118 protein-coding genes (2 of these 118 only partly in view) are annotated in these 110,871 nt (G+C 68.8%); 68 read left to right on the top strand and 50 right to left on the bottom strand.

Translation table 11 applies throughout. The features are described from left to right. Positions 1–603, top strand: partial view of a carbohydrate ABC transporter permease gene (locus DTO57_RS10555; RefSeq protein WP_114118194.1) — the 3' portion only. It extends 312 nt beyond the left edge of the window; the window shows 603 of its 915 coding nt (coding positions 313–915); the start codon falls outside the window, past its left edge; its stop codon occupies positions 601–603. Between the two features lie 51 nt (positions 604–654). Here DTO57_RS10555 and upp read toward each other — a convergent pair whose 3' ends face one another. Continuing rightward, a complete protein-coding gene (gene upp / locus DTO57_RS10550) occupies positions 655–1,290 on the bottom strand; it encodes a uracil phosphoribosyltransferase (protein ID WP_114118193.1) in 636 nt (211 codons plus the stop codon). A gap of 30 nt (positions 1,291–1,320) precedes the next feature. On the opposite strand from upp, the gene DTO57_RS10545 reads away from it, so the two are divergent. Further along, positions 1,321–1,782: a nucleoside deaminase gene (locus DTO57_RS10545; protein WP_114118192.1), complete on the top strand. Its 462-nt coding sequence runs from the start codon at positions 1,321–1,323 to the stop codon at positions 1,780–1,782. On the opposite strand, the gene DTO57_RS10540 is transcribed toward DTO57_RS10545, so the two are convergent. Next, the gene (locus DTO57_RS10540) at positions 1,779–2,750 is read right to left on the bottom strand and encodes a cation diffusion facilitator family transporter (protein ID WP_114118191.1); all 972 of its coding nucleotides are present in this window, start codon (positions 2,748–2,750) and stop codon (positions 1,779–1,781) included. The two genes, DTO57_RS10545 and DTO57_RS10540, sit on opposite strands and share 4 nt — an antisense overlap. Before the next feature lie 36 nt (positions 2,751–2,786). Here DTO57_RS10540 and proC point away from each other — a divergent pair, with 36 nt between their 5' ends. The 4 genes from proC to DTO57_RS10520 all read left to right on the top strand — a co-directional run bounded on the left by proC (position 2,787) and on the right by DTO57_RS10520 (position 4,793). Further along, on the top strand, positions 2,787–3,641 hold the full coding sequence (gene proC, locus DTO57_RS10535) for a pyrroline-5-carboxylate reductase (protein ID WP_114118190.1): 855 nt from the start codon (positions 2,787–2,789) through the stop codon (positions 3,639–3,641). A gap of 252 nt (positions 3,642–3,893) precedes the next feature. Next, on the top strand, positions 3,894–4,205 hold the full coding sequence (locus DTO57_RS10530) for a DUF7882 family protein (RefSeq protein WP_114118189.1): 312 nt from the start codon (positions 3,894–3,896) through the stop codon (positions 4,203–4,205). A 99-nt stretch (positions 4,206–4,304) separates the two neighbouring features. Next, positions 4,305–4,499, top strand: coding sequence for a CsbD family protein (locus DTO57_RS10525; RefSeq protein WP_114118188.1), 195 nt, complete (start codon positions 4,305–4,307; stop codon positions 4,497–4,499). Positions 4,500–4,526: 27 nt separating this feature from the next. Continuing rightward, complete coding sequence (locus tag DTO57_RS10520) at positions 4,527–4,793, top strand: GlsB/YeaQ/YmgE family stress response membrane protein (RefSeq protein WP_114118187.1); 267 nt, start codon at positions 4,527–4,529, stop codon at positions 4,791–4,793. 7 nt (positions 4,794–4,800) lie between these two features. Here the strand turns inward: DTO57_RS10520 and DTO57_RS14400 are convergent, their stop codons facing one another. Continuing rightward, entirely contained in the window at positions 4,801–4,944 is a 144-nt protein-coding gene (locus tag DTO57_RS14400; protein WP_162785744.1) for a hypothetical protein, read from the bottom strand. A 56-nt stretch (positions 4,945–5,000) separates the two neighbouring features. Here DTO57_RS14400 and DTO57_RS10515 point away from each other — a divergent pair, with 56 nt between their 5' ends. Beyond that, complete coding sequence (locus DTO57_RS10515; protein ID WP_114118186.1) at positions 5,001–5,258, top strand: DUF7218 family protein; 258 nt, start codon at positions 5,001–5,003, stop codon at positions 5,256–5,258. A 26-nt stretch (positions 5,259–5,284) separates the two neighbouring features. Next, on the top strand, positions 5,285–5,482 hold the full coding sequence (locus DTO57_RS10510; protein WP_162785743.1) for a hypothetical protein: 198 nt from the start codon (positions 5,285–5,287) through the stop codon (positions 5,480–5,482). Between the two features lie 61 nt (positions 5,483–5,543). On the opposite strand, the gene DTO57_RS10505 is transcribed toward DTO57_RS10510, so the two are convergent. Next, a complete protein-coding gene (locus tag DTO57_RS10505) occupies positions 5,544–5,804 on the bottom strand; it encodes a hypothetical protein (RefSeq protein ID WP_114118184.1) in 261 nt (86 codons plus the stop codon). A 265-nt stretch (positions 5,805–6,069) separates the two neighbouring features. Between DTO57_RS10505 and DTO57_RS10500 the strand changes: the two genes are divergently transcribed. The 3 genes from DTO57_RS10500 to DTO57_RS10490 all read left to right on the top strand — a co-directional run bounded on the left by DTO57_RS10500 (position 6,070) and on the right by DTO57_RS10490 (position 7,081). After that, positions 6,070–6,288 (top strand): hypothetical protein, encoded by a 219-nt coding sequence (locus DTO57_RS10500; protein ID WP_114118183.1) that lies wholly within the window; start codon positions 6,070–6,072, stop codon positions 6,286–6,288. A gap of 118 nt (positions 6,289–6,406) precedes the next feature. Further along, positions 6,407–6,748, top strand: coding sequence for a DUF7882 family protein (locus DTO57_RS10495; RefSeq protein ID WP_114118368.1), 342 nt, complete (start codon positions 6,407–6,409; stop codon positions 6,746–6,748). Between the two features lie 9 nt (positions 6,749–6,757). Beyond that, complete coding sequence (locus DTO57_RS10490; RefSeq protein ID WP_114118182.1) at positions 6,758–7,081, top strand: DUF7882 family protein; 324 nt, start codon at positions 6,758–6,760, stop codon at positions 7,079–7,081. 42 nt (positions 7,082–7,123) lie between these two features. Here DTO57_RS10490 and DTO57_RS10485 read toward each other — a convergent pair whose 3' ends face one another. The 3 genes from DTO57_RS10485 to DTO57_RS10475 all read right to left on the bottom strand — a co-directional run bounded on the left by DTO57_RS10485 (position 7,124) and on the right by DTO57_RS10475 (position 9,281). Next, positions 7,124–7,525 (bottom strand): FHA domain-containing protein, encoded by a 402-nt coding sequence (locus DTO57_RS10485; RefSeq protein WP_229730395.1) that lies wholly within the window; start codon positions 7,523–7,525, stop codon positions 7,124–7,126. An 83-nt stretch (positions 7,526–7,608) separates the two neighbouring features. Continuing rightward, positions 7,609–8,484 (bottom strand): SDR family oxidoreductase, encoded by an 876-nt coding sequence (locus tag DTO57_RS10480; RefSeq protein WP_114118180.1) that lies wholly within the window; start codon positions 8,482–8,484, stop codon positions 7,609–7,611. Positions 8,485–8,876: 392 nt separating this feature from the next. Then, on the bottom strand, positions 8,877–9,281 hold the full coding sequence (locus DTO57_RS10475; protein ID WP_114118179.1) for an ArsR/SmtB family transcription factor: 405 nt from the start codon (positions 9,279–9,281) through the stop codon (positions 8,877–8,879). Positions 9,282–9,415: 134 nt separating this feature from the next. Here DTO57_RS10475 and DTO57_RS10470 point away from each other — a divergent pair, with 134 nt between their 5' ends. Both DTO57_RS10470 and DTO57_RS10465 read left to right on the top strand, forming a co-directional pair. Continuing rightward, a complete protein-coding gene (locus DTO57_RS10470; protein ID WP_229730394.1) occupies positions 9,416–10,843 on the top strand; it encodes a TrkH family potassium uptake protein in 1,428 nt (475 codons plus the stop codon). Then, positions 10,836–11,507, top strand: coding sequence for a potassium channel family protein (locus tag DTO57_RS10465; RefSeq protein ID WP_114118177.1), 672 nt, complete (start codon positions 10,836–10,838; stop codon positions 11,505–11,507). The genes DTO57_RS10470 and DTO57_RS10465 overlap by 8 nt, the downstream gene beginning before the upstream one ends. Here the strand turns inward: DTO57_RS10465 and DTO57_RS14395 are convergent. Continuing rightward, on the bottom strand, positions 11,504–11,686 hold the full coding sequence (locus DTO57_RS14395) for a hypothetical protein (protein WP_162785742.1): 183 nt from the start codon (positions 11,684–11,686) through the stop codon (positions 11,504–11,506). The genes DTO57_RS10465 and DTO57_RS14395 overlap by 4 nt on opposite strands. 132 nt (positions 11,687–11,818) lie before the next feature. Here DTO57_RS14395 and DTO57_RS10460 point away from each other — a divergent pair, with 132 nt between their 5' ends. Then, positions 11,819–12,490 (top strand): hypothetical protein, encoded by a 672-nt coding sequence (locus DTO57_RS10460; RefSeq protein WP_162785741.1) that lies wholly within the window; start codon positions 11,819–11,821, stop codon positions 12,488–12,490. A 14-nt stretch (positions 12,491–12,504) separates the two neighbouring features. On the opposite strand, the gene DTO57_RS10455 is transcribed toward DTO57_RS10460, so the two are convergent. Beyond that, positions 12,505–14,304 carry a glycoside hydrolase family 15 protein gene (locus tag DTO57_RS10455; protein WP_114118175.1) on the bottom strand — a complete coding sequence of 600 codons (1,800 nt, stop codon included), beginning with the start codon at positions 14,302–14,304 and terminating at the stop codon, positions 12,505–12,507. A gap of 69 nt (positions 14,305–14,373) precedes the next feature. Between DTO57_RS10455 and DTO57_RS10450 the strand changes: the two genes are divergently transcribed. From DTO57_RS10450 to DTO57_RS10440, 3 genes are read left to right on the top strand one after another with little or no spacing between them, the layout of a single operon-like run. Continuing rightward, positions 14,374–15,741, top strand: a complete 1,368-nt coding sequence (locus DTO57_RS10450; protein ID WP_114118174.1) for a glucose-6-phosphate dehydrogenase — start codon at positions 14,374–14,376, stop codon at positions 15,739–15,741. After that, positions 15,738–17,297, top strand: coding sequence for an SDR family oxidoreductase (locus DTO57_RS10445; protein ID WP_229730393.1), 1,560 nt, complete (start codon positions 15,738–15,740; stop codon positions 17,295–17,297). Before DTO57_RS10450 ends, DTO57_RS10445 begins: the two co-directional genes overlap by 4 nt. Continuing rightward, positions 17,294–17,806, top strand: a complete 513-nt coding sequence (locus DTO57_RS10440) for a TspO/MBR family protein (protein WP_114118172.1) — start codon at positions 17,294–17,296, stop codon at positions 17,804–17,806. Before DTO57_RS10445 ends, DTO57_RS10440 begins: the two co-directional genes overlap by 4 nt. Here DTO57_RS10440 and DTO57_RS10435 read toward each other — a convergent pair. The 3 genes from DTO57_RS10435 to DTO57_RS10420 all read right to left on the bottom strand — a co-directional run bounded on the left by DTO57_RS10435 (position 17,799) and on the right by DTO57_RS10420 (position 20,525). Then, a complete protein-coding gene (locus DTO57_RS10435; protein WP_114118171.1) occupies positions 17,799–18,305 on the bottom strand; it encodes an FAD-dependent oxidoreductase in 507 nt (168 codons plus the stop codon). The genes DTO57_RS10440 and DTO57_RS10435 overlap by 8 nt on opposite strands. A gap of 442 nt (positions 18,306–18,747) precedes the next feature. Then, positions 18,748–19,449, bottom strand: a complete 702-nt coding sequence (locus tag DTO57_RS10425) for an SDR family oxidoreductase (protein ID WP_162785740.1) — start codon at positions 19,447–19,449, stop codon at positions 18,748–18,750. A gap of 104 nt (positions 19,450–19,553) precedes the next feature. Beyond that, entirely contained in the window at positions 19,554–20,525 is a 972-nt protein-coding gene (locus DTO57_RS10420) for a DNA topoisomerase IB (protein ID WP_342352695.1), read from the bottom strand. Between the two features lie 119 nt (positions 20,526–20,644). Between DTO57_RS10420 and DTO57_RS10415 the strand changes: the two genes are divergently transcribed. From DTO57_RS10415 to DTO57_RS10385, 7 genes are all read left to right on the top strand, one after another. Continuing rightward, positions 20,645–21,565 carry an ABC transporter ATP-binding protein gene (locus DTO57_RS10415; RefSeq protein WP_114118167.1) on the top strand — a complete coding sequence of 307 codons (921 nt, stop codon included), beginning with the start codon at positions 20,645–20,647 and terminating at the stop codon, positions 21,563–21,565. Further along, on the top strand, positions 21,562–22,323 hold the full coding sequence (locus DTO57_RS10410; protein ID WP_114118166.1) for an ABC transporter permease: 762 nt from the start codon (positions 21,562–21,564) through the stop codon (positions 22,321–22,323). The genes DTO57_RS10415 and DTO57_RS10410 overlap by 4 nt, the downstream gene beginning before the upstream one ends. A 132-nt stretch (positions 22,324–22,455) precedes the next feature. Then, positions 22,456–23,562 (top strand): sensor histidine kinase, encoded by a 1,107-nt coding sequence (locus tag DTO57_RS10405; RefSeq protein ID WP_222843257.1) that lies wholly within the window; start codon positions 22,456–22,458, stop codon positions 23,560–23,562. Further along, entirely contained in the window at positions 23,559–24,179 is a 621-nt protein-coding gene (locus DTO57_RS10400) for a response regulator transcription factor (RefSeq protein ID WP_114118164.1), read from the top strand. Before DTO57_RS10405 ends, DTO57_RS10400 begins: the two co-directional genes overlap by 4 nt. Positions 24,180–24,311: 132 nt before the next feature. After that, positions 24,312–24,410: a 30S ribosomal protein bS22 gene (locus DTO57_RS10395; RefSeq protein WP_005504750.1), complete on the top strand. Its 99-nt coding sequence runs from the start codon at positions 24,312–24,314 to the stop codon at positions 24,408–24,410. A gap of 6 nt (positions 24,411–24,416) precedes the next feature. Next, positions 24,417–24,788 (top strand): rhodanese-like domain-containing protein, encoded by a 372-nt coding sequence (locus DTO57_RS10390; protein ID WP_308420498.1) that lies wholly within the window; start codon positions 24,417–24,419, stop codon positions 24,786–24,788. Beyond that, the gene (locus DTO57_RS10385) at positions 24,785–25,042 is read left to right on the top strand and encodes a glutaredoxin family protein (protein WP_114118162.1); all 258 of its coding nucleotides are present in this window, start codon (positions 24,785–24,787) and stop codon (positions 25,040–25,042) included. The genes DTO57_RS10390 and DTO57_RS10385 overlap by 4 nt, the downstream gene beginning before the upstream one ends. Positions 25,043–25,152: 110 nt before the next feature. Here the strand turns inward: DTO57_RS10385 and DTO57_RS10380 are convergent, their stop codons facing one another. From DTO57_RS10380 to DTO57_RS10370, 3 genes are all read right to left on the bottom strand, one after another. Beyond that, entirely contained in the window at positions 25,153–25,452 is a 300-nt protein-coding gene (locus DTO57_RS10380) for a Dabb family protein (RefSeq protein WP_114118161.1), read from the bottom strand. A 78-nt stretch (positions 25,453–25,530) separates the two neighbouring features. Then, positions 25,531–27,306, bottom strand: coding sequence for an aspartate--tRNA ligase (aspS, locus tag DTO57_RS10375; RefSeq protein ID WP_114118160.1), 1,776 nt, complete (start codon positions 27,304–27,306; stop codon positions 25,531–25,533). Positions 27,307–27,367: 61 nt separating this feature from the next. Continuing rightward, positions 27,368–29,059 carry an FUSC family protein gene (locus DTO57_RS10370; RefSeq protein ID WP_114118159.1) on the bottom strand — a complete coding sequence of 564 codons (1,692 nt, stop codon included), beginning with the start codon at positions 29,057–29,059 and terminating at the stop codon, positions 27,368–27,370. 75 nt (positions 29,060–29,134) lie between these two features. On the opposite strand from DTO57_RS10370, the gene DTO57_RS10365 reads away from it, so the two are divergent. Next, positions 29,135–29,788, top strand: coding sequence for a DedA family protein (locus DTO57_RS10365; RefSeq protein ID WP_229730392.1), 654 nt, complete (start codon positions 29,135–29,137; stop codon positions 29,786–29,788). Positions 29,789–30,171: 383 nt separating this feature from the next. Here DTO57_RS10365 and DTO57_RS10360 read toward each other — a convergent pair whose 3' ends face one another. After that, the gene (locus tag DTO57_RS10360; RefSeq protein ID WP_114118157.1) at positions 30,172–30,792 is read right to left on the bottom strand and encodes a histidine phosphatase family protein; all 621 of its coding nucleotides are present in this window, start codon (positions 30,790–30,792) and stop codon (positions 30,172–30,174) included. A 22-nt stretch (positions 30,793–30,814) separates the two neighbouring features. Between DTO57_RS10360 and DTO57_RS10355 the strand changes: the two genes are divergently transcribed. The 9 genes from DTO57_RS10355 to DTO57_RS10315 all read left to right on the top strand — a co-directional run bounded on the left by DTO57_RS10355 (position 30,815) and on the right by DTO57_RS10315 (position 40,410). Further along, positions 30,815–31,189, top strand: a complete 375-nt coding sequence (locus tag DTO57_RS10355) for a DUF3054 domain-containing protein (RefSeq protein ID WP_187346616.1) — start codon at positions 30,815–30,817, stop codon at positions 31,187–31,189. Positions 31,190–31,340: 151 nt separating this feature from the next. Further along, the gene (locus DTO57_RS10350; RefSeq protein WP_114118155.1) at positions 31,341–31,949 is read left to right on the top strand and encodes a TlpA family protein disulfide reductase; all 609 of its coding nucleotides are present in this window, start codon (positions 31,341–31,343) and stop codon (positions 31,947–31,949) included. Continuing rightward, positions 31,946–32,695, top strand: a complete 750-nt coding sequence (locus DTO57_RS10345; protein ID WP_114118154.1) for a cytochrome c biogenesis CcdA family protein — start codon at positions 31,946–31,948, stop codon at positions 32,693–32,695. Before DTO57_RS10350 ends, DTO57_RS10345 begins: the two co-directional genes overlap by 4 nt. After that, the gene (resB, locus tag DTO57_RS10340) at positions 32,676–34,328 is read left to right on the top strand and encodes a cytochrome c biogenesis protein ResB (protein ID WP_114118153.1); all 1,653 of its coding nucleotides are present in this window, start codon (positions 32,676–32,678) and stop codon (positions 34,326–34,328) included. The genes DTO57_RS10345 and resB overlap by 20 nt, the downstream gene beginning before the upstream one ends. A gap of 18 nt (positions 34,329–34,346) precedes the next feature. Then, positions 34,347–35,336, top strand: a complete 990-nt coding sequence (gene ccsB / locus DTO57_RS10335) for a c-type cytochrome biogenesis protein CcsB (RefSeq protein WP_114118152.1) — start codon at positions 34,347–34,349, stop codon at positions 35,334–35,336. Positions 35,337–35,467: 131 nt separating this feature from the next. Beyond that, positions 35,468–36,247: a DeoR/GlpR family DNA-binding transcription regulator gene (locus DTO57_RS10330; RefSeq protein ID WP_114118151.1), complete on the top strand. Its 780-nt coding sequence runs from the start codon at positions 35,468–35,470 to the stop codon at positions 36,245–36,247. After that, on the top strand, positions 36,244–37,182 hold the full coding sequence (locus tag DTO57_RS10325; protein ID WP_114118150.1) for a 1-phosphofructokinase family hexose kinase: 939 nt from the start codon (positions 36,244–36,246) through the stop codon (positions 37,180–37,182). The genes DTO57_RS10330 and DTO57_RS10325 overlap by 4 nt, the downstream gene beginning before the upstream one ends. Positions 37,183–37,192: 10 nt before the next feature. Further along, the gene (locus DTO57_RS10320; RefSeq protein ID WP_114118149.1) at positions 37,193–39,157 is read left to right on the top strand and encodes a PTS fructose transporter subunit IIABC; all 1,965 of its coding nucleotides are present in this window, start codon (positions 37,193–37,195) and stop codon (positions 39,155–39,157) included. Between the two features lie 341 nt (positions 39,158–39,498). After that, positions 39,499–40,410, top strand: a complete 912-nt coding sequence (locus DTO57_RS10315; protein WP_162785738.1) for an endonuclease domain-containing protein — start codon at positions 39,499–39,501, stop codon at positions 40,408–40,410. Positions 40,411–40,581: 171 nt separating this feature from the next. Here DTO57_RS10315 and DTO57_RS10310 read toward each other — a convergent pair whose 3' ends face one another. Continuing rightward, positions 40,582–43,722: a YhgE/Pip family protein gene (locus DTO57_RS10310; RefSeq protein ID WP_114118147.1), complete on the bottom strand. Its 3,141-nt coding sequence runs from the start codon at positions 43,720–43,722 to the stop codon at positions 40,582–40,584. Then, positions 43,719–46,415, bottom strand: a complete 2,697-nt coding sequence (locus DTO57_RS10305; RefSeq protein WP_114118146.1) for an MMPL family transporter — start codon at positions 46,413–46,415, stop codon at positions 43,719–43,721. Before DTO57_RS10305 ends, DTO57_RS10310 begins: the two co-directional genes overlap by 4 nt. 69 nt (positions 46,416–46,484) lie before the next feature. Here DTO57_RS10305 and DTO57_RS10300 point away from each other — a divergent pair, with 69 nt between their 5' ends. Next, positions 46,485–47,108: a TetR/AcrR family transcriptional regulator gene (locus tag DTO57_RS10300; protein ID WP_114118145.1), complete on the top strand. Its 624-nt coding sequence runs from the start codon at positions 46,485–46,487 to the stop codon at positions 47,106–47,108. A gap of 104 nt (positions 47,109–47,212) precedes the next feature. Here DTO57_RS10300 and DTO57_RS10295 read toward each other — a convergent pair whose 3' ends face one another. Then, positions 47,213–48,199, bottom strand: a complete 987-nt coding sequence (locus DTO57_RS10295) for an o-succinylbenzoate synthase (protein ID WP_114118144.1) — start codon at positions 48,197–48,199, stop codon at positions 47,213–47,215. A gap of 155 nt (positions 48,200–48,354) precedes the next feature. Between DTO57_RS10295 and DTO57_RS10290 the strand changes: the two genes are divergently transcribed. The 3 genes from DTO57_RS10290 to DTO57_RS10280 all read left to right on the top strand — a co-directional run bounded on the left by DTO57_RS10290 (position 48,355) and on the right by DTO57_RS10280 (position 51,566). Next, the gene (locus DTO57_RS10290; protein ID WP_114118143.1) at positions 48,355–49,263 is read left to right on the top strand and encodes a 1,4-dihydroxy-2-naphthoyl-CoA synthase; all 909 of its coding nucleotides are present in this window, start codon (positions 48,355–48,357) and stop codon (positions 49,261–49,263) included. 114 nt (positions 49,264–49,377) lie between these two features. Then, positions 49,378–50,496, top strand: coding sequence for an AMP-binding protein (locus DTO57_RS10285; protein ID WP_114118142.1), 1,119 nt, complete (start codon positions 49,378–49,380; stop codon positions 50,494–50,496). Between the two features lie 119 nt (positions 50,497–50,615). Then, on the top strand, positions 50,616–51,566 hold the full coding sequence (locus DTO57_RS10280; RefSeq protein WP_114118141.1) for a 1,4-dihydroxy-2-naphthoate polyprenyltransferase: 951 nt from the start codon (positions 50,616–50,618) through the stop codon (positions 51,564–51,566). A 98-nt stretch (positions 51,567–51,664) separates the two neighbouring features. Here the strand turns inward: DTO57_RS10280 and DTO57_RS10275 are convergent, their stop codons facing one another. After that, positions 51,665–51,949 (bottom strand): DUF4229 domain-containing protein, encoded by a 285-nt coding sequence (locus DTO57_RS10275; protein WP_162785737.1) that lies wholly within the window; start codon positions 51,947–51,949, stop codon positions 51,665–51,667. Positions 51,950–52,024: 75 nt separating this feature from the next. On the opposite strand from DTO57_RS10275, the gene DTO57_RS10270 reads away from it, so the two are divergent. From DTO57_RS10270 to DTO57_RS10255, 4 genes are all read left to right on the top strand, one after another. After that, complete coding sequence (locus tag DTO57_RS10270) at positions 52,025–52,813, top strand: GntR family transcriptional regulator (protein ID WP_114118139.1); 789 nt, start codon at positions 52,025–52,027, stop codon at positions 52,811–52,813. Between the two features lie 30 nt (positions 52,814–52,843). After that, the gene (locus DTO57_RS10265; protein ID WP_114118138.1) at positions 52,844–53,215 is read left to right on the top strand and encodes a PLD nuclease N-terminal domain-containing protein; all 372 of its coding nucleotides are present in this window, start codon (positions 52,844–52,846) and stop codon (positions 53,213–53,215) included. Then, on the top strand, positions 53,202–54,725 hold the full coding sequence (gene menD / locus DTO57_RS10260) for a 2-succinyl-5-enolpyruvyl-6-hydroxy-3-cyclohexene-1-carboxylic-acid synthase (protein ID WP_114118137.1): 1,524 nt from the start codon (positions 53,202–53,204) through the stop codon (positions 54,723–54,725). Before DTO57_RS10265 ends, menD begins: the two co-directional genes overlap by 14 nt. Before the next feature lie 161 nt (positions 54,726–54,886). Then, positions 54,887–55,999: a glycerate kinase gene (locus DTO57_RS10255; protein ID WP_114118136.1), complete on the top strand. Its 1,113-nt coding sequence runs from the start codon at positions 54,887–54,889 to the stop codon at positions 55,997–55,999. A gap of 148 nt (positions 56,000–56,147) precedes the next feature. Here the strand turns inward: DTO57_RS10255 and DTO57_RS10250 are convergent, their stop codons facing one another. After that, the gene (locus tag DTO57_RS10250; RefSeq protein ID WP_114118135.1) at positions 56,148–56,702 is read right to left on the bottom strand and encodes a DUF402 domain-containing protein; all 555 of its coding nucleotides are present in this window, start codon (positions 56,700–56,702) and stop codon (positions 56,148–56,150) included. Between the two features lie 64 nt (positions 56,703–56,766). Between DTO57_RS10250 and DTO57_RS10245 the strand changes: the two genes are divergently transcribed. The 4 genes from DTO57_RS10245 (at position 56,767) to DTO57_RS10230 (ending at position 61,461) form a co-directional block, all read left to right on the top strand. Then, positions 56,767–58,026: an isochorismate synthase gene (locus tag DTO57_RS10245; protein WP_114118367.1), complete on the top strand. Its 1,260-nt coding sequence runs from the start codon at positions 56,767–56,769 to the stop codon at positions 58,024–58,026. Positions 58,027–58,276: 250 nt separating this feature from the next. Further along, complete coding sequence (ubiE, locus tag DTO57_RS10240; RefSeq protein ID WP_114118134.1) at positions 58,277–59,002, top strand: bifunctional demethylmenaquinone methyltransferase/2-methoxy-6-polyprenyl-1,4-benzoquinol methylase UbiE; 726 nt, start codon at positions 58,277–58,279, stop codon at positions 59,000–59,002. Further along, positions 58,999–60,060, top strand: coding sequence for a polyprenyl synthetase family protein (locus DTO57_RS10235; protein WP_114118133.1), 1,062 nt, complete (start codon positions 58,999–59,001; stop codon positions 60,058–60,060). Before ubiE ends, DTO57_RS10235 begins: the two co-directional genes overlap by 4 nt. A gap of 27 nt (positions 60,061–60,087) precedes the next feature. Then, the gene (locus DTO57_RS10230; protein WP_114118132.1) at positions 60,088–61,461 is read left to right on the top strand and encodes a ferredoxin--NADP reductase domain-containing protein; all 1,374 of its coding nucleotides are present in this window, start codon (positions 60,088–60,090) and stop codon (positions 61,459–61,461) included. Between the two features lie 166 nt (positions 61,462–61,627). Here DTO57_RS10230 and DTO57_RS10225 read toward each other — a convergent pair whose 3' ends face one another. From DTO57_RS10225 to DTO57_RS10155, 15 genes are all read right to left on the bottom strand, one after another. Further along, positions 61,628–63,091: a DEAD/DEAH box helicase gene (locus DTO57_RS10225; protein ID WP_114118131.1), complete on the bottom strand. Its 1,464-nt coding sequence runs from the start codon at positions 63,089–63,091 to the stop codon at positions 61,628–61,630. Between the two features lie 379 nt (positions 63,092–63,470). Next, positions 63,471–64,328, bottom strand: a complete 858-nt coding sequence (locus DTO57_RS10220; protein ID WP_162785736.1) for a MurR/RpiR family transcriptional regulator — start codon at positions 64,326–64,328, stop codon at positions 63,471–63,473. After that, a complete protein-coding gene (gene phnE / locus DTO57_RS10215) occupies positions 64,306–65,118 on the bottom strand; it encodes a phosphonate ABC transporter, permease protein PhnE (RefSeq protein ID WP_114118129.1) in 813 nt (270 codons plus the stop codon). Before phnE (DTO57_RS10215) ends, DTO57_RS10220 begins: the two co-directional genes overlap by 23 nt. After that, complete coding sequence (gene phnE / locus DTO57_RS10210) at positions 65,115–65,909, bottom strand: phosphonate ABC transporter, permease protein PhnE (RefSeq protein ID WP_229730391.1); 795 nt, start codon at positions 65,907–65,909, stop codon at positions 65,115–65,117. The genes phnE (DTO57_RS10215) and phnE (DTO57_RS10210) overlap by 4 nt, the downstream gene beginning before the upstream one ends. Then, positions 65,906–66,721 (bottom strand): phosphonate ABC transporter ATP-binding protein, encoded by an 816-nt coding sequence (gene phnC / locus DTO57_RS10205; protein ID WP_114118128.1) that lies wholly within the window; start codon positions 66,719–66,721, stop codon positions 65,906–65,908. The genes phnE (DTO57_RS10210) and phnC overlap by 4 nt, the downstream gene beginning before the upstream one ends. 2 nt (positions 66,722–66,723) lie before the next feature. Continuing rightward, on the bottom strand, positions 66,724–67,704 hold the full coding sequence (locus tag DTO57_RS10200; protein ID WP_114118127.1) for a phosphate/phosphite/phosphonate ABC transporter substrate-binding protein: 981 nt from the start codon (positions 67,702–67,704) through the stop codon (positions 66,724–66,726). 20 nt (positions 67,705–67,724) lie between these two features. Beyond that, positions 67,725–68,402 carry an HAD family hydrolase gene (locus DTO57_RS10195; RefSeq protein WP_114118126.1) on the bottom strand — a complete coding sequence of 226 codons (678 nt, stop codon included), beginning with the start codon at positions 68,400–68,402 and terminating at the stop codon, positions 67,725–67,727. Between the two features lie 241 nt (positions 68,403–68,643). Then, positions 68,644–69,234: an amino acid deaminase gene (locus tag DTO57_RS10190; RefSeq protein ID WP_162785735.1), complete on the bottom strand. Its 591-nt coding sequence runs from the start codon at positions 69,232–69,234 to the stop codon at positions 68,644–68,646. Between the two features lie 66 nt (positions 69,235–69,300). Next, a complete protein-coding gene (locus DTO57_RS10185; protein WP_114118124.1) occupies positions 69,301–69,795 on the bottom strand; it encodes a YajQ family cyclic di-GMP-binding protein in 495 nt (164 codons plus the stop codon). 9 nt (positions 69,796–69,804) lie between these two features. Next, entirely contained in the window at positions 69,805–72,420 is a 2,616-nt protein-coding gene (locus DTO57_RS10180) for an exo-rhamnogalacturonan lyase family protein (protein WP_114118123.1), read from the bottom strand. Beyond that, positions 72,417–73,064 (bottom strand): DUF1961 family protein, encoded by a 648-nt coding sequence (locus DTO57_RS10175; RefSeq protein WP_114118122.1) that lies wholly within the window; start codon positions 73,062–73,064, stop codon positions 72,417–72,419. The genes DTO57_RS10180 and DTO57_RS10175 overlap by 4 nt, the downstream gene beginning before the upstream one ends. After that, a complete protein-coding gene (locus tag DTO57_RS10170) occupies positions 73,064–73,945 on the bottom strand; it encodes a carbohydrate ABC transporter permease (protein ID WP_114118121.1) in 882 nt (293 codons plus the stop codon). The genes DTO57_RS10175 and DTO57_RS10170 overlap by 1 nt, the downstream gene beginning before the upstream one ends. Beyond that, a complete protein-coding gene (locus DTO57_RS10165; RefSeq protein ID WP_114118365.1) occupies positions 73,945–74,919 on the bottom strand; it encodes an ABC transporter permease in 975 nt (324 codons plus the stop codon). The genes DTO57_RS10170 and DTO57_RS10165 overlap by 1 nt, the downstream gene beginning before the upstream one ends. A gap of 63 nt (positions 74,920–74,982) precedes the next feature. After that, positions 74,983–76,515 (bottom strand): type 2 periplasmic-binding domain-containing protein, encoded by a 1,533-nt coding sequence (locus DTO57_RS10160; RefSeq protein ID WP_114118120.1) that lies wholly within the window; start codon positions 76,513–76,515, stop codon positions 74,983–74,985. A 49-nt stretch (positions 76,516–76,564) separates the two neighbouring features. Continuing rightward, positions 76,565–77,197 (bottom strand): YesL family protein, encoded by a 633-nt coding sequence (locus DTO57_RS10155; protein WP_162785734.1) that lies wholly within the window; start codon positions 77,195–77,197, stop codon positions 76,565–76,567. A 130-nt stretch (positions 77,198–77,327) separates the two neighbouring features. On the opposite strand from DTO57_RS10155, the gene DTO57_RS10150 reads away from it, so the two are divergent. After that, positions 77,328–77,816 (top strand): FBP domain-containing protein, encoded by a 489-nt coding sequence (locus DTO57_RS10150; RefSeq protein WP_114118118.1) that lies wholly within the window; start codon positions 77,328–77,330, stop codon positions 77,814–77,816. Between the two features lie 150 nt (positions 77,817–77,966). On the opposite strand, the gene DTO57_RS10145 is transcribed toward DTO57_RS10150, so the two are convergent. Beyond that, positions 77,967–79,502, bottom strand: a complete 1,536-nt coding sequence (locus DTO57_RS10145) for an extracellular solute-binding protein (protein ID WP_114118117.1) — start codon at positions 79,500–79,502, stop codon at positions 77,967–77,969. A 164-nt stretch (positions 79,503–79,666) separates the two neighbouring features. Continuing rightward, the gene (locus tag DTO57_RS10140) at positions 79,667–80,335 is read right to left on the bottom strand and encodes a rhamnogalacturonan acetylesterase (RefSeq protein WP_114118116.1); all 669 of its coding nucleotides are present in this window, start codon (positions 80,333–80,335) and stop codon (positions 79,667–79,669) included. 100 nt (positions 80,336–80,435) lie between these two features. Here DTO57_RS10140 and DTO57_RS10135 point away from each other — a divergent pair, with 100 nt between their 5' ends. The 4 genes from DTO57_RS10135 (at position 80,436) to DTO57_RS10120 (ending at position 83,214) form a co-directional block, all read left to right on the top strand. Beyond that, positions 80,436–80,888, top strand: a complete 453-nt coding sequence (locus DTO57_RS10135; protein WP_114118364.1) for an S-ribosylhomocysteine lyase — start codon at positions 80,436–80,438, stop codon at positions 80,886–80,888. Next, positions 80,885–81,568 carry a 5'-methylthioadenosine/S-adenosylhomocysteine nucleosidase gene (mtnN, locus tag DTO57_RS10130; RefSeq protein WP_229730390.1) on the top strand — a complete coding sequence of 228 codons (684 nt, stop codon included), beginning with the start codon at positions 80,885–80,887 and terminating at the stop codon, positions 81,566–81,568. The genes DTO57_RS10135 and mtnN overlap by 4 nt, the downstream gene beginning before the upstream one ends. Continuing rightward, positions 81,565–82,437, top strand: a complete 873-nt coding sequence (gene truA, locus DTO57_RS10125; protein ID WP_114118114.1) for a tRNA pseudouridine(38-40) synthase TruA — start codon at positions 81,565–81,567, stop codon at positions 82,435–82,437. The genes mtnN and truA overlap by 4 nt, the downstream gene beginning before the upstream one ends. A gap of 96 nt (positions 82,438–82,533) precedes the next feature. Beyond that, positions 82,534–83,214, top strand: coding sequence for an endonuclease/exonuclease/phosphatase family protein (locus DTO57_RS10120; RefSeq protein ID WP_114118113.1), 681 nt, complete (start codon positions 82,534–82,536; stop codon positions 83,212–83,214). 69 nt (positions 83,215–83,283) lie between these two features. Here the strand turns inward: DTO57_RS10120 and DTO57_RS10115 are convergent, their stop codons facing one another. The 5 genes from DTO57_RS10115 to DTO57_RS10095 form a co-directional block, all read right to left on the bottom strand. Next, the gene (locus DTO57_RS10115; RefSeq protein WP_114118112.1) at positions 83,284–83,934 is read right to left on the bottom strand and encodes a ThuA domain-containing protein; all 651 of its coding nucleotides are present in this window, start codon (positions 83,932–83,934) and stop codon (positions 83,284–83,286) included. A gap of 2 nt (positions 83,935–83,936) precedes the next feature. Beyond that, positions 83,937–84,965 (bottom strand): LacI family DNA-binding transcriptional regulator, encoded by a 1,029-nt coding sequence (locus DTO57_RS10110; protein WP_114118111.1) that lies wholly within the window; start codon positions 84,963–84,965, stop codon positions 83,937–83,939. Positions 84,966–85,059: 94 nt separating this feature from the next. Then, positions 85,060–85,926: a sugar phosphate isomerase/epimerase family protein gene (locus tag DTO57_RS10105; protein ID WP_114118110.1), complete on the bottom strand. Its 867-nt coding sequence runs from the start codon at positions 85,924–85,926 to the stop codon at positions 85,060–85,062. Beyond that, positions 85,923–87,128 carry a dihydrodipicolinate synthase family protein gene (locus DTO57_RS10100; protein ID WP_114118109.1) on the bottom strand — a complete coding sequence of 402 codons (1,206 nt, stop codon included), beginning with the start codon at positions 87,126–87,128 and terminating at the stop codon, positions 85,923–85,925. Before DTO57_RS10100 ends, DTO57_RS10105 begins: the two co-directional genes overlap by 4 nt. Before the next feature lie 2 nt (positions 87,129–87,130). Beyond that, positions 87,131–88,258 carry a Gfo/Idh/MocA family protein gene (locus DTO57_RS10095; protein ID WP_114118363.1) on the bottom strand — a complete coding sequence of 376 codons (1,128 nt, stop codon included), beginning with the start codon at positions 88,256–88,258 and terminating at the stop codon, positions 87,131–87,133. A gap of 242 nt (positions 88,259–88,500) precedes the next feature. Between DTO57_RS10095 and DTO57_RS10090 the strand changes: the two genes are divergently transcribed. Beyond that, entirely contained in the window at positions 88,501–89,733 is a 1,233-nt protein-coding gene (locus tag DTO57_RS10090) for an acyl-CoA dehydrogenase family protein (RefSeq protein WP_114118108.1), read from the top strand. A gap of 60 nt (positions 89,734–89,793) precedes the next feature. Here the strand turns inward: DTO57_RS10090 and DTO57_RS10085 are convergent, their stop codons facing one another. Further along, on the bottom strand, positions 89,794–90,564 hold the full coding sequence (locus DTO57_RS10085) for an HAD-IIB family hydrolase (protein WP_114118107.1): 771 nt from the start codon (positions 90,562–90,564) through the stop codon (positions 89,794–89,796). A 247-nt stretch (positions 90,565–90,811) separates the two neighbouring features. Between DTO57_RS10085 and rplM the strand changes: the two genes are divergently transcribed. The 3 genes from rplM to glmM are packed head-to-tail and all read left to right on the top strand — an operon-like array spanning position 90,812 to position 93,116. After that, on the top strand, positions 90,812–91,258 hold the full coding sequence (gene rplM / locus DTO57_RS10080) for a 50S ribosomal protein L13 (RefSeq protein WP_114118106.1): 447 nt from the start codon (positions 90,812–90,814) through the stop codon (positions 91,256–91,258). Positions 91,259–91,284: 26 nt separating this feature from the next. Then, positions 91,285–91,749: a 30S ribosomal protein S9 gene (gene rpsI, locus DTO57_RS10075; protein WP_114118105.1), complete on the top strand. Its 465-nt coding sequence runs from the start codon at positions 91,285–91,287 to the stop codon at positions 91,747–91,749. 11 nt (positions 91,750–91,760) lie between these two features. Next, positions 91,761–93,116, top strand: coding sequence for a phosphoglucosamine mutase (gene glmM, locus DTO57_RS10070; protein ID WP_114118104.1), 1,356 nt, complete (start codon positions 91,761–91,763; stop codon positions 93,114–93,116). A gap of 514 nt (positions 93,117–93,630) precedes the next feature. Here glmM and DTO57_RS10065 read toward each other — a convergent pair. Beyond that, positions 93,631–94,560 (bottom strand): Ppx/GppA family phosphatase, encoded by a 930-nt coding sequence (locus DTO57_RS10065; protein WP_114118103.1) that lies wholly within the window; start codon positions 94,558–94,560, stop codon positions 93,631–93,633. 102 nt (positions 94,561–94,662) lie between these two features. Here DTO57_RS10065 and coaA point away from each other — a divergent pair, with 102 nt between their 5' ends. Then, positions 94,663–95,607, top strand: a complete 945-nt coding sequence (gene coaA / locus DTO57_RS10060; RefSeq protein WP_114118102.1) for a type I pantothenate kinase — start codon at positions 94,663–94,665, stop codon at positions 95,605–95,607. A gap of 156 nt (positions 95,608–95,763) precedes the next feature. On the opposite strand, the gene DTO57_RS10055 is transcribed toward coaA, so the two are convergent. Both DTO57_RS10055 and DTO57_RS10050 read right to left on the bottom strand, forming a co-directional pair. Beyond that, positions 95,764–96,414: a FadR/GntR family transcriptional regulator gene (locus DTO57_RS10055; protein ID WP_114118101.1), complete on the bottom strand. Its 651-nt coding sequence runs from the start codon at positions 96,412–96,414 to the stop codon at positions 95,764–95,766. Further along, positions 96,411–97,538 (bottom strand): L-talarate/galactarate dehydratase, encoded by a 1,128-nt coding sequence (locus DTO57_RS10050; protein ID WP_114118100.1) that lies wholly within the window; start codon positions 97,536–97,538, stop codon positions 96,411–96,413. The genes DTO57_RS10055 and DTO57_RS10050 overlap by 4 nt, the downstream gene beginning before the upstream one ends. 94 nt (positions 97,539–97,632) lie before the next feature. On the opposite strand from DTO57_RS10050, the gene glmS reads away from it, so the two are divergent. From glmS to DTO57_RS10010, 8 genes are all read left to right on the top strand, one after another. Beyond that, on the top strand, positions 97,633–99,483 hold the full coding sequence (gene glmS / locus DTO57_RS10045; RefSeq protein ID WP_114118099.1) for a glutamine--fructose-6-phosphate transaminase (isomerizing): 1,851 nt from the start codon (positions 97,633–97,635) through the stop codon (positions 99,481–99,483). A gap of 300 nt (positions 99,484–99,783) precedes the next feature. Further along, complete coding sequence (locus tag DTO57_RS10040) at positions 99,784–100,143, top strand: holo-ACP synthase (protein WP_114118098.1); 360 nt, start codon at positions 99,784–99,786, stop codon at positions 100,141–100,143. Next, positions 100,143–101,252 (top strand): alanine racemase, encoded by a 1,110-nt coding sequence (gene alr / locus DTO57_RS10035; RefSeq protein ID WP_114118097.1) that lies wholly within the window; start codon positions 100,143–100,145, stop codon positions 101,250–101,252. The genes DTO57_RS10040 and alr overlap by 1 nt, the downstream gene beginning before the upstream one ends. 47 nt (positions 101,253–101,299) lie before the next feature. Beyond that, positions 101,300–101,770, top strand: a complete 471-nt coding sequence (tsaE, locus tag DTO57_RS10030; protein ID WP_114118096.1) for a tRNA (adenosine(37)-N6)-threonylcarbamoyltransferase complex ATPase subunit type 1 TsaE — start codon at positions 101,300–101,302, stop codon at positions 101,768–101,770. Positions 101,771–101,807: 37 nt separating this feature from the next. Continuing rightward, complete coding sequence (tsaB, locus tag DTO57_RS10025) at positions 101,808–102,647, top strand: tRNA (adenosine(37)-N6)-threonylcarbamoyltransferase complex dimerization subunit type 1 TsaB (protein WP_114118095.1); 840 nt, start codon at positions 101,808–101,810, stop codon at positions 102,645–102,647. Beyond that, positions 102,644–103,093, top strand: a complete 450-nt coding sequence (gene rimI, locus DTO57_RS10020; RefSeq protein ID WP_268235362.1) for a ribosomal protein S18-alanine N-acetyltransferase — start codon at positions 102,644–102,646, stop codon at positions 103,091–103,093. The genes tsaB and rimI overlap by 4 nt, the downstream gene beginning before the upstream one ends. Further along, entirely contained in the window at positions 103,090–104,145 is a 1,056-nt protein-coding gene (tsaD, locus tag DTO57_RS10015; RefSeq protein ID WP_114118094.1) for a tRNA (adenosine(37)-N6)-threonylcarbamoyltransferase complex transferase subunit TsaD, read from the top strand. Before rimI ends, tsaD begins: the two co-directional genes overlap by 4 nt. Continuing rightward, positions 104,142–104,564: a hypothetical protein gene (locus tag DTO57_RS10010; RefSeq protein ID WP_114118093.1), complete on the top strand. Its 423-nt coding sequence runs from the start codon at positions 104,142–104,144 to the stop codon at positions 104,562–104,564. Before tsaD ends, DTO57_RS10010 begins: the two co-directional genes overlap by 4 nt. Here DTO57_RS10010 and DTO57_RS10005 read toward each other — a convergent pair. Next, on the bottom strand, positions 104,548–105,636 hold the full coding sequence (locus DTO57_RS10005; protein WP_114118092.1) for a mechanosensitive ion channel family protein: 1,089 nt from the start codon (positions 105,634–105,636) through the stop codon (positions 104,548–104,550). The two genes, DTO57_RS10010 and DTO57_RS10005, sit on opposite strands and share 17 nt — an antisense overlap. 60 nt (positions 105,637–105,696) lie before the next feature. After that, positions 105,697–105,993 carry a co-chaperone GroES gene (groES, locus tag DTO57_RS10000; RefSeq protein WP_114118091.1) on the bottom strand — a complete coding sequence of 99 codons (297 nt, stop codon included), beginning with the start codon at positions 105,991–105,993 and terminating at the stop codon, positions 105,697–105,699. A 118-nt stretch (positions 105,994–106,111) separates the two neighbouring features. Here groES and DTO57_RS09995 point away from each other — a divergent pair, with 118 nt between their 5' ends. The 4 genes from DTO57_RS09995 (at position 106,112) to DTO57_RS09980 (ending at position 110,846) form a co-directional block, all read left to right on the top strand. Then, positions 106,112–107,302, top strand: coding sequence for a class I SAM-dependent methyltransferase (locus DTO57_RS09995; RefSeq protein WP_114118090.1), 1,191 nt, complete (start codon positions 106,112–106,114; stop codon positions 107,300–107,302). A 70-nt stretch (positions 107,303–107,372) separates the two neighbouring features. Beyond that, entirely contained in the window at positions 107,373–108,875 is a 1,503-nt protein-coding gene (gene guaB, locus DTO57_RS09990) for an IMP dehydrogenase (protein ID WP_114118089.1), read from the top strand. Between the two features lie 22 nt (positions 108,876–108,897). Further along, the gene (locus DTO57_RS09985; RefSeq protein ID WP_114118088.1) at positions 108,898–110,010 is read left to right on the top strand and encodes a GuaB3 family IMP dehydrogenase-related protein; all 1,113 of its coding nucleotides are present in this window, start codon (positions 108,898–108,900) and stop codon (positions 110,008–110,010) included. After that, positions 110,007–110,846: an SURF1 family protein gene (locus DTO57_RS09980; protein WP_114118087.1), complete on the top strand. Its 840-nt coding sequence runs from the start codon at positions 110,007–110,009 to the stop codon at positions 110,844–110,846. The genes DTO57_RS09985 and DTO57_RS09980 overlap by 4 nt, the downstream gene beginning before the upstream one ends. Here DTO57_RS09980 and DTO57_RS09975 read toward each other — a convergent pair whose 3' ends face one another. Further along, on the bottom strand, positions 110,847–110,871 hold the final stretch of the coding sequence (locus DTO57_RS09975) for an aminoacyl-tRNA deacylase (RefSeq protein WP_229730389.1). The gene runs 461 nt beyond the window's last position; 25 of the gene's 486 nt are visible here — the last part of the coding sequence; its start codon lies beyond the right edge, outside the window; the stop codon is at positions 110,847–110,849.

Here is a 110,871-nt window from a genome sequence, read left to right as displayed (position 1 = left end):
GGAACGCTCGCGCCGCTCATCCTCGCGATCATGGCGTCGTATGCGTTCTCGGTGCTCGAGTGGAAGGGTCGCGACATCGTGTTCGTCGGCGTCTTCACGCTGCAGATCGTGCCGCTGCAGATGGCGTTGATCCCGCTGCTTCGCATCTTCTCGGGCACCGAGGTCGCGAGCATGTTCCCGTTCCTGTCGCTCTGGACGGCGCACACGATCTTCGGCCTGCCGCTCGCGATCTTCCTCCTGCATAACTTCATGTCGGAGGTTCCGCGAGACCTCATCGAGGCCGCGCGCATCGACGGCGCGGGGCACGTCACCGTGTTCCTCCGCGTCATGCTGCCGCTGATGCTGCCCGCGATCGCGAGCTACGCCATCTTCCAGTTCCTCTGGGTCTGGAACGACCTGCTCGTGGGTCTGACCTTCTCGGGCGGATCCCGGACGGTGCAGCCGCTGACGGCGGCGCTCGCCGCCATGACGGGCGACCGCGGCCAGGACTGGCACCTGCTGACGGCCGGCGCGTTCATCTCGATCCTGCTGCCGCTCATCGTGTTCTTCGCGCTGCAGCGCTTCTTCGTGCGAGGCCTGCTCGCCGGAAGCGTGAAGGGGTAGGCATGAAAAAGTGCCGCGGACCGTATGGTCCGCGGCACTTTTGCGTCTGAATTACTCGGCGGTGCCGTAGAGGCGGTCGCCCGCGTCGCCGAGGCCGGGGACGATGTAGCTCTTCTCGTTGAGGCCCTCGTCGAGGGCGCCGAGAACGAGGGTGACGTCGCGGTCGCCCACGATCTCCTCGATCTTCTGCAGGCCCTGCGGGGTGCCGAGCAGACACACGGCGGTCACGTGCTCGGCGCCGCGGTCGAAGAGGTACTCGATCGCCGCGGCGAGGGATCCGCCGGTCGCGAGCATCGGGTCGAGCGCGAAGCACTGGCGGCCCGAGAGGTCGTCCGGGAGGCGCTCGGCGTACGTGACGGGCTCGAGGGTTTCCTCGTCGCGCACGAGGCCGAGGAAGCCGACCTCGGCGGTCGGGACGAGCTTCGTCATGCCCTCGAGCATGCCGAGGCCGGCGCGGAGAATCGGCACGACGAGCGGCTTCGGGTCGGCGATCTTGACGCCGACGGTCTTCGTCACGGGCGTCTCGATCTCGCACTCCTCGACGCGCACGTTGCGGGTGGCCTCGTAGGCGAGGAGCGTCATGAGCTCTTCGGTCAGCTGGCGGAAGATCGGCGACGGGGTCCGCTTGTCTCGGAGCACCGACAGCTTGTGGGTAATGAGGGGATGATCGGCAATGTGCACGCGCATGCGATCAGGCTACCGACCTAGGGTGAGAGTGTGAACCGAAATTCCTCCGATATCGCCCTGGTGCGCCGCGCGCTCGCGCTCGCGGAGGAGGCCGAGGCCGCCGGCGAGGTGCCCGTCGGCGCCCTCGTCGTGGATCCGTCGGGCGCGGTGATCGGATCCGGCCGCAACCGGCGCGAGGAAACTCACGATCCGAGCGCGCACGCCGAGGTCCTCGCGATGCGCGAGGCCGCCGCGGCCCACGGATCCTGGAACCTCACCGGCTGCACACTCGTCGTGACCCTCGAGCCGTGCCTCATGTGCGCGGGCGCGCTGCTGCAGGCGCGGATCTCGCGCGTCGTGTTCGGGGCATGGGACGAGAAGGCGGGCGCCGCCGGATCCCTCTACGACGTGGTGCGCGACCGGCGGCTACCGTACCGGGCCGAGGTCGTCGGGGGAGTGCTTGAGCAGGAGACGAAGCTCCCGCTCGAGCGGTTCTTCGGCGAGCGGCGTTAGTCGCTCGACGGGAAGACGAACGCCTCGGTCGGGGGCTTGTCACCCTCGGCGCGGCGATACACGTCGGGCTCGAGGTAGATGACGCGGGCCTGCGGGACGGCGGCGCGGATCCGCTCTTCGATCTCGTCGATGTCGCGCGCGACGACGCCGAGCGGCTTGTCGACGGGCACGCCGATCTTCGCGGCGACGAGCAGCTCGTCGGGGCCGAGGTAGAGGGTCTTGATGTGGATGAGCTTCTCGACGTCTTCGCCCGCCTCGATCGCGCGGATGATGTCGTCGAGCTGCTCGTTCGTGGCGCCCTCGCCGACGAGCAGGCTCTTCATCTCGACGCCGACGACGATCGCGACGAGGATCAGCAGGATGCCGATCGCGAGCGTGCCGAGCGCGTCGTAGACCGGATCGCCCGTCATGACCGACGCCGTGACGCCCGAGAGCGCGAGCACGAGGCCGATGAGGGCCGCGGTGTCTTCGAGCAGCAGGACGGGCAGCTCGGGCGAGCGCGAGCGGCGGATGAACTGCCACCACGACTGGCCCTCGGGGCGCACCTCGTTGGCCTCGCCGATGGCGGTGCGGAGCGAGAAGCCCTCGAGCACGATCGCGATCACCAGGATCACGATGGGCAGCCACCACCAGTCTTCGCTGAGCTCGTGCGGGTGGGTGAGCTTTTCGACGCCCTCGTAGACCGAGAACAGGCCACCGACCGAGAACAGGATGATGCCGACGACGAACGCGTAGACGTAGCGGTCGCGGCCGTAGCCGAACGGGTGCTGGCGGTCGGCGTGGCGGCGCGAGGTCTTGCCGCCGACGAAGAGCAACACCTGGTTGCTCGAGTCGGCGATCGAGTGCACGGCCTCGGCGAGCATCGATGCCGATCCCGACAGCAACCAACCGATCAACTTCGCCAGGGCGATGCCCATGTTCGCAAGGAACGCGGCCAGAATCGCCTTGCCGCCACCGTGTGCACTCATACTCGTGAGCCTACGGCCAGTTGTACTGTGATGTGTATGCCACACGGTCTTTCCTCAGTTGCCTTCCCGTCGCTCGCATTCCTCGGGGCCGGATCCATGGGCGGCGCGATCGTGCGCGGTCTCGTCGCGAGCGAGAGCCCCGTCGACGGCCCGGTCTTCGTGACGAATCGCTCGGCCGCGAAGGCCGAGGCACTCGCCGGCCTCGCGGGCGTCGACGCCATCGCGCTCGAGAACGAGCCGGCCGGAAACTCCCGCGCGGCCGCGGGCGCGCGCGTCGTAATCCTGGGCGTGAAGCCGTACATGATCGCCGACCTGCTCGACGAGATCGCCCCGCACCTCGCCGACGACGCCATCATCGTGAGCCTCGCCGCCGGCATAACCCTCGCCCAGATCGAGGCGAAGACGGGCGCCCGCGCGGTCATCCGCTCGATGCCGAACACGCCCTCGACCGTCGGCCGCGGCGTCACGGGCATCGCGGCCGGAACGCACGCGACCGCCGACGACACGGGCCTCGTGCGCCGGCTCTTCGAGACCGTGGGAGTTGCCGTCGAGGTCGACGGCGACGACGGCATCGACGCGATCTCGACGATCTCGGGATCCGGCCCCGCCTACGTCTTCCTGCTCATCGAGCAGTTCATCGAGGCCGCCCGCCACCAGGGCTTCGACGCCGAGACGGCGCGCCTCCTCGCCGAGCAGACCTTCATCGGCGCGACCCGCCTGCTCGAGGCCGAGGGCGAGGACCCGGCCGAGCTGCGCCGCCGCGTCACGAGCCCCAAGGGCACGACCGAGAAGGCCGTCGAGGTGCTGCAGTCGGCCGACCTCGCGGCGACGTTCTCGGCGGCAACGGATGCGGCGTACAACCGGGCCAAGGAACTGGCCGCGGAGGGCTGAGCGGTCATAAGCACCGTTTCTGGTGCACTGTCTGGGACGCGACGGTACAGCCCCGATCTATGAGGATGCTCGCGTCGGCGTGGGCAACGATGGAAATGTATCTATGCCGCTCATGATCGTCGATATCGCCGCGCCCTTCCGCGCTGATATGGCGTAGTGTGAGCCTTGGTGGGGAGACCAATTGGTCTTCCCATTTTTCCTTTGAAGGAGGGCCTATGTACGCTCGAATCTCCACGAGAGGAGCCGTCTGAGATGGGAATGTTGCTCTACGGCGACGCGCAGGACCCGATCAACATCGACGATCGTGCGCTCGCGCACTTGAAGGTCGTCATCGCCACGAAGCTCCGTCGAAATGAGAGCTTCACGCTCTCGTGGCGTCACCCCGAGGGAACCCCCGAGGGGCGCAGTACCATCTGGATGCACCCGTCGATCCCGATGCGATTCGTCTTCGACGACGTCGAACCGCCAGAGCTCAGCCGTCAGTGGATCGATGACCTCGCGCACTCGGCCCACTCGACTGGCGGCATCATCCTCGTCGAGGAACACCTCGAGGTTCCCGCGTAACGCTCTTATACGGATTTCGTATGCCTCGTCAAGGGGGTGATGGGGAGAGGAACAGTTCTTCTAACCTGGCATTCCACCCGCACGACGGAAGGAAACGCTATGAGCGCTGAAGACAAGATCAATGCAATGGCCGACAAGGCCACGGGCAAGATCAAGGAAACCGCCGGCAAGGTAACCGACAACGAGAAGCTTGAAGCGGAAGGTAAGGCAGACCAAGTCAAGGGTCACGCGAAGGAAGCCCTCGGTGACGTCAAGGACGCAGCTCACGGCGCCCGCGACTCGTTGAAGGACTAATACGCCCTCCGAGGTGAGGAGAACACCATGGGATTCTTAGGTTTTCTGTTGCTAGGGCTGATCGCTGGAGCGATCGCGAAGCTCATCCTGCCGGGCAAGCAGGGCGGCGGCTGGTTCGTCACGCTGTTGCTCGGCGTCGTCGGCGCCCTGTTGGGCGGCTGGCTCGGCGGTATCCTATTCGACGCCGATCTGACGTCTTTCTTCTCGCTGACGACGTGGCTACTCGCGATTGGTGGTTCGCTGATCGTGCTTTTGATCTGGGGATTTTTCGCCGGTCGAAGCAAGGCTAGCTAAGCCCATCTCACGACAGCGGCCCGCGGAGACCGATCTCCGCGGGCCAGCGTCGTGCCTTCGTCTTGGTCGACGAGGTGTCGATGTCGTGGTCGTGCTCCCTCGCACTTGCGGCCAGACCATAGCTGATCGTCGCCTCTCGCGAAAGGGGCATGCGGGCAGGGAACGTCTCCGCATAGCCTGGCCACCCCAGCAGGAGGAGGGAAGAATATGCCGAACCCGCGCATCAAGGATGAAGAGGTGTACGAGGCCGTTCTCGAGGACGGTGCCTCCAAACAGAAGGCGGCGCGCATCGCTAACGCGGACGCGCGCGACGGACGGAGCACGGTCGGCCGTCGCGGAGGCAACGCGGAGCCCTACGAAGACTGGACGGTTGACGAGCTCCGCGGCCGTGCGAAGGAGATCGGCCTGACCGGCTACTCCGCGCTCCGTAAGAAGGATCTGATCGCGGCGCTCCGCGACAGCTGACATCACGCATGACGAAAGGAAAGACCGTGGCTGAGATTAACGAGTGGTGGCCGAAGCTTTCGGCCGAGTCGAAGAACGCACTTGTCGAGCGTCCGGGGGAGGTGCTGTCCCTCGAGATCCGCGAGGAGATCCGCGCTATCACGGGCGAGTTCGTCCCCGCGCAGACGATGCTGAGTGACGACGACATCGAATTCATCAAGACCCAGCGCGAGGCCGTCGACTGACGCGTCGGATATGCACGATGATGCCGGGTGGCCGACAGGCCACCCGGCATCATCGTGCATATCAGCGATCGTCGCCGTCTCCGTAGTCGTCCTCGCCGAGCAGTCCCGTGCCCTCCTCGCCCTCGCCCTCGTCGAGCAGCGCGCCACCCTCTTCGACCGCAACGTCAGTGTCCCCGAGTTCGACGTCGTCGGCATCTGCGGGCGGGAGATCCTGCAGGTACTCGCGGTCGCTGTTCGGGTCGCCGCTGTCTCGCTCGACGATCTGCTCGTCGAGCGCGGTCTTCTCGGCATCGGTCAGGTCGTTGTCATAGCGATCGCTCATCGGTTCCTCCTGTGATCTCCTGCGGTGTGGTCGTACCGATCACGCGTGCGACGGCACGAATCCAGGGTCGCGCGGTGTACGCCCGGCGCGGAGGGGGTTGACAATCGACATCGGATCCGACGCGGGGCGAGATGAACGCAGCCGCGCGAATCTAGCGCAAATAGATCCGCGGCCGCAAGCTCCGGTGGGCGAGCGCCGGTGAAAAGGCTGAGGTCGGGGAGGACGAGTTTGAGCCCGGGGCGACGGCACCCGCGTCGACCTCATCATGTCGTGGGCACCGGAAGGCTTCGTCGAGAAGGTGGGCGCCGTGCTCAACCTCGACGAGATGGCCGTGGAGCGAGATCTCGCTATGTTCGCGACGTTCATCGCCGATCGTCCCGCGCCCACTGGCGCATGGCGGTGCCGTGTCGCAGACGAGCCCTCGGCACCAGGCGTGCTTCCCAGCACCGAGGATCCGGGCGTAGACCCCGATATTCGGCTCTGAGTTTGCTTGTAGTGCGGCACCGCTCATGGCGGAGCCCCACTAGTGCTGTCATGGTAGTTGCACCGCAAGTAAAAACAGCTCCGTACCGAAAACGGACCCATAAAAAATGAGGGAGTACATGGGAAAGTTCATCTATTCCGACACCGTCAAGGTCGAGATCGAGGACCGTGCTCTCGCACACCTGCACGTCGTGATCGGCACGAAGCTAAGGCGAGGAGAGCCTTTCTACTTCTCGTGGCGCGACGACGGTAGCCTGGGCGATGGCCGCACGAGCGTGTGGCTCCATCAATCATTGCCGCTGGTGTTCAAGTTCTACGGCAGCCGCCGACCGGCGCTCAATCCGGCCTGGATAGATGCGCTCGCCTACACCGCCAACTCTTCGGGCGGTCTCCACCTCGTCCCGGAGCCGACCACGCCCCCGGGCGGCGCCACCGGGGATGCATCGTTACCGCGATTGTGAGCGTCTGACATGGGGGTACTGCACTACGGCGTCGGTCATCGTATCGACATCGGCGATGACCTACTCGCGCACCTCAAACTTGTCGTCGTCACCAAGCTTCGGCGCAACGAGAGCTTCACGCTCTCTTGGACGCACTCGGGGGCGCAATCCCCGGGCCGTAGCACCATCTGGTTGCATCCGGCGATTCCGCTGCGGTTTGACTTCGATTCACCCGCGCCCGCAAAAATGAACCCCGACCTCCTCGACCAGATGACGCACTCGACGCACTCTACCGGCGGAATTACGGTCAACCTCGACATTACGGTCAACCTCGACCAGGTGCTTCCCGACTAGACCGCGAATCGGGTGTCCCGTATCGAAAGGGACACCCGATTCTCAGTGTTCGTCGATTTCGTTGCCGGGCGGTCGCTCGGATCCGTCGGGATCGGCCGCGTAGTCTGGCCGCCGCGGCTGTGCGGGCTGGTCAGAGTATTCGCCGCCCTGACGACCGCCGTATGGACGACCGTGATCGGCGAACTCGTCTCGCTGGAACACGAGGCGCCACGGACCGATCGTGAACGAAGCACCTGTGCGCAGAGTCTCGGTGCGTGCGCCCTCGTGCGTGCCGGTCGCGGACGGATCAGCGTTCATCTCACCTTCACCATGCAGGGTGAGTACATACTCGTCACGCTCATCGTGGTCGATTGTTGCATGCACAGGATCCGCGCCGGGCAACTCGATTGTGTTCCCGCCGGCCGAGCCGATCGTCGTTTCGTCCTCGATCAGGTCGATCGTCATACGCGTTTCTTCCGAGGTGATGATGAGGTGCGGGCGGCCCTCGCCCCAGGAGGCGTGGGTCGTCGGGCCGTTCAGTTGCTCCCTCACAGGTGTTCACCTCCGGTCACGCCGAGGATCGCGCCCGAGGTATACGAGGCGTCTTCCGATGCGAGGTACACGTATGCGCCCGCGACTTCCGCGGGCTGGCCGGGGCGCCCCAGCGGGCTACCCGATCCGAAGTTCGGCACGTTATCGGGCCAGCCGGTCGCGGGGATGAGCGGCGTCCAGATCGGGCCCGGTGCGACGCCGTTCACGCGGATGCCCTTCTCGCCCTGCTCGGAGGCGAGCGCCTGCACGAACGCCGCGAGCGCGGCCTTCGTCATCGCGTAGTCGAGCAGAGCGGGGGACGGCGAGAACGCTTGAATCGAGGTGGTCACGATGACCGAGCTACCGGGAGGCATGAGCGGGAGCGCCTCGCGGGCCATCCAGAATGGTGCATAGAGGTTGGTGCGCATGACCCGGTCGAACTCGTCGGTTGGAATCTGCGCGTCGGGCTCACGCTGTTTCTGATACGCGGCATTCAGCACGAGTAGGTCGAGGCCCCCGAGTTGGTTATGGGCGTCTCTCACGACCTGGCGTGCGGTGTCCTCATCGGTGAGGTCGCCGGGGAGGAGCACGCATTCGCTTTCGGGCTCATCGATGAGGCAAGCGGTCGCTTCCGCGTCTTCTTGCTCGGCGGGCAGGTAATTGATCGCGACGCGGGCCCCCTCGCGGGCGAACGCGATGGCAACCGCGCGGCCAATTCCTGAGTCGCCGCCCGTGATAAGGGCGCGTCGGCCCTCGAGGCGACCGGAGCCGACGTAGTTGTCTTCGCCGTGGTCGGGGCGTGGGGTGGTCCGGGTTGTCAGGCCGGGCTGTGGCTGGTCGTCCTTGGGGAGCGGGCCACGTAGATGCTTGGTACGCGGGTCGATGAGCGTCATAGTTCTACCTTTCCGTCGGCCATGCTGTTCCAAATGCTTCGAGGTCGATGAGATGCCATCGTGAAGCAATTCCAGCCTGCCGCACGGCGGGTGATCGGGGCCCAGGGGTGGCGACATCCACGCCGAAGTGGTAACGGAATACGCTCGAACTCGCGTCGGCCCGGCGCGTGTACGGGTTCCCTCATTTCTTCACGACGAGCGAAGAGGATGGGGACCTCCCGAAGCCACTAACGGCCTGGCCGCTTCTGGGATGCGCTCGCGCCGCTCTGGTCGCTGAGAACGACACGACGACATCCCTGAAGCCACGGATAGCCTCCAGTACCACGTGTCGGGGCCTCGCTTTTCAGGCCTTTATCGATGCCTCGGTGAAACAGCGCGCTTGGACATCACACCTAGGCGCCGAGGCGCTTCAACGCGGTCTGCACTACGGCGGCAGTGCGACCGAGTGACTCGGCAAAGCGTGTGGCTGGCTCAGGCAGCGGCGGGTGGAGCGACTGCGTCGCCTCAGCCGCGAGTGTCGCGTCATCAACGAAGAACGGCATCAGCCAGTCGTCGATCTCTTCGAGCGGCTCGGCATTCAGGCGATAGAAGCGGTGCTGGCCGTCCTCGCGCACCGTCACGAGCCCGGCATCGCGGAGCACCTTGAGATGCTTCGACACCGTGGGCTGCGTCACACTCAGCTCGCCCACGATCTGCGACACGCTCGTACCGTCTTCCGTCTGCTGGTCGCGCTGCTGGAGCACGCGCAGAATGTCGCGGCGGGTACTGTCGGCGATCACGGTAAAGATGTCGGCCATGCCCCTCAGCGTATTCCATCGGCGACATATACAACATGCCGGGAGCCACGCGGGGATACGATGTTCGCTGATCTGTGAAGACGTAAAGGGGACGATCAGAGATGCCTGGCAGCCAGCCTCCGGTAGGCAGTGCCATGATGCGGCGCACCACCCGTGCGGGGTGGCGCTGGTTTCGCTTCATCACAACGCACTCGCCGTCGCGCTTTGCGATCACGGTGTTCGCGGCGCTCGTGCTCGTCACGACGGCCCTCCTTTCGCTCCCGATCGCCTCGGCCGACCGGAAGGTCACGCCCCTGACAGACGCCCTCTTCACGGCCATGTCGACGATCTGCGTCACGGGACTCTCGAGCGTCGACATGGGCACGCACTGGTCGCACTTCGGCCAGGCCGTCATCTATGTCGGCGTCAACATCGGCGGCATGGGCGCGCTGACGCTCGCGTCGATGCTCGGCATGGTGGTGTCGAAGCGCATGGGCCTGCGCGCGAAGCTGATGGCCGCCGGCGACTCGAACCCGCTGCGCGCGCACGGCGGATCCGTGAACGAATCTCAGGCGGTCCGCCTCGGCGAGGTGGGCCAGCTGCTGCGCACCGTCGCGATCTCGACCGTGCTGATCGAGGCCGTCGTCGGCCTGCTGATCTACCCGTCGGTGCTCGCGAAGTACGGCTGGCTCGAGGCGCTCTGGGTCTCGCCGATGTACGCGGCCATGGCGTTCACGAACACCGGATTCACGCTCAACGACGGCGGCATCGCGGTGTTCCAGAACGACTACGCGTTCATGACCGTCATCATGCTCGCCGTCATCGTCGGAAGCGTCGGCTTCCCCGTGATCTTTGCCCTCTCTCGCCACCTCTTTCATCCCAAGAAGGCGCACTTCTTCCGCCCGTCGACGTGGTCGCTTCATGTCAAGCTCACCCTCATTACCTCCGGCTTGTTGCTCGTCGGCGGCGCGGCGGCGTTCCTCGTGCTCGAATACGACAACCCGCACACCTTCGGGTCGATGCACTTCGGCGACTCGCTCTTCCAGGCACTATTCCTATCGGCGATGACCCGCTCCGGCGGCTTCGCCGTCGTCGACATGGGCGAGCTCTACGGATCCGGCACCGTCGTCGGATCCATGCTGATGTTCGTCGGCGGCGGATCCGCATCGACGGCCGGCGGCATCAAGGTCACGACTCTCGCAGTCCTCGCCCTCGCCGTCTGGTCCGAGGCGCAGGGACGCCAGTCGGTCCAGGTGTTCGGGCGCCGGATCCCGTCGGACGTGCAGCGCGTCGCCGTCGCGGTTCTCGCATGGGGGGCCACGATCGTCGCGCTCTCGACGGTCGTCATCGCCCAGATCACGCACGCCCCCATCGCGCAGGTCATGTTCGACGTGATCTCCGCCTTCGGCACAGTGGGACTGACGAGCGGGCTCACGGAGACCCTGCCGGATTCGGCCCTCTGGGTCATGGCGGTGACCATCTTTATGGGTCGCGTTGGTACAGTCACTCTCGCCGCTGCTGTCGCGGCGACATCGAAATCGCAGCTGTATGCGCTGCCCGTCGAAAGGCCGATTGTTGGTTGAACCGATCAGGAGCGACTCTCCCGTTCTCGTCGTCGGGCTCGGCCGCTTCGGTGCGGCGTGCGCGGGCGAGCTCGACCGCCTCGACCGCGACGTGCTCGCCGTCGACTCGAACCTCGAGCTCGTGCAGAAGTGGTCGGAGCGGGTCACCCACGCCGTGCAGGCCGACGGGCGCAACCTCGAGGCGCTGCGCCAGATCGGCGCCCAGGACTTCGACGTCGCCGTCGTCGCGACCGGATCCTCGATCGAAGCCTCGGTCCTCATCACGGCGAACCTCGTCGACCTGAAGGTGCCGCAGATCTGGGCGAAGGCGACGAGCCTCTCGCACGGCAAGATCCTCTCCCGCGTCGGCGCGAACCACGTCATCTACCCCGAGCGCGAGGCTGGCGAGCGCGTCGCGCACCTGGTGAGCGGCCAGATGCTCGACTTCATCCGCTTCGACGACGATTTCGTACTCGCGAAGATGTTCCCACCGAAGTTCATCCGCGGCGTATCCCTGCAGGATTCGGGCATGCGCACCCGCTACAACGTAACCGTCGTGGGCGTGAAGTCTCCGGCGAAGCCCTTCCGCTACGCCGAGGCCAGCACCGTCGTCACGAACCACGACCTCATCATCGTCTCGGGTACGAACGAGAACGTCGAGCGCTTCGCGTCACTAGAGCGTTAGGCATAGCTCTTCTTGACTCTTTGGTCGCAGAATGGCCCGCGAGGTATATCTAATGCCGTGTGTCTGAAATATTTCTTGGGGTTGGTTTCTGCGAGGATCTCTTCCGGAGCCTTGGCACAGGCAAACGGACGCTTTCGATCGTTCCACGACGTGACCGGCTGACGGATCTTCGCGTTCACGTCCTGCACGCTCGTGAAAACCCCTCGACGGATGACCTGCCCGTTGATAATCCCGAACCAGACCTCGACAAGATCCAACTATCGGTCCCGATATCGGCACGGACACGCTGTACCTGGCTCTATCCTCGGAACGTGCCACGAACGTCCCTCATCGTGCGTCGCGCGGACGATCCCCGGCTGCCCCACGCGGCGAAGGACACTGACCGGTCTCACGCACGCGAAGGCCCCTCCGCCGACGCCGCATGCCTCATGCGCGCCTTCGATTCCGCCCCTGAACTGGACGGCCCCTCCGCCCGTTACATCCTCGTTCGCAGCGGTGAACTGATCGTCAGCGCCGCCCTCGCGGGCCGCCGGATCCGGGGCGAGTTCGCCGGTTACGACTCGGTTCCGCCCGTGCTGCCGATGCTGTGCCACTCCCGCGACATGTCGGAGGCCGTCCTCCGCCGCGGCACGACCGCCACCGGCGCACGCACGATCGGCGCCGAGGACGTCATGGCCGCACTCCAGCAGGGCCGCGTCGACACCCTTCTTCTCGACGTGCGCCTCTGGAAGTCGGGCAAGACGCTCGAGGCGCTCGCCGCGGATCCGTGGGTCGATGAGCGCGAGAGCACCGAGATCGTCGGTTACGGTCCCGTCCCCATGGCCGAGGCGCTCGCTCGCGCTGCACTCCTGTCCGGCGCACGCGTCGTCATCGACGAGCACGCCGGTGAGATTGCCCGATCGGCCCGCGCGGCCCTCCCGCCGCAGGCATTCCTGCGCACACGCGCCGAGCGGCCGCACCCGGTCATGGCGGTTGCCGCCTGACCCGGGCTCTCGCGCTATCGCGGCCGATGGCTCGCTCTCGCGAGTGCATCGGCCGCTCTCACGAGAGCCAGGTGACTGAATGCCTGCGGCACGTTGCCGACCTGACGCTTCGCGCGCGTGTCGTACTCCTCCGAGAGCATGCCCACGTCGTTCGCGAGGGCGCAGAGGCGATCCATCAACTCGTTCGCCTCGTCGAGCCGGCCGGTGCAGGCGTATTGCTCGACGAGCCAGAACGAACAGGCGAGGAACGGAGACTCGTCGCCGGGGAGTCCGTCCAAACCGCTCTGTGTGCGATAGCGCATGAGGAAGCCATCGCGCATGAGGGTCTGCTCAATGCGCTCAACGGTCTTCAGCATCCGGGGATCGTCCGGCGCGCAGAAACCGACCTGGGGGAGCAGGAGCAAGGATGCATCCACCTCGAGCGTTCCCTCATGCTGGGTGAAGTAACCGTCTGCGACGCCCTTCTCGTCGATCTCGCGGGCGATCCGGTCGCGCAGATCGCGCCACCTCTCCACAGGGCCGTCGAGCCCGTGCCGTTCCACGGCCCGCACGCCTCGGTCGAACACGGCCCACATCATGGCGCGAGACTGCGTGAACAGGTGTGGCTCGTTGCGGATCTCCCACAGACTCTGGTCGGGGCGCTCGAGCTGTTCGGCGGCGTACGCGATGAGATTTCGTTCGAGCGGCCACGAGAACTCCGACTCCGTGAGGCCCGCCTCGCGGCCCGCGCTGAGAGTGACGAGCACCTCGCCGACGACGTCGGCTTGGTACTGGTTCCATGCCCCGTTGCCGATCCGAACGGGCGCGGACCCCTCGTAGCCGGGAAGCGACGTCATCTCGCGCTCGACGAGGTCGCGCTCGCCCGCGAGACCGTACACGACCTGCAGATCGGCGGGGTCTCCGGCGATCGCGCGCAGCAGCCACGAACGCCATGTCTCCGCGAGCCCGATAAAGCCGTGATCGATGAGCGCCTCGAGCGTCAGCGCGGCATCTCGCAGCCATACGAATCGGTAGTCCCAGTTGCGCGTTCCGCCGATCTCTTCCGGAAGAGAGGTCGTCGCGGCGGCGGCGATGCCCCCGGTTGCGTGGTTCGTGAGGGCCCGCAGCAGCACGAGCGAACGTACGACGAGATCCCGGTGCACACCCTCGTGCTCGATCTTGTCGGACCACTCCTGCCACCACGCGCGGGTCTCGGCGACCGCCGGATTCACGACGAGCGGCGCGGGCACCGCGATGTGCGATGGGAACCAGGTGAGCACGAGATCGACGCGCTCGCCCGCGGTGACCGTTACGGATCCGCGGTGCGCGTGATCCGACGCATGCAGTCTCGAGCCGCGCACGACGACCGCGTGCGGCCCCGCCATCGCGATGAGCTCGGGATCTTCCTCAGTGCCTGTCTGCCGAACCCAGGGGAGAGCGCGCGAGTAGTCGAAGCGCAGTCTCAGGGTCTGCTCGAAATCGACGGTGCCGGAGACGCCGACGACGCGGCGCACGACATCGACACGGTGCGTGTCGGCGTGCGGAACGGGGTCGATGGGCATGAGGTCGTGTACCTCGGCGATACCCGTCGGGGTAGCCCAGCGGGTGACAAGAAGCATTGTGTCGCCGTCGTAGCGTCGGCTCGACTGTCCCTCTGCGGGGCGTAGTGTCCAGCAGCCGTTGTCTTCCGTGCCGAGCAGGGCGCCGAACACCGACGGCGAGTCGAGGCGGGGCAAACAGAGCCAGTCGAGGCTGCCCTCCCGCGAGATGAGCGCCGCCGTGCGGCAGTTGCTGAGGAGCGCATAATCTTCGATCCGTGTCGTCACCGCCGTCATAATGCCATGCCCGCGCGCGCGGCGCGAGGGGGTTCCTGGTGAGCGGCGGGCATCGCTATGGTGCAATGCATGTCTACGACGCTGCTGATCCTCGGCGCATCCGGCGACCTCACCTCCCGTCTGCTCCTTCCCGCGCTCGCGCAGTTGCTGCATCGAGACCCGAGCCTCGATCTCGACCTGCGCGGGGCCGGCGACGACCCCTGGGACGACAACCGCTGGCGCTCCGCCGTGCGCGAGGCGTTCGAAGCCGCCGGTCTTCCCGACGCGTTCGAACGGGTCTCGTCGACGCGCTACGTCGTCGCCGACATCACGCGTTCCGAGGAGCTTGCGCGCCTCGTGCGAGATACGGGCGACTCCGTCGTTCTGTACTTCGCGGTTCCACCCGCCGTCGCCGCCGCGGCCTGCGAGGCCCTACGCGAGGTCGAACTGCCGGAGCGGACGATCCTCGCCCTCGAGAAGCCGTTCGGAGGCGACGAAGGGGGCGCGAGGCGTCTCAACTCCACCCTCGCCGAGATCGTGCCCGAGTCCCGCGTGTTCCGGGTCGACCACTTCCTGGGGCGATCCACGCTGCTGAACGTCCTGGGCGTGCGCTTCGCCAACCGCGTTGTCGAACCGCTGTGGTCGGCCGATCACATTGAATCGGTGCTCGTACGCTACGACGAGTCGCTCGCGCTCGAGAACCGTGCGCGTTACTACGACCGTGCGGGCGCGATGATCGACATGCTGCAGAGCCATCTGTTGCAGGTACTCGCGGTCCTCGCCATGGAGCCGCCCGCGACGCTCGGCGAACGCGATCTGCGCGATGCGAAGGCCGCTGCGCTCCGCGCGACGCATATCTGGGCAGACGACGCGGCGGCGTCGTCCCGTCGTGCCCGCTACACGGACGGTCGTATCGACGACCGCGAACTCCCGTCGTACGTCGACGAGAAAGGCGTGGACCCGTCGCGCGAGACGGAAACGCTCGCCGAGATCGTCTGCGAGGTGCGTACCGCGCGTTGGCGGGGCGTGCCGTTCGTGCTGCGATCGGGCAAGGCGCTCGGCGAGAAGCGCACGGAGATCGTCGTGAGGTTCGCGCCCGTGCGCCACATCCCCGACGGCCTCACGGGCGATGTCCGTGACGGCGGCACGCTGCGCTTCTCGCTCGGGCCCGACGCCATGTGGCTCGACCTCAACGTCAACGGCGGCGAAGACCCGTTCGCCCTCCGCCGTGAGACGCTCGGCCTCGAACTCGGTGAGGGCAGCGTCCGGGCCTACACCGAGGTGCTCAGCCAGATCCTCGAGCGCGATGTCACGCTGTCCGTGCGGGCAGACGCGGCCGAGGAATGCTGGCGGATCATCGAGCCGGTACGCACAGCCTGGCACCGTGGCGAGGTTCCGCTGGAGGAGTACCCCGCGGGGTCCGCGGGGCCTGTCAACTGGGAGACATCGAACTCGTGAACGAATCGGACGAGACGACCATCAGCGCGCCTCTCGGCACGGAAGCGGCGCTCCGTTCCGCGCCGCGAGAGGACGGATCCGCGCCTCGCGCCCTCGTGCTCGGCGCGACGGGATACGTCGGCGGTCGGCTCGTGCCGCGACTGCTCCGCGGAGGCTGGCGCGTGCGCGTGCTGTCGCGTTCCGCCGAACGGATCCGCGCACTGCCGTGGGCGGACCGCGTCGAGATCGTCGAGGGCGATGCGGGCGACGCTGGTGCGCTCGCCGCCGCGACCGACGACGTCGACGTGCTGTTCCACCTCGTGCACTCGATGTCGAGCGGTCGAGGCTTCGGGCAACGTGATCGCGAGATCGCGAACGCCGTCGCGCGGGCCGCATCGGACGCCGGTGTGAGGCGGATCGTCTACCTCGGTGGCCTGCACCCGGCGGGCGCCGATCTCTCGCCCCATCTCGCTTCCCGCGTCGAGGTGGGGGAGATCCTGCTGGCGTCCGGAGTGCCGACGCTGGTGTTGCAAGCGGGCGTCATCATCGGTTCGGGATCCGCGTCGTTCGAGATGGTGCGCCACCTCACCGATGTCTTGCCCTACATGCCGGCGCCGCGCTGGGTGATGAACCGCATTCAGCCAATCGCGATCCGCGACGTATTGCACTACCTGCTCGCCGCGGCGCGCGCTGATCCTTCGATCAGCCGCGCCATCGACATCGGCGGCCCCGACGTCCTGCGCTACGGACAGATGATGAACGGCTACGCCGTCGAGGCGGGTCTGCCCCAGCGCGGCATCGCGGCGCTGCCCGTGCTCACGCCGCGCCTCGCGTCGCTCTGGGTCGGGCTCGTCACGCCGGTGCCGAGCACGATCGCGCGGCCGCTCGTGGAGTCGCTCCAGAACGATTGCGTCATGGCCGACCGCGCCGTGGATGAGATTCTGCCGCGTCCCGAGTCGGGGCTGACGCCTTATCGCGAGGCCGTCAGGCTCGCGCTCGGCCGCATTAAGATCGACGACGTCGAAACGAGCTGGGTCGACGCGCGCGTGTCGCAGGCGCCGAGCGATCCGCTCCCGAGTGACCCGGACTGGGCGGGGCGTACGGTGCTCGTCGACCGCCGCAGCCGTACGACGACGGCCGATCGCGACGCCATATGGTCGGTCATCACGCAGATCGGCGGCACCAACGGGTGGCCCTCGGGATCGGCGCTCTGGGCCCTGCGCGGGCTCATGGATCGCCTCTCGGGCGGTGTCGGGCTGCAGCGCGGGCGGCGCGCCCGCTCGCACCTCGCCGTGGGGGACGCGCTCGACGTGTGGCGCGTCGAGGCGCTCGAGCCGGGGCGTCTGCTGCGACTGCGCGCCGAGATGAAGGTGCCAGGCAGCGCATGGCTCGAGCTCGGCATCGACGAATCACCGGTTGGCCTCGCGTACGTGCAGCGCGCCGTCTTCTTCCCGCGCGGGCTCTCGGGGCGCCTCTATTGGCTCTCGATGCTCCCGTTCCACGGTTTCATCTTTAGCGGCATGGTGAATCGCATCATCGCAACGGCAGAGAATCACACACAGGAGGAAACGTCATGACCCGCACGCCGTCCCTCGCACGACAGATCATCGTCGCCGCCGTGATCCTGATCGCCGTCGTCGCGGTGGCCGCGGGCGGCTCGCTCGCGACCATGGGCAACGTCGACGGCTGGTACGCCGACGCCGAGAAGGTGCCGTGGAACCCGCCGAACGCCCTCTTCGGCCCGGTATGGAGCGTGCTGTACCTGATGATCGCGCTCTCGGGCTTCCTGCTGTGGCGCTGGGCCGCGAAGGACGGTCGACGATGGGATCCCGCGCTCACGGTCTATGTCGTCCAGCTTGCGCTCAACGCGGCCTGGACGCCGATCTTCTTCGCCGGCTATCCCGTGATCGGAGAAGCCGCCTGGTGGATCGCCCTCATCGTGATGCTCGCCCTGATCGTGAGCGTGGTCTGGTACATGGGCCTCTGCGCGACCCGCATCAAGACGTCGGGATGGCTGCTTGCGCCGTATCTCGTGTGGATCATCTACGCCTCTACGCTGAACGCCGGCGTCGCCGCGCTCAACTGACACTGCGGTCCAGGCCCATGCCGTGGGCGTGGGCGGCGAACCGCGCGAGCGGCGTGGCGGCGGCCGCGCGCACGGCCGCCATTGCCGCGGCGTGACCGGCGACCCCGCGCGCCTGGCCTATTGCGGTGTTCATCCCCGCGAGGTTCGCGGCCGTCCGCGCAGAGGCGAGCCGGTCGCGCTCCCAGCGGTCGACGGGCCGGAGATCCGTGGGTTCTCTCAGCCAGTGGGCGAGCGCGGGTGCCAGCGTCGCCGCGTCGAGCAGTCCCAGGTTCATGCCCTGCCCGCCTATCGGGCTGATCTCGTGCGCGGCGTCGCCGATGACGAAGACACGGCTGCGGCGCAGCCGGCGAAGCAGCACCCGGCGGATCCCGGACTCGCTCGCCCTCTCGATGCGCCTCAGAATGAACAGGATCGTCGCGCACGACATGTTGCCATAGTCGCGCAGCACATCCCGGGAGTATCCCATCGCCTCGTCGGGGAGCGAGAGCCTCGTCTGCACGTGGTCGAGCTCGCTACGCCCACCGGGTGCGCCGCCCGAGCGTCGACCGCGGACACCTGATCGACGCCCTTCCCGAGCATCGCCGAGGCCACGCCCCCGATCTCTCGACCGATGATTCGCGGCACCTGTGCCGTGAGCACCATCTTGAAGCCATGGTCGCCGATCGACCAGTCCCTATGGCCTCGCACTCCGAGTTGATGGCCGTCGAGGATTCGCCGATCTCCATGCGTGGCTCGCCTGTGCGGGGGGCGAAGGCGGCGACCGCCGCCCCGGCGCCGTCGCCGAAGTCGGCCGAAGCGACGATCTGCTCCGGGTTCGCCGTGCCGATGGACATCAGATGGGCCGTCATGCGCCTATGACACCGCTCGGAGCCGCCCGCGTCGAGGGGGTGACTTCCCGACGAACGATTCCTGGACGGGGGCTCACGTCGCCAGCAAGAGCGTCAGCGCCCTCCCTTGCGAGGGCGCACGACGAGCTCTGCGATGTCCGCATCGCGCGGCTGCCGAAGGGCGATCATGATCGCCCGGGTTGTCTCGGCAACGTCGACCGGGCTGTCGCAGAGAGCGCCCGGTGCAAGGCCGTTCGAGCCGGAGTCGGAGAACGGAACGCGGTTCTCTTCCGCGAGAATCGTCGTCACGCTGTAGCCCCCGTGCAGGTTCTCGGTGAGATCTCGCGAGAACTGCCTGACCCCCCACTCGGACGCGCGATACGGAGCCGAGTAGCCGGTACCGGAGCCTCCGGGCGTCACCGCGACAATGATGACGCGCCCTCGAACAGGATCCAGATAAGGGACCGCCGCGCGCACCGCAGCGATCGTTCCGATGAGATGCGTGCCGATTGCGCGTTCCCATTCGGCGGGATCGCCTTCTCCGGATCCGCCCGGACCGATGCCTGCCGCCGTGACAAGGGCATCGAACCCATCGAGCTCAGCTGCGAGAGCCGCGATGGCGTGGTCCATATCAACACGGTTCGATACGTCTGCCAACGCGAACGGCGTGGCACCGTTGTCTGCGAGCGGAACGCGATCGATGACCGCGGGCAACCCGCCGGCGGCACGAACCGCATCGACGACCGCGGCGCCGAGACTCGACGAGCCGCCGGTGACGATTACACGGCCAACGGCATCTGAGTCTTGTTCGGGCATATATTTTCTCCTTCGTCCGGATGTGACAAGTGGTGCTCTCACAAAAGCGTTACGGGGTGGCCGTGGAAAAAAGAGGGGCTTGCGGGGGCGGAGAAGGACGAGTATCAGGAGCGCCCGCCGATAAGGCCCGCGAGCTGGCCCTCGACGTGCGCGATCGTGCCATCGGCCACCACGACACCGTGCTCGTAGCGGTCGATTACTCGCGGATCGATGTAGGAGCCCCGGGCGACGGAGGGGGTGTTGCCGAGGGCCGCCGCGGCTTCGCGCGATGCCGCGGCGATCGCGCGCTTCCGGGCGGCGTCCGTTGCCTCGACGCCCCATCGGGCGAGTGTGCGCGCCGCGATCGTCGTGCCGCGCAGGGTGCGCACGTCCTTCACGCTCGTATCGGCGCCCGCCAGGGCTCGCAGGTCGTCGTTGACGTCGGCCGGGCGTAGCCGGTGCCAGCCCTCGCCGTCGTGCCACGACAGCACCTGAGCCTCGGGTCCGCGCTGGGTCAGCTCCGCGAGCAACGCGGCGAGATCCGGGTCGTCGAACGTGCGCTCCCACGGCTCGCCGCTCTTGCCGATGAACGATAGCGCTACCGTCGCTCCGTCGACGACGACGTGCTCGCCGCGCAACGTCGTGAGCCCGACGGTGCCGTTCTCCTGGGCGTAGCGTTCGGATCCCACCCGCAGGAGCGCCGTGTCGAGCAGGCGGAACGCTCCGGCCAGCACTCGCTCGCGGACGAAGCCATCCCGCCGGAGGTCGAGGGTGACGCGCCGCCGTACGGCAGGCAACCTCTCGGAGAGCGCGAGAGCACGATCGAACTTCCTCGCCGCCGTTCGGCGCGACCAATCCGCGTGGTACAGATACTGCGTGCGCCCTGCGCCGTCGATACCAATCGCCTGCAGATGACCATTGGGCCGCGCGCAGATCCAGACATCCTGCCACGCGGGCGGAATCGCGAGCGCCCGGATGCGCGTGAGCTCGTCGTCATCGCTCACGTGCACGCCGCTCGCGTCGCGGTACTCGAAGCCGCGGCCGCGGCGGATCCTCGTGATCCCTGGGTCCTGGGGACTTGTTTTCCGCAACCGCATATCGACGAAGTAGCAGGATGGAGGGTCCGCGGTCAAGGCCATTGAATATGACATTCGTCACGTGCGCCTCGTGACAGCGGGGGATCGCTCCGCACCGGTTTGAGCGGTTGGCTTGAGTCATGAACCAGCAAAACGAAGCGATAGGGCTGCGCGGCGCGGTGAAGGACTTCCGTACCGGCGGATCCCTTTTCACGGCCGTCGGGGGAGTCGACCTGAGTATCCCGCGTGGCGAGATCGTTGCGCTACTCGGCCCTAACGGCGCGGGCAAGACCACGACGCTCGACATGGTGCTCGGCCTGACCACCCCGACAGCGGGTAGCGTGTCGGTCTTCGGGGAAGCTCCTCGGCGCGCGATCCGCGCCGGCCATGTTTCCGCTGTGCTGCAGACGGGCGGCCTGCTCCGCGACCTGTCGGTCCGCGAGACGATGATGCTCGTCGCGTCGACGTTCAAGGATCCGATGCCCGTCGACGCGGCCATGGAACGCGCCAACATTACGTCGCTCGCGAAGCGCAAGGTGTCGAAGTGCTCCGGCGGCGAGCAGCAGCGGCTGCGCTTCGCGCTCGCGCTGCTCCCGGATCCGTCGCTTCTGATTCTCGACGAACCGACCGCGGGCATGGACGTCACGGCGCGCGCCGAGTTCTGGGCCACGATGCGCGAGGACGCCCGCGCGGGCCGCACCGTCGTGTTCGCGACGCACTACCTCGAAGAGGCCGACTCGTTCGCCCAGCGCATCGTGATGATGGCGGGCGGGCGCGTGGTCGCCGACGGCACGACGGCCGAGATCCGCGCGACCGCCACGGGGCGCCGCGTGCAGGCATACGTTCCCGCCTCTCGGCAGCAGGAGACCGTCGCCGCGCTCGAGGCGATGCCCGAGGTGCTGGCGGTCACCGCCGATGCCGGGCGGCTCGTCGTCACCGCCGCCGACTCCGACGCGGTCGCGCGGGCCCTGCTGACCGGGCTCGAGGCCCACGACCTCGAAATCTCCGCGGGGAGCATGGACGACGCCTTCCGCCTGCTCACCGAGAGGAACGCATCATGAACGTCACCTACTTCCGCATCGAGCTCGTGCGCGTCATGCGCGACTTCGTCTCGATGTTCTTCGTCGCCGTGCTGCCGGCCTTCATGTACGTGATCTTCGGAGCGGTGCAGGATTACGGCACGATCGACATCGGAAACGGCAACGTCGCGGCCTACGTGATGATCGGAATGGCCGCCTACGGCGCCGTCACCGCGACGGTCGGGGTGGGCGGATCCGCCGCCGTCGAGCAGATGCAAGGCTGGGGACGCCAGCTGGGCCTCACGCCGATGAGCGACGCGCAGCGCGTCACGACCAAGGCGGCCGTCGGCTTCGTCATCGCGATCATCCCGGTCGCAGCGATCTTCATCATCGGCTCGCTCACGGGAGCGAAGGCCGAGCCGCACGTGTGGATCCTGAGCGGCCTGCTCGTGCTCCTCGGCGCCGCCGTGTTCAGCTTCTTCGGCCTGCTCGCGGGCCTGTTGTTCCGCAGCGAGGGTGCCGTCGGTGCGGCCAGCGGATCCCTCGTCATCCTCGGCTTCCTCGGCAACGTCTTCTTCCCGCTCGACGGCGTCATGCTCGACATCGCGCGCTTCACGCCGCTCTACGGCGTCGTCGCGCTCGCCCGCTACCCCCTCACCGAGGGCTACGCGGCGTCGATGAACGGCGGCGCGATGTCGCAGGAGTCGCTGTGGGTGCCGATCGCGAACGTGGCCTTCTGGGGCGCCGTGCTGGTCATCGGCACGATCCTGCTCGCCCGCCGCGGCCGTGCCCGCCAGTAGCTATTCCTTGCCCTCCGTACACAACGACGCAAATTTTGGGCCGAAGTGGGACGGACACCGGTTTCCGGGGCCGTGGGAGCAAAAATTACCGTCGTCGTGTACGGGGGAGTTGGGGGAGAGGGAGGTGAGAGCATGGGGGATGTGACGGCGGAAGACGAGCAGCGGGGGCCCTGGGAGCGATTCGCCTGGGTCATGGGCGTCGTCTGGGTCGTGTTCATGGCCTTCCCGATCACGTCGGCCCTCGACGCCGACGTCTCGGACAGCACACGGGGCCTCGCCGTCGGCCTGCTGCTCGCGTACGCGGCGGTGTACATCGCGGGCTACATCTGGATGATTCGTAGCGACGACTGGGGCCGCGCCGCCCGGCGCGGCATCACCGCGATCGTCGTCATGGTCGCGCTCATGATCGCCGCAGCCCTGCTGATCGGCCCCGGCGCCCTCGGGGCCGGATCCTTCCTCATCTCTCTCGCGATGTTCTGCGGCGAGGCGCGCACGGCGGTGATCTTCTCGACCGGGATCCTCATCGCCGAGTACTCGGCGCTCGCGATCGTGCTCTCGGCGATGCCCGACGGATTCGGCGAGTACGGCGTGCTGTTCATGCCGCCCGCGATCGTCTACGTGTCGGTCGGCGTCGTGCGCCTCATCATCGCCGCCCAGGAGCGCCACGACACCATCGAGCGCCAGATGGCCCTCGTCGCCGAGCGCGAGCGCGTCGCCCGCGACGTGCACGACGTGCTCGGGCACAGTCTCACCGTCGTCACCGTCAAGGCAGAGCTCGCCGAGCGGCTCATCGACATCGACCCCGCGCGGGCGAAGGCCGAGATCGCCGAGATCCGCAGCCTCGCGCGCGAGTCGCTCGCGGAGGTGCGCGCGACCGTCGCGGGCCTCCGCGTCGCGCGCCTCGGCGACGAGCTGGACGCCGCCCGCACCGCGCTCGCGGGCGCGGGCATCGCGGCCGAGTTGCCGACGGATCCGTCTGTCGTGGATCCGCGACACCGCATCGTCGTCGCGTGGGTGCTGCGCGAGGCGATCACGAACGTCGTGCGGCACTCGCGCGCGGAATCGTGCGTCGTGACGCTATCGCACGACGGGATCGTCGTCACCGACGACGGCATCGGCGTCTCGCCGGGCGAGGCCGAGCGCGGGTTCCGCGGGCTCCGCGAGCGCGTCTCGACCGCCGGCGGATCCTTCGACGTCGGCACCGCGGATCCGGGAACACGATTGGAGGCGCGCTGGTGAACGACACCGCGACGATCAAGATTCTGCTGGCCGACGACCAGGCGCTCGTGCGCGGCGCGCTCGCCGCGTTGCTCGACCTCGAGCCCGACATCGAGGTCGTCGCGCAGGTGGGGCGCGGCGACGAGGTCGTCGGCGCCGCCCGCGAATCCGGGGCCGAGGTGTGCCTGCTCGACATCGAGATGCCGGGCGCCGACGGCATCGAGGCCGCGGCGCGGATCCGCGACGAGTTGCCCGGCGTGCGGTCGCTCATCGTCACGACCTTCGGGCGCCCCGGCTACCTCCGGCGCGCTCTCGAGGTCGGCGCGAGCGGATTCGTCGTCAAGGACACGCCCGCGGGCGAGCTTGCCGACGCCGTCCGCGCGGTCCACGCGGGCCGGCGGGTCGTGGATCCGGCGCTCGCGACCGAGTCGCTCGTCGGCGGATCCAACCCGCTTTCCGAGCGGGAGCGCGAGATCCTGCGGGCCGCGCTCGCGGGGGATCCGGTCGCCGAGATCGCCCGCACCGTGCACCTCTCGCCCGGCACCGTGCGCAACTATTTGTCGAGCGCTATCGCGAAAACCGGATCCGCGAATCGCATGGCCGCGGCCCGGATCGCGGAGGCAAACGGCTGGCTCTGATATCTAGCTGACAGTGGCCGGGGCGAGTATGCGATAAGATCCTCTGAGGCACTTTTTCTGCCGTTCCGTTCCCGGACGTCGGCACAACTCCTGTGCCAGGCTTCCAGCCCCCTAACTATTAGTGAGGTTCCCATGGGTTCAGTCATCAAGAAGCGCCGCAAGCGTATGTCGAAGAAGAAGCACCGCAAGCTGCTTCGCAAGACTCGTCACCAGCGTCGTAACAAGAAGTAAACGACTGTGCGAACGCCGATCCCTTCGGGGGTCGGCGTTTTCGTGTTTTACGGATCCGTCACGGGCGCCCTGCGCGAGAATAGAAACATGCAGGAGATCACCGTCGCCGAGCTGAAGGCGCGTACCAACACCCCGCTCATCGACGTTCGCGAAGAGTACGAGTTCGTCGACGGACACGCGCCCGGCGCGATCAACATCCCCATGTCGGAGATCGGCGCGCGCCTCGAGGAGCTGCCGATGGAGTTCGACGTGATCTGCAAGGCGGGCGGGCGCTCGGCGCAGGTCGCGATGGCTCTCGAGCCGCGCGGATACGACGTCACGAACGTCGCGGGCGGAACCGACGCCTGGATCATGGCGGGCTACGACGTCGAGCGATGACCGACCTCACGCTCCTCACGAAGCCCGGCTGTCACCTCTGCGACGTCGCGCGCGAGGTCATCGATGTGACCCTCGCGGGGCTGCCGGAATCGGTCAGCGACGCCGTCGAGGTGACCGAGCTGTCGATCCAGGACGACCCCGCGCTGTACGAGAAGTGGTGGGAAAAGATCCCCGTCGTTCTGATCGACGGCAAGCTCCACGCCCACTGGCGCGTGTCGCAGGACCGCCTCGCGGAGGCGCTGCGGGGCGCATAGCGCGCCCCGCGCCGCGCTGCGTCCGCGCGAAAGAACAAGGTTTCGCCGAACGGATACGAAATAACGTAGTCGTTCGGCGAAACCTTGTGCGTTCGGCGAGAGAGCGAGGGTTACAGCTCGATGTCGATCGCGGCGCGGCTCGTCTTGAACGTGCCGATGAACTGCGCCACCTCGACGTGCGCCGGGTGCGTGGCGTAGCCGGCGAGGGCCTCGGCGTCGTCGAAGTCTGCGACGAGGGCGAAGTCGTAGTTGCCCTCGATGTCGACGCCGTTCGCGCCGACGGTCATGGCGCGGAGCCCGGGCACCACGCCCACGAGCTTCTCGAGGCCCAGCGCGGCCTCGGTGATCTTGGCGTTGCGGTCTGCTTCATTGTCGGCCTCGACGCCGAACATCACGATGTGACGGATCATGGTGCCAGCCTAGGCGAACCGGAACGCGACTGCGCCCCCGCTCGAGCGAACGGGGGCGCAGTCGTACATGCAGGGGGCTTACGCCTCCTCGTCCTCCGGGACGAAGTCCACGCCCGCCTCGGCGCGCTGCTCCGGGGTGATCGGGGCGGGCGCGGCGGTCAGCGGGTCGAAGCCGTTGCCGGTCTTCGGGAACGCGATGACCTCACGGATCGAGTCGACGCCCGCGAGCAGCGAGACGGTGCGGTCCCAGCCGAGCGCGATGCCGCCGTGCGGCGGGGCGCCGAAGGCGAAGGCGTCGAGCAGGAAGCCGAACTTCTCCTGCGCCTCTTCCTCGCCGATGCCCATGACCTCGAACACGCGCTCCTGCACATCGCGGCGGTGGATACGGATCGATCCGCCACCCATCTCGACGCCGTTGCAGACGATGTCGTACGCGTACGAGAGGGCGTTCTCGGGATCCTTGTCGAAGGTGTCGAGGTGCTCGGGCTTCGGCGACGTGAACGCGTGGTGCACAGCCGTCCATGCCGAGTGGCCGAGGTCGACGTCGTCGGGGTCGGATCCGGTGGGCTTGAACATCGGTGCGTCGACGACCCACACGAAGGCCCAGTCCTTGTTGTTGATCTCGCCGGTCTGCTTGGCGATCTCGACGCGCGCGGCACCGAGGAGCGCCTGCGCCTCGGTCGTGGATCCGGCGGCGAAGAACACCGCGTCGCCCGGCTTCGCGCCCGTGATGGCGGCCAGGCCATCGCGCTCCGCGTCGGAGAGGTTCTTGGCGACGGGGCCGCCGAGGGTTCCGTCCTCCTGGAACGTCACGTACGCGAGGCCCTTGGCGCCGCGCGACTTCGCCCAGTCCTGCCACGCGTCGAACTGGCGTCGCGGCAGCGAGGCGCCGCCGGCGTAGACGACGGCGCCGACGTACTCCTGCTGGAAGACGCGGAAGGTCGTGTCGGCGAAGTACTCGGCGAGCTCGACGATCGGGTTGCCGAAGCGCAGGTCGGGCTTGTCGGATCCGTAGAGGCGCATCGCGTCGGCGAAGGTGATGCGCTCGATCGGCGTCGGCACCTGCACGTCGATGAGCTTCCACAGCTCCGAGACGAGCTGCTCGCCGAGCGCGATGACGTCTTCCTGGTCGACGAACGCCATCTCGATGTCGAGCTGCGTGAACTCGGGCTGGCGGTCGGCGCGGAAGTCTTCGTCGCGGTAGCTACGCGCGAGCTGGTAGTACCGCTCGACGCCACCGACCATCAGCAGCTGCTTGAAGAGCTGCGGCGACTGGGGGAGCGCGTACCAGGATCCGGGGTTCAGGCGCGCCGGCACGACGAAGTCGCGCGCGCCCTCGGGGGTCGAACGCGTGAGCGTCGGGGTCTCGACCTCGGTGAACTCGGCGTCGTTCAGCACGCGGCGGGCGACCTGCGCGGCGTCCGAGCGCAGGCGCAGCATGCGCGCCGGGGCCGGGCGGCGCAGGTCGAGGTAGCGGTGCTTGAGGCGCGCCTCCTCACCGACGGTCTCCTGGCCGTCGAGCGCCGTCGACACCTGGAACGGCAGTGGGGCCGACTCGTTCAGCACCTCGACCTCGGTCGCGATGACCTCGATATCGCCCGTGGCAAGGTTGTCGTTGGCGTTGCCCTCGGGGCGGCCCGAGACCTCGCCCGTGACCTTCAGGACGAACTCGCTACGCAGCGGGTGCGCAGTCTCCTCGTCGCGGATGACCACCTGGGCGATGCCCGAGGCATCGCGCAGATCGATGAAGGCGACGCCACCGTGATCGCGACGACGATCGACCCAACCCGTGAGGGTGACGGTCTGACCGATGTGCTCGGCTCGAAGCGAGCCAGCTTTGTGGGTGCGCAGCACTTCTGAGATCCTCCTGCGTGGGAAACAAAGTATCCCCGCAATCTTAGTGGGGCAGGCTGAACTATCCCAGACCGGCCAGCGCCCGATACGCATCATTCTGCGCCGCGATCACGCGCGCCTCATCGACCCGGTGCGTCCACCACTCGTTGTCCGCCGTCCGCACGGCGGCGGCGAGGTCGGCGAGCGCCGCGATGATCGCCCGCCGTGCGTGCGCGGCGGCGTCCGGATCCGCGGGTGCCGGGGCCGGATCCGCCTCCGCGCCGCGCGCGGCCGGGTCCGGATCCGCTCCCGGATCCGCGACCCCCGCCGCCGCCGTCGCGGCCTCCAGCCGCTCGACGGCCTCCTTCGCGTGGCGGCGGAGGTGCCCGTTGCGGATGAGGAACGCGGCGAGAACGCCGGCGACGACGCCGACGACGGTGTCGACGGAGCGCTCCCAGATGAGCTCGGACGACGAGAGCTGCCCGCCGAACTGGCTCATGAGCAGCGCGAGCGGCGTGACGAACACCTGCGCGATGAAATAGTTGCGCGCGATGAACGCCTCGGTGAGGGTGTTGAGCACGATCACGAGCACGGCGGCGACGATCAGGTCGACCTGCGCGACGGGCGCGATGAGGGCGTAGAGCCAGACTCCGACGAGGGCACCGAGGGCGCGCGGCGGCGCCTTTCGCCAGGTCAGCAGCAGGTTCGGCTGCACGATGACCGACGCCGCCGTGATCGCCCAGAACGGACGATCGCCGCCAAGCGCCCACGACACGAGCGCCGCGACGAGGGCCGCGACGAGCACGCGCCAGAAGTACGGCGCGGAGGGCGACGTCGGGTGGAAGGCGGCGAGGATCCGGTGCCGCGCCGCGAACGACCGGGGAGCCTCGAGCGCGAGCCGCGCACCGCGGATCCGCGCCTGCTCGGCCTCGGTGAGCGGCGGCGTCGGGATGCGCGTGCGCGAGCGCACGAGCGCGCGGGCGTTCTCCTCCGCGCGGTCGGGATGCGATTGCGAGGGATCCGCGAGGATCCGCTCGCACGCGACGAGGTGCGCCGCGAGCGCCGCGCGACCCTCTCCGCGCGTGTACGCGAGGGTGCGGTGCGCAGCCGTGATGGCGGCGGCGAGAGCGTCGCGGGCGACCGGATCCTCGGGGTTGCGCCCCACGCGTGCCGTCGCCCGCATCGCGACGGCGACCGCGCGGCGCTCGGGCCCGTCTCGGCGCACGAGCGCGGGCGCCATGCTGACGAGCCACGAGATTGCGCCGGCGCCGGCGATGAGGGCGATGTGTAGGGCGAGGCCGCTCCAGGTTTCGGGCACGAAACCGAGCGCCGTCACGAGGAAGATCGGGATGACGGCCGGCGGCATGCCGACGCTCGACGCGTCGTGGGCGACCTTGATGATCGCGGCGAGGAGGGCCGCGACGATGATGCGGACGAGCATGTTCTCGGTCGCCGCCGCGACCGCCAACGAGACGCCGCAGCCGAGGGTCAGCAGGGCGATGAAGCCCGCGAGCGTGATCGCGCGGCGGCGATAGGGGAGGGCATGCGCGAAGAGTGCACACATGGATCCGGCCATCGTGTAACCGGCGAGATCGAGGCGGCCGAAGGCGGCGAGGATCCCCATCGCGATCGCCGCCGACGGGATGAGCGCCCCCGAGCGCAGGTACCACGCGTCTTGCGGTGCGCGCACGGAACGCATCGCCGGCCACAGCGCGAACTGCGGCCTGATGCGCGGGAGCGTGGTCGTCGCCTGGAAGCGTCGCGGAGATGTCACGAGGGAAGCGTATTCCGGGGAGCTGAGGGAGAACAGCCAGTAGGCTCTTACGTAACGCCGACGATGGGAACTCCCGTGAACCACCGCCTTGCTGCCGCCGCTTCCTCAGATCAGCAGTCGTGGCTCGGCGCGCTCGTCGACTGGTCGGTGTCGCTCATGGACACGATCGGCCCCGTCGGAGTCGGCCTCGCGATCGCGTTCGAGAACATCTTCCCTCCGATCCCGAGCGAGGCGATCCTCCCGGCCGCCGGCTTCGCCGCGCACCAGGGCGCCTTCGGGGTCGTGCCCGCGATCGCGTGGGCGACCGTCGGATCCGTCGTCGGAGCACTCGCGCTCTACCTCATCGGCATGCTCGTCGGGATCCACCGCCTGCGCTGGCTCTTCGACAAGATCCCGCTGCTGCGCGCCGACGACATCGACAAAACGGTCGCGTGGTTCACGCGGCACGGATCCGCCGCCGTCTTCTTCGGCAGATTCCTGCCGATCTTCCGCAGCCTCATCTCGATCCCGGCGGGCGTCGTGCGCATGCCGATCTGGCGATTCCTGCTCTACACCGCGCTCGGCAGCCTCATCTGGAACACGGCGTTCATCCTGATCGGCTGGGTTCTCGGATCCGCCTGGCACGTCGTCGAGGACTACATGGGCATCGCCCAGAACGTCGTGATCGTGGTGGTCGCGGCGCTGGTGATCTGGTTCGTGGTGACGCGGATCCGCGCGCTGCGGCGGTAGGCCGGGCTTCCGGTCGCCCAAACTGTCGTTCCGGTGCCCCGGGAGGAGCACTTTGAGCGACCGGAACGGCGGGGCGGTTGTTCCGGTCGCTCAAACGGTCCTTTAGGGGATCCGGGAAGAGCAGTTTGGGCGACCTGAACCGCCGACTGCCGGTTCAGGTTCGGGAATCTGCTCTAGATCCCGCCGGGAGCAGCAGATTCTCAAACCTCAGCGCCGGGCGCCGGGTTCAGGTTCGGGAATCTGCTCCAGATGGCGCTTGGAGCAGCAGATTTCCGAACGGGAACCGAGGGCGCAGAGTTCCCGTCGCGCAAACGGTCCTTGAGGGGATCCGGGAGGAGCAGTTTGGGCGACGGGAGCGGCGGTGGGCCCGGCAGTAGCCCGCGCTACACCGCGCCGAGGTCGATGCCGCCGGCGGCGGGTTCGGCGTAGGCGATCTCTTCGAAGGATCCGTCGGCGCGGCGCGTGAAGCTCGTCACGCTCGAGAGGGCGCAACGGCGCGTGGTGGGGGAGTGCGAGAGTTTCTCGCCCGCGACGGCGAGGTGCGCGATCCAGATGGGCGCCTGGTGGGAGACGATGACCACGTCGCCAGTCGAGGTCTCGTCCCACGCGGCGGCCATTCCCTCGAGCATGCGCGATGCGATCGACGTGAACGGCTCGCCCCAGCTCGGCTTCGACGGATTAATGAGGAAGCGCCAGTTCAGCGGGTTCAGCACGGCCTTCTTCATCCGCTTGCCCGCGAAGGCGTTCCACGGCTCGATGACGCGCTCGTCGAGCACGGGCGCGAGGCCAAACTGCTCGGTGAACGGCTCGGACGATTCCTGTGTGCGCTGCAGCGGCGAGCTCACGAGCCGGGTCACGGGGCGATCGGCGAGGTGGCGGGCGGCGGCGCGCGTCATCTCGCGGCCGGCGTCGCTGAGGCCGAAGCCGTCGATCCGCTCGTACAGAACGTGGTCGGGGTTGTAGACCTCGCCGTGGCGGACGAGGTGGAGGCGCTCAGCTGGCATGCCACCACGGTACCGTGAAGGCATGCGTCGCCACCCCTGGATCCCCGCACTCATCGACCTCGTTCTCATCGTCGCCTTCGCCGGAATCGGCATGTCGAGCCACGAGGAGAGCGTGAACGCGGCGACCCTGTTGACCGTCGCGTGGCCGTTCGTCGTCGGCGGCGCGATCGGCTGGCTCGTGTGCCTCGCGTGGAAGAATCCGGCCGCGCCCCTGCGCACGGGCATCCCCGTATGGATCCTCGCCGCCGGCGGCGGCATGGCGTTGCGCGTCGCGACGGGCGGCGGCTTCGCCGTGCCCTTCCTCATCGTGACGCTGATCGTGCTCGCCGTCTTCCTCGTCGGCTGGCGCGCGATCGCCGCGCTCGTCACGCGGATCCGCGCCCGCCGGGCCGCGTAGCTCGCGTCGCGAGGAAACCCGCGCCCGGATCCGCGCCCGCCGGGCCGCGTAGTTCGCGTCGCGCGGAATCCCGCGCGCGGATCCGCGCGGCCCCGCCCCGCCGCGGAACACTCAGCGTCCTCCTACTACTACAGTCCGTAGAATTAGGGTCGTGCCCTCGAAGAACCTGTTCCGTCGCGCCGCCGCGCTCGCGTCTGTCGTGGTCCTCGGTGCGACCCTCGCAGCCTGTAGCAACGACCCCGTCGCCGAGCAGTACCTGTCTGGCGACAGCAAGGGGTACATCTCGGGCGAGTTCCAGGTGCAGGAGATCGCGCCGGAGGACCGCGGCGAGCCCGTCGTCTGGTCGGGGGTGACCGAGGACGGCGACGACCTCTCGAGCGACGACACCGCCGGCAAGGTCACAGTCGTGAACTTCTGGTACGCCGACTGCGCGCCGTGCCGCACCGAGGCACCCCATCTCGAGAAGGTGTGGCAGGACCACCAGGACGGCGACGTTGCGTTCGTCGGCGTGAACGTCGAGAACGAGGCCGAGACGGCCCGCGCCTTCGCCGAGAAGTTCGAGATCACGTACCCGAGCCTCATCGATGGCAAGAGCGGCGAGGCGAAGCTCGCCTTCGCGGCGGCGACGCCGCTGCAGGCGACGCCGATCACGCTCGTGCTCGACCAGGAGGGCCGCGTGGCCGCGCGCATCATCAGCGCGATCGACTCGCCGTCGGTTCTCAACACGCTCGTCGACGACGTTCTCAACGAGGCGGCGTGAATCTCGAGCAGCTCGTCGGCGCGGGAACACTCTGGGCCGCGATTCCGATCGCGCTGATCGCGGGGCTGCTGTCGTTCCTGTCGCCGTGCGTGCTGCCGCTCGTGCCGGGCTATCTCGGATACATCTCTGGCGCGGTGCTGCCGAAGGAGAAGCAGGGCGAACTCGCCCCGCGCGGGCGCCTCGTCGTCGGCGTGCTGCTCTTCATCGCGGGCTTCACCGTCGTGTTCATGGCGATGAACATCTTCTCGGGCGGACTCGGCGTCTTCTTCCTGAAGTACAACGACATCATCACGCGCATCCTGGGCGTCGTCATCATCCTGATGGGCCTCGTGTTCCTCGGCCTGTTCGGCTTCGCGCAGCGCCAGGCGAAGCTGTCGCTGAACTCGAACCTCGGCCTCGCGGGCGCACCCCTCCTCGGCTTCGCGCTGGGCCTCGGCTGGGCGCCGTGCATCGGCCCGACGCTCGCCGTCATTATGAGCCTCTCCTGGAACACGGGCAACGTCTGGCGCGCGGCTCTCCTCGGCCTCGTCTACTCGCTGGGGCTCGGGATCCCGTTCCTGCTCGTCGCGTTCGGCCTCGGCTGGGCGACGAAGTCGCTCACGTTCATGCGCCGCCACGTGCGCACCATCAACATCATCGGCGGATCCCTGCTGATCCTCATCGGCGCCCTCATGGTGTCGGGAATCTGGGGCGTCATTATGAACCGCATGCAAGGGGTGATCGGCAGTGTCAACCTCCCGATCTGATAGCGATCCGAAGCGTCCGGCAGACCACTACGACTCGGATCCGGGTGCCGCGATCACCGAGCCGAAGCTCGGCTTCGTGGGCTGGTTGCGCTGGGGCTGGCGCCAGCTCACGAGCATGCGCACGGCCATCGTGCTGCTGCTCCTGCTCGCCGTCGCGGCGATCCCCGGATCCATCTTCCCGCAGCGCTCGGCCGACCCCAACGGCGTCGTGCAGTGGAAGGCCGACAACCCCGACTGGTTCGACTTCGTCGACAAGATTCAGCTCTTTGACGTCTACAGCTCGGCGTGGTTCTCGGCGATCTACCTGCTGCTGTTCGTGTCGCTCATCGGCTGCATCCTGCCGCGCACGAAGCACCACCTGAAGGCGCTTCGCCAGAAGCCGCCGCGCACCCCCGCTCGCCTGAACCGCCTCGCGGACTACCGCGAGGAAACGAGCGAAGCGGATCCGGATACCGCGCTCGCCGCGGCCGAGAAGCGCCTGAAGCGCCTCGGGTACCGCACCGAGCGGTACGGATCCAGCGTCTCGGCCGAGCGCGGATACCTGCGCGAGACGGGCAACCTCGTCTTCCACGCCGCCCTCGTCGGCGTGCTCATCTGCGTCGGCATCGGCGGCCAGGTGAAGTACACGGGTCAGTCGGTCATCGTCGAGGGCGAGACGTTCGTGAACTCGCTCATCAACTACTCGTCGATGAACAAGGGTCGCCTCGTCGGCGACGACGCGCTCACGCCCTACTCGATGACGCTCGACTCGTTCGACGTGTCGTACGTGCCGTTCGGCGAGAGCGGATCCGGCCAGGCCGGCGACTTCTCGGCGAACGTGACCATCCGCGACGCGGACGGCAACGAAGAGACCGGATCCGTGCGGGTGAACCACCCGCTGTCGGTGCACGGCGACGACATCTACCTGCTCGGAAACGGCTACGCGCCGACGATCACGGTGCGAAACCCCGAGGGCGAGATCGTGTTCAAGCGCTCGGTGCCGTTCCTGCCGTCGAGCGACCGCAACCTCACCTCGACAGGCGTCGTGAAGGTGGCCGACGGCCTCGAGGAGCAGCTGGGCCTCATCGGTTTCTTCTACCCGACGGCCGCCGAGCTCGAGTCCGGCGCGCTCACGTCGGGGTACGCCGACACCTACAACCCGGTGCTGACCTTCCGCGCCTACGTCGGCGACCTCGGCATCGACGGCGGCATCCCGCGCTCGGTGTACGAGCTCGACCCGAGCGACATGACCGAGATCGCCGGCCCCGACTCCGAGGTCACCTCGCTGCAGCTCACCCCGGGCGAGACGGTCGAGCTGCCGGGTGGCCGCGGATCCATCACCTTCGAGGACGAGACGCCGGAGGACGCCGACGTGTCTGAGGTCGGCATGACCGAGTCGGTCAAGCGCTTCGTCTCGCTGCAGGTGCACCACGACGGCACGAAGCTGTGGGTGCTGGGCTTCGCGATCCTCATCGTCGGTGGCCTCATCACGGCGCTGCTCGTGCCGCGCCGCCGCATGTGGGTCAAGGTCATTGCCGACGGCGAGGGCTCGCGCATCGAGTACGCCGGCCTCGCGCGCGGCGAGGATCCGACGATCCGCCGCGCGGTCGACGACCTCGCAAAAGCGCACACTTCAGAACTGACGTCGAAGTAACGAAACTAGGATCGGGATATGCCTGCTGAAAACGCGCTCACGTATGACACGTGGTCGGTGATCTCGCTGTGGACCGCGATCGCGGTGTACGCGCTGGCGTTCATCTGCTATTCGATGGACCTCGCCAAGCGCTCCGACTCGTCGATCAAGCAGCGCGACCGCGAGCTCGTGGTCGCCGGCGGCGGATCCGTGTCGGCGCCGGTCGCGTCGTCTGATGAACCCATCGCCCACGCGAACAACATGATGGCGCGCATCGCCACCACCCTTACGTGGATCGCCTTCCTCCTCCATCTCGCCGCCGTCGTCCTGCGAGGCATCGGCGCGGGACGCGTCCCGTGGTCGAACATGTACGAGTTCGCGATGACGTCGACGATGCTGTTCACGGGCGTCTACCTCTTCGTGCTGTTCTGGAAGGACCTGCGCTACGTCGGCGCGTTCATGACGGGCCTCGTCACGGTGCTGCTCGGCGCCGCGTCGATGCCGAACATCTACGTGCAGATCACGCCGCTCGCGGATCCGCTGAAGTCGACGTGGCTCATCATCCACGTCTTCGTCGCGTCGCTCGCGACGGCGTTCATGGCGCTCGCCTTCGCGCTCAGCGTGCTGCAGCTGCTGCAGACGCGGCGCGAGCGGCTCGTGCGCGAGGATCCGTCGCGCGACGAGAAGAAGAACCTCCTCCGCACGATCCCGAACGCCGAGAACCTCGAGTCGCTCGCGTACCGCGTGACGATCATCGGCTTCATCCTGTGGACCTTCACCCTCATCGCGGGCGCGATCTGGGCGCAGGACGCGTGGGGCCGCTACTGGGGCTTCGACACGAAGGAAGTCTGGACCTTCATCGTGTGGGTTCTCTACGCCGGTTACATCCACGCCCGCGCGACCCGCGGCTGGCGCGGCACGCGCTCGGCGTGGCTCGCGATCGTTGGCTTCGCGGCCGTGCTGTTCAACTTCACGATCGTCAACATGTTCTTCGACGGCCTGCACTCGTACGCGGGTCTCCCGGACTGATCCGAGCCCTCGAAAGCGGATCCTCCCCTGCGGGAGGGTCCGCTTTTGCGTTGCGCGGATCCGCACTCTAGCGCCTCGCGCCGTCCGCGCGAGTATTGTTTTATCTTTGTTCATGTTGTAACGTGTGGGTTATGTATCAGGCAGAGCGGCTCGATCTCATCGCGCGTGCGGTGCGCGAAGCGGGGCGTGTGTCTGTGCGCGAGCTCGCGGAACAGTTCGATATCACCACCGAAACCGTGCGCCGAGACCTCCAGGGCCTCGAGGAGGCCGGAGCACTCCAGCGCGTGCACGGCGGCGCCATCGCGGTGCGCCGCGCGAGCCTCGTCGAGCGCGGCGTGGGCGAGCGCCTCGCCGACCAGGGCGACGAGAAGAAGCGGATCGCCGAGCGTGCGGCTCACGCGATCCCGTCCCACTTCTCCGGATCTATCCTGATCGACGCGGGCACGACGACCGCGGCCCTGCTGGATCCGCTCCTCGCACGGATCGCGGGCGGATCCGTGCAGATCGTCACCAACGCCGTCGCCCACGCGGCCGCCCTCGCGGGCCGCGACGGCGTCTCGCTCACGGTGCTGGGCGGGCGGGTGCGCACCGTCACGGGCGCCGCGGTGGGCATCGAGACGGTGCGCGACATCGAGCGCCTGCGCCCCGATGTCGCCTTCATCGGCACGAACGGCTTCTCGACCGACTTCGGCCTCAGCACGCCCGACGTCGACGAGGCCGCCGTCAAGAACGCGATGGTGCGCGCCGCGCGCCGCGTCATCGTGCTCAGCGACTCGTCGAAGTTCGGCGACGAATCGCTCACCCGCTTTGCCGGCCTCGACGATATTGACGTCGTCGTGACCGACGCCGAGCCGCCCGCGGACCTCGCGGCGGCGTTCGAACTCGCAGATGCGGAGGTGTGGGTCGCATGATCGTCACACTCACCATGAACCCGGCGCTCGACCGCACGATGTCGTTGCCCGCGCCGCTCGAGGCGGGCGAGGTGCAGGCCGCCTCGGCGAGCCGCGAAGACGCCGCCGGCAAGGGCGTCAACGTCGCCCGCGTGCTCGCCGCCGCCGGCGACGACGTGCGCGCGGTGCTGCCGCTCGCACCGACGGATCCGTACGCGGTCGCCCTCGCGGCCTCCGCCGCGCTCGACGTCGTCGCGGTCCCGATCACCGGCTACGCGCGCGTGAACCTCGCGATCACCGACCCCGAGGGCACGACCACCAAGCTCAACCTGCCCGGCCCCGAGCTCTCGCACGAGGCCGCCGAGGCCCTCATCGACGCCGTCGTAGCGGCGAGCGAGGGAGCCGAGTGGCTCGCGCTCTGCGGATCCCTCCCGCCCGGCGCCGGCGACGACTTCTACGTGCGCGTCATCGACGCGGTGCGTTCGCGCGTCGAGAACCCGCCGCTGATCGCGGTCGACACCTCCGGATCCGCACTCGCCGCGACCGTCGCGGCCGGGAACCCCGACCTCATCAAGCCGAACGAGATCGAGCTCGCCGAGCTCGCGGGCGCCGACGTGCGCTCCGAGCCGGCCGCCGTCGCCGAGATCGCGCGCGCGATCGTGCCGGCGAAGGTCGGATCCGCCCTCATCACGCTCGGAGGCGACGGCGCCGTGCTCGTCACCGCCGACGCCGCGATCCACGCCACCATCCCGCCGAACATCTCGGTGCGCTCGACCGTCGGCGCGGGCGACAGCTCGCTCGCCGGCTACCTGCACGCTCACGTCGCGGGTCAGAACGACCGCGCCGCCCTCGAATCCGCGGTGCGCCACGGATCCGCAACCGCTTCCCTTCCGGGCACGCGCCTCGCGACGCCCGCCGACCTTCCGCTGGGCGAAGTCGCCCTCACGACCCTTTAAGGATCTGACCATGTCAACTATCACGCCGGCGCTCGTCAGCCTCGATGTCGAGTTGGGCGCCGATAAGGAACAGGTACTGCGCTCGCTCGCGGCACGCTTCGTGGCCGAGGGACGCGCGGGAGACGCCGACGAGCTGTTTGCCGCCGCCTGGGCGCGCGAGGAACAGGACGCGACGGGCCTGCCGGGCGGCATCGCCATCCCGCACGCCAAGACCGCGACCGTCAACCAGGCGTCGCTCGCCTTCGCCCGCCTGAAGCCGGGCGTAGACTTCGGCGGCGGCGACCTCAGCGACATCGTGTTCATGATCGCCGCGCCCGACACCGCCGCGGAGGAGCACCTCGCCGTGCTCTCGCAGCTCGCGCGCCACCTCATGGACGAAGACTTCCTCGCCGCGCTCCGCGCCGCCGCGACCGCCGACGAGGCCGTCGCGATCGTGCGCGAAGCCATCGGCGAGGGCACCGACTCGGAGGCGGCCGCCGCACCGGCCGCCTCCGTATCATCCGAGGCTGCGGCCCCGGTTTCGGGCTCGAAGAAGATCGTGGCCGTGACCGCGTGCGCGACCGGTATCGCCCACACCTACATGGCGGCCGACGGCCTGACGAAGGCCGCGAAGGACGCGGGCGTCGAGTTCCACGTCGAGCCGCAGGGATCCAGCGGCTACGAGCCCCTCGACCCGCAGATCATCGCCGACGCCGACGCCGTGATCTTCGCGGTCGACGTCGACGTTCGCGAGCCGGGCCGCTTCGGTGGCAAGCCCGTGATCCGCCGCCCTGTGAAGGCCGGCATCGAGCACGCGGCCGAGCTCATCGACCTCGCCGTCGCCGCATCGAGCGACCCGAACGCGGAACGCGTGTCGGGTTCCGCGAGCGAACCTTCGTCGGCGAAGGTCGACGAGAGCTGGGGCAAGCGGATCCAGCGCATCCTGATGACGGGCGTCAGCTACATGATCCCGTTCGTCGCGGGTGGCGGTCTGCTGATGGCCCTCGGCTTCCTGCTCGGCGGCTTCGAGATCAACGCGTCGGCGACCGACATCGTCGTGAACAACGCGCTGTGGAACCTGCCCGACGGCGGCGTCGCCGAGTACCTCGGAGCCGTCGCGTTTGCGATCGGTAATGCCTCGATGGCGTTCCTCGTGCCAGCCCTCGCCGGCTATATCGCGTTCGCGATCGCCGACCGGCCGGGTATCGCGCCCGGTTTCGTCGCCGGATCCGTCGCCCTCATCATGAGCGCGGGCTTCATCGGCGGTATCGTCGGCGGTCTGCTCGCGGGTCTCGCGGCCTGGTGGCTCGGACAGCTGAAGGTGTGGCGCTGGGTGCGCGGCCTGATGCCGGTCGTCATCATCCCGCTGCTCGGCTCGATCTTCGCGTCCGGACTGCTTCTGCTCGTGCTCGGCGCCCCGATCGCGGCGCTCATGGACCTGCTCGAGGGTGGCCTCACCAACCTCGCCGAGTCGGGCCTGCTGCCCGTCGTCGGCATCATCCTCGGCCTCATGATGTGCTTCGACCTCGGTGGCCCGATCAACAAGGTCGCCTACGCGTTCGCCGTCGCCTCGCTCGCCGATGGTTCGCCCGATAACCCGATCCCGTACTACATCATGGGCGCCGTGATGATCTCAGGTATGGTGCCGCCGCTCGGCATGGCCCTGTCGTCGACGATCCTTGCGCGTAACAAGTACACGGCAGCCGAGCGCCAGAACGGTATCGCGGCGTGGCCGATGGGCCTCGCCTTCATCTCGGAGGGCGCCATCCCGTTCGCCGCCGCCGACCCGCTGCGCGTCATCCCGGCGTCGATGGCCGGTGGCGCCGTGACCGGATTCCTCACGATGCTGTTCCACGTCGGATCCCAGGCGCCGCACGGCGGTCTGTTCGTCGCCTTCGCGATCAGCCCCATCTGGGGCTTCCTCGTCGCGCTCGTCGCGGGCACGATCGTCACGGGCGTGCTCATCAGCCTCCTGAAGAAGAAGGTCGTGGCGTAAGGCTACTCTTTCGGCGGGCGCTCACCCTCGGGGTGGGCGCCCGCTTTGCGTTGGGGCGCTTCCGGTCGCGCAGGGCCGATTTCTCGAACGGTCGAGTTAGGTGCTGGCTCCGGTTTGGGAATCTGCTGTATCTGGGTTCGGGAAGAGCAGATTCTCGAACGGGAACGTCCTAGGGGTCTGTTCCGGTTCTGGAATCTGCTGTTGCTGAGCTCGGCAAGAGCAGATATCCAGACTTGAATGCGCGGCTGTGGATAACTTCTGCGCGGAAATCGTGTCTGCGGCAGGGTTAGGGGATGGGCGCGCGAATCTCACTGCCGACAGAGCTGGGACCATGGTTCTCCGTGGGCGAAGCACTCGGGGCGGGAGTCGGTGCCGGGCGGCTGCGTGGCGCCGACCTGGAGCAGCCGTTCCACGGCGCGCGTGCGCTGCCGCGCACCAACGTCGACACGGATCCGTGGGCCGCGCTCCGCGCGGAGATGATCTGGCTTGCGCGCGCATACGCGCCGCTCCTCCGCGACGACCAGTTCTTCAGCCACGAAACGGCCGCCGCGATCTGGGGTGCGCCGATGTATGCGAGCGGACCTGTCGTGCTTCATGTTTCCGTGATGGGCACGGGCGTCATGCCGCAGCGCCGCGGGGTGCAGGGGCATCGAGCGCAGCCCGTGGCGACGACGACGCGCGTGATTGATGGTCTTCGAGTGGCATCGTTCGCCACGATGTGGGCGATGCTCGGAACGGACCACTCGCGGGATCAGCTCGTCGCGGTTGGCGACTTCGGGTGTCGTGTCTGGCGCGAAGGAATCGGGCGGCCGGATCCGGGGCGCGCTCCGATTACGACGCTCGAGCAACTCGAGGCGGCAATGAATGCGATCCGGCGGCGCGGAATCTCGCGGCTTCGCCAGGCGCATCCGCTAATTCGCACCGATGCGTGGTCGCCGCGAGAGACGAAGACCCGGCTCATTCTGGTTGACGATGGTCTGCCTGAACCTGAGCTCAACCGCGACGTTTTTGACGAGTTCGGTGGGTTCCTCGGCTGCGTCGACTTGGCATATCCGGAGTACAAGGTGGCAGTCGAGTACCAGGGGCAGCTCCACGGAGAACAATACGCGAGGGACCTCGAACGCATTGAGCGCCTGCGCGCTGCCGGGTGGACTGTGATCCAGGTGAGCTCGGATACCCTGCGCTACCCGAACGTGGTGACCCGCCGGGTCTTCGAGGCTCTGTTGGCGCGGGGCTGGCGCCCCAACCGCTAGTTCAGGTTCGACAATCTGCTCTTCCGAAGAGCAGGAAGAGCAGTTTCTCGAACCGGAGTTGCGGTCCCGTCGCTTAGGTTCGGAAATCTGCTGTTCCTCGCCGAGGGAAGAGCAGATATTCAAACGGGAACGACGAGGGCCCTCCCGCGAGGGAGGGCCCTCACCGTAGGCCTACGCCAGGGCGGCCTTCGCGCTGGTCGTGCGGCGGAGGGTCGTGGCGATCACCGTGATCATGACCGCCAGCACGGCCCAGACGATGAGCGCGGCGACCGAGGAAGCCGCGCTGCCGCCCGTGATCGGGGCAAGCAGGGCCGAGATCGCGGGGGCCGTCGGGAGGACTCCCGCCGCCGACACGAGGTAGGCCGGCGCCGTCGAGATGATGCTGACGGCGACCGCGAGGGCACCCGCAATGGCCGCGAGCCAGCGTCCGATCCCGCCCAGCACGGCGGCGAGGGCCTGGTGGATCGCCGCGAACGCGACGCCGACGAGGGCCGAGATGCCGATGAGCGCGAGCGAAGATCCAGAGGAGTAGGCGCCGACCCACACAAGGATCCCGCCGACGAGCACGCCCTGTACGAGCCCGATGAGCCCACCCGGAAGGAACGAGCGCAGCGCGAGCGCGACCGATGAGCGGCGCGACGTGAGCGCGTGCGCGGTGACGGGGCGCAGCGCGAGGAAGGTCGCGAGTCCGCCGAACCACAGCACGATCGCCGCGAGCAGCGGGATCGCCGAGTCGCCGAACAGCGACAGCGAGTTCTCGGTCGCGACCGGCGCGCGCACCGTCGCGGCGAGCGAGGTCGCCTCGTCGTCGGTGAAGCTCGGCAGCTGATCGACGGCGGTTCCGAGACCGTCGCCGAGTTCCGTCGCGCCGTCGCCGAGCTGGCCGATGCCGTCGCCGAGGTCGTCGGCTCCGTCGGCGAGCTGCGTGGCGCCGTCGACGAGGGCGGCGGATCCGGTGCCCGCGGCGGTCGCGCCGTCGGCCAGCTGCTCGATGCCGTCGGCGAGCGAGTAGGTGCCGACGAGAGCCTGCGAGGCGCCGTCGGCGAGCTGGGACGCGCCGCCGCCGAGCTCGGTCGCTCCGGCCGCGAGCTGCGTCGCGCCGTTCACGAGGGCCGGGGCGTTGTCGGCGAGCTGGCCGGCGCCGTCCGCGAGCTGAGATGCTCCAGGTGACAGCTGCGAGATGCCGTCGGCGAGGGCCGTGGATCCGTCGGCGAGCTGCGATGCACCGGGCTTGAGCTGCGCGAGTCCGTCGGAGAGCTGGGTCGCGCCGTCGCTCAGCGCCGAGACGCCCGGCGCCAGCTCCGCGGCGCCGTCGGCGAGGTCGGTCGCGCCGTCTGCGACCTGCTTCGCGCCGTCGGTCAGCGGGCTGATGCCGTCGGCGAGGGCGGCGGATCCGGTGACGAGCTGGTCGAGGCCGCCCGTCAGCTGGGTGGCGCCGTCCGACAACGAAGATGCGCCATCCGACAGCGACGACGCACCGTCGGCCAGCGAAGAGGCGCCGTCGGCCAGCGAGGAAGCGCCGTCGGCGAGCGGGCCGACGCTACCGGCGAGGGTCGCGGATCCGTCGGCGAGGTCGCGGGCGCCCGGAGCCAGCTGGCCGAGGCCGCCCGAGAGCTGGTTCGCTCCGTCGGCGAGGCTGGTGGCGCCAGGGACGAGGTCGGCGATCCCGCCCGAGAGCGAGGCCGCGCCGTTCGCCGCCTGACGCGCGCCGTCGGCGAGGGGCGTGATGCCCGCCGCACCGTCGGCGTTCTGGCGCGCCGCGGCCGCGAGCGCCGCGATCTGGTCGCAATCCGCCGAGCATGTCGCCGCATACGCCTCGAGCGCGTCGGCGAGCTGCGAGGTTCCCGACACGAGGCCCGTGAGCTGGTCGAGGCCGTCGGCGACGGATCCGGTGCCCGCCGCAAGCTGCGAGGCGCCGTCCTGCAGGCCGGACGCGCCGGACGACAGCGCGTTCGCGCCGTCGGCGAGCTGCGAGGCGCCGGGAACGAGCTGGTCGAGGCCGTCGGCGAGCTGCGAGGCGCCGTCGGAGAGCGAGGCGGTGCCGTCGGTGAACTGGGTGATGCCGTCGGCGAGGTCGGTCGCGCCGCTCGACAGCTGAGAGGCGCCGCCCGCGAGGTCGGTGGCGCCGGTCGAGACCTGCGCGGCGCCGTCTGCGAGGGGAGCGGCCCCCTCGGCCAGGGCCGAGGTGCCGTCGGCGAGGTCGTTCGCGCCGCCGCTCAGCGCAACGAGGCCATCGGAAACCTGGGTCGCGCCGTCGGCGAGCGACGAGGTGCCGTCGACGAGTGGGGTGACCCCGTCGTTCAGCTGCGAGGCGCCGTCCGCGAGGTCCGAGGCCCCCGAGGCCAGCGCGGTGACGCCGTCGGAAACCTGCGAGGCCCCGTCGGCGAGCGACGCGGATCCGGGGGCGAGCTGCGAGACGCCGTCCGAGAGCTGGGTCGCGCCGTCCGAGAGCTGCGTGACGCCGCCGGCGAATTCGCCGAGCCCGCTCGAGAGCGTCGTGGCGCCGTCGGCCAGGGCCAGCGCGCCGTCCGAGAGCGCGGACGCGCCGTCGGCGAGCTGGCCGTTTCCGTCGGCGAGCAGCAGCGCGCCGTCGTGCGCGCTGTACGCACCCGACGCGAGCTGCAGGATCCCGTCGCCGAGCTCGCCCGCGCCGTCGCCGAGCGCGGTCGCGCCGTCGGCGAGCGACGCGGCGCCGTCCTGCGCGGATCCAGCGCCGTCGGCGAGCTGGTTCGCGCCGTCGGCCGCGTCGCCCAGCTGGGTGCCGAGGTCGGTGAAGCTGACGAACACGTTCTCGAGCGTCGCCTCCGAGAGCGTCGCGCTCATGGTGTCGGACGCGATCGACGAGATCTGCTGCATGATCGCCTGATCGAAGATGCGCGCGTCGTCGGATGTCGAGACCTGGATCGTCGCCTGCTCGGGCGTCGCGTCGCCCTGGATCGCGTTCGCCGAGCTCATCGCGGCGTCGCTGAATCCCTTGGGGATCGTGATGACGGCCTCGTAGGTGCCGTCGTCGATGCCTTCCGATGCGTCGTCCTCGTTCGAGAGGACCCAATCGATGTTGCTATCGGCGTCGTCGGATCCCTCGACGAGACCCGCCGCGAGCTGGCGGCCGAGCGGCGCGAGCTGCCCGTCGATCTCGGTGCCCTCGTCGAGGTTGACGATGGCGGCCGACATGTTTTCGAGCCGGTCGGTCGGGTTGTTGAGCGCCGCGACGAGCACCCCGCCGAGGAGGGCGGGGAGCAGCGCGACGCCGCCGATGGTCAGCCAGGTGACGGGGCGGCGGGTGCCGGCGCGTTCGATGGACGTGGTCATGCGATCACCTCGGAGAGCTGTGCGAGATCGAGAATCGTGATGTCGGTGCGGCCCGCGTCGCGGGCGAGCGTTGCGGCGGCGTCGGCGTCCGCGGCCGCGAGCACGAGCGTCGACGGACCCGCGAGCTCGGCGGCGGCCTGGTCGGCGAGCGACCGGGGGAGGAGATCGGCGCCGTCGATCGCGACGATGTCGGATCCGCGGGCGGCCTCGCGGATCGCGGGCAGCGGATCCGGTTCGCTCGCGAGCATAGCGACGCCGACGTGGCTGCGCACCCACGCTCCGCGGCCGGGGAGCAGGTGCCCCGCGACGCGCAGCCGGCTGCCCTCGTCGGGGGCGATCCGACCAGCGATCGCGAGCAGCACGCCTCGGGCGGCGCGCGGATCCGACGACGTGATCACGAGGGCGCCGCCCGGCTCGACGGAGGCGGAGACGCCCTCGACGATCCGCTCCTCGTCGATCGAGATCGCGAGGTCCTCCGCCGAGATGACGGCGGTGGATCCGGCGTCCGGCCAGTCGGCGAGCTTGTCTTCGCGCTCGACGGCCTCGCCCTCGACGTCGAAGCGGGGGAGGATCCGGTCGAGCCACTTGGGCATCCACCAGGCGTGCTTGCCGAGGAGGGCCATGACCGCGGGGACGAGCGTCATGCGCACGACGAAGGCGTCGACCGCGATGCCGACCGCGAGGGCCAGGGCGATGGGCTTGATGCTGCTATCGCCCTCGGGCACGAAGGCCGCGAACACGGCGAACATGATGACGGCGGCGGCGGTGACGACGCGGGCGCTCGCGGCGTATCCGCTTCTGACCGCGTCGCGGGCGGCGTCGTGCGTATTCGACCGGGCGTGCACGAAGTCCTCGCGCATGCGCGAGACGAGGAACACCTCGTAGTCCATTGCGAGGCCGAAGAGCACGCCCATGACCACGATCGGCATGAAGGCGATGACGGGGCCGGTCTTCGGAACGTTGAGGAGATCGGCGCCCCAGCCCCACTCGAACACCATCGTGACGACGCCGAACGCGGCGAGGATCGACAGCAGGTAGCCGAGGGCGGCCTTGATCGGCACCCAGACCGAGCGGAAGACGACCATGAGCAGGATCACGCTGAGGCCGACGACGAAGATGCCGAACGGCAGGAGCGCCTGGCCGAGCTTCGCCGACACGTCGATCGCGACGGCCGTGAAGCCCGTGACCGTCAGGTCGATGCCGAACTCGTCGAGCCACTCGTCGTGGTGGTCGCGCAGCTCGTGGACGAGGGCGGTCGTCTCTGGATCCGAGGGGCCGGTCTCCGGAATGATCTGGACGATGCCGGTGTCGGCGGTCTCGTTCGGGGTCGCGAGCGCGACGGTCTTCACGCCGTCGATCTTCTCGACCTCGGCGGCGAGGTCGTCCATGAGGGCGAGTGGGTCGGTGCTCGTGATGATGGTTCCGGTGAGGATGAGCGGGCCGTTGAAGCCGTCGCCGAAGTGCTCGCCCGTGAGGTCGTATGCCTGGCGGGCCTCGGTCTCCTCCGGCAGGGTTCCGGCGTTCGGCAACGCGAGGCCGAGCTGCAGCGCGGGGAGGGCGACGGCCGAGAGGCCGACGACGATCGACACCGTCGTGACGACGGGGTGCTTCGTGACCATGCCGACCCAGCGGCTGGCGAACGACTTCTTCTGCTTCTTCACCTTGGGTACGCGGCCCGCGGCGCGGTTCTTCGCGAAGCCGAGGAATGCGGGCGTGAGCGTCAGCGCGATCGCCACCGCGACGGCCACCGCGACGGCGGCCGCGATGCCCATGACGGTGAGGAACGGGATCCCCGCGAGCCCCAGACCGATGAGCGCGATCAGCACCGTCACGCCCGCGAAGACGACGGCGGATCCGGCGGTGCCGGTCGCTCGCGCGGCCGCGTCTTCCGGATCCACACCCGCGCGCACCTGGTCTTGGTGGCGCGCCGCGATGAAGAGGGCGTAGTCGATGCCGACGGCAAGGCCGAGCATCAGAGCGAGGAGGGGCGTCGTGGCCGAGACATCGGTGAACGCGGTCGCGGCGACGACGCCGAGGAGCGAGACACCAACGCCGATCAGGGCGACGGCGAGGGGGAGGCCCGCCATGACGAACGAGCGGAAGGTGACGATGAGCACTAGCAGCGCGATGAGCACGCCGACGGCCTCGGTCGGGCTGATCGCGGGGAGCTCGGTGGCGTACAGATCGCCGCCGAGCTTGACGACGGATCCATCGGGCAGCTCGTCGGCAAGGGCGTGGACGCGGTCGGTGATTGCGTCTTTCACCTCGTCGCTGATCGTCGTCGACTGGCCGTCTAGCTGGAGCTGCACGATCGCCGCGCTGTCGTCGTCGGAGATCAGGCCGTCGACCGTGTCGCCGTAGGGCGAGGTCGCGTTCGACATGTCTTCGTAGTCGGCGAACTCGTCGACCGCGGCCTCGATGGGCTCGCGGTAGTCGGCGTCTTCGACGCTGTCGCCGTCGGCCGCGACGACGATGAACTGCGCCGCTGTGCCGGAGACCTGGGGGAAGGTGCGGGCGAGCTGTTCGAGGCCATCTTGCGCCTCGGTTCCGGGGATCGAGATGGAGTTGTCAAAGCCCTTATTGAGGCCGAGGGCCCCACCGCCCATCACGAGCAGGATCAGGAGCCATGAGCCGAGGACGCGCCAGGGGTGGCGGTACGACCACCGGCCAAGCGAGGACAGCAGGGTAGACACGAATGGGCCTCCGAGAAGTTCGATACAGATGTGTATCCAATACAGAAGTGTATCGTAGGTGTGGTGGGTATGAATGAATCACAGGTTTCCCCCAAGGTTCGGGGCCGCGAGGCGACGCGGGCAAAGCTGCTCGACGCCGCGGGCGAGGTGTTCGCCGAGGTCGGCCTCGGCGAGGCGTCCGTCGAGCGCATCTGCGAGCGCGCGGGCTTCACCCGCGGCGCCTTTTACTCGAACTTCGCCTCGAAGGACGAGATGTTCATCGAGCTCGCAACGCTCGTCGCGCGTGAGCGCGTCGACGCCGTGCGCTCACGCATCGACGAGATCGCGATCGACTGCGACGCGACCGACGTCACCGTCATCATCCGCGCGCTCGACGTCTTCGGCGATGACCGCGCCTCGGCCATGCTCATGAGCGAGATCACCATCCACGCGATGCGCGACGCCGATTTCGCCGCCGCCTACTCGGTGCAGATCGACGCCGTCACGGCCGAGGTCGTGCAGCTCATCGACGAGATCGTCGAGGCGAAGGGGCTCCGCCTCAAGCTGCCCGCCGACGACGCCGCCCGCATCATCGTCGGCGTCTGGAGTGACAGCTCGGTGCGCGCCGCCATCGCCAACCTCGAGCCCGAGCAGCTCGCGGCGCAGCGCACGCGCGAGCTGAGCCAGATCGTGGATCTGTTGATCGTGAGGTAGGGCGCCCGCGGGGCGCCCCGCGGGGCCGCGCCGCGCCCCGCGCCCCGCGCCCCGCGAAAGTATAGGAATTACGCGAACGCCTACGTTATTTCGTAGTCGTTCGGCTAAATCTTGTACGTTCGTGCAGCCTGGTAGCAGGCGGTGATCCGCGACTCCCACCACGCGCGGCGCTCGGGGGAGACCTTGTGCTCGTCGAGGAGCTCCTCGTCCGGGACCACCCGGCGGACGTCGATCTCGCCGCCGCGCGGGAGAAGCGGATCCGCCGTCACATCCGCCGTCAGGAGCGCCGCGGTTCCGAGGCCGCAGTCGTGGGCGAGGCCCGGCAGGGAGGCCGCGAGGTGCGCGCCCTGCGAGAGGCCAATGCTCGTGTCGATCGCCGACGAGACGACGGCCGGCAGCCCCGCCTGTTCCACGATGTCGAGCGCTCGCCGCACGCCGCCGAGCGGCTGCGCCTTCACGATGATGAGGTCGGCGGCGCCCGCGCGGGCGACCCGCAGCGGATCCTCCGCCTTCCGCACCGACTCGTCGGCCGCGATCGGGATGTCCCACTTCTTCAGCCGCGACCGCAGTTCCGCGAGCTCCTCGACGCTCGCGCACGGCTGCTCCGCGTACTCGAGGTCGAACTCGCTGAGGGCGTGGAGCGCCCGTTCCGCCTCGTCGACGTTCCAGCCCATGTTCGCGTCGATGCGGAGCCGGCCCTCGGGGCCCATCGCGGCGCGGACGGCCGCGACGCGGGCGACGTCGTCGGCGAGCGACTGGCCGCGCTCGGCGACCTTCACCTTTGCGGTGCGGCAGGATCCGTATCGGGCGAGGATCGTCGGCACGCGCTCGGCGTCGACCGCCGGGACGGTGGCGTTGACGCCGATGCTGGTGCGATGCGTCGTGGGCTGCGGCTCGTAGGCGAAGTCGATCGCCGCGGCGAGCCAGGTGCGGGCCTCGGCGGGCTCGTACTCGAGGAACGGCGAGAACTCCGCCCACCCCTCGGGCCCCTCGAACAGAGCCGCCTCGCGGTGGTCGACGCCCCGGAACCTCGTCGCGAGGGGGAGTGCGACAACGTGTAGGTTCTCGAGGATCTCAGCGAGCGGCGGCATGTTCCCATCATGCCCCTCCCCACCCCGCCGTACACAACGACGCAAATTTTGGGTGTCCTGGGGAGGGAAACCGGTGTCTCGACGGCGTGAGGCAAATATTTGCGTCGTTGTGTACGGGGGAGGTGCGTGACAGGGGCCGGGCGTAGGCTTCAGGGGTGACTTCCGCTGTTTCCGACCTGTTTGATCCCGCCGAATGGGCGCTCGCGCCCGAGGCCGACGCCTACACCGACATCACCTCGCATGTCTCGAACGACGGGCGCATCGCGCGCATCGCGTTCAACCGACCCGAGGTCCGCAACGCCTTCCGGCCGCGCACCGTCGATGAGCTGTACCGCGCCCTCGAGATCGCGCGCACGGATCCGCGGATCGGCTGTGTGTTGCTCACCGGAAACGGGCCGAGCCCGAAGGACGGCGGCTGGGCGTTCTGCTCGGGCGGTGACCAGCGGATCCGCGGCCGCGATGGCTACAAGTACTCCGAAGACGAGGCGACCGTGAGTGACCCCGCTCGCGCCGGGCGCCTGCACATCCTCGAGGTGCAGCGGCTTATCCGTTTCATGCCGAAGGTCGTCATCGCGGTCGTTCCGGGGTGGGCGGCCGGCGGCGGGCACTCGCTCCACGCGGTGTGCGATCTCACGATCGCGTCGCGCGAGCACGGCAAGTTCAAGCAGACCGACGCCGACGTCGGGTCGTTTGACGCCGGGTACGGATCCGCCTATTACGCGAAGCAGATCGGCCAGAAGTTTGCGCGCGAGGTGTTCTTCCTCGCGGAGGAATACTCGGCGCAGCGCGCCTACGACATGGGCGCCGTGAACCGCGTCGTCGCGCACGAGGAACTCGAGCGGGAGGCGATCGCCATGGCGCGCACGATCCTCACGAAGTCGCCGACGGCGATCCGCATGCTGAAGTACGCGTTCAACGCGACGGACGACGGCATGGTCGGCCTGCAGATGTTCGCGGGCGAGACGACGCGCCTCGCCTACGGAACCGACGAGGCCGTCGAGGGCCGCGACTCGTTCCTCGAGAAGCGCGACCCCGACTGGTCGGGCTTCCCGTACCACTTCTAATTCGCGAGGTAATTCCTCACTTCCCCGCGCCCCCTGCAATTCTCCGTCGCGTCGTATGCGAATTGCAGATGACGCGACGGAGAATTGCAGAGTTGTTGGGAAGGGAGCGCAGTCATGAGGCTTGAGCGGCTCGAGAGCGACGACCCGCGCGACCTGCTTCGCGCGCTCCGCGGCGCGGTGCTCGGATCCGGTCCGGCGATCGCCGTCGGATCCGCGGGCGAGCTCCCGACGCAGGTCCCGCCGGGCACGGCCGTTGTGCTCACGACGAGCGGATCCACCGGCGTTCCGAAGTCGGTCGCGCTCTCGCGCTCGGCGCTGACGGCGTCGGCGATGGCGACGGCCGCGCGCATCGGCGAGGGCCAGTGGCTGCTTCCGCTGTCGGGCGGCTACATCGCCGGGGTGCAGGTGATGGTGCGAGCGCTGGTGTCGGGGCGCGAGCCCGCGATCGTCGCCGGCAAGTTCACGGCCGAGGCCTTCACGCATGCCGCAAGCGGCATGCGATCCTTCGCCGAAGGTATGCCAGTTGCGACATATACCTCGCTCGTGCCCGCGCAGCTGCAGACGCTCGTCGACGCGGGCGAGCAGGATCCGCGGGTTGCGCGGGCGCTCGCGTCGTTCCACACCATCCTCGTGGGCGGGCAGCGGCTCGCGGATCCGCTTCGCGAGCGCGCGATCGCGCTCGGCGCGCACCCCGTGCGCACCTACGGATCCACCGAAACGAGCGGCGGGTGCGTCTACGACGGCGTGCCGCTCGACGGCACCACCGTGCGGCTCGTCGACGGCGAGCTGTGGATCAACGGGCCGAGCCTCGCCGACGGCTACCTCGGCGACCCGGCACGCACGGCCGACACCTTCGTGACCGACGCGGAGGGCCTGCGCTGGTACCGCACGGGCGACGCCGGATCCCTCGAGGGTCGCGTCGTGAGCGTCACGGGACGCATCGACAACGTGATCATCTCGGGCGGCGTGAACGTGTCGCTCGACCGCGTCGAGGCCGTGGTGCAACAGCTCATCGACGACGCTGTCGTCGTGGGCGTGCCCCACGAGCGATGGGGCGAGACCCCCGTGATCGTAACGGCGGTGGGCGGAGACCTCGAGGCCGCGCGCGCCGCCGTCGAGCGCGAGATCGGCAAGCCCGCGCGCCCGGATCGCATCCTCCGCGTGGCCGAGCTGCCGCGCCTCGCGAGCGGGAAGCCCGACCGCCGGGCGATCCGGGCCCTCGCGGCAGGCTAAAACTGCAATTCTCCGCGCGGTCATCTGCGAATCGCAGATGACGCCGCGGAGAATTGCAGAGCCCGCGGAGAATTGCAGAGTTGGGGGCCTGACAGCGCCCCCGCGTACGATGGTCGCTCGTGGCGAAGAATTATGGACACGTCAGCGGCAACCCCGCTAAGCGCGGCACGACGGCGCACCCCGCGGCCTCCCCGGTCACCCTCGGCGACTGGATCGGCGCGGCGCGGCTGCGCACGCTGCCGCTCGCGATCACGCCGGTGCTCATCGGATCCGGTGCCGCGGTGCTGGCCGACGCAGACCGCAAGTTCCACTGGGTCATCGCGCTGGCGTGCCTCGCCGTCGCGGTGTTCCTGCAGATCGGCGTGAACTTCTCGAACGACTACTCCGACGGCATCAAGGGCACCGACGACTTCCGCGTCGGCCCGGCCCGCCTGACGGCGTCGGGACGGATCCCCGCGAAGCAGGTGCTCTACGTCGCGCTCGCGTTCTTCGGGCTCGCGGCGATCGCGGGGCTGGCGATCGTGATCCGCACGGGGCAGTGGTGGATGCTCGCGGTCGGCGCAATCTGCATCGTCGCGGCCTGGTTCTACACCGGCGGCAAGCGCCCCTACGGCTATAACGCCCTGGGCGAGGTCTTCGTCTTCATCTTCTTCGGCCTCGTCGCGACCCTCGGCACGACCTGGGTGCAGGCGCTCTACCTGCCGCAGGAGGCCTGGTTCGGCGCCGTCGCGGCGGGCTTCTTCGCCTGCGCCGTACTGCTCGCCAACAACCTCCGCGACATCGATCAGGACAAGGCGGCCGGCAAGCGCACGCTGTCGACCTTCATCGGTCGCCTCGGCACGAAGATCCTCTTCACGATCTTCATCGTGGCGCCGTTCGTGATCGCCGGCTACCTCGCGCTGTTCTACCCGATCGCCTGGCTCACGGGCTTCGCGCTGTTGCTCGCAGGCCCCGCGCTCGCGATCGTCTGGACCCACAAGACTCCGCGCGAACTCATCACGGCGCTGGCGCTCACCTCGCTGAGCTCGCCCGTCTACGGCATCTTCCTCGCCTGGGCATTCCTGGGCTGATACGGAAAACGGCGCCAGCGAGGCACATCCCTGCTCCAGTCGCGCAAACGGCGCTTCCCCGACCTCGGGAAGCGCCGTTTGCGCGACGTGAATCGGCGCTACTCGTCCTGAGCAGCTTCGTTCGCCTCGTTCTCGATCTCTTCGTCGACCTCGCGGGCCGTCTTGGTCTTGCGGTTCTGCTGTCGCTCGTAGAGATCCGCGCTCATCTGGGCGCGGGTCTTCTGCAGGAAGAGCACCGAGAGGGCGATGCCGATGAACGCCGCGAAGATCACCGCGAGCCACCACATATTGCGGAATGCGGGGAAGAGCATCATCACTCCGAGCGGCACGAGGAAGAAGGCCAGGCGGAGGATGGTGTACGTCAGGAGCGAGCGGATCTTCACCCGCCCATCGTAGAGAGCGCTCCTACGAATCTGCTATCAGTGTCCACACGACAAGCGGGATGAGACAATCGACTGGTGAGAGAGCTCCTCGGTCTTCGCCGCCGCGACAAGGTCGCCCCGGTTTCGCGCTTCGGCGCATCGCGTTCGGTCGTGCCGGTATCGCGCATGTCCACCGTCGACTTGATCGTCGCTGAGCTCCGCAAGGCCATCCTCGCGGGCGACCTCGCCGTGGGCGAGCCCCTCCGCGAGGTCGAGATCGCGTCGCAGCTGGGCGTGAGCCGCGGCCCGCTCCGCGAGGCCGCGCAGCGCATCGTGCAGGAGGGCCTGCTCGTGTCGATCCCCGGTCGCGGCCTGCGCGTGCGGCGGATCCCCGCGGAAGAGGTTCCGGATCTCTACGAGTCGCGCCTCGCGATCGAGGCCCACGCCGCGCGCCGCCTGGCGCAGCGCCCGAACGCCGTCGAGACGGCCGAGCTCGAGGCCTGCCTCGCTCGCCTCGTCGCGGTGAGCGCGGGGGACGAGGCAGTGCCGATCGGCGACGCCGACATCGCCTTCCACCGCCAGCTCGTCGACCTCGTCGGCAGCGCCCGCATGTCCAAGCGCATCGACACGCTCCTCGCCGAGACGCGCATCGCGAACCTCTCGACGCAGGACGGCTACGCGATGCCGCGCGAGGTCTCGCACACCTACCGCGAGCTCATCGACGCGATCGTCGCCGGCCACGGCGAGGTTGCGGCCGACGCGCTCTCGCGCCAGTTCGAGGCGGCGATCGCGCGACTGACCGGCGTCGACGACTCGACCGAGACGATCGAGTCACCCATCGGCACCGAGACGGCCTCCTTCGCGCGCATCGAACCGGTTGAGTAGAGGCATAGCGCCGCGGCCTAGACTGGGGTCGTGGGACGCCTTCTGATACCTCTCGTTCTGATCGCCCTGGCTTTCTGGGTCGTCAGTTTCGTCGACTGCGCCATGCAGCCGCCGACCCGCCACCGCGGCGCGTCGAAGAAGGTCTGGATCCTCATCACGATCATCCCGGTGATCGGTGGCCTGCTCTGGTGGACGATCGGTCGCGCGAAGCCCGGCCAGATCCCGCAGGTGGGCGCGCCCATCCCGCCCGACGACGACCCGAGCTTCGAACAGCGCATGGCCGAAGACCGGATCCGCAAGCTGGAAGACGAGATCGCCCTCCTCGACATGGAGGAGGCGTTCAACATGCCCGACGCCGAGAAGCCCGACGTCGATGATCCCGATACCGATGACCGCAAGTAGCGACGCGGCCTGCGAGATTCTCGACAGGCTCGTCGCGCGCGGCGTCCGCCACGTCATCGTCAGCCCCGGATCCCGTTCGCAGGCGCTCGCGCTCGCGGCCGCCGAGCTCGAACGGCAGGGGCGGATCCGGTTGCACGTGCGGCTCGACGAGCGCGTCGCGGGCTTTACCGCGCTCGGCATCGGGCGCGAATCGCGCGTGCCCGCCGCGGTGATCTGCACCTCCGGATCCGCCGTCGCGAACCTGCTGCCCGCGGCGCTCGAGGCGCACCACGCGGGCGTTCCGATGATCCTGCTCACCGCCGATCGCCCACCCGAGCTGCGCGGTGTCGGCGCCAATCAGACGACCCACCAGGTGGGCCTCTTCGGCGAGGCCGCACCGTTCTCGGTCGACGCCCCCGTGCCGGACGGCGCCGCACACGGCTACGGCGAGCTCGCCGACCGGGCCTTCGAGGCCGCGCGCGGCGGATCCGTCGCGCACCTCAACCTGCCCTTCCGCGAGCCGCTCGCGGGCGAGCTTCCCGAGTGGTTCGTGGCCGGCGGATCCGCCCCCATCGCGAGCGACCCCGTCGCGCCGCGCGCGCACGCGCTGGGGCGCGGGCCGCGCACCGTCGTCGTCGCGGGCGCCGACGCGGGCCCGCGCGCCGCGCACCTCGCGGAGCGCGGCGGCTGGCCGCTGCTCGCGGAGATCGTGAGCGGATCCCGCCACGGCGCGACCGTCGTGCGAGGTTATCGGGCGGGGCTCGCGGATCCGAACCTCGGCGGCCGCATCGAGCGCGTCGTCGTCGTCGGGCACCCGACGCTCGGGCGCGAGATCACGCGGCTGCTACGCCGCGACGACGTCGAGATAATCGCGATCCAGGCGAGCGACGAGGCACTGAACCTCAACGGATCGACGCTCGCGGTGCGCGACGTCGACGTCGAGACCGGAATCCCCATGGACTCGGAGTGGCTCGCCCTTTGGCGCGACCTGCCCGCGCCCGCCGGGGTGGATCCGGAGCGAGCCGCGCTCGTCGACGCCGTCTGGCGGGCGACGGGGGAGGGCGACCGCATCGTGTTCGGATCCAGCCGCCTTGTGCGCGTCGCCGACGACGTGCTCTGGGGGCGCGCGCACGTGCACGCCAATCGCGGGCTCGCCGGCATCGACGGCACCCTCGCGACCGCCATGGGCGTGCAGCTCGCGGCCGACGACGGCGTGACGCGCGTGATCGTGGGCGACCTCGCGTTCCTCTACGACGCGGGCGCGCTGCTGCGATCCGGATCCGAGGAGCGGCCTGCCGTGCAGATCGTCGTCGGCAACGACGGCGGCGGCACGATCTTCGACGGCCTCGAGGTGGCGCAGGTGGCGTCGCGCGAGGCGATGGATCGGGTGCAGCTGACGCCGCAGCACGCCGACATCGCGGGTCTCGCCGGGGCGTATGGGTGGGAGTATGTGCGCGCGGACACCGCCGCCGAGCTCGACGCGGCGCTGCGTGGTGGGGCCTGTGTGGTCGAGGTGCGGTTGGGGCGGTAGGACTCTCGTCGTGAGTCTCGGAGAAATCACGAGACTCGGAGGTTTTCGCCACATTCGTCCGAGCCTCGTGATTTCTCCGAGTTCTGTGGCGGGGCGCGGCGGACTACGGCGGCCAGCGCCGCGCGGTAAGCGTATTCCGCGCGATGCGGCAGGATAGACCCATGACCTCGCCCCGCACCATCGTGCTCGCCCCCGACAGCCTCAAGGGATCCGCGACCGCCGCCGACGCCGCCGTCGCGATCGCCGAGGGCTGGGTACGCACCGCGCCCACCGACACCTTCGTGTTCCGCCCCATGGCCGATGGCGGCGAGGGCACGCTCGACGCGTTCGAGAAGGCCGTTCCGGGCGCGCAGCGCATGGCGGTGCGCGTCACCGGGCCCGCCGGATCCGCCGTCACGACCTCGTGGCTGAAGCTACCCGCGACCGATGAGCTTCCCGGCGGCACGGGGGTCGTCGAGATCGCGAGCACGTCGGGAATCGAGCTGCTGGGCGACGAGCGCCGCCCCTTCGACGCGTCGACCCTGGGCTTCGGCCAGGCGATTGCCGCGGCGCTGAATGCCGGCGTCTCGCGTCTGGTGCTGGGCATCGGATCCAGCGCCTCGACCGACGGCGGCACCGGCATGCTCACCGCCCTTGGCGCGCGGTTCTTCAACGACTTCGGCGCCTCGATCGCGCCCGGAGCCGCGGGGCTCGACGAGATCGCGAGCGTCGACCTGTCTGCGCTCAAGGCGCTACCGGCCGGTGGCGTGCAGGTGCTGAGCGACGTGACGAATCCGCTGCGCGGCGACAAGGGTGCGGCCGCGATCTTCGGACCCCAGAAGGGGCTCGACGAGGCCGGGATCCAGCGCGCCGATGCGGGCCTCGGACGCCTCGTCGCCGCGACCGGGCGCCCCGAGCTCGCCGAGCTACCGGGCGCGGGCGCCGCGGGCGGCACCGGATTCGGACTGCTGCTGTGGGGCGCCGATCTCGTTCCCGGATCCGCCGCGATCGCCGAGCTTACCGGCCTCGCCGCCGACATCGCGGGCGCCGACCTCGTCATCACGGGCGAGGGCCGCTACGACGGACAGTCGGAAGCCGGCAAGGCCCCCGCGCACGTCGCGCAGCTCGCGCGCGCGGCCGGGGTTCCCGTCGCGCTCGTCGCGGGCGCGATCGAGGCCGACGCGTCGGGCTTCGCGGCCTCCGCGTCGCTCACCGAGCTCGCCGGATCCACGGCCGCGGCGCTCGCGGATCCGCTGCGCTGGCTCCGCGACGCGGGCGAGCAGCTCGCCCGCTAAAGCGCCCCAACTGGGACACGCGTCGAGGCGTGTCCCACTTTGTGTGGGAATGGGCCCGTGATTCCCGCACGAACTGGGACATGCTTCGTAGCGTGTCCCACTTGTGGCGGGAATGGCGCCGTGATTCCCGCACGAACTGGGACATGCCTCAGAGGTCGAGGGCTGCGAGCACGTCGAACCAGGGGCGGGTCGTCGCCTCGTTGAACGGGGCGACGCGGTCGGTGACCTTCTGCTTCAGCTCCTGCGTCACGGCCTCGAGGCGGTTGACGACGTGCAGGGGATACCCGTACTCGACGCGGTGTTCGTCCCACTCGTCCTCGTCGTCGATGTAGATGCCGCGCTGATCCGTACGCCGCACGACGTCGAGATCCATGTCGATCGCGGTCGGCAGCTCATCGTCCCATCGCACGTCCCACGCGACGTCGATGTAGATGCGAGTGCGCTGCGGCGGCGCGTTGACGGTCAGCAGCCATTCGGCGCCGTGGTCACTGCCGGGTTCGGGATCCGGGAGGAGCATCACGCAGCTCGTCTTGAGCAACGTGTCGCGGCCGGGACGGTGGCTGCGCCAACCGGGGCGCTGTCCAAACCACGCACCCCACTCGTCGCGACCGAGGTACACGACTTCGTGAACCCAGTGCGGTGCGCCGTCCCATTTTCGCCAATGTATGTGCGTCCGGGTGCCGGGGCGGATCGAGGTACTCATTACTCGACCCTAAATCTCTGAACGCCTCACAGGCGGAATGACAGTGCCCATCCATAGGATCGTTATTGTGACCGAACCGCTCACATTGCCGCGCCTCGTCGCCACGACGCGCGAGATTAGCCCCGTCGATGCCCTCGAGTTTGCGGATCCCGCGAACCCGCTCGTCTGGACCCGAAACGGCGATATCCTCGTCGCGGCCGGGCCCGATCTGCTGCACATCGACGTCGGCGAGGAGGGGCGCATCGCCGCCATCGCCGATCTGTGGCGCGCCTTCAGCCAGACCGCCGACGTCTTCGACGAGGTCGAACTTCCCGGATCCGGTCTCGTCGCCTTCGCGGCCCTCGCCTTCGACGACACGTCCGCGGCGCCGTCGACGCTCGTCATTCCGACGACCGTCATCGGCCGCCGCGGCGACCGCGCGTGGATGACGCGGATCCGCCTCATGGAGCGCCCCGACGACATCGCCGAGCCCGGCCCGATCGCATTCGGGCCGTCGTGGTCGGCGTCGCTCGGCCCCGGTGCGATGGATCCGGAAGCGCACGAGGGCGCGGTGCGGCGCGCGCTCGAGATCATCGGATCCGGCGCAGCGCAGAAGATCGTCGTCGCGCGCGACGTCGTCGGCACGGTGCCGGCGAACGCCGACATCCGGCGCCTCGTGCGCGCGCTCGCCGAGGAATACACCGACACGTGGACCTTCGCGGTCGACGGGATCGTCGGCGCGAGCCCCGAGACCCTCGTCACCGTGCGCGGCGGCGTCGTGTCGGCGCGGGTGCTCGCGGGAACGCGCGGCCGCGGGGCTCACGCGAGCGACGACGAGGCCATCACGGCCGAGCTGCGCTCGAGCGAGAAGGATCGCAATGAGCACCGCTTCGCCGTCGACAGCGTGCTCGAGGCGCTGCGTTCGCACACGACCTCGCTCGAGGCGGGCGACGCCTTCGCGCTCGAGCTGCCGAACCTCTGGCACCTCGCAACCGACGTGCGCGGCGAGCTCGACGGCGGGGCCTCGGCCCTCGACCTCGTGCGGTCGCTGCACCCGACGGCCGCGGTGGCGGGAACCCCGACGGATCGTGCCGTCGAGGCGATCCGCGAGATTGAGCCGTTCGACCGCGGGCGCTACTCGGGCCCTGTCGGATGGATCGACGGTAACGGCGACGGCGAGTTCGCCATCGCGCTGCGCTGCGCCCAGTTCGGGGCGCCTGACCAGGGCGCGACGCGCACGGTCGAGGCGCACGCCGGCGGCGGCATCGTTGAGGGATCCGTGGCCGAGGCCGAGTTGCTCGAGACCCGCGTGAAGTTCCGCCCCATCGTCGACGCCCTCGCGTAGCCCGCGCCGGCCCCGCGGGCCCCACACCCCGCGGCCCCGCCCGCCGCCCCACTCCCGCGGCCCCGCCACGCCCGCGAGATCGCACCTTTTTCGCGAGATCGCATCGAATTCAGTGCGATCTCGCGAAAAGAGTGCGATCTCGCGGACCGGAGCGGCAGAGAAGAGTGCGATCTCGCGGAAGGGCGGATCCGGACCGCGGATCCGCGCCGGTTCGGGGCACCCTCAAGGATCCCCCGCGTAGACTCGTTGGGTGACCTCGCAGCGGGCCGATCTGGCCAAGGATCCGAAGACTGTCAGCGGCATGTTCGACCTCGTGGCGGAACGGTATGACTTTACGAATATCGCCATGACGTTCGGGCTCGACGCCGTCTGGCGTCGCGCGACGACTCGTGCCGTGAATCCGCAGCCGGGGGAGAAGATCCTCGACCTGGCCGCCGGCACCTGCCGTTCGTCGGCCTCGCTCGCCGCGAGCGGCGCCCAGGTGGTCGCGGCCGACTTCTCGCCGGGCATGCTGGCGCAGGGCAAGAAGCGTTTCGGCAACGTGCGCGGCCTGAGCTTCGTCGAGGCCGACGCGATGAACCTGCCCTTCGCCGACGGCGAGTTCGACGCCGTCACGATGTCGTATGGCCTGCGCAACGTGCAGCAGCCGAAGGTCGCGCTCGCAGAGCTGCGTCGCGTGACGAAGCCGGGCGGACGCATCGTCATCAACGAGTTCTCGACGCCGCCGAACCGCGTCTTCCGCGCGCTTTACCGCTTCTACAACAACGAGATCCTGCCACGCGTCGCGCGGCTCGTCGGGTCAAACGGCGAGGCGTACGACTACCTGAACGAGTCGATCCAGGCGTGGCCGGCCCAGAAGGAGCTGGCGGCATGGATGCGCGAGGCGGGCTGGTCTGAGACCGAATACCGTAACCTCGCGTTCGGAATTGTGGCTCTGCACCGTGCTACACGCGGTGCCGATAGGGTGGAGAAGTGACTACGAGCCCCGTTTCCCCGGGCACGCAGCTGGCGAGCCGTTTCGGTCTGAGCGACCGCGTTTTCGCTGGGCGTGCGGCAAAGCGTCTCGCCGCCACGATCGAAGAGGGCCTCGAGACCGTCGAAGCGGCGATCGCGGAGGAGCTCGGCGCGGCGGATCCGTTGGTCGACGCCATGAGCCGTTACCTCTACGAGGCGGGCGGCAAGCGCGTGCGCCCGATGCTCGTGATGCTCACGGCGCAGCTGGGTGAGGGAATCACGCCGGCGGTGCGCGATGTGGCCGTCGCGCTCGAGCTGATGCACCTCGGGTCGCTGTACCACGACGACGTCATGGACGGCGCCGACCGTCGCCGCGGGGTTCCCGCCGCGCACCGGGTGTGGGATAACTCCACCGCGATCCTCACGGGCGACCTGCTTCTCGCCCGCGCAAGCCGCGTCATGGGCCGCCACGGCGACGTCGCGGTCGACCTGCAGTCGGAGACCTTCGAGCGCCTCGTGATGGGCCAGCTCCACGAGACTGTCGGAGCGGGCGAAGACGACGACCCGATCGAGTTCTACATCCAGGTGCTCGCCGACAAGACCGGATCCTTGATCGCGGCAGCCGCGCAGTCCGGCGCGTTCTTCGCGGGAGCGGGCGACGAGTACCGCGAGCCGCTGCGCGTCTACGGCGAGAAGGTGGGCGTCGCCTTCCAGCTCGCCGACGACGTCATCGACCTGTCGGCGAACGCCGAGGCGACCGGCAAGGTGCCCGGCACCGACCTGCGCGCCGGCGTCGTGACGATGCCGTACCTGCTCCTGAAGGCGAGCGACAAGCCCGCCGACGTCGATCTCGCACGCCGCATCGACGAGGGCGCCGAGGCGATCCGCCAGGGCGCGGATCCGTCGGTTCTCGATCGCGAGATCACCGAGCTCCGCGACCACGACGTCACGGCGCGCACGCAGCAGCTCGCGCTCGACTGGACGAACGAGGCCGTCGACGCGCTCAAGGTGCTCCCGCGCGGCAACGTTCGCGAGGCGCTCACCCGATTTGCTCGTCAGCTCGCCGACCGCGACGCCTGACCCACCCGTACCAGAAGGATCCGCGATATGACAAAGCTCCGCCTTGCCATCGTTGGCGCCGGCCCCGCCGGAATCTACGCCGCCGACATCCTGCTGCGCACCGAGCGCAGCTTCGACGTGTCGATCGACCTGTTCGAGCACCTTCCGGCGCCGTATGGTCTCGTGCGTTATGGCGTGGCGCCGGATCACCCGCGCATCAAGGGCGTCGTGAACGCGCTGCGCGACGTGCTCGACCGCGGCGACATCCGTATCTTCGGCAACGTGAAGTTCGGCGAGGACATCACGCTCGATGACCTGAAGAAGCACTACAACGCCGTGATCTTCTCGACGGGCGCGATCCGCGACGCGTCGCTCGACATCCCGGGCATCGACGCGAAGGGATCCTTCGGAGCGGCCGATTTCGTCAGCTGGTTCGACGGGCACCCCGACGTGGCGCGCACGTGGACGATCGAGGGCCAGCACGTCGGCATGCTCGGCAACGGCAACGTGGCGCTCGACGCCGCCCGCATGCTCGCGAAGCACGCCGACGACCTGCTGCCCACCGAGATCCCGGACAACGTCTACCAGGTGCTGAAGAACTCGCCCGTCACCGACGTGCACGTCTTCGGGCGCCGCGGACCGGCCCAGGTCAAGTTCACGCCGCTCGAGCTGCGCGAGCTCGGTGAGCTGAACGACGTCGACATGGTCGTGTACGACGAAGACTTCGAGTACGACGAGGCGTCGCTCGAGGCGATCGCGTCGAACAAGCAGGTCAAGGTCATCGACCGCGTGCTGCAGAAGTGGCGCGAGCTGCCGAGCGTCAACAACGCCGGCGGTACCGCGTCGCGTCGCCTGCACCTGCACTTCTGGGCGAAGCCCGTCGAGGTCAAGACCGACGACGAGGGCAACGTCACGGCGCTCGTGTACGAGCGCACGAAGGCCGACGGCGCTGGCGGCGTCGTGGGCACGGGCGAGCTGCGCGAGCAGCCGCTGTCGCAGCTGTACCGCGCGGTCGGCTACTTCGGATCCCCGCTGCCGGGCGTTCCGTTCGACCACCGCCACGGCGTGATCCCGAATCACGAGGGCCAGGTGCTCGCGGAGGACTCGAACGACATCCTCCCCGGCGTCTACGCGACCGGCTGGATCAAGCGCGGCCCCGTCGGCCTCATCGGCCACACGAAGTCCGACGCGATGGAGACCGTCACGCACCTCGTCAACGACCAGGCATCGTGGTGGCAGCCGGAGGATCCGTCGGAGGACGCCATCCCCGCCCTGCTCGCCTCGCGCGACGTCAAGTGGACCGACCTCGATGGTTGGCACCGCCTCGACGAGCACGAGATCGCGCTCGGCGAGCCCGAGGGTCGCGCCCGCATCAAGGTCGTCCCGCGCGACGAGATGGTGAAGATCTCGCGCGGCGAGTAACCCGTCGTCAGGAAGGGCCGCTGCAGGTTAATCGCCTGCAGCGGCCCTTCTCCATAACTAATGGGTCGCCATAAATCGTCGCCTTCGGGTGCCCCGAGGCGACGATTTATGGCGACCCAAACAGGGAGGGGCGCCAGAACCTGAGTTCTCGCGCCCCTCGTGGCTATTAGCGCTGGCCTCCGCGGCGCTGGCCGCCGCCTGAGCGTCCGCCCTGGCCGGCCGGGCGTCCGCCGCCCTGGCTCGTGCGCGATCCGGATCCGGAGCGCGAACCCGCACCCGAACCGGATCCGCGACCGCCCTGACCGCGTCCGCCGCGTGGCTGCCCGCCGCGGGATCCGCCCTGGCGTTCGCGCTGCTCGCGCGCCGCGCGCTTGCGCTGCGCGTTCGCGCCGCTCGAGGTGCCGGCCGACTGCTGCGCGGGGGCGTTGCCGGATCCGGGACCGCCCGGGCGGGGAGCGACGTGCTCGGCGATCTCGCCGACGAGCTCGATGACGGCCGCGCTCGAGGCGTCGACCTGCTGCGGCTGCGCCTTGATACCGGCGCGGCGGAGGAGATCCTTGACCTCGCGGCGCTGCTCCGGCGTCATGAGGGTGACGACGTCGCCCGACGCGCCAGCGCGGGCGGTACGGCCCGAGCGGTGCAGGTAGGCCTTGTGGTCGGCCGGCGGATCCATGTGCACGACGAGATCGATGCCGTCGACGTGCACGCCGCGGGCGGCGACGTCGGTCGCGACGAGCACGCGGACGCTACCGTCCGACAGCGCCGCGAGGTTGCGGTCGCGCGCGTTCTGCGACAGGTTTCCCTGCAGGTCGACGGCGGGGATGCCCGCCGCGGTGAGCTGCTTCGCGAGGCGCTTGGCCTGGTGCTTGGTGCGCGAGAAGAGGATCCGCTTCGAGGTGCCCGAGGCGAGCAGCTTGATGAGGTCCTTCTTCGCGTCCTGATCGGCGGCCTCGAAGACGTGGTGCGTCATGTCGGGCACGGGCGAGTCGGCCGGGTCGATCGAGTGCTCGACCGGGTTCGACAGGAAGCGCTTCGCGATCTTGTCCACGCCGTTGTCGAGCGTTGCCGAGAACAGCATGCGCTGACCCTGCGTCGGGGTCTGCGACAGCAGGCGGGTCACACCGGGCAGGAAGCCGAGGTCGGCCATGTGGTCGGCCTCGTCGAGAACGGTGATCTGCACGTTACCGAGCGACACGATCTTCTGGCTGATGAGGTCTTCGAGGCGACCCGGGCAGGCCACGACGATGTCGACGCCGGCGCGGAACGCCTGCTCCTGCGGGCGCTGCGAGACGCCGCCGAAGACGGTCGTCACGTTGAGGCCGGCGGCCTTGGCGAGCGGCGTGATCGACGCGGCGATCTGCGTCGCGAGCTCGCGCGTCGGGGCGAGGACGAGTCCGGTGGGCTCGCCGGGGATCCGGCGCAGGCCCGCGAGCCGCGCGACAAGCGGGATCGCGAATGCGAGCGTCTTACCGGATCCGGTCTTACCGCGGCCGAGAACGTCCATGCCCGCGAGCGTGGACGGCAGGGTGGCGGCCTGGATGGGGAAGGGGGTCGGACGATCCATCGCGACGAGCGCGTCGACGAGGTTCGCGGGAACGCCGAGATCGGCGAATGACGGGGCAGCAGACATAGCTGTCTCTCTATGAGAAGCGGGCGAACGCGGCGGATGCCGAATCCGATTCGCCACGGGGAGCGGTGCGAGCTTCAGCTCGAGCAAACCGCGACGACGAACGCGAATCACGTTCCCCGCCACACTACAGGTGTTGCCTGAACGGATCCCCGGGCGGGGCGTGTCCCACTTTGTGAGGGAATGGGGGAGCTATTCGCTCCTTAACTGGGACATGCCTCGTAGCGTGTCCCACTTTGTGCGGGAATGACGGCGCTATTCCCGCCTTAATTGGGACACGCCCCGCACCGTGTCCCACTTTGTGCGGGAATGGCGGCGCTATTCCCTCCTCAACTGGGACACGCAAAGAAGCGTGTCCCAGTTCAGGCCGGAAAGAGACCCGTCACGGCTCCGACAGCGCGTTCCCCAGCTCCCGCAGCACCGCGTCGCGGGCCTCGCGGCCGCGCGGGCCGCGGTGCTTGATCAACGAGTCGACCAGCGTCTCGATCACGAGCACGAGCGCGACGCGCGAGGTGTGCAGCAGCTCGTCCTGGAACGAGTCGGACATGGACGGCACGACGAGCGCGGTATCGGATCCGGAAGCGAGCGCCGAGCGGGCAAACGACGTGATCGAGAGCACGGTCGCGCCCGCGTCGCGGGCCGCGCGGGCGACGGCGAGCGAGGTCTCGTTGGCACCGGATCCGGAGACGATCACGCAGACGTCGTTCGCAGACAGCTGGCGCGCGGCGATGCGCTGCGCGAGCGCGTCGTGGAGGATCTCGGCGGGGCGACCGGCCGCTGTCAGGCGCAGCTGTAGGTCGAGCCCGAGCGGCGAGCTGAGGCCGTTCGCGACGATGAGCACGCGCCCCGCCTCGTCGAGGGCCGAGATGGCGGAGCGCAGCGACTCCTCCGTGAGCGCCGCGACCGAGTCGCCGATCCGCGACGCGAACCGGTCGGCGGCGGCGCGCAGGGATCCGACGAGGGTGTCGTCGGTCGAGGCGACGTGCACGTGCGAGAGCTCCTGCGCGGCAGCGACGCGCAGCTGCGGGAATCCGTCGTAGCCGAGCGTCTGCGCCGTGCGCACGACCGTCGCGCGGCCCACGCCGACGGCGTCGGCGAGGTCCTGCGCGGTCGACTCGATCGCGAGGGCGAGGTCGCCGACGACGAACTCGGCGACCCGGCGCTCGCCCGCGTGTAGCGACGGGGCGAGCGCGCGGATCCGCGCGGTGAGGGGTGCGTCAGCGGCTCCGGACCAAACCACGGGCACGGGATCCTTCCATGATGCGGCGCCGGATGGCACCCGAGACGAGGTCTACGAGCATCGTGGCGACGATGACGACGATCAGCAGCATGCCGACGGTACCCCACTCGCGGAAGTTCGTGTAGTTCGACAGCATGGATCCGATACCGCCCGCGCCGACGAGGCCGAGCACGGCCGACATGCGGATGTTGAGCTCGAAGCGGTAGAGCGCGAACGACATGAGGGTCGGGAGCGCGGCGGGCCACAGGGCCCAGCGCAGCACCGCGACCTTGCCGCCGCCCGCGGCCGCGACGGCCTCGGACGCGTCGTCGTTCAGCGACTCGATCGTCTCGTAGACCCACTTGCCCTGGGTGCCGATGCCGGCGATGCCGAGGGCGAGGGCTCCCGTGAACGGCGTGAGGCCCGTGACGGTCAGCAGGATGAGGGCGATGATGACCTCGGGCACCGCCCGGATGACCGCGAAGATGCCGCGCAGGATCATTCGCAGCCAGGTCGGCCCGACGCCGCGGGCGGCGAGCATGCCGAGGGGGATCGAGCAGACGACGCAGCCGATCGCGCCGAGCCAGGCCATCGAGATCGAACGCCAGGTCTCGAACAGGGCTCGCGGAAGCTTCTCCCACGTCGGATCCGAGAACATGAGCACGCCGTATTCCCACGACGAGCGCGGCAGCCCGAAGAGCGCGGCCCAGTCGACGTCGAGGAACACGATGCACGCGAGGAGCACGAGCCCCGCGACGATCGACCAGACCGTCGCCCGCGTCTTGGACGGGGGAGCGGGAAGCGCGTTCATGCGAGCCTCTTTCGCAGCAGGTTCGAGACGACCTCGATGAGGATCACGACGACGAGGATCTCGAGGATGATCACCGAGACGTCGTCGTACGCGTAGAAGCCGAAGCGTTCGTTGAGGAGGCGACCGATGCCGCCGGCGCCCACGATTCCGAGGATCGCCGAGATGCGCACGTTGAGTTCGAGCGCATACAGCCACTGGTTCGCAAAGAGCGGCAGCGACTGCGGCAGCGCGAGCGCGCGGTTCAGCTGGAACTGCGTCGCGCCCGCGGCGTGCCCCGCCTCAAGGTAGGCGTGCTTGTCGGAGTCGATCGCCTCGGACACGAGCTTCACGACGACGCCGAGGTCGAAGAGGAACAGCGTGATGAGGCCGGGCAGCGCGCCCACGCCCGTCAGCGCCACGAGGATCGTCGCGTAGACGAGGTCGGGCACCGAGCGGATCACGTTGATCACGGCGCGCACGATCCCGCGCGTCACCGAGTTGGGGTTCGTCGGCCGCGCGGCCCACAGCGTCAGCGGAACCGACACCGCGGCGGCGAAGGCGGCGCCGATGATCGCCATCTGGATGGTCTCGAGCATCGGGATCCACGTGCGCGGCAGGAACGTGAAGTCGGGCTGCGCGAGCTGCGCGAGCTTCGAGGCACCGTGCCGCCAGTTCTTCGCGATGGCGGCGAAGTCGAGGTCGACGCCGCCGATCGCCGGAAGGCACGTCAACACCGTGAACGCCACGAGGGCGGCCACGATGAGAAGCGTCTTCGGCCACGTGCGCGGCTTCGGGGGCAGGGTGAGGGTCACGATGCTCCCAGGCGGTCCTGCGGCTGGATCCGGCGTCCGTAGATCTGCTCGAAGTCGGCGTCGGTCGCGCTCGCCGCGGGGCCGTCGTAGACGACCTCGCCGTAACGGAGGCCGATCATGCGCGTCGTGTAGTCGCGCGCGAGGTCCATGAGGTGCAGGTTCACGAGCACCGTGAGGCCGCGCTCGGCGTTCAGGCGCGTGAGTTCGTGCATGACGGCGTGTGCGGTGGGCGGATCCAGGCTCGCGACGGGCTCGTCGGCGAGCATGACCCGCGGATCCTGCGACAGGGCGCGCGCGATCGCGACGCGCTGCTTCTGGCCGCCGGAGAGGGATCCGGCGCGGGTCCACACCTTGTCGAGCATGCCGACGGAGTCGAGGGCCTCGAGCGAGATCTGGCGATCCTCCGCGGAGGCGGTGCCGAAGAACGAGCGGAAGGCGTTCTGGCCGGCGAAGCGGCCGACGAGGGTGTTGCGGTAGACGTTCACGCGCTCGGCGAGGTTGAACGCCTGGAAGATCATGCCGACGTTGCTGCGCAGCTCGCGCATGCCGCGCCCCTTCAGGGACGAGACCTCGTGCGGTCCGACCGTCACGGATCCGCTCGTCACGGGGACGAGGCCGTTGACGGTGCGGATGAGGGTCGATTTTCCGGATCCGGAAAGGCCGACGACGGCAACCATCTCGCCCGGCTCGATCGTCAGCGTGACGTTCTTCAGGGCGGCGGTGCCGTTGGGGTACGTGACCGATGCGTTCTCAAGACGGATCGGCCATGCCGCGGAGGCCGAAGCCCCCGCGGCGTGAGCGGTATCTGTCATCGTCAGTTGGAGAACTTCTCGAGGATCTCGCCGTAGCGGGTGATCTCGTCTTCGGCCGTATCGGCCGTCCAGTCGGAGAGGCCGACGAGCTCGAACATGATGTCCTTCGCCTCGTCGGACGAGTCGGCGTAGTCGTCGAGCAGCTGCGTGAGCTTCTCGACGGTCTCGTCGGAGAGCGAGTCGCTGACCGCGACGCCGCCGTTCGGGATCATGTCGGTGTACGCGAACGCGACGGCCTTGTCGGCGATGTCGGGGATCTCGTCGGTGACGGTGACGCGGGCGTCCCAGTAGGCGAAGCCGATCTCGGCGTCGCCGTTGGCCACGGCGATGACGGCGTTGTTGTTGCCCTCGACCGGGATCTGCTCGATGTCGGTGTCGGTGTCGAGGCCCTGGTCCTGGAACGCGACGATCGGGTACTGGTAACCGGCGGGGCTGGTCGCGGCCTGCAGCGCGACCTTGGCGCCCTTGGCATCGGCGAGGTGCTCGAGGCCCTTCGGGCCCTGACCGGTCGCGGTGCCGTCCTCGAGGCCGTTGCAGTACGACAGCTCGACGGGGCCGGCCGCGTAGGTCGCCATGACGGGCTCGTCGTCGCAGTACTTGTCGGGGTTGTTCGTGTAGGCAACCGCCGCGTAGCTCGTCGCGCCGAAGCGCACGTCGCGGAGGATCAGCTTCGCGTCGTACTGCTTGATGGCGTTGTAGAGCGAGCCGGCGTCGCTGATGATGACCTGCGACTGGTCGGCGCCGAGCGCCTCGACGGTCGCGTTGTAGTTGTCGGCGACGACACCCTTGACCTCGATGCCGAGGCCGTCCGAGAGGTACTCGGTCAGCGGGTCGAGGGCCTCGGCCAGATCCTCACCCTGCACGGAGGGGACGAGCGAGATGGTGATCGAGTCGGGCTCTTCGGCTGCGCTGCTGCAACCGGCGAGACCGAGGCCGAGGCCGAGAATAGCGACGGAGCCCGCCGCGAGGAGGGACTTGCGCATGTGGTTCATCCTTTGTGTGTTTACAGCGTGGGTGCGGTGGGGAACTCCGCGGCGTGTGCCCACGCCACGATCTGGTCCGTGAGCTCGGCGAGCGTCGTCGCTCGCATCGTCACGGAAGCTGTGGACGTCTCGGCCGTCGCGCCGACGAGCGCCGTGTCGGCGCCGCGCTCGGTCGCGGGGTCGAGGTCGTTGATCACGATGTCACCGACCGACAGCACCTTGCCGTCGAGCAGGGCGCGGTCGATGATCGGGCCGAGGCCCGCGGGCTTGCCGGTGTCGTAGATCAGCTCGTCGAAGTGATCCCGGATCCCCCAGCCCGCCAGGGCGCTCTCGACGCCCGCGGCGGGGGCGTTCGTCGCCAGGATCACGCGGGTCTCCTCCGGGATCCGCTCGAGCAGCTCGGCGAGCCCGGGTGCCGGATCCGCCGGCTGCGCGGACGCGAGCAGCTCGCGGCTCGCGAGGTAGGCGGCCTGGCGGTCGCCTTCGGCGACGCCCGCGTCGGCCGCGAGCGTGCCGACGACGTCGTATCCGTCGCGGTAGGGGGCGGCCTGGCCAGCCTCGAACGCGGCGATCTCGGCCTCGGCGCGGGCCAGGAATCCCTCGGGCGCGAACCGCGCCATCTCGCGGGCATAGGCCAGAACCGGTCCGTTGCCGACAATGACGGTTCCGTCAAAGTCGAAGACGATCGTCGACGTCACATTAACTCCCTACTCGTTCATGGACGATGCGTCCACGATAAGCAGGCTACATGGACGGATCGTTTACCGGGAGGTTAACTTTTGGTGCGCCGTTCCGGCCACAACTGGGACACGCCTCGGGGCGTGTCCCACTTTGTGCGGGGATGGGGCCGCTATTCCCTCCTCAAGTGGGACACGCCCTGAAGCGTGTCCCACTTTGTGCGGGAATAGCAGCCCCATTCCCACCTCAACTGGGACACGCTCACGAGGCGCGGGCGGCGTTCCAGCGGAGGCGGGGTGCCTCGGCGGACAGGTCGCGCGTGAAGGCGGCCGCGTCGGCGACCGGGAAAATCGTGAGCAGCCGCATCCCGGCGCCCTCATCGAGGCCCGAGACGAGCAGCCCCTCCGTCACGACGGCGCGCTGGCGTGCGCCGTCGGCGTCCCACTCGGCGACGTGCGCGCTCGCCGGGGGATCCAGAAGCAGGGGCTCGGCGGATCCGAGCACGCGAGCGAGCGGGGTTTCGTCACCGTCGCCGAGGCGGAAGTATCCGGCGGGACGGCCGAGGGCGGTGGCGAGGACGCCGTCGTTCCAGCGGTCGCTCTTGTAGCCATAGGGCGTGACGACGGTCGAGAAGAGGTAGCCGTAGACGTGCACGAGCCCCGCGTTGCCGATCGGAAAACGCGCGTTCACGCCGCCGGCGGAGTGGATCCGCTCGAAGACGTCGCGCTCGACAACCGCTTCGCCGACGTTCTCGTCGATGACGGTGGACGCGCTCCAGCGCTCGAGCAACCCATCGGCGCGATCGCGGGCGACGCAGGCGAGAACGGTGTCCATGGCGGGAGGCGTGTGCATGGCATTCACCCTAAGCGACAGCCCAGAAACACGAACGGCCCCGCCGAAGCGGGGCCACCGTGAGACTTACCTATAGTTCTGGAACTGCAGCGCGACGTCGAGTTCGTCCTGCTTGCCGCGGAGCAGCGCGATGACCTCCTGCAGGTCGTCGCGGCTCTTCGAGGAGACGCGGATCTCGTCGCCCTGGATCTGCGTCTTGGCTCCCTTGGGGCCCTCGTCGCGAACGATCTTGCCGATCTTCTTCGCGACCTCCTTGTCGATGCCCTCCTTCAGCGAGGTGACGATGCGCACCTGCTTGCCGCTCTCGAACGGCTCGCCGCTGTCGAGGCTCTTGAGGGAGATGCCACGCTTGATCATCTTCGACTGCAGCACGTCGAGCACCGCGAGGGCGCGGTCTTCGGTGTTCGCGATGATGAGGATCTGCTCGCCCGACCAGGCGACCGAGGCGTCGGTTCCGCGGAAGTCGTAGCGCTGCGAGACCTCCTTGGCGGCCTGGTTGAGCGCGTTGTCGGCCTCCTGACGGTCGATCTCGGAGACGATGTCGAATGAAGAGTCAGCCATAACCCGATCCTACTTCGAAGCGAGTTCGTCGACCTGGTCGCCCAGCAGGGCGAGCATCTGGATCGCCGCGAGCCCGTACTGGGCGGCGTCGTTCGTCGACACCGTCGGCATCTCGTCGACGGGCGCGGGAACCGCCGGCACGTCGATGCGGTCGATCCGCAGCTCGTTGCGGTGCAGCAGCCACTCGCCCATGCCGTCGAACGCGTGCCAGGCGAGCTCGCGCAGGCCCTCGTCGTCGCGCGCGACGGCGGCGTAGGCGGTGAGGCGCGAGTGCGCCTGCTCGAGATGGATCCCCGTCAGCGCCTGCCCGACCGCGGCCTCCTGCGCCTCGGGCGAGGCGAGGAACAGCGAGCAGTACTGCACCCACGCCTCGGTAAACGAAGGGATATCGACGAGCGAGATGACCTCGCTGCAGATCTCGACGAGACCGAAGACGGCCGAGAGGTGCGAGACGCTGATGCGGTCGCGGTCGGTCGCGAAGCGGCCCGTGTCGAGATCGTAGAGCGCCTCGCCCGTCAGGAATCCCTGCGGCAGGGCGCCGATGTCGGCCATCGTGCCGAGCAGACGGTCGCGCGAGCGCTCGTTGCCCGTGCGCTCCCAGTCGGCCAGCCACGTCGCGGCCAGCGCTGACCAGTCGGTTCCGAGACCGACCGCGACCGCGTTGCGATCGGCACGGTAGGTGGCGGCGTCGGGACGCACCTTGCGCGTGGGATCCAGCCCGAGGAACGTCTCGTCGCTATCGCGCAGCTCATCGAGGAGGTCGCCGACGCGCTCGTCGGCGGTGAGGTAGTGGTAGAAGCGGCGATACGCGGGCGTCGAGATGCGCAGCTGCTTCGCCGAGCACCCCCAGTGCTGCACGTTGTGTCGGGACCCGAGGCCCTTGAACCGGCCCAGGTGGTACACATCGACCTCGCCTGTGTGGCGGGTCATCGCCTCGGCGAACCGGAAAACGTCGGCGCGGCCCGTGCGCAGGTACGAGTACCAGAGCCACAGGTCGGGGGACAGCTCGGAGTTGTCCCATGCGTAGCCGCCGACGTCGTAGCGCCAGGTGTGGCGGTCGAAGTCGTAGGCGTGCATGACGTCGCCGTAGTCCCAGAATCCGTACCAGCGGCGCTGCTCGGGCTGGGAGAGGTAGAACGACAGCAGCAGGTCGAGGCTGTCCTCGATCTCGCTCTTGATGGGGGTCGAGCGGTCGACGAGCGCCCAGTCGCCGAACACGCCGCAGGAGGCGATGTGCTCGGGCGTTGCCTGCGGCAGCGCGGGCTGCTGCACGAGCGCGGCGCGCGTGGCGAGCGCAGCGCGCGTCGGCGTCGCGTCCCACGCGAAGAGCGTTAGCTCGTGCGTCCGGGCGATGCCGTGCGGGTCGCCGAAGCCCGGCTCGTAGTCTTCGTAGGTGATCTCGAGGGCGTCGAGCTCGTCGGCGTAGCCGTCCTGCCCGAGCCCGTCGTGATAGAACCGCATGTCCATCGGGGCGGCCTCGGGCGAGTAGAGCCACGCCGTGACGCTGGCGGACGGGAGTGAGGCGCCCCGCACATCGAGCTGGCCCGGGTGCGACTGCCAGAAGCCGCGCACGCCGATGCCGAATCCGCCCCGCGGGTCGCTCAGCGAGACGAGGCCCTCGGCGCGCGTGCCGGCGGCCCCACGGATCCACGCGCGGCCCGCGTTCGTCGCCGACGCGGTGCGCTTGCGGATCTCGTACCCGTCGGCGGTCAGCTGGGTCAGCGAGTAGTCGTCCCATTCGGGGATCCAGTGGATCCGCGTCGACGTTCGCGCGTCCCACTCGGCGACGGGCGGGGTCGCGCGCCCGGCGATCTGCGCCTCGCGCACCTCGGATCCCGGATCCCGTCGCAGGCCCGTGATGCCGCGGACGGCCTCGGCGAAGACGCCGCCGTCGGCGGTCGCGAAGCGCACGTGGCGGTCGTGGCTCTCGGCGCGCAGCGGCACGTCGGCCGTGACGCCGAGGGCGGCGAGGAACTCGGTGTTCGCGTCGGCGTCCCACGTAAAGGTGTGTACGAGGCGCACGCTGTCGGCGCCCGCGAGCACGACGAGGCGCACGCGGAACGGCAGGCGCTCGCGGTCGCCCGCGACGTGGTGCCCGTCGACGCGCACGACGGCGCGGATGGGCCCGGTCTGCTCGACGGTCACCGAATCGACGACGCCGGTGAAGTCGGTGCGGGCGTCGCGGGGCGAGGGGCCGTCGGCGAGGGCGCTCACGAGGCGGCCGTTTTCGGCGACGACGGTGCCGCCGCGCGAGAGCGACGAGAAGAGGCGCGCGCCCGTGCGGGGCACGACGATCTCGAGGAGGCCGTTCGAGACCGTCACGGATTCGGGGGAGGAGGAGACCGCGACGGGCGCCTCGGGCGCAGGGTTCTCGCCGACGGCGATCGAGGCGCCGTCGAAGGATCCGGCGCCGACGGCGACGCCGGCCCACTTCACGGATCCGTCGGGCCAGGTCGCGAGCGGCCAGAACTGGGCCGGCACGGCGGATCCGTCGGCCGCGAGCGACAGCTCGCTCGCCGAGCCCACGGATCCGCGGGGGACGGGGACGCCGAAGGTCGCGCCGTCGGGCAGCTCTGCGGGCGCGGCGTCGTCGAGCCAGCGCAGGGGAATCACGGGGGAGGTCATGAGAGGTCGTGGATCTCCAGGTTGCGATAGCGCGCGACGAGCGGCGCCATCTGACGGAAGCCGATGCAGCCGGCGCCCGCGCGGGGCCCGGTCGATTCGTCATCGGTCCAGGCGAAGAGGGGAAGGTCGTCGATCGAGAAGCGCACGTCGGCGCCGTCCTTCTCGACCGCGATGCGGTAGAAGGCGCCGCGCGCGTCGACGACGGGAGGCAGCGGATCCGCGCCCTGCGCGACGAGGTGGAAGCCGGGCGACTTCCGCAGATTGGCGGTGTGGAAGGCCCGCTCGTCCTCCCACCGGCGCCGGAAGTACGACACGTGAAGCGTGCGGATGTCGCCCGAGTGGTACTGCGGGTAGGCGCCGTCGCGCGGCGCGAGGCCGGCGTCGAAGATGCCGCCGCCCGCCGCCGCGCTCGCGCCGAAGAACAGCATTGCGAGCCCGGGCTCCGAGACGGGGGAGAACTCCCACGAGATGCGGATCCGATCGCCGAATTCCTCGGGGCACCAGAACGTGAAGTGGTCGTCGAAGCCGCCCGCCGAGGCGAGCTCGAGGGATCCGTCGGCGGCCGACGCCGCGACCGGACCCTCGGGGATCCAGTCGGCGACGTCGGCGGGGCTCGACAGCGGGTTGCGGTAGACGAGCGTCATCAGCCCTTGACCGATCCGAGGAGCATGCCCTTCGCGAAGTGCTTCTGCAGGAAGGGGTAGAACAGCAGGATCGGCAGGGTCGCGACGATGATGACCGCGAACTTGATGCCCTCCGACGGCGGCTGCTCGCCGGGGTTGTCCTGCAGCATCGACAGGTCGGTCGCGGCGGTGACCTGGCGCAGGAACATCTGCAGGGTCCACATCGAGCTGTCGTTGAGGTACAGCAGCGGCGACATGAAGTCGTTCCAGATGCCGACCGCGTAGAACAGCGCGAAGGTCGCGAGGACGGGCTTCGACAGGGGGAGGATGACGCTCCACAGCGTGCGCATCTCGTTCGCGCCGTCGATCATCGCAGACTCCTCGAGCTCCTTCGGGAGCTGCTGGAAGAAGTTCTTGATGATGATGAGGCTGAACGGGTTGATCGCCGCGGGCAGGATCAGCGCCCAGTAGGTGTCGAGCAGCCCAAGCTCCTTCACGACGAGGAACGTCGGGATCATGCCGCCGCCGAACACCATCGTGAAGACGATGAGCATGAGCATGACGCGGCCGCCCGGCAGGTTCGCCTTCGACAGCGGGTAGGCCATCGCTGCGGTCAGGAGCAGCTGGATCGTCGTGCCGATGACGGTGACGAGGATCGTCGTGACGAGCGCACGCACGAACGCGTCGCTCTGCAGGATCGCCTTGTAGGCCTCGAGGCTGAAGGTGTTCGGCCAGAGGAAGAACGGGCGCGTCGCGATCTCGGCCTCGGTGGCGAAGGATCCGGCGAGCACGTAGAGGAACGGGACGAGCGCGATCGCGCCGATCGCGACGAGGATGATGACGTTGAAAACGTCGAAGACGCGACCCGCGGGCGTGTTGAAACGATACTTCTCGCGAGCCATCAGAAGATTCCCGTCTGGTTGAAGCGGCGCGATAGCCAGTTCGCACCGAAGATGAGGATGACGCCGACGACGGCCTTGAAGAGGCCGACGGCCGTCGAGTACGAGTACGAACCCTGCGTGATTCCGAGGAAGTAAACAAAGGTGTCGAACACGTCGGCCGTATCGCGGTTCAGCGAGTTGGTCATGAGGAAGATCTGCTCGAAGCCGGTGTCGAGTACGTCACCCATCTTGAGGATCAGCATGACGATGATCGTCGGCATGATCGACGGGAGCGTGATGTGCCAGACGCGGGCCCAACGGCCGGCGCCGTCGATGATGGCGGCCTCGTACTGCTCCTGATCGACGCCCGCAAGCGCGGCGAGGAAGATGATCGTGCCCCAACCGGTGCCCTTCCAGATCGTCTGGAGCATGATCACGGGTCGGAACCAATCCGGATCGGTGAGGAAGTCGATGTTCGTGCCGAAGATGCCGTTGATCAGGTGGAACAGCGGGCCGGTGTCGAGCGCGAAGATCAGGTAGGTCAGCGACGCGACGACCGTCCACGACAGGAAGTGCGGGATGTAGATCAGCGTCTGCACCGTGCGCTTGACGATGCTGATGCGCAGCTCGTTGAGCAGTAGCGCGATCACGATCGTGAGCGGGAAGGCGATGACGAGGTTCAGGAACGCCAGGATCAGCGTGTTCGCGAGAAGGCGGACGAAGTCGGGGCTCGCGAAGAAGTTGGTGAAGTGCTCGAAGCCCACCCACTGGCTACCGCCGATCCCGAGGAACGGGACGTAATCCTTGAACGCGATGACGGCGCCGAACATCGGGCCGTAACGGAAGATGGCGAAGTAGAGGACGCCGGGAAGCAGCAGCAGGTAGAGCCACTTGAAACGGCTGAAGTGCGCGCGCGCACCCCCAGCCCGCTTCTTCTTCGGGACGGTAAGCGCCTCCGTCGCGCCGACCGCTTCGGCGGCGCGAGTGTTGATCATGACCATGATTCTCCTGACCGATCGTGTGCGGGGCGACGCGGGGCCGCCCCGCACACGGAGGGGTTACTTGGCGGCGTTCGCCAGCTCGTTGAGCTCGCTGATGATGGCGTCGCCACCCTCGGAGTGCCAGCGAGCGATCTCGGAGAGCAGGTCATCCTTCGAGATCTGTCCGGCGATGTACTTCAAGCGTGCGTCGGAGACGATGAGGTCGATCTGCGCGCCCTTGGCGACGTAGGTCTCGGAGACGTACGGCGCGGTCGGGTCGATGTCGGCGTTCTCGTAGTCGGAGGCCTCGAGGGCCTTGCGCTTGTCGTACGCCTCGGTCTCGTACTCGGTGGCCTGCAGCGGCAGGTAGCCCTGGAAGCCGGTGACGTTCATGCCGAGCTGCGCGAGCGAGCTGACGGCGTTCTTGAGGTCTTCCGGAACGTCGGCGATGGCGCCGGCGCGGTCGCCCTCGAGCGTGTAGGTCTTACCCTCGATGCCGTTGTTGATGATCTTGCCCGCCTCGGGGCTGTTCATCTCGTTCAGGATCGAGAGCACCTGGTCGAGCTGCTCCTCGGTCTGCACCTTGGCCTTCGGGATCGCGAGGAAGCCGTTGTAGCCCGTGGTCGGCAGCGCGTGCATCTCGCCGTCGGGGCCGATGAGGTTACCCGTGAAGTCGACCATCGACTCCCAGTTGTCGGGCTCGAGATCCTTCAGCAGCGAGGTGAGCTGCTCGTGGCGCGAGTGCATGTCGATGATGATGCCGCCCTTGCCGTTGAGGAAGGGTTCGTTCCACTTCGCCGAGTCGAGCGTGGCGTAGTCGGAGTTGACGTAGCCGCCGTCGATGAGCGACTTCTCGTAGTCGACCGCGTCGAGCCACTCGTCGGTGTCGAAGTTCGGGATGAGCTCGCCGTCGCGCTCGGTGTAGCGGTTACCGGATCCGAACCACGTCTCGATGACGTCGTACGGGCTGTTCGTGCCGATGCTGCCCGGCCACTGCGGGATGATGACGCCGTACGTGTCGTCCTGGCCGTTGCCGTCCGGGTCCTGCTCGGTGAACGCCTTGGCGACGTTGTACAGATCCTCCGTCGTCTCGGGCATGTCGAGACCGAGGTTCTCGAGCCAGTCGGAGCGCACCATCACGGAGGTACGCATCGTGTCGCGCGCACGGAAGACGCCGTACACCTTGCCGTTGACGCTCGACGCCTCCTGCACCTCCGGGAGGGTGGTGTTGAGGTTCGGGTAGTCGGCGAGCTTGTCGGTCAGATCCCAGAACGCGCCGGCCTCGGCGTTCTTCACGAAGCTCGACGACTTCGCGCCGATGACCATGACGTGGGGGATGTCGTCGCCCGCGAGCGCGATGTTCGTCTTATCGCCGTAGGAGGCGTTCGGAACCCACGTGATGTCGAGCTTCGTGCCGATGGTGTCTTCGAGGGCGAGCTCGACCTCGTTGTCGGCGGCCGGAACGGTCGTCGACATGTACGGGGCCATGATCGTCAGGGTGTCGATCTCGCCGGATCCGTCCGACCCGGATCCACCGGATCCGGTGGAGCAGCCCGAGAGGGCAACCGCGGCGATCGCAACCGTTGCGATCGGGAGAATGCGCTTGTTCATGAGTTTCCTTGCTGTGTGTGAGGGGCGTCGGTGTCCCGCGTACATCGGGTCAGGATTGTTCCGCGAGCAGGCGCTCGTTGGAACGGAAGAAGGCGGTGCAGAGCTGTGCCGGGATGGCGATAAGCGCCCCGGCGGTGAGGAACGGCAGGATCCCCGGCAGCACGTAGGTCGCGCCGCAGACGAGCACAATCGTGAGCGCGAGGAGCAGCACATGGGGGAGGTTGCCGAGCGACCACCGGGCGGCGCGCACAATGTAGGCGCGGAACGGCATGTCGTAGTGCACGTACAGGCCGCTCGTGAGGGATCCGAGGGTCGCGACGATCACGAGCGCGGCGGTCGCGAACCCGGCCGGCACCCCCGCGGATCCGGTCGCGCGGAACCACGCGATGTCGACGACGAGCATCGCGCCGACGATGCCGAACGGCGCGAGCAGGCCGTTGGCGCGCCAGAACTCCTGGCGCCAGACGCTCGCGAACGTGCGGAAGACAGGAAAGAGCCGGCCCTCGGCGCGGCGACGCGTGAGCTGCATGCCCGTGACGATTGCCGGGGCGACGCCGAGGATGATCCCTCCCGCGAGCGCGAAGACCCAGAAGAGAACGTTCACAATAAGCACCCAATAGACGGCGTCGAAGCCCTGTTGGAGGCGGTTCGTCACCGTCTCTCGCAACGTGCCATTGCTCATGAGGAATCTCCATTGACTCTGCCTGCCAGCGATGGCAAGCGCTTTCCGGTCATGTATACACGAGATCGAGAGCGGATGCAAAAACGTTTCAATCTGCCCGTGATTGCCTGCGCGAGTAGAGTGACACAACATGGAGGAGCTCACCGCGGACGACATCCGCGCTTCGTTCGTCAACGCCACCGAACGCGAACTCGACATGCTCGACCTTCCCCTCGAATCCCTCCTCGTCGACTGGTATCACCTCGACTTCTTCGCCTGGCGGGATCCCTCCAATCGCAGCCGCTGCTACGTCATCGCCGAACTCGACGGCGTCGCCACCGGCATCATCCTCCGCGCCGCCGGCTCCTCGTCGAGGTCCCGCAGTAGCATCTGCAACATCTGCCGCACCATGCAGCCCGGCAACCAGGTCGTCATGATGAGCGCCCGAAAAGGCGGCGAAGCCGGCGAACGCGAGGAATCCATCGCCACGTACATGTGCGCCGACGTCTCCTGCCACGAGAACGTCCGCATCGCCTACCCCCTCGCGCCCGACGAGTTCCGCACCGATGTCGATTTTCGGATCGATAGCACTGCTGTACGGATGCGCTCGTTTGTTCGGCAGGTGCGGGACGCTTCTTAGTTTCGTTGCACCTCGTTGCGCTTCGCGATGTGGGGATCGCCGCCGCAGTCCCCTCGGATCCGCTGCGCGGATCCTCACCGCCAGCCCCGATGCCTGCGGCGGTGATCCCCACATCGCTTCGCTCGTGGAGGGAGTGGGCGCCACGCCTCGTTACTTGTCGGCGGCGGCTAGGGTATTGAGTTCTTCCAGGATTGCGTCGCCGCCCTCGGCGTGCCAGCGGGCGATTTCCGAGATCAGGTCGTCCTTCGAGATCTGGCCCGCGAGGTACTTGAGGCGGGCGTCACCGACGATCAGGTCGATCTGCGCGCCCTTCGCCACGTAGGTGTCCGAGACGTAGGGGGCCGTGGGGTCGATGACCGCGTTCGCGTAGTCCGACTCCTCGAGCTTCTGGCGCTTGTCCCAGCGCTCCTGCTCGATCTCGGTCGGCTGCTTCGCGTCGAGGCCGAGCCCGCCCTGAACGTTCATTCCGAGCTGCGCGATCGACTTCGAGGCGTTCGACTCGTCCTCCGACACGTCGGTGATGCCGACGGCCAGGCCGTCCTCGAGCGTGTAGTGGACGCCCTCGATGCCGTTGTTGATGATTGGGCCCGCCTCCGGGCTGTTCATCTTGTTGAGGATCGTGAGGACCTGGTCGAGCTGTTCTTCCGTCTGAACCTTCGCCTTCGGGATCGCGAGGAAGCCGCTATAACCCGTGGTGGGGAGCGCCCTCATGACTCCGTCGGGGCCCGCGAGGTTGCCCGTGAAGTCGACCTTGTCGGCCCAATTGTCGGGGTCGAGCTCCTTCATGAGGCCCGTGATCTGGCCCGAGCGCGAGTACGTGTCGATGATGATGCCGGCCTGGCCGTTGAGGAACGGCTCGTTCCACTTCGTCGGGTCGAGCGTCGCGAAGTCCGAGTTGATGTATCCGCTGTCGACGAGATCCTTCTCGAAATCGACCGCGTCGAGCCACTCGTCCGTGTCGAACGCCGCCACGAGCTCGCCGTCGCGCTCCGTGTAGCGGTTGCCGGATCCGTACCAGGTCTCGATCGCGTCGAACGGGCTGTTCGTGCCGATGCCGCCCGGCCACTTCGGGATCGCGATGCCGTAGGTGTCGTCCTGCCCGTTGCCGTCCGGGTCCTGCTCCGTGAACGCCTTCGCGACGTTATAGAGGTCCTCCGTTGTCTCAGGCATGTCGAGGCCGAGGTTCTCAAGCCAATCGGTGCGGATGGTCACCGAGGTGCGCATCGTGTCGCGCATGCGGAAGATGCCGTAGACCGAGCCGTTGACGCTCGAGGCCTTCTCGACCTCGGGGAACGTCGTCTTCAGGTACTCGTAGTCGTCGAGCTTGTCCGTGAGATCCCAGAAGCCACCCGCCTCGGCGTTCTTCACGAAGCTCGCCGTCTTCGCGCCGATGACCATGACGTGCGGGATGTCGTCGCCCGCGAGCGTGATGTTGGTCTTATCGCCGTACGAGGCGTTCGGAACCCACGTGATGTCGAGCTTCGCGCCCACGACATCCTCGAGGGCCAGCTCGACGTCGTTGTCGGCGGCCGGCGCCGCCGTCGAAAGATAGGGGGCCATGATCGTGAGGGTGTCGATCGTGTCGCCGCCGCCGGATCCGCCGGTGCTTCCGGATCCGTTCGAGCAACCCGCGAGGGCGACCGCGGCAATCGCGACCGTCGCCACAGGGAGAATGCGCTTCTTCATTGAGCTTCCTTGCTGTTTGGGGAGGACGACGTCGTCCTCCTTACGCGCGCTTGAGGGTCATCGTCGACCCAACTTTCCCGCGAAGGGAAAGCGCATTCTGGATTGTAGGACAGTCCTGCACGAATGTGTGAAGAAGAACAGATTCGAACATTTTTGGCCGTGTTCTATGCGACCTCGGGGCTCCCCATCGCCCGGGAATCGCCGTCCTTCCGCTCGATCGCGCGGAGGCTGCGGGCCACGAACGCCGCGATCTTTTTCGCGCCGCGCTCGTGGAAGTGCGTGTTGTCGGCGATCCCCTCGGGCCAGGACTCGTGCGTGCCCGGCTCGAGGTGCGTGAGGTACGCGGCCGAGCCCGCGGATCCGGCGTCTTCGTAGAGCCACGCCGTGAAGACCGTGAGGTCGATCACGGGAACGTCGAGGTCATGGGCGAGGTCGCGCACCGCGTTGGGGTAGTCGCCGTGCGTCGGCACGACCTTCTCGCCGTCGAACCAGCGGCGCTCGCACGAGGTACAGAGCACAGCCCTCGCGCCGCGCTCGCGGGCCTCGCGGACCATGCGCGTGAGGTTCTCGGTGTAGCCGCCGCGGGATGCGAGCTCGGTGACCTTCTGGTCGTTGTGCCCGAACTGGATGACGAGCGTGTCGCCCTTCTCGATGTCGGCGACCAGCTCGTCCCACTTCCGTTCGAAGAACGTCTGCGTCGTCGCACCACCGAAGGCGAGGTTCCGTACCGGTTCGTCGACGTGCGGCGCGAGGTGTGCGCCCCAGCCCGACATGGGGTGCTCGGCGGGCGCGCACTCGGCGACGGTCGAGTCTCCGGCGAGGTGGTAGGTCATGCGATGGCTCCTTCGGCGTCGTATTACGCCTAGTGAATGTAACGCACCCGCCACGCCCACCCCGCCCGGATACCCTGGAGGGGTGAACAACAAGCCCACGATGAACGTCGAGTCCTTCAACCTAGATCACACGAAGGTGGCAGCGCCGTACATCCGGCTCGCCGACCGCAAGGAACTGCCGGCCGGCGACGTGATCGTCAAGTACGACGTGCGCTTCACCCAGCCCAACAAGGCTCACCTCGAGATGCCCGTGGTGCACTCGATCGAGCACATGTTCGCCGAGAAGAGCCGCGACCACTCGGGCCGCGTCATCGACTTCTCGCCCATGGGCTGCCAGACCGGCTTCTACCTGATCCTGCAGGGCGAGCACACCTCCGAGGAAGTCGCCGAGCTCGTCGCCGCGACCCTCGCCGACTTCGCCGACGCGACCGAGGTTCCCGCCGCCAACGAGACCCAGTGCGGATGGGGTGCGAACCACACGCTCGAGGGCGCCCAACTCGCCGCCGCCGCCTTCCTCGCGAAGCGCGACGAGTGGCTCGAGGTTTACGCGTGAGCTCGATCGTCGTCCAGGTCGCGATGGACGAGGAGGCACAGCCCTTCCTCGACGCCGCCGCCCAGGTCTCGGATCCCGTCACCATCGGCCGCGCCGTGCACCGCGGCGTCGTCGTCGGAAACGCGACCTTCGTGCTCGTCGTGAGCGGCATCGGCATGGTGAACGCGGCCGACGCGGTCGCGGGCAGCGTCTTCCGGTACGGATCCGAGATCGCGCTCGTGAGCGCCGGATCCGCCGGCGGGCTCGCGAGCGACGCCCGCGTCGGCGACGTCGTCGTCGGAACCGACATCGTCAACGTCGAGGCCGACGCGCGCGCCTTCGGCTATGCGCTCGGCCAGGTGCCCGGCATGCCCGCGAACTATCAGGCCGACGAGGCGCTCGCCGCGGCGTTCGAGGGCGAGCGCGTCACGCGCGCCGCGATGGCGTCGGGCGAGAAGTTCGTGACCGCGGGCATCGCGCACGAGCTGCGCGAGAACTTCCCCGGATCCTGGTCGGTCGACATGGAGACCGCCGCCATCGCCCAGGCCGCCTACAACCACGGCGTGCGCTTCGCCGCATGCCGCGCGATCAGCGACCTCTGTGCCCCCGACTCCGAGGAGTTTGACACCCACCTCGACGGCGCCGCCGAGCGCTCGGCCGAGGTCGTCCTCGCGGCGCTCCCGCGCCTGGCGGCGGCGTGACGGCGGCGGACGGCGCGACGCACCGTATTCGGCTCGATATTGCCTATGACGGCAGCGACTTCAAGGGGTGGGCGGCCCAGCCCGGGCTTCGCACCGTGCAGGGCACGCTCGAGGAGGCGCTGTGGCGCATCCTCCGCAGCGACGTGCGCCTCGTCGTCGCGGGCCGCACCGACGCCGGCGTGCACGCGACCGGTCAGGTCGCTCACGTCGATCTGACCGCCGAACAGTACGCGCGCGCGACGCACCTCGCCCGCGGATCCGGCGAGGAACAGGATCCGGTGGCGCCCCTCGCGCGCAAGCTGCGCGGGGTGCTGCGCCCCTACGCCGACGCGACCGTGTCGCGCACGAGCACCGCGCCCGAGGGCTTCGACGCGCGCTTCTCGGCCGTCTGGCGCCGCTACGCGTACCGCATCGCCGACGACACCCTCGGCTACAACCCGCTGCTGCGCCGCGACACCACCCTCGTGAAGGCCACGCTCGACGTCGCGCGCATGGACGAGGCTGCGCGCACCCTCATCGGCCTGCACGACTTCGCCGCCTACTGCAAGCCGCGCGAGGGAGCGACGACGATCCGCACGCTGCTCGAATACGACTGGCGGCGCGCGGAAGACGGCGTGCTCATCGCGAACGTCAAGGCCGACGCTTTTTGTCATTCGATGGTGCGCGCGCTCGTCGGCGCGTGCGTCGCCGTGGGGGAGGGACGGCTCGAGGTCGACGACGTGGTGCGCCTGCGCGACGAGCTCACCCGCACGAGCGCGTTCAAGGTGCTCGACGCCCGCGGCCTCACGCTCGCCGAGGTCGGCTACCCGGCCGACGACCTGCTCGCCGACCGCGCCGAGCAGACGCGCGCTCGCCGTAGCCTCGAGTAAGGGCCGTAGCCTCGAGCAAGGGCCGCGGCTAACCATCGACAACTCATAGCGTGCCGCTACCGTTCGCGCACCCTGCGGCGATACCGTGGGATCACCATGCGAATCATGTCGTACAACCTCCGCAAACACGCGGCGGCCGCCGAGCTCGAGCAACGCGCCGACCGGTGGGATCCCGACGTCATGTGCCTGCAAGAGGCAAACGTCGAGGATCTACCGACGAACATCTCTGGCCTGCGGCTCGCCGCCGCGACCGACCGCAACCGGCTCGGCCTCGCGCTGTATTACCGTGAGAGCTCGTTCCGCTTCGTCGAGTCGGTGTCGCTGGGCCTGAAGAAGTCGCTCCACGACATCGTCCTGAAGCCCGCGCACGAGCGCCTGCTGGGCGTGCAGCTATACGACATCGACGCGAGCCGCGAGATCACCTTCGCGTCGTTCCACGCGGCTCCGCTCACGGCGCTCAACTCGCTGCGGCGCACGCAGATCCGTTCGGCTCTCCAGGCGCTCGAGCGACTGGGCCCCGGCACGCCGACGTTCATGGTGGGTGACTACAACTATCCGGTGTTCAAGGAACGACTGGGCGACCAGATCCGCGAGCACGGCTACGACATGACCCTCAGCGACTCGCGAACCTACACGCGGTACCGCTTCTTCAAGGGCCACTACGACTTCGTGACGAGCCGCGGCCTCTCGATCGGCGCCGTCACGACGCTGCCGCAGGGCACGAGCGACCACCTCCCGATCCTCGTCGACGCCGAGTACCGCCGCCACTCGCGCTGAGCAGTGTCCCCCGTCGCAATTCGGCACCTGAATTCCGACGAAACGGGTGCTGAACTGCGACGGGAACGGCTACGCCCGCGCCGCCCAGCGCGCCAGGCGCGTGATGAGGGCGCGGTGCGACGGCGACCCGTACGCCTCGGGGCCGTGCCCCAGCAGATCGACCGCGACGCGGGCGGATCCGTACTGCCGCGTCCACACGACCGGGTGGTCGTGGCCGTCGTGCTCGTGCGTCGCGACGACGTCGCGCGCGCCGAACTGCTGCATGTAGGAGTACCTCTCGTCGAACGCCTCGAGGGGCTCGGATCCCGCGAGCGGGTGCGCCGGATCCCATTCGAAGCGCGCGTCGTCGCGCGGCGGGTGCATCGACATGCCGGGAACCCACATGCCGCCGACAGCCACCGGCCACGACGGGTAGTCGCGCAGCGACGCGAGCGAGGTGTGCATCGCGAGCACGCCGATGCCGCGGCCGAGCGCGGCGTCGAGCCCGTGGATCGCGGCCGTCGGCGCCCCGAGCGGGATCGTCTCGTGCCGCCACGGGTCGCCCGCGTTGACGGCGAGCAGGTCGGCCGAGGTGAGGTTATCGAGCGCCTCGTCGACCGGCAGGATGTGGGTCTCGAAGCTCGCCTCGCTCAACACCTCGGCCAGCGCGGGGGTCGTTTCGTCGAACGGGTGCCACGGGTCGCGGTAGCGGCCGTCGGCGGTGGCGATGATCGCGAGCATGGTTACCGTCCGGGGGTGCTGTCGCGCACGATGACGTCGACGGGCAGCGGATCCGGATCCGTCCAGTCATCGGCCATCACGGCCGCGACGGCCTGGCGGCCGAGCTCGTCGAGCGGGGCGCGCACGGTCGTGAGCGAGGGCACGATGTCGCGGCCCGTGTCGATGTCGCCGAAGCCGGCGATCGCGATGTCGGATCCGACCTCGCGGCCCGCGTCGCGCACGGCCGACATTGCGCCGAACGCGACGACGTCGCTCGCGCCGAAGACGACGGTTCCGGGGGCGACGCCCTCCTCGAGGGCGCGCGCCATGAGCGCGTAACCCGCGTCGCGGGTGAGCTCGTCGCGCAGGATCCGGGGTTCGGATCCGCCGCCCGCGGTGAAGCCCGAGACGAAGCCCGCGACGCGGTCGTCGCTCGTGATGAGGCCGACGTCGGCGGCGAGCACGATCGCCTCGCGGTAGCCGAGGCCCGCGAGGGTCTGGCCGAGCTCGTGGGTGCCCTCGCGGTTCGCGATTCCGACGGTGCGGCTCGTGACGCCGTCGGCGGGGGATCCGAGGGTGACGACGCGCACGCCGTCGTTTTCGAGGTCGGCGAGGGCCTGCGCGAGGGCGGGGCTCGATTCGGCAGTGCGCCGCGACGCCGCGAGCACGATGCCGGAGGGGCGCTGGCCGCGCAGCGAGCGGATGAGGCGCGCCTCGCGCTCGGGGGAGCGCTCGGTGATGCCGATCGACATCACGAGGTTATGCTCCTCGGCGGCGTGGGCGATGCCCGCGGCCACCTGCGAGAAGTATGAGTCGGCGATGTTCGCGACGAGCAGCGCGATCGCCTGGGAGGAGCCGCGTGCGGTCGCCTGCGCCGAGAAGTTCGCGGAGTAACCGAGCAGGGCAGCTGCGGCCTCGACGCGTTCGCGGTAGGAATCGGCGACCTTCCGCGTGGATCCATTGAGCACGCGGGAGGCGGTGGCGAGCGAAACGCCCGCCTCCTGCGCGACGTCATGCAGCGTCGCCGCGCGCTTCACCGTTGAAGAGGTCATATATTCGATGCTATCTCGCCAGATCCGCATTTCTCCGCGCGGTCATCTGCGAATCGCAGATGACCGCGCGGAGAAATGACGAATTGGGGTGGAGTTACGCCAGGTAGGGCGCGACCGCGGTGTCGAAGCCCGCGATGGTGCGGCGCACGGCCTCGGCCGGATCCGTGTCCCAGATGTCCTGGTTCAGCAGCTCGACCTCGACGTCGCCGGTGTAGCCGGCGGCCTCGACGGCACGGGTCATGTCCGAGAAGTCGATGACGCCGTCGCCGGGGTAGTGGCGCGAGAGCAGGTTGTCGGCCGCGAGCGGCGTCTTCCAGTCACACACCTGGTAGCTGGCGATGCGTCCCTCGGCGCCCGCGCGGGCGATCTTCGGGAGGACCTCCGGATCCCACCACAGATGGAACGAGTCGACCGTCACGCCCACGACCTCGGGATCGAAGTCGGCGGCGATGTCGAGCGCCTGGTCGAGGGTTGAGAGCACCGAGCGGTCCGACGCGTACATCGGGTGCAGCGGCTCGAGCGCGAGCTGCACACCCTGATCCTTCGCGTACGGGGCGAGCGTCGCGACGGCGTCGCGCACGCGGTCGCGCGCGCCGACGAGGTCGCGCGAGCCCTCGGGCAGGCCGCCGACGACGATCACGAGCGCGGCTCGGGATCCGTCTGCGCCCGCGGCCGCGAGGGCGGCGGTCTCGTCGATCGCGCGGCGGTTATCGTCGAGGGCGGCCACGCGCGCGGGGCCCTCCTCGGCCGTGAACCAGCCACCGCGGCAGTGTGTCGAGTAGCGCAGGCCCGAGTCGGCGATCATCTTCACCGATTCGGCGAGGCCCGCCTCCTGCACCTGCTCGCGCCAGAGACCGATTGACTCGATCCCCGCGGCCTTCACGACCTCGATCGCCTGGGCGACCGTCGTGTACTTGATCGTCGCCTGGTTGATCGACAGGCGGGGATGCGGCGTGGTCATGCGGTCACTCCGTTCAGGCGCAGGTAGTCGTTCCAGCGCTGCACCGCGAGTTCGGGCTTCTCGAGCGCGTTCGCGTCGTTCGCGAGGCGCACGATCTCCGAGAGGTGCGGCAGGCTGCGCGCGGAGTGCAGGCCACCGATCATCTGGAACGCGGCCTGGTGGCCATTGAGCCACGCGAGGAACGCGACGCCGGTCTTGTAATAGAAGGTCGGCGCGGCGAACACCTGTCGGCTGAGCGCCTCGGTTGGTTGCAGCAGCTCGTAGTAGCGGTCGGGGTCACCGGCGTCGAGCGCCTGGATCGCGGCCGACGCCACGGGCGTGATCGCCGCGAAGGCGCCGAGCAGCGCGTCGGAGTGCGTGCGGCTCGTGCCCTCCGTGCGAGCGGGCTGCTCGGCCTGGGGAACGTCCGCGCCGCCGATGAGGCCGACGTAGTTGAAGTCGTCGCCGGTGAACATGCGTACACCCTCGGGCAGGCGCTCGCGGACGTACACCTCGCTGTCGGCGTCGAGCAGGCTCATCTTGATGCCGGCGACCTTCGCCTCATTCTCGGCGATGATGTCGACGACGGTGTCACCCGAGACGTGCCAGTCGCTCGAGCCGAAGTAGCCCTCGAGGATCGGGTCGAAGGCGGTGCCGAGCCAGTGCAGCACGACCTTGCCCGAGGCCTTCGCGAGCACCGCGCGGTACACGCTGCGGTAGTCGTCGGCGCCCGTGGCGATGCGCGCCAGGTGGCGGCTCGCCATCAGCACGGGAACGGTGCCGTGCTCTTCGGCGTGCTCGAGCTGGTAGACGTAACCGTCGATGACCTGCTGCAGCGTGATGATCTCGTCGTCGATGTGGTCGGTGTTGACACCGACCGCGACCGATCCGCCCTCTTCGCGGGCGACCTCGGCCGAGCGAGCGATCAGCTCGCGCACCGCGGTCGCGTCGATGCCCATGTTGCGCTGCGCGGTGTCCATGGCGTCGGCGACGCCGAGTCCCCACGAGTACACCGAGCGGCGGAACGCGAGCGTCGCGTCCCAGTCGATCGTCGCGGGCTGGCCCGGCGTGTTGTCGGCCCAGGCGATCGGCGCGACGTGCGCGGCGGCGTACGCCACGCGCGAGCGCAGCCCGTTCTCGGGCTTCGTGAAGGCGGCGGCGCCGTTCACGGGGGCGAGCGACGTGGATCCGTCCTCGCCCAGCAGGATGAAGCTGTCGGTCATGATTACTTCAGAACGATCTCGTCGAGCGTGACCTTGGCGCCGGTCGTGTTCGACTCGAGGCCGGCCTGCGCGAGCTGCATGCCGCGGGCACCCGCGAGCAGGTCGAACGGGTAGTCGGTGCCGGTGACGTAGCTCTCGAGGAACTCCTGCCACTGCTGGCGGAAGCCGTTGAGGAAGACCTCGTTGTTGGGAACCTGCTGCCACGTGGCGTCGTAGTCGATCGTGTCCTCGAGGTCCGGGTTCCAGACCGGCTTCGGGGTCGCGTTGCGCGGCTGGATGCGGGCGCCGAAGAGGCCGACAACGGCGGATCCGAGGGTGCCGTCGATGTGGAACTCGACGAGCTCATCGCGGTTCACGCGCGTGGTCCACGACGAGTTGATCTGGGCGATCGCGCCGCCCTCGAGCTCGAACACGCCGTACGCGGCGTCTTCCGCGGTGGTGTCGTAGTGCTCGCCGTTCTCGTCCCAGCGGTTCGGGATGTGGATCGAGGCCTGCGTGTAGACCGTGTTGACCTTGCCGAACAGGTTCTCAAGCACGTAGTTCCAGTGCGGGTACATGTCGACGATGATGCCGCCGCCGTCTTCGACGCGGTAGTTCCAGCTGGGACGCTGGGCGGGCTGCCAGTCGCCCTCGAAGACCCAGTAGCCGAACTCGCCGCGGACCGAGAGGATCTCGCCGAAGAAGCCCGAGTCGATGAGGCGCTTGGCCTTCTGCAGGCCCGGCAGGTAGAGCTTGTCGTGCACGACACCGGCCTTGACGCCGGCGTCCTTCGCGAGCTGCGCCAGCTCGATGGCCTCTTCGAGGCTCTCGGCAGTGGGCTTCTCGGTGTAGATGGTCTTGCCGGCGGCGATGGCCTTGCGGAGCGCGGTCGCGCGAGCCTTCGTCACGAGGAAGTCAGCGTAGATCTCCCACTTCGGGTCGGCGAGGGCCGCGTCGAGGTCGGTCGTGTAGTCCTCGATGCCGTGGCGCTGCGCGAGCTCGGCGAGCTTGGCCTCGCTGCGGCCGACGAGCAGCGGGCGGACGGTGACCTTGGTGCCGTCTGCGAGCTCGAAGCCGCCCTCGTCGCGGATCGCGAGGATCGAGCGAACGAGGTGCTGACGGTAGCCCATGCGCCCCGAGGCGCCGTTCATGATGATGCCGATCTCGCGGACGGCGGGGGTGTTGTCGGTCACAATGCTTCCTTGCTCTTGGCTGACGGTAAGCGCTTTCCGCGCTAATGAGAGTGTGCCACAGGAATGTGGTGGGTGCAATTCCCGCGCTCCGGGCAATGAGTCGCCGTCTTACGGTGCGTGTCGATAGATGACGCAGGCTCTCGTCAGGGTGGTGGTGCGGATGGTTGAATCGCCCCACCAGCCGCCGGAAGGACACCCCAATGACCACGCTCATCGCGTCCCGCAACCGCCTCGCCGAGCTGCGCGAGCGCTTCCGACCGAACTTCGAGTCGATCGCCGAGGGGGCAGCAGAGCGCGACCGCTCGGGCCAGCTTCCCTACGACGAGATCGCCACGCTCGCGAAGGCCGGTTTCGGCGCGATCCGCGTGCCCGTCTCGCACGGCGGATCCGGTGCGACCCTCACCGAGCTGTTCGAGCTCTTCGTCGACCTCGCGGCCGCCGACTCGAACATCGCGCAGGCCCTGCGCGCGCACTTCGCGTTCGTGGAGGACCGCCTCGTCGCCGAGCCCGGCCCCGGCCGCGACAAGTGGCTCGCGCGCTTCGTCGCGGGCGAGCTCGTGGGTAACTCGTGGACCGAGGTCGGCACCGTCAAGGTCGGCGACGTCATTACGAAGGTCACGCCCGACGGCAACGGCGGCTTCCGCATCAACGGCACGAAGTACTACTCGACCGGATCCATCTTCGCCGACTGGCTCGACACCTACGCGGAGCGCACCGACACCGGCAAGCGCGTCATCGCCGCGGTGAACCGCCACCAGGACGGTGTCGAGCTCGCCGACGACTGGGATGGCTTCGGCCAGCGCACGACCGGAACGGGCACGTCCACGTTCATCGACGCCGTCGTCGACGAGGAGAACCTCATCGACTTCGACACCCGCTTCAAGTACCAGACCGCGTTCTACCAGCAGGTGCTGCTCGCGGTGCTCGCCGGATCCGCCCGCGCCGCCGAGCGCGACTTCGCCGCAGAGGTGAAGAAGCGCACCCGCACCTTCAGCCACGCGGCCGCGAACGTCGCGTCCGAGGATCCGCAGCTGCTGCAGGTGATCGGAGAGGTCTCGTCGGCCGCGTTCGTCGCGACCGCCGCGGTGCAGCGCGTCTCGGAGGCGCTGCAGGGCGCCCACGACTCCGCCGTCGCGCTGCTGAATGGCGAGATCACCGTTGACGAGGACGAGGCGGCGAACGACGCCGCCGAGCTCGCGTCGGCGCAGGCGCAGGTCACGCTGACGCCGCTCGTGCTGAACGCCATCAGCCATGCCTTCGACTCGCTCGCGGCATCCGGCACGAGCCGCACGAAGGATCTCGACCGCCACTGGCGCAACGCGCGCACGGCCGGCAGCCACAACCCGTGGGTCTTCAAGGCGCGCCTCATCGGCGACCTCGCCGTCAATGGAACTGATCTGCCCCGCGTGTGGGCGATCGGCGCGTCGAAGTAGCGCGACAACGAAAGAGAGCGCCCGCTGGTGATCAGCGGGCGCCCTCTTTCGTTGTCTGCGTCAGTCGCGCAGGGGGAGCTGTGCGATGAGGGTGTCGAGCTTGTCGGCGGTGTCTTCCCAGCCGTCGACGGCGACGCAGGCGACGCCCATCGCGAGCACGGGGTAGTCGTTGCCGTCTTCGTCGAGGCGGTCGCCGTAGAACAGCATGTCGGAGAGGTCGATTCCGGTCTCGGCGGCGAGCTGGTTCATGCCGTAGGCCTTGTCGATGCCCTTGCGGGTGATGTCGACCGAGGTGGATCCGCCGGAGCGGACCTCGAGGTCGGGCACGCGGGCGGCGACCGCGTCGCGCAGCGCGGACTTCTTCTCGCTCGTCGGATCCCATGCCTTCTTCGCGTCGACGGGTGCGGCCTGGCCGAGGGCGGAGAAGGTGATCTGGGATCCGCGGTCTTCGAGGATGGGGCCCCAGGTGTCGGTCTCCCAGTAGCCGAGGCGCTTGGCTTCTTCTTCGACGGCGGCGAGGGCGCGGGTCTTTTCGTCGTCGGTGAGGTCGCGGGAGTAGAGGAGCGCGAACTCGTCGCCGTTGTGGCGGTAGTAGGCGGTGCCGCAGGTGGGGAGGAGGTGGATGTGGCCGAGGGCGTCGGCGGCATCGGGGAGGTTGTCGACGACCTGGCTGCGGAACTGGCTGATCTGTCCGCCGGAGATGATGGCGACTTCGACGCGTCGGGCGAGGTCGACGAGTTGCTGGGCGACTCGGGGGTTGACGGGCGACTTCGATGGCGCGAGGGTGTCGTCGAGGTCGAAGGCGACGACGAGCGGCTGAGATTCAGTCATGCGCACTATTCTTGCCGATGCTGCCTCGAGAGGCGGTGAGCGGATCCGCCCGAAGGTGGGAATCCGTCGTGAGAGGCCGGATCCGTTCGCGCTCGGGTGTCGGATCCGGTAACGTTGCTTGTTGGTGCGCGCGCTGTCGCGCATCCGAACGTGAGCCCTCCACCGGTTTGTTGCCGCGATTTTCGCTGTCAACCGCCCCGGAGTGGGATTCACGAACCTCTCCGTTCGACAAGAAAGCAGCACTATCGTGACTCGCACTTACACCCCGAAGGCTGGCGACGCTCAGCGCGACTGGCTCGTGATCGACGCCAACGACGTCGTTCTCGGCCGCCTCGCCTCGCACGCTGCGGCGCTCCTGCGCGGCAAGCACAAGACGACCTTCGCCCCCCACATGGACATGGGTGACTTCGTCATCATCATCAACGCTGACAAGGTCGTCCTCACGGGCAACAAGGCCGAGAACAAGCGTGCCTACCGTCACTCGGGTTACCCGGGTGGTCTGAAGTCGGTCAGCTACACCGAGCTGCTCGAGAACAACCCGGTTCGCGCCGTGGAGAAGGCCGTTCGCGGCATGCTTCCGAAGAACACCCTCGGTCGCAACCAGCTGGCGAAGCTGAAGGTGTACGCGGGTGCCGAGCACCCCCACGCCGCTCAGAAGCCCCAGACGTACACTTTCGACCAGGTCGCCCAGTAAGCGCCGCGGCTTTAAAGGACTAACTCGTGACTGAAGACGTTCAGAACTACACCACCGAGACCCCGGCCGAGGCCGAGGTTGTCGCCGAGCGCCCCGTGGTTAGCGTCCCCGGCGCTGCTGTCGGTCGCCGCAAGCAGGCTATTGCCCGCGCGCGCCTGATCCCCGGCGAGGGCTCCTTCACGGTCAACGGCCGTGAGCTCGCGGAGTACTTCCCCAACAAGCTGCACCAGCAGCTCATCACCGACCCCTTCACGCTGCTCGGCCTCTCGGGTGCCTACGACGTGATCGCTCGCATCAGCGGTGGCGGCCCCTCGGGCCAGGCCGGCGCGTTGCGTCTCGCGATCTCGCGTGCGCTCAACGAGATCGACCGCGAGAACAACCGTCCCGCCCTCAAGAAGGCTGGCTTCCTCACCCGTGACGCCCGCGTCATCGAGCGTAAGAAGGCCGGTCTCAAGAAGGCCCGCAAGGCTTCGCAGTTCTCGAAGCGCTGATCGAGCCCTCTATGGCTCTTTTCGGCACGGATGGTGTGCGAGGGCTCGCCAATGGCGCCCTCACCGCCGACCTTGCTCTCTCCCTGGCCCAGGCGACTGCTGTCGTCCTGGGCCAGGGGCGTTCTGCAGAGGCGCGTCGCGCCCAGGGGCGTCGCACGAAGGCCGTGATCGCACGCGATCCGCGCATTTCGGGCGACTTCCTGGGGGCCGCCGTCTCGGCAGGGCTCGCTGCGAGCGGGGTCGATGTGTATGACGCGGGTGTGATCCCGACGCCGGCTCTCGCGTTCCTCGTGAACGACTTCGATGCCGACTTCGGCATCATGATTTCGGCGTCGCACAACCCCGCTCCCGACAACGGCATCAAGATCTTCGCCCGCGGCGGAGTGAAGCTGCCCGACATCGTCGAGGAGCGCATCGAGCACTACATGGACGAGCCCAAGCTGCTCCCCACCGGTGCCGATGTGGGGCGGATCCGCCGATTCGCCGACGCAGAAGACCGCTACCTGCTGCACCTTCTGGGCACGCTCCCCGCGCGCCTCGACGGGCTGCACGTCGTGATCGACTGCGCGAACGGCGCCGCGAGCGGCGTCTCGCCGCAGCTGTTCGCCGACGCGGGCGCGCGCGTGACCGTCATCGGTGCGGATCCGGACGGCATCAATATCAACGACGGCATCGGATCCACGCACCTCGACGTGATCTCGAAGGCCGTCGTCGAGCACGGCGCCGACGTGGGCATCGCCCACGATGGCGACGCCGACCGCTGCCTCGCGGTCGACGCCGAGGGCAACCAGATCGACGGCGACCAGATCATGGCGATCCTCGCCGCGTCGCTCCACGAGCGCGGACTGCTCGCGCAGGACACTCTCGTCGCCACGGTCATGAGCAATCTTGGCCTCAAGGTGGCGATGCAGGAGCGTGGGATCCGCGTCGTGCAGACCGCCGTCGGCGACCGCTACGTTCTCGAAGAGATGAACCGTTCGGGCTACTCGCTCGGCGGCGAGCAGTCGGGCCACGTCATCATGAACGACCACTCGACCACGGGCGACGGGCTCCTCACGGGCCTGCAGCTGGTGGCCGAGATGGCTCGCACGGGCAAGACCCTCGCCGAGCTCGCGTCGATCATGACGGTGTTCCCGCAGACGATGATCAACGTCAAGGGCGTCGACAAGACGCGCGTCGACGACGAGCAGGTTCAGGCGGCCGTCGAGGCTGTCGAGGCCGAGCTGGGCGATTCGGGCCGCGTGCTCCTGCGCCCCTCGGGCACCGAGCCCCTCGTGCGCGTCATGGTTGAGGCCGCCACGCACGACGAGGCCGAGCAGGCCGCGTCCGGCCTCGCCGAGATCGTGCGCGAACGCCTCGCGCTGTAGTTCTCGCTGGAACAAGAATGCACAGTCCCTTGGGGGCTGTGCATTTTTGTTGTGTGGGCCGTACGTGCGGAGTTGGCCCCTATCTGCGGATCCGCGTGCTCGAGTCTTCCGCAGTACGGGGTCATGTCCGCAGTTCCGGGTCTGCCCCGCGGATCCGGCGCCGCGCGGCCCGCGCTGTGACCCGCAACAGCGGAGTTGGCCCGGATCTGCGGATCCGTGAGGGGTTTCTTTCCGCAGTATGGGGTCATGTCCGCAGTTCCGGGTCTGCCCCGCGGATCCTGCCCCGCGCGCCCTGCGCTGTGGCCCCTAATCACGGAGCTGGCCCGGATCTGCGGATCCGCGAGGGGTTTCTTTCCGTAGTTCGGGGTCACTTCCGCAGTTTGAGCCACACGCGCGGATCCTGCGCCGCGCGGCCCGCGCTGTGACCCTAACTGCGGAGATGGTCCGTAATTGCGGATCCGGAGGACTGGATCATCCGCAGTTCGGGGTCAACTCCGCTGCTCGGGCGCGGGGCTTACCAGCCCATGTCCTCCGCGTAGCGCAGGAGGATGCCCTCGCGGAGGGCCCACGGACTGACCTCGAGCTCGGACACGTTGAGCGCCTTCATCGCCTCGTTCAGCACGACCGCGCCGGCCGTGATTTGGAAGGTGCGCTCGGGCGTGATGCCGGGCAGTTCTTGGCGCGACGTGGCGGGCACGCGCGCGAGCACGGGGATCCACGACTCGAGCTCCTGCTGCGGCAGCATCCACCGTGCGGCGCCGCCCCAGCCGCTGCGCTTGTAGCCGACGAGGCGAGCGAGCGAGCGGATCGTCTTCGAGGATCCGACGACGTGATCGGGGGAGGGGATCCGCCCGAAGCGCGCGGCAACGGCCGCGAGCGTCTCTTCCGAGTGGAACGCGAGCTTTTCGACGGCGGCATCGCCGGGCGGATCCTGCGGCAGGAACTCGACCGTCATGCGGCCAGCCCCGAGCGGCACGGATTCGGCGAGCTCGGGGAACTCGTCGGATCCGCCGGCGATCTCGAGGGATCCGCCGCCGATGTCGAACATGAGGATCTGCCCGGCCGACCAGCCGAACCAGCGGCGCAGCGCGAGGAAGGTGAAGCGCGCCTCCTCGGGGCCCGTCAGCACCTGGAGCTGTTGGCCGATCGCCTCTTCGATGAGGGCGATGACCTTCGGGCCGTTCGTCGATTCGCGGATCGCGCTCGTCGCCGTCGCGAGAAGCTCGTCGACCTGCTCGGTCTCGGCGACCGCGCGGGCGCGCCGCACTGCCGCGAGGATGCATTCGATGCCCTCGTCGGAGATGGATCCGTCGTCGGTGAGGTACCGCATCAGGCGCAGGGTCGACTTCTCGCTCGTCTTCGCGAGCGGCCGTCCGCCCGGCTGCGTATTGGCGACGAGCAGGTGGACAGTGTTCGATCCGATGTCGAGAACCCCGAGGCGCATAGGAAAAACTTAGCGCTATTGGGGGTCGCCAAAAAACGTCGCCTCGGCGGCATCAGAGGCGACGTTTTATGGCGACCCCGTGGTGGCCGTAAAATCGGACGAATGACGGCTGATAGCAGTTCACTGCAGCTCTCGCTCTACCGCGATATTCCCCGCACCGAGTGGGCGCGACTCGCGCGCGGCATGGACCAGCCGCTGACCGAGCAGGAGATCGTGCAGATCCGCGGGCTCGGCGACCGCCTCGACGTCAACGAGGTGCGCGACGTCTACCTGCCGCTCAGCCGCCTGCTCAGCGCGTGGGCCGCGGGGACTCGCCAGATCGGATCCGAGGTCGCGACCTTCCTCGGCGAGGACCAACCGCGGATCCCGTTCGTCGTTGGCGTCGCCGGATCCGTCGCCGTCGGGAAGTCCACCGTCGCGCGCCTGCTGCGCGAATTGATGAGCCGGTGGGCGGATACCCCGCGCGTCGAGCTCGTGACGACCGACGGGTTCCTCTACCCGAACGCCGAGCTCGAGCGCCGCGGCATCATGAGCCGCAAGGGCTTCCCCGAGTCGTACGACCGCCGCGCGCTCGTCGACTTCGTGACGCGCGTGAAGTCGGGCGAGCCCGAGGTACGCGCGCCGTTCTACTCGCACATGAAGTACGACATCATGCCCGACGCGGCCGTCGTCGTGCGCCAGCCCGACGTGCTCATCGTCGAGGGCCTCAACGTGCTGCAACCGCCGCCCGCGCCGAACGACGTCGCCGTCAGCGACCTCTTCGACTTCTCGATCTTCGTCGACGCCGAGACCGCGCACATCGAGCAGTGGTTCGTGAATCGCTTCCTGAAGTTCCGCGAGGGCGCGTTCGCGAACCCCGAGTCATACTTCAAGGTGTTCCAGCACCTCTCCGACGCCGAGGCTATCGAGACCGCGCGCGGGATCTGGCGCGAGATCAACCTGCCGAACCTCACCGAAAACGTCGAGCCGACCAAGCACCGCGGCACCCTCGTGCTGCGTAAGGGCCCGGAGCACTCGGTCGAGAGCGTGCTGCTGCGGAAGCTGTAGGGGCTTTCCGGCACGAAGTGGGACATGCCTCGAGGCGTGTCCCAGTTGTGGTCGGAATGGCGCGGCTATTCCCGCACGAAGTGGGACATGCATCCAAGCGTGTCCCAGTTGTGGCCGGAATGGCGCGGCTATTCCCGCATCAACTGGGACACGCCCTCACCCCCGCCGGGCCGAGGACGCAGCCAGGTGGGCGCGCATCGCGGCCGATGCCGTGACCGCGTCCCCGGCACGGATGGCCTCGACGATGAGCCGGTGCTCCGCGATCACGGTCGCCGCGACCGCGTCGGTCAGCCGGGCGTGGGGGAGCACGATCGTCGTCGCCCCGAGCCGCGTCAGCATCTCGCCCAGGTAGCGGTTGTGCGAGGCGATCGCGATCGCGTTGTGCAGCGCGAAGTCGGCCTCGACCGACTCGGCCGGAAGCGTCGCCGCCGCGAGCCGCGCGAGCGCCGCGTCGAGCGCGGCCAGGTCGTCGGCCGTGCGGTGGCGTGCCGCGAGCGCCGCCGCCTCCTGCTCGATCGCGGTGCGAAACGCGTGCAGCTCGGCGCGCTCGGCGGATCCGGTCGCCTGTAACCAGCCGTCCCCGCCCTCGGCGGGCGGCGTGAGGGCGTAACTTCCGGATCCGGTGCGGGTGCGTACCAGCCCGCGCGTCTGCAGGCGCTGGATCGCCTCGCGGACGACCGCGCGGCTTGCGGAATAGTCGTCCGCGAGCCGCGCCTCGCTCGGCAGGCGCTCGCCGGGCGCGATGGATCCGCCGACGATGAGGCCGGCGATCGCGTCGGCGATCTGTTCGCCGCGGGATGTGGTCATGCCGTGATCGTGACCTTCTCGGTCGTCCAGGCGCGGGCCTGGTCGGTGAAGGTGATGCCGAGGCCGGGGCGGTTGGGCACGATCATGCGCCCGTCGCGGGTCTCGAGGCGCTCCTCGAAGAGCGGATCCAGCCAGTCGAAGTGCTCGACCCACGGCTCGCGCGGGTAGCAGGCGGCGAGGTGCAGGTGGATCTCCATCGCGAAGTGCGGCGCGAGGTCGAGACCCGCCTGGTCGGCGAAGGTCATGAGACGCAGGAACTGCGTGATGCCGCCGACGCGCGGGGCGTCGGGCTGGATGATGTCGCACGCGCGCGCCTCGATGAGTCGCTCGTGCTCGGCCACCGAGGCGAGCATCTCGCCCGTCGCGATGGGGGTGTCGAGGGCGCGGGCGAGGTCGGCGTGGCCCTCGGCGTCGTAGGCGTCGAGGGGCTCCTCGATCCACACGAGCTCGAGCTCCTCGAAGCGGCGTCCCATGCGCAGGGCGGTCGCGCGATCCCACTGCTGGTTCGCGTCGACCATCAGCGGCGCGTCGCCGATGTGCTCGCGCACGGCGCGCACGCGGCGCAGATCCTCGGAGCTATCGGGCAGGCCGACCTTGACCTTGATGCCGCCGATGCCCTCCTCGAGCGACTGCGTCGCGCGGGCCTTGACCTCGTCGAGCGAGGCGTTGAGGAAGCCTCCCGAGGTGTTGTAGGTGCGCACGCTGTCGCGATGGGATCCGAGCAGCTTCGACAGCGGGAGCCCCGCGCGCTTCGCCTTGAGGTCGTAGAGCGCGATGTCGATCGCGGCGAGGGCCTGCGTCGCGACGCCCGAGCGGCCGACCGACGCGCCCGCCCAGAGCAGCTTCGAGTAGAGCTTCTGGATGTCGTTCGGATCCTCGCCGATGGCGGCTCCCGCGACCTCCTTCGCGTGGGCGTACTGGGCGGGCCCTCCGCCGCGCTTCGAGTAGCTAAAGCCGTGACCCGAGAAGCCCTGCTCGGTCTCGATCTCGGCGATGAGAAAAACGACCTCGGTCATGGGCTTTTGGCGCCCGGTGAACACCTTGGCGTCGGAGATGGGGACGGACAGCGGCAGGCGCAGGGTCGACAGGGTGATGGCGCGGATCGCGTCGGGGGTGTAGGTCATGGTCTCCTCCTCGAGATATTTACAAGCTATCAGACAGGTTAGAAATCTGTCATGCAGGGTTCGCTCACGGATTCGCCAGATTAGGATCATTCGCATGTGTGGAATCGTCGGATACGTCGGCCCCCGGGACAGCCAGGGCATCCTCGTCGCGGGCCTCGCTCGACTCGAATACCGCGGGTACGACTCCGCCGGTATCGCGGTCGTTGGTGAGAACGGGCGCCTGACCGCCCGCAAGAAGGCGGGCAAGCTCGCCGCCCTCCGCGAATCGCTCGAACAGGATCCGATGGGGCGCGGAACCACCGGAATCGGTCACACCCGCTGGGCAACGCACGGTGGCCCGACCGACCTCAATGCCCACCCGCACCTCGCCGATGGTGACCGCCTCGCGGTCATCCACAACGGCATCATCGAGAACTTTGCCGAGCTGAAGAAGGAGCTCGTCGCCGAGGGCGTCGAGTTCCTCAGCGAGACTGACACCGAGGTCGCCGCGCAGCTGATCGCGCGCGCCTACCGCGAGACGGGCGACCTCGTCGCCGCGTTCCGCGCCGTCGTCAACCGCCTCGACGGCGCGTTCACGCTGCTCGCGACGCACGAAGACCACCCGGATCTCGTCGTCGGCGCCCGCCGCAACTCGCCGCTCGTCATCGGGCTGGGCGAGGGGGAGAACTTCCTCGGATCCGACGTCGCGGCCTTCGTGGAGCACACCCGCCGCGCGCTCGCGATCGGTCAGGACGAGATCGTCGCGATCACGCCCGACAAGGTCACCGTCACCGACTTCGACGGCAACAGCGTCGAGCCGCAGCCGTTCGAGGTGTCGTGGGACGCCTCGGCCGCAGACAAGGGCGGCTGGTCGAGCTTCATGGCGAAGGAAGTCTCGGAGGAGCCCGAGGCCGTCGCCAACACCGTGCGCGGACGCGTCAAGGACGGCCGCATCTCGATCCCCGAGCTCGAGGGACTCGACGAGCTGTTCGTCGGCATCGAGCGCGTCGTGATCCTCGCCTGCGGCACCGCGTACTACGCGGGCCTCGTCGGCAAGTACGCGATCGAGAAGTGGTCGCGGATCCCCGTCGTCGTCGAGCTCGCCCACGAGTTCCGCTACAGCGACCCGATCGTGTCGGAGTCGACGCTCGTCATCTCGATCAGCCAGTCCGGCGAGACCATGGACACGCTGATGGCCGTCAAGGAGGCCGCCCGCCTCGGCGCCAAGACGCTCTCGATCTGCAACACGCAGGGATCCACGATCCCGCGCGAATCCGACGCCGTCGTCTACACGCACGCGGGCCCCGAGGTCGCCGTCGCGTCGACGAAGGCCTTCGTCGCGCAGATCACCGCGCTCTACCTGTTCGCCCTGCACATCGCCGACGTCCGCGGATCCTTGGACCAGGCGGTCTCGGACGAGGCGGTCGCGCAGCTGGAGGCGCTCCCGTCGAAGATCCAGTGGATCCTCGACAACGAGCAGGACCGCATCGAGCAGCTCGCCGGCTGGATGGCCGACACCCGCTCGGTGCTCTTCCTCGGTCGCCACGTGGGCTACCCGATCGCGCTCGAGGGCGCGCTCAAGCTCAAGGAGATCTCCTACATTCACGCCGAGGGCTTCGCCGCCGGCGAGCTGAAGCACGGCCCGATCGCGCTCGTCGAGCCCGGCCAGCCGGTGTTCGTCGTCGTGCCGTCGCCGCGCGGATCCGTCACCATGCACCAGAAGGTCATCTCGAACATCGAGGAGATCCGCGCCCGCGGTGCCCGCGTGATCGCGATCGCCGAGCAGGGCGACTCGGCCGTGCTGCCGTCGGCCGACGAGGTGCTGCGGATCCCGCTCGCGAGCCCGCTCTTCGAGCCCCTCCTCGCCGTCGTGCCGCTGCACATCTTTGCGATGGGCCTCGCCACGGCCAAGGGCCTGGACGTCGACCAGCCCCGCAACCTGGCCAAGTCGGTCACGGTCGAGTAAGCCGCTCATTCCCGCCACAAGTGGGACACACCTCGGGGCGTGTCCCACTTTGTGCGGTTATGGGGCTGCTATTCCCGCCAAAACTGGGACATGCTTCGACCCGTGTCCCACTTTGTGCGGTTATGGGGCTGCTATTCCCGCACGAACTGGGACACGCTTCGACCCGTGTCCCACTTGGTGCGGGAATGGGGCCGCTATTCCCGCCGAAAGTGGGACACGCCCTGAAGCGTGTCCCACTTTCGGCGGCATGGCGCCCCGCCCTGGGATCGGGAGCGCAGGTCGGCTTACTAGGCTGAAGAGATGATCATCGGGGTAGGCGTCGACATGGTCGACATCGAGCGGTTCGAGGGGCAGATTGCGCGCTCGCCGCGTCTGATGGAGCGCCTCTTCACGCCGCACGAGCGCGACCTGCCCCTGCGCTCCCTGGCCGCGCGCTACGCGGCGAAGGAGTCGCTGATCAAGGCGCTCGGCGGATCCGATGGGGTCTTCTGGCAGGAGATCGAGGTTCCCCGGCTGGGGGAGCGGCAGGCGCCGAATTACAAGATCTCCGGCGAGACCGCCGTGACGCTCGAGGCGCGCGGCGTGGCCCGCACGCACCTCTCGCTCTCGCACGATGGCGGGCTGGCGCTGGCATACACGATTCTGGAAGGCGGCATCTGATGGCGACATCTCCGACTCGCGAGGCGATCATCGATCGCGGAGCCATCGAGCACAACGTCCGCACCCTGCGCGCCGCCGCGCAGACGCGCGAGTTCATCGCGGTCGTGAAGGCGAACGGATACGGGCACGGATCCGTCGCCGCGGCCCACGGGGCGATCGCCGGCGGCGCGAGCCGCCTGGGCGTCGCCGACATCTCCGAGGCGCTCGAGCTGCGCGCCGCCCGCATCGACCACCCGATCATCGCGTGGCTGCACGGCCCCGACACCGACTTCGCGCCCGCGATCGCGGCGAACATCGAGCTCGGCCTTTCGACGATCGAGCAGCTGCGCCGGGTCGCGTCGCAGGCCGGATCCGCCGTGCCGCTCGTGCACCTGAAGTTCGAGACGGGCCTGGGGCGGGGCGGATCCGCGCCCGCGCACTGGAGTGCGTTCATGGCCGAGGCCTCGCGCCTCGAGCGCGAGGGCCGCCTGCGGGTCGAGGGCGTTTTCAGCCACCTGTCCGGCGCGTCGCCGGAGGACGACCTCGCGCAGCTCGACGTGTTCCGCGACGCGATGGCGCGGGCGATCGATGCGGGGCTGCGCCCGCGGATCCGGCACATCGCGGCGACCGCCGCGGCGCTCGACCTGCCGGCGACGCGGCTCGACGCCGTGCGCATCGGGCTCGGCATTTATGGCCTCTCGCCGTTCGATGACCGCTCGTCGGCCGACCTCGGGCTGCGCCCCGCGATGACGCTGCAGGCACCCGTCGCGGCGGTGCGCCGCGTGAAGGCCGGACATGGCGCGTCGTACGGATATACCTACCGCGCCGAGCGCGACACGACCTTCGCGCTCGTGCCCATCGGATACGCCGACGGAGTGCCGCGCCAGGCCTCGAACCGCGGCCCGGTGCGCATCGGCGGGCAGCGCTTCCACGTGGCGGGCCGCGTCGCGATGGATCAGTTCATCGTCGACGTCGGCGACGCCCCCGTGAAGGTGGGCGACCGCGCGGTGCTGTTTGGGGATCCGCTGCGGGGCGCGCCGACCGCGACCGAGTGGGCCGACGCGGCCGACACGATCAACTACGAGATCATCACGCGCCTCGGCCCGCGCGTGACCCGCACGATCGTCTAAAAACACGGTTGTCTAAAAACACCGTCGCCTAAGAGGAAGAACACACAATGGTTCCCGATGAGCTGCTCGGCCGGCACGAGATCGCGACGTCCGCCCAGATGGAGGCTCTCGGCGAGGCGCTCGGCAAGAGCCTCGTCGCGGGCGACATGCTCGTGCTGACGGGCCCGCTGGGCGCCGGCAAGACGACGCTCACGCGCGGAATCGGCGAGGGCCTCGGCGTGCGAGGGCCGGTGCAATCGCCGACGTTCGTGATCGCGCGCACGCACCCGTCGCTCGTCGGGGGCGCCCCGCTCATCCACGCCGACGCGTACCGGCTCGGCGACTCGGGCGAGCTCGAGGATCTCGATCTCGACCTCGACGGATCCGTCACGATCGTCGAGTGGGGACGCGGCCTCGTCGAGCAGATCGCCGACGAGTGGTGGGACATCGAGATCGAGCGCCCGGTCGGCGAGGCCGACGACGCCGAGAACCTCGACCTCGACGCCCCGCGCACCGTTGTCATAACGAGACACGCGTAAGGCTGGTTGTAAGCGAGCCGCCCCTACCCTGGAGGGGATGATCCTCGCAATCGATTCCTCGATCGGCTCCGCCGTCGCCGTCGTCGACCCAGACACCGAAGAGGTGCTCGGGCAGGCGCAGAGCGAGACCAGCCGCGGCCACGCCGAGGTGATCGGCACGCTCATTCAGCAGGCGCTCGAGCAGGCGGGCCTCACCGCCGCAGACATCTCGGTTGTCGCGGCGGGCATGGGCCCCGGCCCCTTCACGGGGCTCCGGATCGGCATCGCCGCGGCCCGCGCGTTCGCGATCGGCCGGGGGATCCCCGTCATCCCGGTCGCGAGCCACGACGCGGCCGCGCTCGAGATCCTGGAACAGGATCCGGAAGCCCGCGTCGTGATCACGACCGACGCGAGGCGCCGCGAGAACGCGGTCAGCACCTACGAGGGCCTGAGCGATGGCCTCCCGAACCGCACCGAGGGCCCGACTCTCGTCCCGGTCGAGCGCGCCGAGACTCTGAAAATCGGTCGAGATTCGAAAGAAAAGCCAGATCCGGTCAGAATCTCGCCCGATCCTCAGAATCTCAGCGACCCCACCCCCGAGCCCACGCCCCGAGAGCAGAGCGAAGCGAATGCTCCCACGGCCCCGCAGGCATCGGGTCTGGCGGGAGGATCCGCGGAGCGGATCCGGGGGACTGCGGGGCCGGGGGAGCATCCGCGAAGCGGCCAGCCCAAAGCGATTCCGCGAAGCGGAGAGCCAACGACCACAATCCCGGCAAAGTACCTCGCAATCATCGCGGCCCGCCAGCTCAAGACAGGCAGGGTAGAGCACCTCGACCCCCTGTACCTCCGCGCCCCCGACGCGAAGATCCCGGGTGCGGTGAAGCGGGTGAGCACGTGATCCGCACGGCGACGCCAGGCGATCTGGCGGCGATCATGGCGATCGAGAACGCGAGCTTCCCGACGGACGCGTGGCCGGAGTACGCGATGGCGGCCGAGCTCGCGAGCCCGCACGGCCGGTACATCGTGGACGAGGAGGACGGGATCCGCGGATACGCGGGCCTGCGCCACCTCGCGGGCGGCGCGGATAGCGACGTGCAGACGATCGCGGTGGCCGCGGAGGCGCGGGGCCAGGGCCTCGGCCGAAGGCTGCTGAGGGAGCTGCTCGAGACGGCGCGGGAGAGGAACGCCCGCGAGGTGTTCCTCGAGGTTCGCGCCGATAACCCGGTCGCGCAGGGGCTGTACGAGAGCGAGGGCTTCGTCGAGATCGGGCGACGCGCGCGCTATTACCAGCCGGATGATGTTGACGCCGTGATCATGAAGTGTGACCTGAGGAGGATCGCATGACCGAGCCCCTCGTTCTGGGCATTGAGACGAGCTGCGACGAGACCGGCATCGGTATCGTGCGCGGCCGCACCCTGCTGAGCAACACGATCGCGTCGAGCATGGACGAGCACGCCCGCTACGGCGGCGTCGTGCCGGAGGTCGCGGCGCGCGCGCACCTCGACGCGCTGCAGCCGACGATCGAGCAGGCGGTCGCCGAGGCAGGGATCCGGTTGCGGGATCTCGATGCCGTCGCCGTCACGAGCGGGCCGGGTCTCTCGGGCGCGTTGATGGTGGGCGTGGGCGCGGCGAAGGCCCTCGCGGTCTCGCTCGAGAAGCCGCTCTACGCCGTGAACCACCTCGTCGGCCACATCGCGGCCGACATCGTGACGCCCGATAGCGAGCCGCTGGAGTATCCGACGATCGCGCTGCTCGTCTCGGGCGGGCACACGTCGCTGCTGCATGTGCGCGAGATCACGACCGACGTCGAGATGCTCGGCGAGACGATCGACGACGCGGCGGGCGAGGCGTTCGATAAGGTCGCCCGGATCCTCGGCCTCCCGTACCCGGGCGGCCCGCAGATCGACCGCGCGGCGGTCGGCGGGGATCCGAACGCGATCCGGTTCCCGCGCGGGCTCAGCCGGGCCAGCGACATGGCGGCGCACCGCTGGGACTTCTCGTTCTCGGGCCTCAAGACCTCGGTCGCGCGCTGGGTGGAGCAGCACGAGGGCGAGGACCTGCCGGTCGCCGATGTCGCGGCGAGCTTCCGCGAGGCCGTCGTCGACGTGCTCGTGACGAAGGCGCTCGATGCGTGCGAGGAGCGCGGCGTTCCGCGCCTGCTGCTCGGCGGCGGCGTGATCGCGAACAAGCGGCTGCGCGAGGTCGCGCTCGAGCGCGCCGCGGCGCGCGGCGTGACGGTGCGGATCCCGCCGCTGAGCCTCTGCACCGACAACGGCGCGATGATCGCGGCGCTCGCATCGCAGCTGATCTCGAGCGGCCGGCGCCCGTCGACGCTCGACTTCGGCGCGGACTCGACACTGCCCGTCACCGAGATTCAGGTCGCGGAAACGTCATGACCGAGACGCGTGCGCAGGACGTCGGCCCGATGAATCGGGGCACCGGCGCGCGCGGCGCGGAGCAACGCATCGTGGATCCGGCGACCGGCCCGATCACGCTTGCGGCCGACACCTTCGGGCACATCCTGCCCGAGTTGCAGGCGACGCCCGCGCGGCGGCGCCTGCGGCCCGTGACGACGCTCGTCGTGGTCGCGGTGACGCTCGCCTCGGTCGGGCTGATCGTGTCGTGGTTCGGGCCGTGGGGCGCCGGTTTCGGCGTCATCGGCGCGCTCATCGGCCTCATCGCGCAGCTCCGCCAGCGGGCGCGCACGTCGTGGTGCGTCTCGAGCTACGTGATCGGGGGCGTCACTGTACTGTTCAGCAGCTACTGGGTGTGGTGGATCCTCGACGAACTGTCGACGTTCACGCCTCCGGCGTAGGGATCGTCTCGAAGCGGCTGCGCGCCAGATCCTGCGGCCGCGAATTCGCGAGAAACGCGATGATTTGCTCACGCACGGCGCAGCGGAGCGTCCACAGTTGGTCGCCATCGGCAGCCGTCATGGTGGCGCGTAGCTGCGCGACACCGCCGGACGCGTCGGTAACGACAAGTCCCCAGCTGCGCCGATCCCACTCGGGCGTGCGGTCGAGGATCCGCTCTACCTCGGCCCGGACCGCTGCGACGTCGACGTTGTAGTCCGCTTCGAAATACACGGTGCCGGTGAGTTGCGTCTGATTACGAGTCCAGTTCGTATACGGCGTCGTGGTGAAGTAGGTCGACGGCAGAACGTGCCGGCGGTCGTCCCAGATCTGCACCACCACGTATGTCAAGGTGATCTCTTCGACCTTGCCGAATTGGTCGTTCACCTCGACGGTGTCACCAACCTTGAGCGCGTTCGAAAATGCCAGCTGGATCCCCGCGATGAGGTTGCCGAGCGTCGACTGCGCGGCGAGACCCGCGACGATCGAGACGAGGCCAGCGGAGGCGAACAATGACGCACCGAAAGCCTTGGCCCCTGGAATTGTGAGCAGCATCGCGGCGGCAGTGAGCACGACGACGATGGCGATCACGAGACTGCGGATCATGCGCAGTTGCGTGCGGCGACGACGCACGGTGAATTCGTCGCCGACCGACGAATCCTGGCGGCGTTGCGCGCCGTCGAGGAGGAAGATGACGACTTTGCCGAGGATCCAGCCAGTGACCGCGATGATCGCAAGCGTCAGGGCGTAGGAAGCGGCGCCGCGCGCCTCCGCAAAATCCCGGGGGAAGAACGCGGCGACGGAGCCGCGCCACCCGATGACGGCCAGTAGGAAGAAGATGGGCCGGGGGAACCGGCGCTGCAGCTCCGTGAAGACCTCGGCGCGACCGCTGAGGCGGCCGGTGACGGCGCTGAAGATCCAGCTCGCGACGAAAGCGACGATGAGCACGACGCCCGCGGCGACGATGAGCGCGCCCCAGGCGGCCCACGGATTCTCGTCAACGATCTCAGCGATATCGCTCATTTCAGTCCGCATGGATCCACTCTAGATACGACGAGGCCCCGGATGCTGAGCATCCGGGGCTTCGAAGGTACGTCAGCGCTCGACGATGGCGAGGACGTCGCGGGCCGAGAGCACGAGGTACTCGTCAGCGCCGAACTTCACCTCGGTTCCGCCGTACTTGCTGTAGAGAACGACATCGCCAACCGCAACGTCGACCGGCACGCGGTTGCCGTTGTCGTCGATGCGACCCGGTCCGACGGCCACGACGGCGCCCTCCTGGGGCTTCTCCTTGGCGGTGTCAGGGATGACGAGTCCGCTCGCGGTGGTCTGCTCAGCCTCGACCTGCTTGATGACGATGCGGTCCTCGAGCGGCTTGATGGAAACCGACACGGTCTACCTCTTTCTGACAGAAGACTTGGGTTCGCACTCTCACCCCGAGAGTGCTAATTGCCAGTGTAGAACCGTCTCTGGCACTCGCGCAACGTGAGTGCCAATTACGCTGGAACTCATGGAACACGCAGAGCTCGACGCGCTCCTCACGCCGCAGGCGATGGCGCTCCTCGACGAGCTGGATCCCGTCGAAACGACGAACGACGTAGCCCGCGTCGTCTCGCGGCTTCGCGCCGCGGGGCACGGGCCGGATCTCGTTTCGGCGGTCGTCGGGCAGTCGCGCCTGCGCCACCGCGCGACCGCGAAGTTCGGCGAGTTCGCGGGCCGCATGCTGTTCACGAAGGCGGGCCTCGAGCAGGCCACGCGCATGTCGGTCTCGGCCCACCACGCGGGCCGCTTCGCGCGCGCGGGCCTCACCTCGGTCGCGGATCTCGGATGCGGCATCGGCGGCGACAGCCTCGCCTTCGCGGCCCTCGGGCTGCGCGTGCTCTCGGTCGACGCCGACGACGTCACGGCGGCGCTCGCGGCATACAACCTGCGCCCGTTCGGCGACGCCGTCGAGGTGCGCCACGGCACCGCCGAAGAGACGAACGTCGACGACGTCGACGCCGTCTGGCTGGATCCGGCCCGCCGCACGACGGGCCACAGCGAGACCCGCAGGGTGTCGGCCGACGACTATTCGCCGAACCTCGACTGGACCTTCGCCCTCGCGGCCCGCAAGCCCGCCGGCATCAAGCTCGGCCCCGCACACGACCGCGACGCCCTCCCGGAGGGCTGCGAGGCGCAGTGGATCAGCGTCGACGGATCCACCGTCGAGCTCGTCGTCTGGTCGGGCGCGCTCGCCCGCGAGGGCGTCGGCCGCGCGGCCCTCGTGATCCGCGGCGACGCCGCCCACGAGATCACCGCACCCGAGGACACCGCCGACGAGCCCGTGCGCGAGCTCGGATCCTTTATCCACGAACCCGAGGGATCCGTGATCCGCGCGCGCCTGATCGGCGACGTCGCGCGCGCGCTCGAGGCGGGCCCCGTCGCCGAGCAGATCGCGTACCTCACGGGCGACGCGGATCGGCGGAGCCCGTTCGCGACGACGTTCCGGGTCCGCGAGGTGCTGCCGGCGGATCCGAAACCGCTCGCGAAGGCGCTGAAGGAGCGGGGGATCGGCACGCTCGAGATCAAAAAGCGCGGCGTCGACATCGACCCGGCGGAGTTCCGTAAGAAGCTGAAGCTGTCGGGCAAGGCCAAGGCGACGCTGTTCGTGACCCGCATCGGCGGGCGGCGCACGGCGATCCTTGCCGACCGTATGGAATAGCCGAGAAGCCCTGTCAGTTATCGGCCATACAATGGGCGGAAACGCCGCGCACCTGCAGGAGAGTCACATAATGACGCAAAACGATCCCTTCGGCTTTATCGGTCTCACCTATGACGACGTGCTGCTCCTGCCCGGGCACACCGACGTCATCCCGAGCGAGGCGGATACGTCCTCGCAGCTGACGAAGCGGATCCGCGTGCAGGTTCCCCTGCTCTCCGCAGCCATGGACACCGTGACCGAGGCCCGCATGGCGATCGCCCTCGCGCGCCAGGGCGGCATCGGCATCCTGCACCGCAACATGTCGATCGAAGACCAGGCCGCGGCCGTCGATCGCGTCAAGCGCAGCGAGTCGGGCATGGTCACCGACCCCATCACGACGTCGCCCGACGAGACCCTCGCCGAGGTCGACGCGCGCTGCGCCGAGTACCGCATCTCGGGCCTTCCCGTCATCGACGACGAGGGCAAGCTCGTCGGCATCGTCACGAACCGCGACATGCGCTTCGTCTCGGCCGAAGACAAGAAGACCACGCTGGTGAAGGACGCGATGACGAGCGAGAACCTCGTCACCGGCTACCCCGGCATCCCGAGCGAAGAGGTCGTCGCGCTCTTCAGCAAGCACCGCGTCGAGAAGCTCCCGCTCGTCGACGACAAGGGCGTGCTGCGCGGCCTCATCACGATCAAGGACTTCGACAAGCGCGAGCAGTACCCGCTGTCGACGAAGGACGAGCAGGGCCGCCTCCGCGTCGGCGCGGCCATCGGCTTCTTCGGCGAGGCATGGAAGCGCGCCGAGGCGCTGCGCGACGCGGGCGTCGACGTCATCGTCGTCGACACCGCCAACGGCCAGTCGCAGGGTGTCATCGACATCGTCACGAAGCTGAAGGCAGACCCGAGCTTCGCGCACATCGACATCATCGGCGGCAACATCGCCACCCGCGAGGGCGCGCAGGCGCTCATCGACGCGGGCGTCGACGCCGTCAAGGTCGGCGTGGGCCCGGGCTCGATCTGCACCACGCGCGTCGTCGCCGGTGTGGGCGTGCCGCAGGTGACCGCCGTCTACGAGGCCTCGCTGGCCTGCCGCGCGGCGGGCGTTCCGCTCATCGCCGACGGTGGCCTGCAGTACTCGGGCGACATCGCGAAGGCGCTCGTCGCCGGCGCCGACACCGTCATGCTCGGCTCCCTCCTCGCGGGCACGAGCGAGTCGCCCGGCGAGCTGATCTTCCAGAACGGCAAGCAGTTCAAGCAGTACCGCGGCATGGGCTCGCTCGGCGCGATGCAGACCCGCGGCAAGCAGACCTCGTACTCGAAGGACCGCTACTTCCAGGCCGACGTGCCGAACGACGACAAGCTGATCCCCGAGGGCATCGAGGGCCAGGTGCCGTTCCGCGGCCCCGCCGCCGCCGTCGTGTACCAGCTCGTGGGCGGCCTGCGTCAGTCGATGTTCTACGTCGGCTCGCGTACGATCGACGAGCTGAAGAGCAAGGGCAAGTTCGTGCGCATCACGCCCGCGGGCCTCAAGGAATCGCACCCGCACGACGTTCAGATCGTCGTCGAGGCCCCGAACTACACGCGCTGACGAAAGGCATCACACGGTGAGCATGGAGATCGAGCTCGGACGCGGTAAGCGCGGCCGTCAGGCTTACACCTTTGACGACATTGCGGTTGTTCCCACGCGCCGCACGCGTAACCCCGCCGACGTCTCGACGTCGTGGAGCATCGACGCGTTCACGTTCGAGACCCCGGTGCTCGGTGCGCCGATGGACTCGGTCGTGAGCCCCGCCACGGCGATCGCCCTGGGCCGCATGGGCGCCCTCGGCGTGCTCGACCTCGAGGGCCTCTGGACCCGGTACGAGGATCCGGAGCCCCTGCTCGCCGAGATCGCCTCGCTGCCCGCCGAGTCGGCGACGCAGCGCATGCAGGCGCTCTACGCCGAGCCGATCAAGCCCGAGCTCATCACGCGCCGTATCGCGGAGATCCGCGAGTCGGGCGTCGTCGTCGCGGCGGCTCTGTCGCCGCAGCGCACGCAGGAGCACTACGAGACCGTGGTGAAGGCGGGCGTCGACCTGTTCGTCATCCGCGGCACGACCGTCTCGGCCGAGCACGTCTCGTCGGGCGACGACTCGCTGAACCTCAAGCAGTTCATCTACGACCTCGACGTTCCCGTCATCGTGGGCGGCGTGGGCACCTACAAGGCCGCGCTGCACCTCATGCGCACCGGCGCCGCCGGCGTGCTCGTCGGTTTCGGCGGTGGTGCCGCGTCGACGACGCGCACGGCCCTCGGGATCCACACGCCGATGGCGACCGCCGTCGCCGATGTCGCCGCGGCGCGCCGCGACTACATGGACGAGTCGGGCGGACGCTACGTGCACGTGATCGCCGACGGTGGCGTGGGCACCTCGGGTGACATCGTGAAGGCCATCGCCATGGGCGCCGACGCCGTCATGCTCGGCGTCGCCCTCGCCCGCGCGACCGACGCTCCGGGCCGCGGCTTCCACTGGGGCCAGGAGGCGCACCACGCCACGCTGCCCCGCGGCCGCCGCGTGGCCGTCGAGCAGCACGCGGGCCTCGAAGAAGTACTCTTCGGCCCGGCGACCACCGCCGACGGCACGACGAACCTCATCGGCGCGCTGCGCCGCGCGATGGCGACCACCGGTTACAGCTCGCTGAAGGAATTCCAGCGCGTCGACGTGGTCGTGACCCCGTACGAATGACCGATCAGTTGTCCCACGACGAGGTAGAACTCGAGGAGTTTCCGCCCACCCTGCGCGAGGTCATGCTTCGCTCGAGGTGGATCGGCCTCCTCGTGGTCTGCCTCGTCGTCGCGGGCATTTTCTCGTGGCTGCTGCAGTGGCAGCTGACCCGGGCGCTCGCGACGAGCCCCGTCGCCGAGGGGCAGACCGAAGAGGTCGTGCCGCTCGATGACGTCGTCGAGCCCGGCGGATACCTCGACGGCCCCTACGTCGGCCAGCGCGTCGACGTCGTGGGCACGTGGGACGCCGACAACTTCCTCGTCGTCACCGATCGCGTGAACGACGGCATCGAGGGCTACTGGGTCACCGGCCGCCTCGTCGTCGGCGGCGCCTCGCTCGCCACGGCGATCGGCTGGGCCGCGACCGAGGACGACGCCGAAGACGCGATCGCCGAGCTCTCGGCCGCCGCGACCGGCGACGAGGTCGAGCTCACGGGCCGCATCATCTCGAGCGAGGATCCGTCGGATCCCGACCGCGCGGATCCGCACAGCATCGGCGCGATGTCGTCGGCCGCTCTGCTCGCGCACTGGGACGTCGAGGGCGCGGTCTACCGGCCCTACTTCGTCGCGAACGACGCGACGGGCGAGATCACCGACGCGGGGCTCGAGACCATCTCGTCGCCCGCCCCCGAGCCCGACAGCAACGTCAACCTGCTCAACCTGTTCTACGCGGCAGAGTGGGCGATCTTCGCGGGCTTCTCGTTCTACCTCTGGTACCGCCTCGCGAAGGACGCCTGGGAGCGCGAGCTCGAGGCCTTCGCCGGCATCGACCCCGATGCCGACGACGACGAGGACTGACTACGCCCCGCGGATCTCTTCAATC

It is taken from the genome of Microbacterium sorbitolivorans (assembly GCF_003327285.1).
GTDB lineage: Bacteria > Actinomycetota > Actinomycetes > Actinomycetales > Microbacteriaceae > Microbacterium > Microbacterium sorbitolivorans.
The sequence above is the reverse complement of the archived record's forward strand: the minus strand, read 5'-3'. Positions and strand labels throughout refer to the sequence as shown.

Excerpts from the sequence above, each read along its gene's own strand:
- upp (WP_114118193.1), bottom strand. The coding sequence starts at position 1,290 with ATGCGCGTGCACATTGCCGATCATCCCCTCATTACCCACAAGCTGTCG.
- DTO57_RS10540 (WP_114118191.1), bottom strand. The coding sequence starts at position 2,750 with ATGAGTGCACACGGTGGCGGCAAGGCGATTCTGGCCGCGTTCCTTGCG.
- proC (WP_114118190.1), top strand. The coding sequence starts at position 2,787 with ATGCCACACGGTCTTTCCTCAGTTGCCTTCCCGTCGCTCGCATTCCTC.
- DTO57_RS10530 (WP_114118189.1), top strand. The coding sequence starts at position 3,894 with ATGGGAATGTTGCTCTACGGCGACGCGCAGGACCCGATCAACATCGAC.
- DTO57_RS10525 (WP_114118188.1), top strand. The coding sequence starts at position 4,305 with ATGAGCGCTGAAGACAAGATCAATGCAATGGCCGACAAGGCCACGGGC.
- DTO57_RS10520 (WP_114118187.1), top strand. The coding sequence starts at position 4,527 with ATGGGATTCTTAGGTTTTCTGTTGCTAGGGCTGATCGCTGGAGCGATC.
- DTO57_RS14400 (WP_162785744.1), bottom strand. The coding sequence starts at position 4,944 with ATGCCCCTTTCGCGAGAGGCGACGATCAGCTATGGTCTGGCCGCAAGT.
- DTO57_RS10515 (WP_114118186.1), top strand. The coding sequence starts at position 5,001 with ATGCCGAACCCGCGCATCAAGGATGAAGAGGTGTACGAGGCCGTTCTC.
- DTO57_RS10505 (WP_114118184.1), bottom strand. The coding sequence starts at position 5,804 with ATGAGCGATCGCTATGACAACGACCTGACCGATGCCGAGAAGACCGCG.
- DTO57_RS10500 (WP_114118183.1), top strand. The coding sequence starts at position 6,070 with ATGTCGTGGGCACCGGAAGGCTTCGTCGAGAAGGTGGGCGCCGTGCTC.
- DTO57_RS10495 (WP_114118368.1), top strand. The coding sequence starts at position 6,407 with ATGGGAAAGTTCATCTATTCCGACACCGTCAAGGTCGAGATCGAGGAC.
- DTO57_RS10490 (WP_114118182.1), top strand. The coding sequence starts at position 6,758 with ATGGGGGTACTGCACTACGGCGTCGGTCATCGTATCGACATCGGCGAT.
- DTO57_RS10485 (WP_229730395.1), bottom strand. The coding sequence starts at position 7,525 with ATGACGATCGACCTGATCGAGGACGAAACGACGATCGGCTCGGCCGGC.
- DTO57_RS10480 (WP_114118180.1), bottom strand. The coding sequence starts at position 8,484 with ATGACGCTCATCGACCCGCGTACCAAGCATCTACGTGGCCCGCTCCCC.
- DTO57_RS10475 (WP_114118179.1), bottom strand. The coding sequence starts at position 9,281 with ATGGCCGACATCTTTACCGTGATCGCCGACAGTACCCGCCGCGACATT.
- DTO57_RS10470 (WP_229730394.1), top strand. The coding sequence starts at position 9,416 with ATGATGCGGCGCACCACCCGTGCGGGGTGGCGCTGGTTTCGCTTCATC.
- DTO57_RS10455 (WP_114118175.1), bottom strand. The coding sequence starts at position 14,304 with ATGACGGCGGTGACGACACGGATCGAAGATTATGCGCTCCTCAGCAAC.
- DTO57_RS10450 (WP_114118174.1), top strand. The coding sequence starts at position 14,374 with ATGTCTACGACGCTGCTGATCCTCGGCGCATCCGGCGACCTCACCTCC.
- DTO57_RS10440 (WP_114118172.1), top strand. The coding sequence starts at position 17,294 with ATGACCCGCACGCCGTCCCTCGCACGACAGATCATCGTCGCCGCCGTG.
- DTO57_RS10425 (WP_162785740.1), bottom strand. The coding sequence starts at position 19,449 with ATGCCCGAACAAGACTCAGATGCCGTTGGCCGTGTAATCGTCACCGGC.
- DTO57_RS10420 (WP_342352695.1), bottom strand. The coding sequence starts at position 20,525 with ATGCGGTTGCGGAAAACAAGTCCCCAGGACCCAGGGATCACGAGGATC.
- DTO57_RS10415 (WP_114118167.1), top strand. The coding sequence starts at position 20,645 with ATGAACCAGCAAAACGAAGCGATAGGGCTGCGCGGCGCGGTGAAGGAC.
- DTO57_RS10410 (WP_114118166.1), top strand. The coding sequence starts at position 21,562 with ATGAACGTCACCTACTTCCGCATCGAGCTCGTGCGCGTCATGCGCGAC.
- DTO57_RS10405 (WP_222843257.1), top strand. The coding sequence starts at position 22,456 with ATGGGGGATGTGACGGCGGAAGACGAGCAGCGGGGGCCCTGGGAGCGA.
- DTO57_RS10395 (WP_005504750.1), top strand. The coding sequence starts at position 24,312 with ATGGGTTCAGTCATCAAGAAGCGCCGCAAGCGTATGTCGAAGAAGAAG.
- DTO57_RS10385 (WP_114118162.1), top strand. The coding sequence starts at position 24,785 with ATGACCGACCTCACGCTCCTCACGAAGCCCGGCTGTCACCTCTGCGAC.
- DTO57_RS10380 (WP_114118161.1), bottom strand. The coding sequence starts at position 25,452 with ATGATCCGTCACATCGTGATGTTCGGCGTCGAGGCCGACAATGAAGCA.
- DTO57_RS10360 (WP_114118157.1), bottom strand. The coding sequence starts at position 30,792 with ATGCCAGCTGAGCGCCTCCACCTCGTCCGCCACGGCGAGGTCTACAAC.
- DTO57_RS10355 (WP_187346616.1), top strand. The coding sequence starts at position 30,815 with ATGCGTCGCCACCCCTGGATCCCCGCACTCATCGACCTCGTTCTCATC.
- ccsB (WP_114118152.1), top strand. The coding sequence starts at position 34,347 with ATGCCTGCTGAAAACGCGCTCACGTATGACACGTGGTCGGTGATCTCG.
- DTO57_RS10330 (WP_114118151.1), top strand. The coding sequence starts at position 35,468 with ATGTATCAGGCAGAGCGGCTCGATCTCATCGCGCGTGCGGTGCGCGAA.
- DTO57_RS10325 (WP_114118150.1), top strand. The coding sequence starts at position 36,244 with ATGATCGTCACACTCACCATGAACCCGGCGCTCGACCGCACGATGTCG.
- DTO57_RS10320 (WP_114118149.1), top strand. The coding sequence starts at position 37,193 with ATGTCAACTATCACGCCGGCGCTCGTCAGCCTCGATGTCGAGTTGGGC.
- DTO57_RS10310 (WP_114118147.1), bottom strand. The coding sequence starts at position 43,722 with ATGACCACGTCCATCGAACGCGCCGGCACCCGCCGCCCCGTCACCTGG.
- DTO57_RS10300 (WP_114118145.1), top strand. The coding sequence starts at position 46,485 with ATGAATGAATCACAGGTTTCCCCCAAGGTTCGGGGCCGCGAGGCGACG.
- DTO57_RS10295 (WP_114118144.1), bottom strand. The coding sequence starts at position 48,199 with ATGCCGCCGCTCGCTGAGATCCTCGAGAACCTACACGTTGTCGCACTC.
- DTO57_RS10285 (WP_114118142.1), top strand. The coding sequence starts at position 49,378 with ATGAGGCTTGAGCGGCTCGAGAGCGACGACCCGCGCGACCTGCTTCGC.
- menD (WP_114118137.1), top strand. The coding sequence starts at position 53,202 with ATGACCGCAAGTAGCGACGCGGCCTGCGAGATTCTCGACAGGCTCGTC.
- DTO57_RS10255 (WP_114118136.1), top strand. The coding sequence starts at position 54,887 with ATGACCTCGCCCCGCACCATCGTGCTCGCCCCCGACAGCCTCAAGGGA.
- DTO57_RS10250 (WP_114118135.1), bottom strand. The coding sequence starts at position 56,702 with ATGAGTACCTCGATCCGCCCCGGCACCCGGACGCACATACATTGGCGA.
- DTO57_RS10230 (WP_114118132.1), top strand. The coding sequence starts at position 60,088 with ATGACAAAGCTCCGCCTTGCCATCGTTGGCGCCGGCCCCGCCGGAATC.
- DTO57_RS10225 (WP_114118131.1), bottom strand. The coding sequence starts at position 63,091 with ATGTCTGCTGCCCCGTCATTCGCCGATCTCGGCGTTCCCGCGAACCTC.
- phnE (WP_114118129.1), bottom strand. The coding sequence starts at position 65,118 with ATGAACGCGCTTCCCGCTCCCCCGTCCAAGACGCGGGCGACGGTCTGG.
- phnC (WP_114118128.1), bottom strand. The coding sequence starts at position 66,721 with ATGACAGATACCGCTCACGCCGCGGGGGCTTCGGCCTCCGCGGCATGG.
- DTO57_RS10200 (WP_114118127.1), bottom strand. The coding sequence starts at position 67,704 with ATGCGCAAGTCCCTCCTCGCGGCGGGCTCCGTCGCTATTCTCGGCCTC.
- DTO57_RS10190 (WP_162785735.1), bottom strand. The coding sequence starts at position 69,234 with ATGCACACGCCTCCCGCCATGGACACCGTTCTCGCCTGCGTCGCCCGC.
- DTO57_RS10185 (WP_114118124.1), bottom strand. The coding sequence starts at position 69,795 with ATGGCTGACTCTTCATTCGACATCGTCTCCGAGATCGACCGTCAGGAG.
- DTO57_RS10180 (WP_114118123.1), bottom strand. The coding sequence starts at position 72,420 with ATGACCTCCCCCGTGATTCCCCTGCGCTGGCTCGACGACGCCGCGCCC.
- DTO57_RS10175 (WP_114118122.1), bottom strand. The coding sequence starts at position 73,064 with ATGACGCTCGTCTACCGCAACCCGCTGTCGAGCCCCGCCGACGTCGCC.
- DTO57_RS10170 (WP_114118121.1), bottom strand. The coding sequence starts at position 73,945 with ATGGCTCGCGAGAAGTATCGTTTCAACACGCCCGCGGGTCGCGTCTTC.
- DTO57_RS10165 (WP_114118365.1), bottom strand. The coding sequence starts at position 74,919 with ATGATCAACACTCGCGCCGCCGAAGCGGTCGGCGCGACGGAGGCGCTT.
- DTO57_RS10160 (WP_114118120.1), bottom strand. The coding sequence starts at position 76,515 with ATGAACAAGCGCATTCTCCCGATCGCAACGGTTGCGATCGCCGCGGTT.
- DTO57_RS10155 (WP_162785734.1), bottom strand. The coding sequence starts at position 77,197 with ATGAGCAATGGCACGTTGCGAGAGACGGTGACGAACCGCCTCCAACAG.
- DTO57_RS10150 (WP_114118118.1), top strand. The coding sequence starts at position 77,328 with ATGGAGGAGCTCACCGCGGACGACATCCGCGCTTCGTTCGTCAACGCC.
- DTO57_RS10145 (WP_114118117.1), bottom strand. The coding sequence starts at position 79,502 with ATGAAGAAGCGCATTCTCCCTGTGGCGACGGTCGCGATTGCCGCGGTC.
- DTO57_RS10140 (WP_114118116.1), bottom strand. The coding sequence starts at position 80,335 with ATGACCTACCACCTCGCCGGAGACTCGACCGTCGCCGAGTGCGCGCCC.
- DTO57_RS10135 (WP_114118364.1), top strand. The coding sequence starts at position 80,436 with ATGAACGTCGAGTCCTTCAACCTAGATCACACGAAGGTGGCAGCGCCG.
- DTO57_RS10120 (WP_114118113.1), top strand. The coding sequence starts at position 82,534 with ATGCGAATCATGTCGTACAACCTCCGCAAACACGCGGCGGCCGCCGAG.
- DTO57_RS10115 (WP_114118112.1), bottom strand. The coding sequence starts at position 83,934 with ATGCTCGCGATCATCGCCACCGCCGACGGCCGCTACCGCGACCCGTGG.
- DTO57_RS10110 (WP_114118111.1), bottom strand. The coding sequence starts at position 84,965 with ATGACCTCTTCAACGGTGAAGCGCGCGGCGACGCTGCATGACGTCGCG.
- DTO57_RS10105 (WP_114118110.1), bottom strand. The coding sequence starts at position 85,926 with ATGACCACGCCGCATCCCCGCCTGTCGATCAACCAGGCGACGATCAAG.
- DTO57_RS10100 (WP_114118109.1), bottom strand. The coding sequence starts at position 87,128 with ATGACCGACAGCTTCATCCTGCTGGGCGAGGACGGATCCACGTCGCTC.
- DTO57_RS10095 (WP_114118363.1), bottom strand. The coding sequence starts at position 88,258 with ATGAACGGCGCCTCGGGGCGCATGGGCTACCGTCAGCACCTCGTTCGC.
- DTO57_RS10090 (WP_114118108.1), top strand. The coding sequence starts at position 88,501 with ATGACCACGCTCATCGCGTCCCGCAACCGCCTCGCCGAGCTGCGCGAG.
- DTO57_RS10085 (WP_114118107.1), bottom strand. The coding sequence starts at position 90,564 with ATGACTGAATCTCAGCCGCTCGTCGTCGCCTTCGACCTCGACGACACC.
- glmM (WP_114118104.1), top strand. The coding sequence starts at position 91,761 with ATGGCTCTTTTCGGCACGGATGGTGTGCGAGGGCTCGCCAATGGCGCC.
- DTO57_RS10065 (WP_114118103.1), bottom strand. The coding sequence starts at position 94,560 with ATGCGCCTCGGGGTTCTCGACATCGGATCGAACACTGTCCACCTGCTC.
- coaA (WP_114118102.1), top strand. The coding sequence starts at position 94,663 with ATGACGGCTGATAGCAGTTCACTGCAGCTCTCGCTCTACCGCGATATT.
- DTO57_RS10055 (WP_114118101.1), bottom strand. The coding sequence starts at position 96,414 with ATGACCACATCCCGCGGCGAACAGATCGCCGACGCGATCGCCGGCCTC.
- DTO57_RS10050 (WP_114118100.1), bottom strand. The coding sequence starts at position 97,538 with ATGACCTACACCCCCGACGCGATCCGCGCCATCACCCTGTCGACCCTG.
- glmS (WP_114118099.1), top strand. The coding sequence starts at position 97,633 with ATGTGTGGAATCGTCGGATACGTCGGCCCCCGGGACAGCCAGGGCATC.
- DTO57_RS10040 (WP_114118098.1), top strand. The coding sequence starts at position 99,784 with ATGATCATCGGGGTAGGCGTCGACATGGTCGACATCGAGCGGTTCGAG.
- alr (WP_114118097.1), top strand. The coding sequence starts at position 100,143 with ATGGCGACATCTCCGACTCGCGAGGCGATCATCGATCGCGGAGCCATC.
- tsaE (WP_114118096.1), top strand. The coding sequence starts at position 101,300 with ATGGTTCCCGATGAGCTGCTCGGCCGGCACGAGATCGCGACGTCCGCC.
- tsaB (WP_114118095.1), top strand. The coding sequence starts at position 101,808 with ATGATCCTCGCAATCGATTCCTCGATCGGCTCCGCCGTCGCCGTCGTC.
- tsaD (WP_114118094.1), top strand. The coding sequence starts at position 103,090 with ATGACCGAGCCCCTCGTTCTGGGCATTGAGACGAGCTGCGACGAGACC.
- DTO57_RS10010 (WP_114118093.1), top strand. The coding sequence starts at position 104,142 with ATGACCGAGACGCGTGCGCAGGACGTCGGCCCGATGAATCGGGGCACC.
- DTO57_RS10005 (WP_114118092.1), bottom strand. The coding sequence starts at position 105,636 with ATGCGGACTGAAATGAGCGATATCGCTGAGATCGTTGACGAGAATCCG.
- DTO57_RS09995 (WP_114118090.1), top strand. The coding sequence starts at position 106,112 with ATGGAACACGCAGAGCTCGACGCGCTCCTCACGCCGCAGGCGATGGCG.
- guaB (WP_114118089.1), top strand. The coding sequence starts at position 107,373 with ATGACGCAAAACGATCCCTTCGGCTTTATCGGTCTCACCTATGACGAC.
- DTO57_RS09985 (WP_114118088.1), top strand. The coding sequence starts at position 108,898 with ATGGAGATCGAGCTCGGACGCGGTAAGCGCGGCCGTCAGGCTTACACC.
- DTO57_RS09980 (WP_114118087.1), top strand. The coding sequence starts at position 110,007 with ATGACCGATCAGTTGTCCCACGACGAGGTAGAACTCGAGGAGTTTCCG.